Source organism: Enterobacter sp. BIDMC93 (genome assembly GCF_001037805.1).
Classification (GTDB): domain Bacteria; phylum Pseudomonadota; class Gammaproteobacteria; order Enterobacterales; family Enterobacteriaceae; genus Enterobacter; species Enterobacter hormaechei_C.
Map to the genome: position 1 here is coordinate 2,390,278 of NZ_KQ089962.1, position 115,343 is coordinate 2,505,620.

The following is a 115,343-nucleotide window of genomic DNA, read 5'->3' on the forward strand; positions in this document are numbered from 1 at the left end:
GGTTAAACATCAACGCCACCAGTGCGGCCCCGGTGCTTTGCCCTAACAGTCTTGCCGTGCCCAGCATCCCGCTGGCGCCACCGCTGCGATGACGTGGGGCAGAGGTGATAATCGTGTGGTTATTAGGGGACTGGAACAGACCAAAACCGGCCCCGCACAGGATCATGCGCCAGATAATATCCAGATCCCCCGGCGAGGCGGGCAGGAGCGCCAGCGAAAACAGTCCCACCGCCATGACAACCAGCCCAATCGCCCCCAGAAGCCCGGCATGGACGCGCTCAATAAGGTAACCGGCCAGCGGGGCCATCACCATGGTTGCCAGCGGCCAGGGCGTGAGCAGCAAGCCTGTCTCCACTTCCGAACGGCCGATCACGCTCTGCAAAAAGAACGGCAGCGCAACCAGCGCCAGCATCTGGGCGCAGAACGAGCAAATGGAGGTACAAATGGATAGCGAAAACAGCGGAATACGCAGCAAATCCACCGGCAGTAACGGCACGGGCAGCGCCAGCTGACGTCGTACAAAGAAAAAGCCGATGATAAGCATGGCAACGATTTCTGCGGCAATGAGCGACAGAGACTGTCCCTGCGCAAATCCGCTCAGCGCGGTAATCAGCAGGCCAAAAGTCAGCGCGTTCATCACGGCGCTGGGCAGATCGAAACGTGGCATGGTACTTTTCGGACCATTTTCCGGAAGATAGCGCAGGGCGAAGAAGATCGCCACAATGCCCAGCGGCACGTTAATGGCAAACAGCCACTGCCACGAGGCAACGGACAGGATGGCGGCGGCAATCGTTGGGCCGGCGGCGGACGACACGGCCACAATAAAGGAGTTAATGCCCATGCCGCGCCCCAGGTGGCGTTGAGGATAAATAAGCCGTATCAGGGCCGTGTTCACGCTCATTAGCGCCGCGCCGCCAAAGCCCTGCGCGATACGCGCCAGCGTAAGGGTGTGCAGTGAATCTGAAAGGGCACAGAAGAGCGAGGTGAGGGTAAAGACCACCAGCCCGCACTGGTAAACCCGGCGATAACCAAACATATCGCCCAGGAAAGAGAGTGACAGAAGGGAAATCACAATCGCTATCTGGTACGCGTTCACAATCCAGATGGAGCTTGCCGGCGAAGCATTAAGGTCTTTGGCAATGGTAGGAAGAGCCACGTTGGCAATCGCACCGTCAAGGACAGCCATCGAAATACCGATGACAATAGTGGCAATTGCCCCGTACCGCTGCGGTAAGGGCAGGCCATCAGAAACGTTTTTTTGCATGGGGAAAGAATGACTCAGCGTGAAATTATTTTCAGAGTAACAATTTTAGCATCGTTATTTCGGTTTTATGTCGCAGATTTGTAACGAAGTAAACCCAGATAGATTGCAGCACGCATCACACGAATTTATAATAAAAACCGGTTCTGATTTTTATAAAACACTCTCCATGAGGTGATAAATGGCAATCGCAGATTTGGATAAGCAGCCAGATTCTGTTTCTTCCGTGCTGAAGGTGTTTGGCATCTTGCAGGCGCTCGGAGAAGAGCGTGAAATTGGTATTACAGAGTTGTCGCAGCGTGTGATGATGTCGAAAAGCACCGTTTATCGCTTTTTGCAGACGATGAAATCATTGGGTTATGTCGCGCAGGAAGGAGAATCAGAAAAATATTCTCTGACCCTGAAACTGTTTGAACTGGGCGCCCGCGCCTTGCAGAACGTGGATCTGATCCGCAGCGCTGACATTCAGATGCGTGAACTTTCACGACTGACGAAAGAGACAATTCACCTCGGTGCGCTGGATGAAGACAGCATTGTTTACATCCACAAAATTGACTCCATGTACAACCTGCGCATGTATTCACGCATTGGTCGTCGTAACCCGCTGTACAGCACCGCAATTGGTAAAGTACTGCTGGCCTGGCGCGATCGCGAAGAGGTGAAGCAAATCCTTGACGGGGTGGAGTACAAACGCAGCACCGACCGCACGATTACCAGTACGGAAGAACTGCTGAGCGTGCTGGATAAAGTGCGTGAGCAGGGTTACGGGGAAGATAACGAAGAGCAGGAAGAGGGGCTGCGTTGCATCGGTGTGCCGGTGTTTGACCGCTTCGGCGTTGTCATTGCGGGCCTGAGCATTTCGTTCCCAACGCTGCGTTTCTCTGAAGAGCGTCTTCATGAATATGTGGCGATTCTGCATACCGCAGCGCGCAAAATTTCAGAGCAGATGGGCTATAACGATTATCCGTTCTGATCGACGCCACCAATAAAAACGCCGCACTTTTGCGGCGTTTCTGTAAGCGAAGTTCAGCGCTGATTAACCGTTATCAACCACAACAGATGATTTACGCAGCACAGGACAGTTGGTTAACCCGATGATCCCGCTGTCGGAATGGATGTACTGAGCCGTGCTTATCCCCTGGGCGGTAAGATATTTACACTGGATACCCAGACCCGCGGCATTTTCTTTGCTCCCCATTAATACGCCGTACCCACTTAATAACAGGCCGATCCAGACAATGGCCAGTACAATTACTGTACGAATAAGTAAACGCATCGTTGCCTCTTTTTTCTTTGTTGTCATAGAGTAAGCGTAACGGCTTTACGCAGTGAAACAAGTGCACGATTCCGAAAAGCGTCTGTTGAAGGTACAGTTAGCCCCTGTTTAAGATAACCGTGATAACCTGGCTGTATCAGGTCATAAGACGGAGTGTGGAGTGAAAAAAATACGCTGGGTAATTCTGATTATAGTGTTGATAGCATGCGTGGTGCTGTGGACGCAGACTATCAATGTGATGTGCGATCAGGATGTACAGTTCTTTAGCGGCATTTGTTCAATCAATAAGTTTATCCCCTGGTAGAGACCATTTTTACGCTGAGTGATGTCCTTACGCGGCGGCAGTGGTAAAATGGCGGTTTTTACTGAGGTGGTGAAATGGGTGAGTTACTGAATTCGGGGCTGCTGAGCATTGCATCCCTGGTAATGTCTTTGTTGGTGCTGGTCGTTGGGCTGGTGCTGTGGTTTTTCGTTAACCGCGCCAGCTCCCGCACAAACGAGCAGATTGAGCTGCTGGAAGCATTGCTCGATCAGCAGAAACGGCAGACTGCGCTGCTGCGTCGTTTGTGCGAAGCCAACGAGCCGGAGGAGAAAGCGGTACCGAAGGACGCTGTTGCTCAACAACAAGACGAGGAAGACTTCATTCGCCTGGTAGCTGAACGATAGTCTGCCTGGAGCGGGGAGGTGGCCTGACGTACGGCGTAAATCCCCTCCCTTATCAAATGCATCCCACAACTTCCCGGCATTTAATTAAGCAGCAGTTAACTCATGTTTTAGCACACTGAAAACTGGCGAATATTTATCCTTATTTAACAAATTCAGTTTCGTTGAATAAATAGTGTGCTTTATCTTTCCTGAAGTGTTTTATTTTTATCGAAACGTTTTGCTTGCCTTGTTTTGAGGCAGAGTCATAAAAATTTCATTATTTTGGTGCAGAATAACACTTATTAAATGGTGGTTTTTAATACAGTTAGCAAAATGTAATTAACATCGTATATTCCCTGACACATGTTGGTGCGTTGCAATGTTTTCAGCATAACTTTTCACAAAATGTTCTAACTCAGTCATTCCTTTAAAGAAATTCTGGGATTGGGATGGACGCTTTGAAATGATTGAGCTATGTTTAAAAAGTCTTTGATTACAGGGCGCGTCAACGCACCCTGCGGGCAGTGAGGTCAGGTGGCGCTTCATTTGACAATTCGCATAACTGTGCAGATTGTTATGGAGTAACGTCTGAATTTGTGCGGCGGATCGAGACACGTTTAAAAATGGCTTGCCATATTAAACGTTGTGTGTGATAACACGTTTTGGGTCAAACGAGGTACAGTTCTGTTTATGTGTGGCATTTTCAGTAAAGAAGTCCTGAGTAAACACGTTGTCGTTGAATACCGCTTCTCTGCCGAACCTTATATTAGTGCCTCAAGCAGTAATGTCTCAGTTTTATCTATGTCAAAGCCCGCGGGCTAAGAAAACACTCTAAGGAATTTTGCAAATGGCAAAGATTAAAGGTCAAGTTAAGTGGTTCAACGAGTCTAAAGGTTTTGGTTTCATTACTCCTGCTGACGGCAGCAAAGACGTGTTCGTACACTTCTCTGCAATCCAGGGTAACGGCTTCAAAACTCTGGCTGAAGGCCAGAACGTTGAGTTCGAAATTCAGGATGGCCAGAAAGGCCCAGCTGCGGTTAACGTAACTGCTATCTGATCGAATCACTGCTGACTGAAGCGCTCAGCGCTTCGATCTCAGACATAAGCCTCGCCGATGCGGGGCTTTTTTTATACGCTTATTTTTCAAAATATTACGTAATCTTCCTCTGTTATTATCTTGTTGCAAACCCGCGAGATTATTAGCATTGTTTTCCCGCCTTATTATCCGCTTTTCTCGTTAAATCAGGGCGTTGATTAACAGCCCTGGGGTTAAGGTGAAAAAAAAGACAATAACCACCACCGGAAATTTTACTCCGGCACGTTTTGCACTTCTGTGTCTCGCCATCTTTTGTAGCCTTGCGTTTCTGCTGGGCCGCGTAGCGTGGCTACAAATTATCAAACCGGATAATCTGGTGAAGCAGGAGGATATGCGCTCCCTGCGCGAAGTGGCGATAGACGCCCCGCGTGGGATGATTGTTGACCGTGAAGGGCGACCCCTTGCGGTGAGCGTACCCGTCCAGGCCGTCTGGGCCGATCCCAAAACAGTGCTGGAAAAAGGGGGGATCGGTTTTGACTCGCGCTGGCAGGCCCTGGCAAATGCCTTACACCTTTCTCTGAGCACGCTCGCATCGCGAATTAACAGTAACCCGCACGGGCGATTTATTTACCTGGCCCGTCAGGTTGATCCCGCCCAGGCAAAGTGGATCGATAAGCTGCGTCTCCCCGGCATCAACCTTCGCGATGAGTCCCGCCGCTTTTATCCTGCCGGGCACGTGGCGGCGAACCTGATTGGCTTCACCAATATTGATGGTCAGGGCATTGAGGGCGTCGAGAAAAGCTTTAACACGCAGCTTACCGGGAAGGCAGGCGTGCGGCTGGTCAGGAAAGATCGCTACGGACATGTGGTGGAGAACCTTACGGAGGTGGCTCCCGTACCTGCACATAATATTCAGCTTAGTATCGATGAACGCCTGCAAACTATCACCGAAGACGCGCTGGATAATGCCGTGGCGTGGAACAAAGCCGAGTCAGGCGCGTCGGTGCTGATTAATATCCGGACGGGCGAAATTCTGGCGATGGCGAGCTTCCCCGACTTCAATCCCAACAACCGGGAAGGGGCAACGCTGGATGATTTTCGCAATCGCGCGATCAGCGACACCTTTGAACCTGGCTCGACCGTTAAGCCTCTGGTGCTGATGACGGCGCTACAGCAGGGGCTGGTACAGCCTGACAGCGTGATAGACACGCATCCCTACACCATTGATGGTCATCGTATTCGTGATGTGGGCTACTACCCCGAGCTGACGATGACCGGGATTTTGCAAAAATCCAGCGACACAGGCGTATCCCGTCTTTCGCTGGCGATGCCCGTGCAACGGTTACTGGATACCTATAAAAACTTTGGTTTTGGCGAGAGTACCGGGCTTGGTTTAACGGGAGAAAGCGCAGGTTTACTGCCGCAACGAAAATTCTGGAGTCAGTTAGATCGGGCGACCTTTGCCTTTGGGTATGGCCTGATGGTAACCCCCCTCCAGCTGGCGCATGTGTATGCCACCATCGGCAGCTACGGCATTGAACGGCCTCTGTCCATCACCCGTATTGACCCGCCGGTGATTGGCAAGCGGGTGATGCCCGAGGAAATTGTTCACGAGGTGGAACATATGATGGAGAGCGTTGCGTTACCCGGCGGTGGCGGGGTCAAAGCGGCGGTGCGTAACTATCGCGTGGCGATAAAAACCGGGACGGCCAAAAAAATCGATGAACATGGTAAGTATGTGGATAAATACGTCGCCTATACCGCAGGCGTTGCGCCTGCCAGCGATCCCCGTTTCGCGCTGGTGGTGGTGATCAACGATCCGCAAAACGGTGCCTACTATGGCGGGGCCGTTTCTGCGCCCGTGTTCAGCGAAATTATGGGTAACGTCCTGCGCTTGGAAAACGTGAAGCCAGACGGGCTGCCGGCAGATTCTGACCATCTGATCGTGATGCGTCACCCAGCCGTTTATAACCCTGGCGAATAGCGGTACACTTCGCCTTTTGGTTTACGCCTGGAGCTGTCATGTCTTTCAGTTGTCCCCTTTGCCACGCGCCGCTGACGCGCGCGGAGAAAACGTTTATCTGTCCACAGGGACATCAGTTTGACCGGGCGAAAGAGGGCTATGTAAATCTTCTGCCGGTACAACACAAGCGCTCCCGGGACCCGGGTGACAGCGCGGAGATGATGCAGGCGCGCCGGGCGTTTCTCGATGCCGGGCACTATCAACCGCTCAGGGATGCCGTTGTCGCCTTACTCCGTCAATATCTGACAGAAGGCGCATCCGCCATGCTGGATATCGGCTGCGGCGAAGGTTACTACACCGCCACGTTTGCTGACGTGGCGGCTGAGAAGGGTGCCGAAACTTTCGGGCTGGACGTGTCGAAAGTGGCTATCCGTGCGGCAGCCAAACGCTACTCAGCGGTAACGTTCTGCGTGGCCTCCAGCCACCGCCTGCCGTTTGAAGAAGCGAGTATGGACGCCGTGGTGCGTATCTATGCGCCGTGCAAGGCAGAGGAGCTGGCGCGCGTCGTTAAGCCTGGCGGCTGGGTTATCACCGTCACGCCAGGGCCGCGTCATCTGCTGGAGTTAAAAGGGCTGATCTATGATGAAGTTCACCTGCATGCGCCGCACTCTGAACAGCTGGCGGGCTTTGCGTTAAAGCAGGCGCAGTCGGTAGCGTATGAAATGACGTTGCAGGGAAGTGAAGCCGTGGCGTTACTGCAAATGACGCCGTTTGCATGGCGGGCAAAACCAGAGGTGTGGGAAACGCTGGCAGCGCAGACAGAATTTCGCTGCCATACGGATTTCAGCATCCATTGCTGGCAGCGCGAAGGTTAACCCGCGAAGTGTGCCCAAAGGATTTGGGCACCAATCCCGATCAACACGATACCGCCCAGAATTTCGGCGCGTTTGCCTAAGAGTGGGCCAATGAACCGACCCACCATCATCCCCAGCGTTGACATGATCAGCGTGGCGCAGCCAATCGCCAGCGCGGTGGCGATAATATTGACCTGCAAAAACGCCAGACCGACACCCACGGCCATTGCATCCAGGCTGGTTGCGATGGCGGTTGTCACCAGAAGCCAGAAGCCGTGGCGTTGCAGCGGCGCATCATCTTCATCGCCGTTACCACGAAAGCCTTCAATCACCATGCGTCCGCCGAGGAACACCAGCAGCACGAACGCAATCCAGTGATTCCACTCCAGCACGAACTGGCTGGCGAGCATCCCCAGACCCCAGCCGATAAGCGGCGTCAGCGTTTCGATAGCACCAAAGATGAGACCGGTACGCAGGGCGTCGGAAAATTTAGGTTTATGGAGGGTGGCACCTTTACCAATAGAGGCGGCAAATGCGTCCATGGACATGCCAAAAGCCAGAAGGATCGTAGCGGAGATATTCATAAGAGCGTCCAGACCGGGGATATCCATATGACACATCACTGCCCCCAGTAAACAGCAGTTGATGTATCTATGGTCTCGCCTGATCGCTTTTGGCACAGTAAGTATGCTGAAAACGATCCGTACGCGCCACGTTTTTCAACGAGTATGTTGACACGTACATTTCCCGCAGGCAGGAAATCGGCTACTCCCCAACGACGGGCGCAACCTTAACATATTTTGAGAATATAAAACAACAACGAAGATGGCTTTATATAGCCACTATGTTGATAACGATTTTCATTTAGATTTATGCGTGAAAATATCGTTAAAAAATATAAGGCAATTAACAGAGGAGATATAGCACCGGCTATATTGCTGGTTTAAGAATAATGCAATATATAGCCGATGCTATAATATTAACTCATTGAGTTTTAACGAGTAATTTGCAGATCTTTTCCAGGTCATCAATATTTTTGACCCGGATGAGCAGGCGGCGTTGTTCTAATTGCATCACCAGAACCCCGTCTTCGGATAAATTCATCTCTTTAATACGGTTATATTCTATCCAGACATTGGCGAAGAAGAATCCGTGTTTTTTAAAAATGAGTTTTGGCGAGCGGATCCAGAACAGGTAAATCGCCATTAATGCCAGCGCACATAATAACCATGTGGTTAATATTGCGCCGTGGCTGGTCACATTATTGTAAATCAGGATGACTACCAGACCGGCGAAGATAAACGCATCAATGCGTCCACGGCGTAAGAGGGGAAGGGTCAGCAGCGTCTCGCCGTGGCGGCGAGGCATAATGAACTCGTCATAGATCGCGTAAGCCAGAAGGGCAACAATAAATAAAACCAGTACGGTGTCCGTGACAGTCATTCATCCTCCAGATAAAAAGACCGGGGGCAAGCCCCCGGTCGGTAACGCATTTTATTACAGACCCAGCAGGCCGACGGCGTAGCCCGCGATACCGATGACGAAGAAGCCAACGATGATCCACAGCGGGTTCACTTTCTTACGCAGCAGCCACATACAGGCGAAGGTTAACAGCAGCGGTACCAGGCCCGGCATCAGCTGGTCCAGAATCGTCTGCACGGTGGTAACGCGCGTCTGACCATCCTGACCAGTGATCGTCGATACCACCAGCGGGATGTTCACGTGCGTCCACTTGTTAACCAGCGCCCCCATTACAAACAGGCCGAGGATTGACGCCCCCTCAGTCAGTTTTTGCAGGAAGCCGCCGCCCATATCCTTAACGATATCCACCCCTTTACGATAGCCGTACGCCACGCCGTAGTAACGGGTCAGCAGACGCACCGCGTTGAACAGGATGAAGAACAGCAGAGGACCGAGCAGGCTGCCGCTCATGGCGATCCCGGCGCCCAGCGCCGCAAAGACCGGACGCACGGTACCCCAGAAGATCGGGTCGCCCACGCCTGCCAGCGGCCCCATCAGACCAACTTTGATACCGTTGATGGCACCATCGTCGATCTCAGCCCCGTTCGCACGCTGCTCTTCCATTGCCAGCGTCACGCCCAGAACCGGCGCCGCAACATAAGGATGGGTGTTGAAGAATTCCAGGTGACGCTTAATTGCCTGACGGCGTGCTTCGTTGTTTTCCGGATACAGGCGTTTGATGGCCGGCACCATGGAGAAGCAGAAGCCGAGCGCCTGCATACGTTCGAAGTTCCATGAACCCTGAAACAGGTTAGAACGGATGAACACGCCACGAATATCACCCGGAGTGAGTTTTTTCTCAGTGGTAGTTTTTGTCATATCAACCATTTCGCTCACCTGTTAGTCCAGTTCGTTATCGAGATCGTTGTTACCAGCAGCCTGCGCAGGGGCACCCGCGACACGGTTGTATTTCGGGCTGAGCTGGATATAAAGAATCGCCATCACCGCACCAATCACACCCAGCGCAACCAGGTTGAAGTTGGTGAACGCAGCGGTAACGAAGCCGAGGTAGAAGAATGGCATCAGGTAGCCTGCACGCATCATGTTGATGACCATCGCATAACCGACCACCACGATCATACCCCCGGCGATATTCAGACCGCTGGTAACCACTTCAGGGATCGCATTCAGCATGCCCTGAACTTCGCTGGTACCGACAGAAATCGCCACGATAACCGCAGGGATTGCGATACGCATCGCTTGCAGGAACAGGGAAGAAACGTGGATCCAGGAGAGCGCGGTGAGGTTGCCGTTTTCGGCCGCCTTATCCGCCGCGTGCTGGAAGGCAACGGTAATAGTACGGACGATAATGGTCAGCACCTGACCCGCTGCGGCCAGCGGGATGGCCAGCGCGATACCGGCACCAATACTCTGATGACCAGCGATAACCAGAACGGTTGAAATAATGGACGCCAGCGCGGCATCTGGCGCAACTGCCGCACCGATGTTCATCCAGCCGAGGGCGATCATTTCCAAAGTACCACCGATGATGATACCGGTTTTCATGTCACCGAGAACGGCGCCAATCAACGTACAGGCCACCAGAGGGCGGTGGAACTGAAATTCATCAAGTACGGACTCCATACCCGCAATACATGCGACGATGAACACCAGCACAATCTGAAGAGTAGTAATCTCCATTGCACTTCTCCTATTACATAAGCTCTATATGAAAAACCGGCCCGGGCTTATTTCCCCACTTTGCCGATCAAATCCATCATTTTCAGTTTCTGGTCCGTGGAAACCTTACGGGCTTCCAGTTCGATACCGCGTGCATTCAGTTTGTTGAAGGCCTCGATATCTTTCGCATCCACTGAAATCGCGTTGTTGACCTGCGTTTTGCCCTGACGGAATGCCATACCGCCAATGTTAACGGAGGTGATTTTCACGCCGCCTTCAACAATGCGTTCGACGTCTGTCGGGTTGGTGAAGAGAAGCATCACGCGCTCACCCGCATATTTCGGGTTGTTGTAAACGCGGATCATTTTGGCGACATCCACGACGTGCGCGGTGACGCCCGGCGGTGCAACCTGGGTAAGAAGGGTTTTACGGACAGTGTCGGCGGCCACTTCGTCACTGACCACGATGATGCGTTGTACGTTGGTCTCTTTGGTCCAGCGTGTTGCCACCTGGCCGTGGATCAGACGGTCATCAATACGCGCAAGGCCGATAACCATGTAATCGTTCGGACCCATTGGCTTCGCCGGTGCTGCCGCCCTTGGTGCAGCAGGGGCAGGGGCCGGTTTTTCAACCGGCTGCGCTTTCAGCGCCTTCACGCCTTCGCGACCGGTTTCCACCGCCAGTGCCACCAGTTCATCAAAACCTGGGTTGTCGTCACGCGCCATGAAGGTTTCCACCAACATCGGGATATTCACCCCGGCGACGACTTCATAATGCTCTTTATCGACGACAATGCGGCTGGCAGCGTTGAACGGGCTGCCGCCCCATGTATCCACGAGAAACAGCACGCCTTTGCTGGTATCCAGCTTCTCAAGCTGAGCAGTGTATTTTTCAATCAGCGTCTCGGCATTTTCACCGGGAACGAAATCGATCCAGCCGACGTTTTCCTGCTCGCCCAACAGCATTTCTGCCGTTTTGAGTAACTGCTCCGCAGCCCAACCATGTGTGCCTATGACAATAGCAATGGTCACTTGCTACCTCCTTTTATTATCATGTATACGTCTGCCAGGCAGGCGTACTGAGAATCGTATTGGCGAACCGAATCGATTCAGATAAGGGTTAGAGTTCAAAAAACTAAGACTTCCGCGAATTATTTTAGATAGTGAAAAAATAATTTATGTGATGAAGATCCGTAATTTAGCTACGCCTTACAGATTTTTCTTTAAGTTAATCCGCGTGTGTTACAGAAGTTTGCAAAGGAACGTAAATCTTTGCTAAAAACCAATTGTCTCTGATATGTTTAGCGTCCGTTTAATTATTCAGGAGTATAGGGCTACAGCCCACTATATGGACCGTCACCGACGTCAGTCATCTTCCAGGCCATTCCGCGCCTTATTCATCGGCGATCTTCGCCACGCATCGACTCTCATTCCCTTTGAAATGCCCGAAATTAGCGGGGCACCGTTTTGTCATTCCTTTAGCAGGAGCGTGTCATGGAATTCTTAATGGACCCGTCAATCTGGGTAGGCTTGCTTACGCTGGTCGTGCTGGAGATCGTTCTCGGTATTGATAACCTGGTGTTTATCGCCATCCTCGCGGATAAGCTCCCGCCGAAACAGCGTGATAAAGCCCGTCTGATCGGCCTCTCGCTGGCGCTGATCATGCGTCTGGGCTTGCTGTCTGTGATCTCGTGGATGGTTACCCTGACGAAGCCGCTGTTCACCGTCATGGATTTCACCTTCTCCGGCCGCGATTTAATCATGCTGGTGGGGGGCCTGTTCCTGCTGTTCAAAGCCACAACAGAGCTGCATGAACGGCTGGAGAACCGGCAGCACGATGATGGCCACGGTAAGGGTTACGCCAGCTTCTGGGTGGTTGTTCTCCAGATTGTGGTGCTTGATGCGGTCTTCTCTCTGGATGCGGTGATTACGGCAGTCGGCATGGTGAACCATCTGCCGGTGATGATGGCGGCGGTGGTGATTGCGATGGCGGTAATGCTGCTGGCGTCAAAACCGCTAACGCGTTTCGTCAACCAGCATCCGACGGTCGTTGTGCTGTGTCTGAGCTTCCTGCTGATGATTGGTCTGAGCCTGGTGGCAGAAGGGTTTGGCTTCCATATTCCGAAAGGCTACCTGTACGCCGCGATTGGCTTCTCGATTCTGATCGAGCTGTTTAACCAGATTGCGCGCCGTAACTTTATTAAGCAGCAGTCGAATCAGCCGCTGCGAGCCCGTACCGCAGATGCGATTCTGCGACTGATGGGCGGACGTCGTCAGGTCAACGTGCAGGCTGATAACGAGAACCGTAACCCGGTTCCGGTGCCGGAAGGCGCGTTTGTGGAAGAAGAACGCTACATGATCAACGGCGTGCTTTCGCTGGCTTCCCGCTCCCTGCGCGGCATTATGACGCCGCGCGGTGAGATCAGCTGGGTGGACGCCAACCTGAGCGTCGACGAAATTCGTCAGCAGCTGCTCTCTTCGCCACACAGCCTGTTCCCGGTCTGCCGGGGTGAGCTGGATGAGATTATCGGTGTGGTACGCGCGAAAGAGATGCTGGTGGCGCTGGAAGAGGGCGTTAACGTCGAGGCCGTAGCGGCCGCGTCGCCCGCCATCGTGGTACCGGAGACGCTGGATCCGATCAACCTGCTGGGCGTATTGCGTCGTGCCCGCGGGAGCTTTGTTATCGTCACCAATGAATTTGGTGTGGTACAGGGCCTGGTGACGCCGCTGGACGTGCTGGAAGCCATTGCCGGTGAATTCCCTGATGCGGATGAAACCCCGGAAATCGTTGCCGACGGTGACGGCTGGCTGGTGAAAGGCACCACCGACCTGCACGCGCTCTCGCACACGCTGGGCGTCGAAAACGTGGTCAATGATGATGAAGACATTGCCACCGTCGCGGGGCTGGTGATTGCCGTTAACGGGCAGATCCCGCGTATTGGTGATGTGCTGGAGCTGCCGCCGCTGCAAATTACCATCGTCGAAGCCAACGACTATCGCGTTGATATGGTGCGTATTGTTAAAGAGCACTCTGCACACGACGAAGAAGAGTAACGCTATCTAGCGTAACGGCAGTAAGGGCACGATGTGTCCGTTGTGACGGGCTGGCGGAGAGTGACTTTCCGCCAGCCATTTCGGAAACTCGCGCAGCGGCATTGGCCGCGCATACAAGTACCCCTGCAAAATATGTACGCTGTGACGGCGCAGGTAGCGTGACTGCTCCTCGGTTTCCACCCCTTCCGCAACCAGTTCAATATTCAGCCGCTGACCCAGCGCAATAATAATATCCGTTACCGTTGAGTTCACGGCGTCGGTGCCGATCGCGGTGGTGAAGGATTTATCAATTTTCAGCACATCCGGATGCAGTTTTTCTAGCCATGAAAGTGAGCTGTTGCCGGTACCAAAATCATCAATCGCAAGTTTCACCCCTTTGCGGTGCAGCTCCCGCACTATGCGGTAATCCACATCCAGCAACGCATCGCGTTCGGTTAACTCCACGATCAACTGTTGAACAGGGCTGGCGTTAAACCAGATGCGGTTGAGATCCTGGATCAGCGCAGCGCGGCGAAAATGGCTGGCGGCCACGTTAATGCCGATATGGAAATCGCGCGAGGCCGGGAAATAGCCTATCTGCCGCACCGTTTCGCTGATGACGTAGCGGGTAAGCGGAACAATCAGGTTATGTTCTTCGGCCAGAGGGATAAAGACATCGGGCGAAATCCATCCCTGACGCGGGTTGTTCCAGCGCAGGAGGATCTCGACGCCGACGCATTCCCGGGTGCGGGCATTCACCAGCGGCTGGCAGAAGAGCTCAAACTCCCTGGCCGCAATTCCCATATTGATTTCCCAGGTGAAACTGATGCGCCGCGCGGTGGCGAGCCAGGCGATATAGCCCATCAGTAAGCTGAGCATTAACGCCAGCGGCAGCTGGGTGGGCAGATTTTTTAACGCCATTTCGCCAGGCCCGGGGCCGCTCACCGTGACGCTGAAAGGGTAATGCTGTGACGATTGTTCCAGCAGGGAGGCGTTTTCATCGAAGGTCGGCGTAGTCGTCACCTGCTGCCCGTCGCGCAGGAAGTTATCTCCTACTCTCAGGACAACGTCGGTGATCTGCGGCCGCTGCGGCTCGAGAATCATTTTAGTGATGAGATCGATATTCACCACCTCCATCACCCCGTCGTTGCCGTCGCTCGCGAGGGGAGACCACTGAATCAGTACCGGGCTGCCTTTTACCAGCCACCGATCGGTCAGCAGCAACAGCCTGGATTCACTGACCGGCAGTTCCGGCACAAACTCACTGACGGGCACATTACGGCTGCCAAAGACGCTTGAGCAATACAGTATTCCGTCTTGAATGAGGGCGATGGAGCGTACGGTCTGGAGGATCGCCGCCTGTTTTCGCAGGATCAGATTTGCTTCGGAACAGGGTATGCCAACCAGTGAAAGTAGCGTTTCCCGCTGGGCCTCTAACGAAAGAAGCACCTTATCAAGCGCACGCACGGTGTGGTGGGTAAAGTCGTGGATCCGATCCTGATTTATGTTGCGCTGTGAAATAAAGCGAATACCCAGCGTCAGGACGAGCGTAACGAGCGCAACCGTGACACAGACGATAACGCGTTTTCGGCGATAGTCTTTAATGATCGTTTGTGCAGTTTGCATGAACGGTCGCCTGTTAAGCACCGGCCGGAAAAGCCAGACGCAACAGTGACAGTGTAGTGGGGAATACGTGAAGCGACGAGACGAGAGGGGAAAATTCGCCCATCCGTTGCAGATGGGCGAAAGGAAGGCTTAGTCGCACTGCACCTTAATGGCCAGACCGCCGCGCGAGGTCTCACGGTACTTCGCGTTCATGTCCTTGCCGGTTTCGTACATAGTTTCAATAACCTTATCCAGCGACACGCGTGGCTCGCTGGTACGGCGCATCGCCATACGTGAGGCGTTGATCGCTTTGACGGAGGCGATGGCGTTACGCTCAATGCACGGCACCTGCACCTGGCCGGCAACCGGGTCACAGGTCAGACCGAGGTTGTGCTCCATACCGATTTCCGCCGCCACGCACACCTGCTCAGGGCTGGCGCCCAGCAGTTCCGCCAGACCCGCTGCTGCCATAGAGCAGGCCACGCCCACTTCACCCTGACAGCCTACTTCGGCACCAGAGATGGACGCATTCATTTTGTACAGCGCGCCGATAGCACCTGCCGCGAGGAAATAGCGGATATAGATGTCCGGCGTCACGGGCTCAATAAAGTGATCGTAATAGGCCAGCACCGCCGGAACGATACCGCACGCGCCGTTGGTTGGCGCCGTCACGACGCGACCACCCGCTGCGTTCTCTTCGTTAACCGCGAGGGCAAACATGTTCACCCAGTCGACCACGTTCATTGGGTCATTGGAGAACTTGTCGGTAGTGACCAGCATGCGGCGCAGAGCAGAGGCACGACGCGGCACGCGCAGTGGCCCAGGCAGAACACCCTCGGTGTTCATCCCGCGGTCAATACAGGCGCGCATGGTTTGCCACACGTTAGCAAAATAGTCTTCGATCTCTTTCTTGCTGTGCAGCGCCAGTTCGTTCTGCATCACCATGCCTGACAGGGACAGACCGGTCTCTTTGCAGTAGCCCAGCATCTCGGTGGCCGATTTAAACGGATAGGGCACATTGACGTCGCCCGCGCTCTCTTTACCAAAGTGTTCTTCGTCAACGATAAAGCCGCCGCCGATGGAGTAGTAAGTTTTGCTGTAGATCTCTTTTTCGCCACTCCAGGCGTGGATGGTCATGCCGTTTTCATGCAGCGGCAGGTTGTCGCTACGAAAACGCATCCCGTCATCCTGCGGGAAGTCCACTTCGTGCTGGCCGTTAGCCAGCAGCAAACGACCGCGCGTTTCCACGTCGCGGATAAATGCCGGAATGGCATCAATATCAACTGTGTCCGGCATATTGCCCGCCAGACCCATAATAATGGCGATATCGGTGTGGTGGCCTTTACCCGTTAATGACAGTGAACCGTAAACGTCTACGGCGACACGGGTAACGCTTTCCAGTAATCCTTTTTCGACCAGATCATCGACGAACTGTTTACCGGCCTTCATCGGCCCTACAGTGTGGGAAGAAGATGGACCAATCCCCACTTTGAACATGTCGAATATACTAATCACTTTCACACTCCTGACAGGGTTACTGGGGTTCCAGTAACGATGTTATAACTGCGCATAGTGTAAGAGGGAACACCAACCTCGGCTTAACTATTCACATGAATTAAACTAATGGTTAACGATGGTTTTGCTAATAGCGCGACGCCGATCGCAAACCTGCCAGAAAAGGGTGGAATGTAAAGTATAGTCAAGGCTTCAGGCCGATTTGCAGGGCCAGCTCACGAATGATGCCTGCCGTCATGCCCCAGACAAAATAATGCTGATACCACGACAGCCAGACCCGATGATCGTGTCCGCGGCGGTGAATATCCAGCGGGTGATAGCGACCCAGACGAAGGGCCTCTTCCAGCGGCATTTCGAATACCGCTGAAACTTCATCGACGCTGGCGTGATACTGAAGATCGGGCGGAATAATGCCAACGACCGGCGTGACCTGAAAACCGGTTACGCTGTCCACTGGCGGCAGCACGCCGATCACCTCGACCGCCTCCGGGGGGATCGCCACTTCCTCATGCGCTTCGCGCAGTGCGGCGGCAATCAGGGATGCATCGGTGCTGTCCACCGCGCCGCCCGGGAACGCAACCTGACCGGCGTGTTTTCGCATATGCGGTGAGCGCTGGGTAAGCAACAGACCCGGCTGCTCACGACGCACGACCGGGATCAGCACCGCCGCCTGACGTTGATTCAGCGTGGCGCGGTTAACCTGGGGCCGCAGAAGCTGAAAGCGCGACAGAAAATCATCCAGCGTCAGGTTGTCTTTCTTCACCGTGAGTTCTCCAGTTGTTTCAGGATACGATTCACTTTATCAAAGGTTTCCTGATATTCCGCCTCCGCCTGGCTGTCGGCCACAATGCCACCGCCTGCGGAACAGTACAGGTTACCGTCGCAGGCCGTCAGGGTGCGAATAGTGATGCTGGTATCCATGGTGCCGCACAGACTCACATAGCCGATGCTGCCGCACCAGGCGTTGCGGCGATGCGGTTCCAGTTCGTCGATGATCTCCATCGCCCGGACCTTCGGCGCGCCGGTAATGGAGCCGCCCGGAAACGCGGCGCGGAGCAGATCGCAGGCGGTTCGCGAGGCCGGCAGACGTGCGGTGATGGTGCTGACCAGATGATGCACCGCCGGGAATGGCTCCACGACGAACAGCTCCGGCACGCGCACGCTGCCCGGCTCGGCGACGCGGCCAATATCATTGCGCATCAGATCGACAATCATCAGGTTTTCAGCGCGATCTTTCGGCGAGGCCGCCAGCGTCTCCGCCTGCTGACGGTCGGCGTCGGCATCGGCAAGGCGCGGCAGGGTGCCCTTTATCGGGCGGGTCTGAATCATACCGCCAGCCAGGTGAATAAAACGCTCAGGTGAAAGGCTGAGGATGGCGCCGTGTTCAAGGCGTAAAAATGCGCTGAACGGGGCCTTATTGCTGGCATTGAGGCGGGTAAACGCCTGCCATTCGTCTCCCTCGTATGCCGCCTGGAAACGCTGGGCGAGGTTGACCTGATAACAGTCGCCGCTGTGAAGATACGCCTGCACGCGGGAGAATTTTTCCGCGTATTCCTCCGCGCTCATGTTCGAGCGCCAGCCGGAGCTTAGCATAAAGCGTTCCGGGGCGGCGGGCCGTTGCGCCTCAAGCCAGGACAGACGCGCCTGCACGTCCCGGTGGCTTAGCAGAGAAACCGTCTGCTTACGGTGATCCACGATCAGCGCCCAGTCATACAGCCCCACCGCCATATCCGGCAGGGAAATATCCGCCTGCGCATGCTCGGGCAGCGTTTCGAAACGGCGACCCAGATCGTAACCAAACAGGCCCAGCGCGCCCCCCTGGAAAGGCAGATCCGGATCCGGTGTGGCAGATAAGCCCAGAGCATGGATCTCGTTCTGAAGCCGCATCAGCGGATCGTCCGTTGGCGACAGCGCATCGGTCGTCAGCGTTTTAACCGGGTCGGCCACCAGAATGTCAAAGCGGCTGTAGGGGTGATCCGCATGCCCGGAGTGCAGCAGCATGGCAAAAGGAAGGTGGCTCAGACGGGCAAACCAGAACTCGGCGGCGTCTGTACGCCAGGGCAAGGTCATAACAGTGGGGAAGCGCATGTTCATGTATGGCATACTACCGGGCAGCGTGAAATAATTAGCGCGAATAATTTAGCAGGAGTTAACGATGTTTGCAGGTTTACCTTCTCTCAGCCATGACCAACAGCAGAAAGCCGTTGAACGTATTCAGGAGCTGATGTCCCAGGGGATGAGCAGCGGACAGGCAATTTCCCAGGTCGCGGAAGAACTTCGCGCCACCCATACCGGCGAGCGGATCGTGGCGCGCTTTGAGGATGAAGATGAAGAATAACCGGCTTACACTGCCGCGATAATCTTGATCTCAACCTTATATTCCGGTTTCATCAGCGTGGCCTGTACGGTGCAGCGTACAGGCGCGTGACCCGCCACCACCCACCCATCCCAGGCTTTATTCATCGCCGCGAAATCGTCTTTATTCGCCAGAAAAATCGTCGCATCCAGAATGCGGGATTTATCGCTGCCCTGTTTTTCCAGTACGGCGTCGATCTGCGCCAGGGTGTTGGCGGTCTGCTCGAAGGCGTCAGCGTCCAGATTGGCAGGGACGCCGGTGTAGTACAGCGTCTGGTTGTGGATCACCACATCAGACCAGCGGGCTTCGGCATCAATGCGCGTAATTGTCATAAACGTATCCTCGTTATCTTTCGTCGTCAGGCGGCAAGACTGCCATAATGTTCCGCCGTCGTCACTATTTGGGGTGGCACCGGAGAGAAGGGGCTGACATAATCCCTGTGCAAAAATACAGTGAGAGAACACCGTGGCAGACGATTTTTCCCCAGAAGGTCAGTTAGCACAGGCTATTCCCGGCTTTAAACCGCGCGAACCCCAACGTCAGATGGCGCATGCCGTCGCGCACGCCATCGACAAGGCGCAGCCGCTGGTCGTGGAGGCCGGCACCGGTACGGGGAAAACGTATGCTTACCTCGCTCCTGCGCTGCGGGCGAAAAAGAAGGTGATCATCTCTACGGGATCAAAAGCGCTCCAGGATCAGCTCTACAGCCGCGATTTACCCACGGTGGCGAAAGCGCTGAAATACAAAGGGCGTCTGGCCTTGCTGAAAGGGCGTTCTAACTACCTGTGTCTGGAGCGTCTTGAACAGCAGGCGCTGGCGGGCGGCGACCTGCCGGTACAAACCCTGAGCGATGTGATCGTCCTGCGCGCCTGGGCCAACCAGACGGAGGAGGGGGACATCAGCACCTGCGCGAGCGTTCCGGAAGACTCCCCGGCCTGGCCGCTGGTGACCAGCACCAATGACAACTGCCTCGGCAGCGACTGCCCGCTGTATAAGGACTGTTTTGTGGTGAAAGCGCGTAAAACCGCGATGGACGCCGACGTGGTGGTGGTGAACCATCACCTGTTTCTTGCGGATATGGTGGTCAAGGACAGTGGTTTCGGCGAGCTAATCCCGGAGGCGGATGTGATGATCTTCGATGAAGCCCATCAGCTACCGGACATCGCCAGCCAGTATTTTGGTCAGTCGCTCTCCAGTCGTCAGCTTCAGGATCTGGCGAAAGATATTACCATTGCCTATCGCACCGAACTCAAAGATACCCAGCAGTTGCAGAAGTGCGCGGACCGCCTGGCGCAATGCGCACAGGATTTCCGCTTACAGCTTGGCGAGCCGGGCTATCGCGGCAACCTGCGCGAACTGCTCGCAGACAAAAATATCCAGCGCGCGCTGCTGCTGCTCGATGATGCCCTTGAACTCTGTTACGACGTGGCGAAGCTGTCCCTCGGACGTTCAGCGCTGCTGGACGCCGCTTTCGAGCGCGCCACGCTCTACCGTGGGCGGCTGAAGCGGCTGAAAGAGATCAACCAGCCGGGCTATAGCTACTGGTACGAATGTACCTCGCGCCACTTCACCCTGGCGCTCACGCCGCTGACCGTTGCTGATAAATTCAAAGAGGTGATGGCGCAAAAGCCCGGCACCTGGGTCTTTACCTCGGCCACGCTGTCGGTCAATGACGATCTGCACCACTTTACCGAGCGCCTCGGCATTGAGCAGGCGGAATCCCTGCTTCTGCCGAGCCCGTTCGACTATGAGAAACAGGCGCTGCTGTGCGTGCCGCGCAATCTGCCGCTGCCTAACCAGCCGGGCGCGGCGCGCCATCTGGCGGCCATGCTGAAGCCGATGATTGAGGCCAACAACGGGCGCTGCTTTATGCTCTGCACCTCACACGCCATGATGCGCGAACTGGCCGAGCAGTTCCGCGCCACCATGACGCTACCGGTGCTGTTGCAGGGGGAAACCAGCAAAGGCCAGCTGCTCCAGCAGTTTGTCAGCGCCGGTAATGCCCTGCTGGTGGCGACCAGCAGCTTCTGGGAAGGGGTGGACGTGCGCGGCGATACGCTCTCGCTGGTGATTATCGATAAGCTGCCGTTCACATCGCCGGACGATCCGCTCCTGAAAGCGCGCATGGAGGATTGCCGTCTGCGCGGGGGCGATCCGTTCGACGACGTCCAGCTGCCGGACGCGGTCATCACGCTTAAACAGGGGGTAGGGCGACTGATCCGCGACGTCACCGACCGCGGGGTGCTGGTGATCTGCGACAACCGCCTGGTGATGCGTCCCTACGGCGCCACCTTCCTCGCCAGCCTGCCGCCCGCGCCGCGCACGCGGGATATTAAACGCGCGGTCCGCTTCCTGGCGAACCCGACGGCGGAGTAATTCTTCCCGGAGTGTGTTAAGATGCGCGCCATTTTGTGACTGACCATTGCGAGAGCGCGACGACTGATGCGAATTCTGGCTATTGATACCGCGACAGAGGCCTGTTCCGTTGCCCTGTGGAACGACGGTACGACTTTTGCTCATTTCGAAGAGTGCCCACGGGAACACACCCAACGTATTCTGCCCCTGGTAAAAACCATTTTAACCGAGGGCAACACCGCCCTGACTGACCTCGACGCGCTGGCCTACGGCCGTGGTCCGGGCAGCTTTACGGGCGTACGTATCGGGATTGGCATTGCGCAGGGGCTGGCGCTGGGCGCTGACCTGCCGATGATCGGCGTCTCAACGCTTGCGACCATGGCTCAGGGCGCCTGGCGCATGACCGGGGCCACCCGCGTGCTGGCTGCGATTGATGCCCGCATGGGGGAAGTCTACTGGGCGGAGTACACCCGTGACGAAAACGGCGTCTGGCACGGCGAAGAGACGGAAGCGGTGCTTAAACCTGAAGCCGTCACCGGGCGCCTGAAGCAGCTCTCCGGTGAGTGGGCGACGGTCGGAACCGGCTGGCCGGCATGGCCTGAGATGGCGAAGGACACCGGCCTTACGCTGGTGGACGGTAACATGCTCCTGCCCGCCGCAGAAGATATGCTGCCGATTGCCTGTCAGCTGCTTGCCGCAGGAAAAACCGTGGCGGTTGAACATGCTGAACCGGTTTATTTACGAAACACCGTCGCGTGGAAGAAACTTCCTGGCCGCGAGTGAATCTCAGTAACAGGAACTGAGAAAAAGGAGTCGCATCATGGCGGTTCAGACTAAAGTTGTACGCTTTCTTATGGCAGGCGCGGTTGCCATAGCACTGAGCGGGTGCGTCACCGTTCCTGATGCGATCAAGGGCACCAGCCCGACGCCACAGCAGGATCTGGTACGCGTGATGAATGCCCCGGAGTTGTATGTCGGGCAGGAAGCGCGGTTTGGCGGCAAGGTGGTTGAAGTGTTAAACCAGCAGGGGAAAACCCGACTGGAGATTGCCACTGTCCCGCTGGACGACGGCGCGCGGCCTGTTCTGGGTGAAGCCTCGCGCGGGCGGATTTACGCTGACGTCAGCGGCTTCCTCGATCCGGTAGATTTCCGCGGGCAGCTGGTAACCGTCGTCGGGCCGATTACCGGTTCGGTGGCGGGGAAAATCGGCAATACGCCATACAAATTTATGACCATGCAGGTGAACGGCTACAAACGCTGGCGTATCGCCCAGCAGGTGGTGATGCCGCCACAGCCAATCGATCCGTGGATGTGGGGACCGCATCCGTATCGTTACGGCTACGGTGGCTGGGGTTGGTACAATCCAGGCCCTGCACAGGTTCAAACAATCGTAACTGAGTAACTTACTGTTATTGTTAGGAAAGAGACAGCGGCTCAGCCGCTGTCTCTGTTTTTTTACGGATAAAACGAAAAAAAAGAGTGACGCGCTTCGCAACCTGCAATCTGAACAATTAATAAACTGGTACGCTGAGTTAATATAATGTTAACAAACTGTTTATTATCGGGGCTGTGATGACGACGAACACTCATTTCAGAGGTGATGCATTGAAAAAGGTTTGGCTTAACCGTTATCCCGCGGATGTCCCTGCGGAGATCAATCCTGACCGTTATCAATCCCTGATTGAATTATTTGAACACTCGGTACGGCGTTACGCTGACCAGCCTGCATTTGTGAATATGGGCGAAGTGATGACCTTCCGTAAGCTGGAAGAGCGCAGCCGGGCGTTTGCAGCCTATTTACAGGAAGGGTTGGGCTTGCAGAAAGGGGATCGCGTCGCGCTGATGATGCCAAACCTGCTGCAATACCCGGTGGCGCTGTTCGGGATCCTCAGGGCAGGGATGATCGTGGTTAACGTTAACCCGCTCTATACCCCGCGCGAGCTGGAACATCAGTTGAATGACAGCGGCGCGGCAGCGATTGTGATTGTCTCCAACTTTGCCCATACGCTGGAAAAAGTGGTTGAAAAAACCCAGGTTAAGCACGTCATCCTGACGCGCATGGGCGACCAGCTCTCTACCGCGAAAGGTACGCTGGTCAACTTTGTCGTTAAATACGTTAAGCGGCTGGTGCCGAAATACCACCTGCCGGATGCCATCTCCTTCCGCCGCGCCCTGCATGCGGGCTACCGGATGCAGTACGTGAAGCCAGAGATCGTGTCTGAGGATCTGGCCTTCCTGCAATACACGGGCGGCACCACCGGCGTGGCGAAAGGGGCGATGCTGACCCACCGTAACATGCTGGCGAACCTTGAGCAGGTTAATGCCACCTACGGGCCGCTGCTGCATCCAGGCAAGGAGCTGGTGATCACCGCGCTTCCGCTGTATCACATTTTTGCGCTGACCATGAACTGCCTGCTGTTTATCGAGCTTGGCGGGCAAAACGTACTGATCACCAACCCGCGCGACATTCCAGGGCTGGTCAAAGAGCTGGCGAAATACCCGTTCACCGCCATGACCGGCGTGAACACCCTGTTTAACGCGCTGCTTAACAATAAAGAGTTCCAGCAGCTCGATTTCTCCACGCTACACCTCTCTGCGGGAGGCGGGATGCCGGTTCAGCAGGCGGTGGCCGAGCGCTGGGTGAAACTCACCGGACAGTATCTGCTGGAAGGCTATGGTCTGACGGAGTGCGCCCCGCTGGTCAGCGTTAACCCGCATGATATCGACTATCACAGCGGCAGTATCGGTCTGCCGGTCCCGTCGACGGAGGCAAAACTGGTGGATGATGAGGATAACGAAGTGCCTCACGGTGAGCCAGGAGAGCTGTGCGTCAGAGGGCCGCAGGTGATGCTGGGCTACTGGCAACGTCCGGATGCCACGGATGAGATCATCAAAGACGGCTGGCTGCACACGGGCGACATCGCGGTGATGGATGACGAAGGCTTCCTGCGCATCGTCGATCGCAAGAAAGATATGATCCTGGTGTCAGGGTTCAACGTCTATCCGAACGAAATCGAAGACGTGGTGATGCAGCACAGCGGCGTGCTGGAAGTGGCGGCGGTGGGCGTTCCTTCCGGCAGCAGCGGTGAAGCGGTGAAGATATTTGTGGTCAAGAAAGATCCTTCTCTGACCGAGGATGCGCTGATAACGTTTTGTCGCCGTCAGCTGACGGGCTATAAAGTGCCGAAGCTGGTGGAATTCCGGGATGAGCTGCCGAAATCCAACGTCGGGAAGATATTACGACGAGAATTACGTGACGAAGCCCGTGCCAAAGTGGACAATAAGGCCTGAGCTTCACGTTAATCGCCCAGACGCCGGTTAATCCGGCGTTTTTTATGGGCGCAAACAAAAGAGAGTCCGATTTGAATTACCAGATGATCACTACCAACGACGAGCTGGCTTCGCTGTGCGAGGTGACGCGTGAATTTCCCGCTATCGCCCTGGATACGGAATTTGTCCGCACCCGAACGTACTATCCGCAGCTGGGTCTGATTCAGATGTATGACGGCAAACACGTGTCGTTGATTGACCCCCTCGGCATTACCGACTGGGCGCCAATGCGCGAGCTGTTGCTGGATACCGCCGTGACCAAATATCTGCACGCGGGCAGTGAAGATCTGGAAGTCTTTCTCAACACCTTTGGCATCATGCCGCAGCCGCTGATTGATACCCAGATCCTCGCGGCGTTCAGCGGTCGTCCGCTCTCCTGGGGTTTTGCGGCGATGGTGGAAGAGTACACCGGTCTGACGCTGGATAAGAGCGAATCGCGTACCGACTGGCTCGCGCGTCCGCTGACGGCGCGTCAGCTTGAATACGCCGCGGCAGACGTCTTTTATCTTCTTCCAATTGCCGGCCAGCTCATGAAAGAGGCTGAGGCGTCCGGTTGGCTGTCTGCCGCACTGGACGAGTGCCGCATGACGCAGCAGCGTCGCCAGGAAGTGGTTGGTCCGAAAGAAGCCTGGCGTGACATCACCAACGCCTGGCAGCTGCGCACCCGTCAACTGGCCTGTCTGCAATTGCTGGCTGACTGGCGTCTGCGTAAAGCGCGTGAGCGCGATCTGGCGGTTAACTTCGTGGTGCGTGAAGAACACCTGTGGGCGGTGGCGCGCTATATGCCGGGTAGCCTTGGTGAACTGGACAGCATTGGCCTTTCCGGAAGTGAGATCCGTTTCCACGGTAAAACGCTGCTCGCGCTGGTAGAGAAAGCTCAGCAGCTGCCAGAGGACGCACTGCCAGAACCGCTGCTTAACCTGATGGATATGCCGGGCTACCGTAAGGCGTTCAAAGACATCAAAGCGCTGGTGCAGACGGTGGCGGGGGAAAGCAAACTGAGTGCCGAACTGCTGGCTTCACGTCGTCAGATTAACCAGCTGCTGAACTGGCACTGGAAGTTGAAACCGCAAAATGGTTTACCGGAACTGGTCGCCGGATGGCGGGGGGAACTGATGGCCGAACGCCTGAATACCCTGCTGGAAGGGTATCCGCGCTAAAGAATTGTAGCCCCGGTAAGCGCAGCGCCACCGGGGAAATTGCCGGGCGGCGCGATGCTTACCCGGCCTACAAAACCACAAACGGATTAACGCGACTCTTCCGCTTCCGGAAGCGTCACGTTCAGCTCCAGAATCGAAATATCCCCGTCTTTTTGCTCCAGCTGAACGGTGACCATTTCCGGGTCAATCTGCACGTATTTGCAGATCACTTCCAGAATGTCTTTGCGCAACTGCGGCAGGTAGTGCGGTTCGGCGTCGCTACGACGACGTTCCGCCACAATGATTTGCAGACGTTCTTTTGCGATGTTGGCGGTGCTTTTTTTCCGCGAGAGAAAAAAGTCCAGTAATGCCATAACTTATCCTCCGAACAGGCGTTTGAGGAAACCTTTCTTCTCTTCTTCAATGAAGCGGAAAGGACGTTCTTCTCCCAGCAGACGGTCAACGGTATCCGCATACGCTTTACCTGCGTCTGCCTGTGTATCCAGGATCACGGGCTCGCCCTGGTTAGAGGCGCGCAACACGGACTGATCTTCCGGGATCACGCCAACCAGTTTGATGCGCAGGATCTCCAGCACGTCTTCCATGCTCAGCATGTCACCTTTGTTCACCCGGCCAGGGTTGTAGCGGGTCAGCAGCAGGTGCTCTTTGATTGGCTCCTGGCCATTTTCCGCGCGACGGGATTTCGAGGCCAGAATGCCGAGAATACGGTCGGAGTCACGTACTGACGAGACTTCCGGGTTGGTGGTGATGATGGCTTCATCCGCGAAGTAGAGCGCCATCAAAGCCCCGGTTTCGATACCGGCCGGGGAGTCGCAGACCACGAAGTCGAACTCCATCTTTTTCAGATCGTCGAGCACCTTTTCCACGCCTTCGCGGGTCAGGGCGTCTTTATCACGGGTCTGGGACGCCGGAAGAATGTAGAGGTTCTCGGTACGCTTATCTTTAATCAGCGCCTGGTTAAGGGTGGCATCGCCCTGAATGACGTTCACGAAGTCATACACCACGCGACGCTCGCAACCCATGATCAGGTCCAGGTTACGCAGACCGATATCGAAGTCGATTACGACGGTTTTCTTTCCCTTCTGGGCCAAACCAGTAGCGATGGCCGCGCTGGAGGTGGTCTTGCCAACGCCTCCTTTACCCGAAGTCACAACAATAATGCGTGCCATAGAAATTCCTTGTTAAAAGGGATCAATTTAACGGTTGAACGGTCAAAGCGTTATCTGCCAGTTGCAGACGGGCCGCTTTGCCATAAAATTCGGCTGGGATTTTATCGCTCAGCCAATATTCACCTGCGATAGACACCAGTTCTGCCGTCAGGTGAGTACAAAAAATTTGTGCTTCTCGATCGCCGCTGGCGCCCGCAAGCGCACGCCCACGCATCATACCGTAAACGTGAATATTGCCATCTGCAATCAGTTCTGCGCCCGCACTGACGTGGCTTGTAACAATCAGATCACAGTTTGGCGCATAAATGCGCTGACCGGAACGAACCGGCAGATCAATCAATCGCGTTTTTGTGACTGGGGCTACATTTTGCGCCGGAGGCGGGGGAGCGGGAACGGTTGCAGGCGTTGCACGCGGGGCTTTTTCTTTGCCCTCGTTTAACAAGGGCAAACCCGCGCGTTCAATTTCGGCTTTTAACTCTGCGTCTTTGCAGCCGCTAATACCCACGATGCGCAACCCCGTGGAGACGACGGCCTGCTGGAGTCGCTTCCAGTTAACCGGCCCCTCAAGGTCGCTTACATTGACGACGACAGGAGCATGCTTAAGAAAAGCGGGAGCCTGCGCGATTTTGTCTTCTAACGCCTGACGAATAACCTCGGGTTTTGCATCATGCAAATGAACCACTGATAAGGTGAAGCTACTGCCTTTAAGCTCGATGGGCGTATTTGACATCCTGGCCTTACTCAATTTGCTATTAACCGCAACACATCGCCGCGATATTCCGAAGAGTATCAGGCATGTTATAGTCAGGAGTATATTGAGGCAAGCAACCACCCGTTAATTCAGAGTAAAAACATGTTTTGTGTGATCTACAGAAGTACCAGCCGCGACCAGACCTACCTTTATGTCGAAAAGAAAGACGATTTTTCCCGCGTGCCTGAAGAATTAATGAAAAGCTTTGGCCGTCCGCAGCTGGCGATGCTGCTGCCGCTGGACGGCCGTAAGAAGCTGGTGAACGCCGATCTTGAGAAAGTCAAAAAGGCGTTAATCGAGCAGGGCTATTATTTACAGCTTCCGCCGCCACCGGAGAATTTATTAAAACAGCACCTTGAGCTGAGCGGAAAGAAATAAGCCCGGGTCCTTCCGGGAACAACTCATCAACCGATTAGGGGTCGACCATGTATCAACATCATAACTGGCAAGGTGCATTACTGGATTATCCCGTCAGCAAAGTGGTCTGCGTGGGCAGCAACTATGCAAAACATATTCAGGAGATGGGCAGCGCCGTGCCGGAAGAGCCGGTTCTGTTTATTAAGCCAGAAACCGCACTGTGCGATATTCGCCAGCCGCTGGTTCTGCCGCAGGGACTGGGCTCGGTGCATCATGAAGTGGAACTGGCGGTGCTGATCGGCGCGACGCTGCGCCAGGCAACTGAAGAGCATGTAGAGAAGGCGATTGCGGGTTACGGTGTCGCGCTCGACCTGACGCTGCGTGACGTCCAGGGCAAAATGAAGAAAGCGGGGCAGCCGTGGGAAAAAGCCAAGGGTTTTGATAATTCATGCCCGATTTCCGGTTTCGTTCCGGTGAGTGAATTTACCGACGATCCGCAGAACACGCCGCTCAGCCTGAAGGTCAACGGCGAGATCCGCCAGCAGGGAACAACCGCTGACATGATCCATAAGATCGTTCCGCTGATTGCCTACATGAGCCGCTTCTTCACCCTGAAACCTGGCGACGTGATCCTCACCGGCACTCCGGAAGGTGTGGGGCCGCTGCTTAGCGGCGACGAACTGGACGTCAGTTTTAACGGCCTGTCGCTGAAAACCCGCGTGCTGTAAAAGCACCTTGCCGCCTGAAAAGGGCGGCAAAACTTGCATCAACGTGCCAGACTCGTTATAAGGTGCGCTCTATTTTGACGTGTGGACATCCCGATGAACGACATTCCTTTCTGGCAAAGCAAAACTCTCGACGACATGACCGACGCGGAGTGGGAATCGTTGTGTGACGGCTGCGGGCAGTGCTGCCTGCATAAGCTAATGGATGAAGATTCGGACGAGATCTATTTCACCAACGTAGCCTGCAAGCAGTTAAACATCAAAACCTGCCAGTGCCGCAACTATGAGCGCCGTTTCGAATATGAGCCGGACTGCATCAAGTTAACCCGTGAAAATCTGCCGACCTTTGAGTGGCTGCCGCATACCTGCGCGTATCGCCTGCTGGCGGAAGGAAAGGATCTGCCCACATGGCATCCGCTGTTGACGGGGTCGAAAGCGGCGATGCACGGTGAACGTATTTCCGTGCGCCACATTGCGGTGAAAGAGTCCGAGGTGCGCGACTGGGAAGACCACATTATGAATCACCCTAATCGGTGATAATAAAAAACCCGCCGAGGCGGGTTTTTTATTGTGCGCAATTTTGTCGGGTGGCGCTGCGCTTACCCGACCAACAAAACTGACGTTGCCGTTTTGCTTTTACCTTCCAAAAAGATCGCGTTTCTTTGGTTTGAACGGCTGGGCAATCAGCACCAGCAGCGCCACCACAAAGTAGGCGACAAAAATGCCCACCAGCCACTGCGGCATCTCCAGCGTCAGGAACTCCCACTGGCGTACAGAGCAGTCACCGGAGGCCACAAACACCTGCGGCAGCCATTTATCCAGCGGCAGCCAGCTCGGGAAGCGGGCGGCAAAATCGCAGGTCATAAACGGCGACGGGTGAAGCTGCATCTGGGTGTGCTCCCAGGCAAGCGCAATCCCTTTCCCGGCGCTGTATAGCCAGATGGCAATTGCCGCATAGCGTAACGGTGATTTGGGTGCAATCGCACCTACCAGACCCGCGCCCATAATGCCGAACAGCGCACAACGCTCATAAATACACAGTACGCAAGGTTTCAGCCCCATCACATGCTGAAACCACAGCGCGACCATTTCCAGCGCAAAGGCGGTCAGGGCCATCAACAACCACGCTCCGCGACCGCGTGAGCACTGGTTCAAAAATCGCAACATAATCATTTCCCTGGAACATGCTTAGACAGCGCAGTGTAAACGAATTTTAATGCGCCGCAAGTATACCTGCTTGCAATAACCATTGCGTACAGGGAACGAGAGTAATTTTGATGCACAGCAAACCAACCAGGGTAAGCACCAGCGTATACGGCAGCGCCATCCAGACCATTCTTCCATAAGAAAGTCGTATGAGTGGTGCCAGCGCCGAGGTCAGCAGGAAGAGGAATGCCGCCTGACCGTTCGGGGTTGCCACGGAGGGGAGGTTGGTTCCGGTGTTGATCGCCACCGCCAGCAGCTCGAACTGTTCACTGCTGACAATCCCTTGCTCCATCGCGGCTTTGGCCTCATTGATGTATACCGTCCCGACAAAGACGTTATCGGATATAGAGGACAACAGACCGTTAAACAAATAGAACAGCGTTAGCTGCGAATCTGGCGTAGCCTGAAGCACAAACGCGATGATCGGCGCGAACAGATGTTGGTCAATAATCACCGCCACGACCGCGAAAAACACCGCCAGCAGGGCGGTAAACGGCAGCGCTTCGGTAAAGGCTTTTCCGATAGCATGTTCGTCCGTAACGCCGCCCAGGCTGGTTGCAAGGATAATTACCGACAGGCCAATCAGCCCCACCTCGGCAAGGTGGAAGGCCAGCGCCGCGATAAGCCACACGCCGATGAAACCCTGTGCAATCAGGCGCAGCGTCTCCTGGCGCGTGCGTTGTTTGCGGCTCTGCTCGTCAAACTTATGCAGCTCCTGGCGGACCTGATCGGGCAACTTCGCGCCATACCCAAAGAGGTTGAATTTTTCGACCAGCACACAGGTGGCTAACCCGCAGACCAGCACGGGCACGCTGACGGGCGCCATGCGCAGGAAAAATTCGCCAAAATGCCACTCAGCCGCTTTGGCGATAATCAGGTTTTGCGGCTCCCCGACCATGGTCATCACGCCGCCCAGCGCCGTCCCCACGCCCGCATGCATCATCAGGCTGCGCAGAAACGCGCGGAACTGTTCCAGCACATCGCGGTTGTGCGCCTCAACGTGACTGTCGTCCTGCAAGTTATCGCCAGGACGAGACGAGGCCACCCGGTGGTAAATCCCGTAAAAGCCGACGGCGACGCTGATCACCACCGCAACGACCGTCAGCGCATCCAGGAAGGCAGAGAGGAAGGCCGCGGCGAGGCAAAACGCCAGCGAGAGCAGCGTTTTCGACGGAATGCTCAGCAGCAAACGGGTGAAGATAAACAGCAGAAGCTGCTTCATAAAGTAGATCCCCGCCACCATGAAGATCAGCAGCAGCAGGACTTCAAGATTCGACGCTATCTCGTTTTTAACATGCTCCGCGCTGGTCATTCCAATGACCACGGCTTCCAGCGCCAGCAGCCCGCCGGGCAACAGCGGATAGCACTTCAGCGCCATCGCCAGGGTAAAGATAAACTCGGCGACCAACATCCACCCGGCAACGAAGGGATCCAGCAAAAAGATAACGGGATTAACGACCAGGAATACCAGTAAAGTAAGTTTGTACCAGTCAGGTGACTGACCTAAAAAGTTGCGCCACAGCGCGCGCCCAAATGAAATTTCCACGACAGACGTCCTTTACCCGTCAAATAAGACAAGACATCAGTATACGCAAAAATGGCGGCAGAGCGGGGGATTAAGCCATTTGTAAATTTCATAAAAATGAAACGGCGATCCCTCTTTTCTGTCTCTGCTGCGCTATCTGCCTCTGCGCGCCTCTGGTATGATGAGTGCAATTTGCTAAAGCTGTGTAATGGAAATCTCACTATGGTCATTAAGGCGCAGAGCCCGGCGGGTTTCGCGGAAGAGTACATCATTGAAAGCATCTGGAATAATCGTTTCCCTGCGGGATCAATTCTACCTGCTGAACGCGAACTCTCTGAACTGATTGGCGTCACCCGTACCACGCTGCGAGAAGTGCTCCAGCGTCTGGCGCGCGATGGCTGGTTGACGATACAGCATGGCAAACCCACTAAGGTGAACAACTTCTGGGAAACGTCCGGGCTGAACATTCTGGAAACGCTGGCGCGTCTCGACCACGAAAGCGTACCGCAGCTGATTGATAATCTGCTTTCCGTGCGCACCAACATCGCCACCATTTTCATCCGCACCGCGTTTCGTCAGCATCCTGAAGATGCGCTGAAAGTGCTTGCCACCGCTAATGAGGTGGAAGACCACGCGGATGCCTTTGCGACCCTGGATTACAACGTGTTCCGCGGTCTGGCGTTTGCTTCCGGCAATCCGGTTTACGGTCTGATCCTGAATGGAATGAAAGGGTTATATACGCGCATTGGTCGTCACTACTTTGCTAACCCTGAAGCCCGCAGCCTGGCGCTCGGCTTCTACCATAAACTGAGCAAACTCTGCACCGAAGGGCTGCACGATCAGGTCTATGAAACGGTGCGTCGTTACGGCCACGACTCCGGTGAAATCTGGCATCGGATGCAGAAAACGCTGCCGGGCGATTTAGCGATTCAGAGTCGCTGAAAGAAAAAACCTCTCGATTGGGAGGTTTTTTTTCGCCGGGTGGCGGCTTCGCCTGACCCGGCCTACAGGTCCCGTAGGCCCGGTAAGCGTAGCGCCACCGGGCAAAAAATCCCACTACAGCGTATTCAACCGCGCCGGACACCGGTCCAGCAGCTCCACGCTGCCATCTTCGTTCTGCTGCTCCAGCAACACGTCAAATCCCCACAGGCGATGCACATGCTTCAGCACTTCCTTACGCCCCTTATCCAGCGGCGCGCGGTTGTGCGGAATATAGCGCAACGTCAGGGAGCGGTCGCCGCGCAGATCCACGTTCCAGACCTGAATGTTCGGTTCAAGATTACTCAGGTTGTACTGGGATGACAGGCGCGAGCGGATCTCGCGATAACCCTCTTCGTTGTGGATCGCGGAGATCTCCAGGTAGTTGTTGCGGTCATCATCCAGTACGGTGAAGAAGCGGAAATCACGCATGATCTTCGGCGACATGAACTGGCTGATAAAGCTCTCATCCTTAAAATCACGCATCGCGAAGTGCAGCGTTTCCAGCCAGTCGGAACCGGCAATATCCGGGAACCAGTATTTGTCCTCTTCGGTGGGCGACTGACAAATACGCTTGATATCCTGGAACATGGCAAAGCCAAGCGCGTACGGGTTAATGCCGCTGTACCACGGGCTGTTATATGCCGGCTGGAATACCACGTTGGTGTGGCTGTGCAGAAACTCCATCATAAACCGCTCGGTGACTTTTCCTTCGTCGTACAGGTGGTTAAGAATGGTGTAGTGCCAGAAGGTCGCCCAGCCTTCGTTCATCACCTGGGTCTGCTTCTGCGGATAGAAATACTGGCTCACCTTGCGCACGATGCGCAGGATCTCACGCTGCCACGGCTCCAGCAGTGGGGCGTTTTTCTCCATAAAGTAGAGCAGGTTTTCCTGCGGCTCGGAAGGGTAGCGACGCGCCTCGGCGACGGTTTTCTCCTCTTCACGTTTCGGCAGGGTGCGCCACAGCATATTCACCTGGCTTTGCAGATACTCCTCGCGGCTCTTCTGCCGGGCTTTCTCTTCCTGCAATGAGATCTTCTGCGGACGCTTATAACGATCAACGCCGTAGTTCATCAGCGCGTGGCAGGAGTCCAGCAGCTTCTCCACCTCGTCCACGCCGTAGCGCTCTTCGCAGTCGGTAATGTATTTGCGGGCGAAGATCAGGTAATCGACGATGGAGCTGGCGTCCGTCCAGCTGCGGAACAGATAGTTATTTTTGAAGAACGAGTTATGTCCATAGCAGGCGTGCGCCATCACCAGCGCCTGCATGGTAATGGTGTTCTCTTCCATCAGATAGGCAATACACGGGTTAGAGTTAATGACGATTTCATACGCCAGTCCCTGCTGCCCGTGCTTATACAGCCGCTCTGTCTCAATGAATTTTTTGCCAAACGACCAGTGCGGATAGTTAATTGGCATCCCGACGCTGGAGTAAGCGTCCATCATCTGTTCCGAGGTGATGACTTCAATCTGATGGGGATAGGTATCCAGACGATAGAGTTTGGCCACCCGGTCGATCTCCGCCAGGTAGACATCCAGCAACTCGAAGGTCCAGTCGGGTCCATCGCTCAGACGGGTGCTGTCCCTGGACATGGAATCTAGTGTAGCCATTAGCGCGCCCTCGTTGTTGGTCGCTCTCTCTGACTGGAGAGCCTCCTTTCAAGCATAGATCACCCCATTCAAATACGCGGGGAGCAGAAATTTTTTCTTTGCGATTTCGCGTTTTCGATACGGCAAATAAAGCGGTGCTCACAGAATTTTCTACTGGTTAAAAAAAACGCGCAGCAGGAGATCCCAAATAAGCGCCATCCCCTGATACAGCGGGATATGTGAGTTGAGTCACCATAAAAAAGTCATATGTTGAATAATATTTTCAACTAGGTTATCAATCTGTAATTAGATGATTGTTCTTTTGCTCATAATGGAGTGGCTATGCGTGTTGTCATACTGGGAAGTGGTGTCGTTGGCGTAACCAGCGCCTGGTATTTAAGTCAGGCGGGACATGAGGTTACCGTTATCGATCGCGAATCCGGTCCGGCGCTGGAAACCAGTGCGGCGAATGCGGGGCAAATCTCTCCGGGCTACGCTGCGCCGTGGGCGGCCCCGGGCGTTCCGCTGAAGGCGATCAAATGGATGTTTCAGCGACATGCGCCGTTGGCGATAAGTCTTGACGGCACGCAGTTCCAGCTTAAATGGATGTGGCAGATGCTGCGCAACTGCGACACCCGCCACTATATGGAAAACAAGGGGCGTATGGTGCGGCTGGCGGAATACAGCCGCGACTGCCTGAAGGCGCTGCGTGCCTCAACGGGCATCGAATATGAAGGGCGTCAGGGCGGCACGCTTCAGCTGTTCCGTACCGCGCAACAGTACGAAAACGCGACCCGCGATATCGCCGTGCTTGAAGATGCGGGCGTACCGTATCAGCTGCTGGAAGCCAGCCAGCTGGCGCAGGTGGAGCCAGCGCTTGCCGAGGTCGCGCACAAGCTGACGGGCGGTCTGCGTTTACCGAACGATGAAACCGGCGACTGCCAGCTATTCACCCAGCGTCTGGCGCGCATGTGTGAGCAGGCCGGGGTGAAATTCCGCTTCAATACTTCTGTCGACAAACTGCTGTCGGAAGGTGAGAAGATTTACGGCGTGAAGTGTGGGGAAGAGGTAATTAAAGCCGATGCCTACGTGATGGCGTTTGGCTCCTACTCAACCGCGATGCTGAAAGGGATTCTGGATATCCCGGTCTATCCGCTGAAAGGCTACTCCCTGACCATCCCGGTGAAAGAGGACAGCGGCGCGCCGGTCTCGACCATTCTTGATGAAACCTACAAAATCGCCATCACCCGCTTCGATAACCGGATCCGCGTCGGGGGCATGGCGGAAATCGTGGGCTTCAATACCGAGCTGCTCAAACCGCGTCGTGAAACGCTGGAGATGGTCGTGGGCGATCTCTTCCCGCGCGGCGGCTTCATTGAGCAGGCGACGTTCTGGACCGGCCTGCGCCCAATGACCCCGGACGGCACGCCTATTGTGGGCCGTACACCATACAAAAATCTGTGGACTAACACCGGCCACGGCACGCTTGGCTGGACCATGGCCTGCGGTTCGGGCCAGCTGCTGAGCGACCTGATCTCCGGACGGACGCCGGCAATTCCGTTTGACGATTTGAGCGCCGCACGCTATCAATCAGGGTTTACCCCATCGCGTCCACAACACCTGCACGGCGCGCATAATTAAGGAGTCGTCATGTCCCGTCCCATTCTGGCCCAGCTGGATTTGCAGGCGCTGAAGGATAACCTGCAAATTGTTCGCCGTGCTGCGCCGGGTTCTCGTGTCTGGTCGGTGGTGAAAGCCAACGCCTACGGTCATGGTATCGACCGTATCTGGAGTGCGCTCGGCGGCACCGATGGTTTTGCCTTGCTGAATCTGGAAGAGGCCATCCTGCTGCGCGAGCGCGGCTGGAAAGGACCGATCCTGCTGCTGGAAGGATTCTTTCATGCGCAGGATCTGCCTCTGCTGGATAAGTACCGCCTGACGACCAGCGTTCACAGTAACTGGCAGATCAAGGCCATCCAGGACGCGAAGCTGCATGCCCCGCTGGATATCTATCTCAAAGTGAACAGCGGGATGAACCGTCTGGGCTTCCAGCCTGAACGGGTGCATACGGTCTGGCAGCAGCTTCGTGCGCTGAAAAACGTCGGTGAGATGACGCTGATGGCGCACTTCGCCGATGCGGAAAAGCCGGACGGCATTGCCGATGCCATGGTCCGCATTGAGCAGGCGGCAGAAGGTCTGGACTGTCCGCGCTCGCTGTCGAACTCAGCGGCAACGCTCTGGCATCCCGAGGCGCACTACAATTGGGTACGTCCGGGGATCGTTCTGTACGGCGCGTCACCCTCAGGTCAGTGGCAGGATATTGCCAACAGCGGCCTGAAGCCGGTGATGACGTTACGAAGCGAGATTATCGGCGTGCAAACCCTGAAAGCGGGCGATACGGTGGGCTATGGCAGCCGCTATCGGGCAGCAGGTGAACAGCGCATCGGTATCGTGGCGGGGGGCTATGCAGATGGTTATCCGCGCATCGCCCCAAGTGGCACGCCGGTGTGGGTCGATGGCGTGCGCACCGGCACGGTAGGTACCGTCTCCATGGACATGCTGGCCATCGATTTGACGCCGTGTCCCCAGGCGGGGATCGGGTCACCGGTTGAGCTGTGGGGCAACGAGGTTAAAATTGATGATGTGGCCGCTGCGGCGGGCACCGTCGGGTATGAGCTGATGTGCGCGCTGGCGCCAAGAGTGCCTGTTGTGACGGTGTAACATGTGTGTGTGCCGGGTGGCGCTAACGCTTACCCGGCCTACAAAAGCCCGAACGTAGGCCGGGTAAGCGTTAGCGCCACCCGGCAAAAAAGCAGCTACTCCGCCTCCTCCTCCATCGGCCTTACGCCGACTTTGCGCACCGCGTTATCTTCTTTCTCCGCTACCGTCCAGATCATCCCGGCAAACTCCACCTGGTCACCGACGACCGGCGCAGCTCCTAATAATTGCTGAATAATCTCACCCAGGGTTTGCTGGTTATCTCGATTCTCCAGTCCACCTTCCAGGCCATAAATCAGCGCCACATCCGCAAAGCGGGCGCTGGCTTCGAGGATAAAATCGCCGAAGAAACGCTGATCCAGCGCCACCGGGGGCGACTGGCTGAACAGCTTGCCGAGGGCCGGCAGGTCGCGCTCGCGGCCAATCACGCAGAGGATATCGTTCTCACGCAGCCGCGTGCTGCCGGTCGGGTGAAGCAGGGCGTTATCCCGGAACAGGGCGGCAATGCGCGTTTCAGCGGGCATATGCAGATCGCGCAGGGACGCGCCCACGCACCACTTATCGGCGCTTAGCTGGTAGACAAACTGTTCCCAGGGATTCTCAGGGTGAATATCCAGCCCCACGCGGGAGACCGGCCAGCCAATGGGCGGTACCACCACTTTGGCTTTTTTCGCCGCCCAGCCCAGCGACGTCCCCTGGAACAGCAGCGACACCAGCACCACGAAGAAGGCGACGTTGAAGAACAGACGGGCGTTGTCCAGCCCGGCCATCATAGGGAACACTGCCAGAATAATCGGCACCGCGCCGCGCAGCCCCACCCAACTGATAAATATCCGCTCACGCAGGTTAAACCCGCGGAACGGCAGCAGCCCGGCAAACACCGACAGCGGACGGGCGAAGAAGATCATCCAGGCCGACAAAAGCAGCGCCGGTACGGCGATAGGCAGCAGGTCCGACGGCGTCACCAGCAGGCCCAGCACCAGGAACATGGCGATCTGCGCCAGCCAGGCCAGACCGTCGAAGTTCTGCAAGATGGCGTGACGGTTGCGAATCGGTCGGTTGCCCAACAGGAAACCGCAAAGGTAAACCGCCAGAATACCGCTGCCGTCCAGCGCGGTGGTGACGGCAAAGATCAGGATCCCGCCGCTCAGGGCCAGCAGCGGATAAAGGCCGGAAGGCAGCGTAATACGGTTAATCGTATGCTGTAACAGGTAACCGCCGCCGAGACCAATGATAATCCCGAGGCCAAACTGCTGGAGGATGTGCCAGGCGAACATCCAGCTCAGGCCGGTTTCGTGCTGCTGGATCATCTCAATCAGGGTAATGGTCAGGAACACCGCCATCGGATCGTTACTGCCGGATTCAATCTCAAGCGTGGAGCCAACGCGTTCGTTCAGCCCCTTGCCGCCGAGCAGTGAGAAAACCGCCGCCGCATCGGTAGAGCCGACAATCGCGCCAATCAGCAGGCCTTCCATTATATCGAGGTTAAACAGCCAGGCCGCCATCATGCCGGTCAGGCCGGAGGTGATCAGCACGCCGACGGTCGCCAGAGACAGCGCCGGGCCTAAGGCAACGCGAAACGAACTTGCCTGGGTGCGCATTCCGCCGTCCAGCAGAATCACCGCCAGCGCGAGGTTACTCACCATATAGGCGAAAGGGTAATTATCGAAGGGGATACCGCCGATACCGTCGATCCCGGCAAGCATGCCGATAGCCAGGAAAATGACAAGAATAGGTATGCCAAGACGCGATGAAAATGAACTTAATAAAATGCTAAAGGTTACCAGGATGGAACCCAGAATGAAGAGACTGATTATCGCTGTGGCACCCAATGTCGTCTTACTCCCACCTCAATGTGAACGCTGTTATTAAAACCCTAACATAATAACAACGTTAACTGCGTTTTATTGAGGGGGAATAACGGCTTTTTTATGCCTTTAAGACCGGATGACCGCTGATTGTTAACCGACTGCCTGAATTATCGTGTACAAGGTGCGCCTGGGCACCCAGCGGCAGGGTAACGGTTTGCTGCTCATGGCCGAAATCCAGACCGGCGATCACCGGGATATCCAGCCGGGAACGAATGAAATCAATCATCGTCTCCAGGGAATAGCCCGCATCGTAATCGTTGGGGGCTGAACCACTAAAACTGCCCAGCACAATGGCCGACTGCCGATCCAGGATCCCGGCGTGATACAGCTGCAACAGCATACGTTCGACGCGGAACGGGTGTTCGTTGATATCTTCCAGCACCAGTATGCCGTCCGTGATCTGCGGCAGCCACGGCGTTCCAATCAGCGACACCAGCATCGCGAGGTTGCCGCCCCACAGCTGTCCTTCACATTCCCAGTGCGGTCCATTGCCTTGCCACTCGATGGTGAACGTCGGGTTTTGCAGGGCGCGCCAGAAATGGTCCTGCGTAAACGCATCCAGCTCCGGCGCACCAAAGTTGCCGGCCAGCATCGGGCCGCTAAAGGTAATGACGTTATGCAACGCAAGCAGGCCGAGCTGGATCGCCGTGAAATCGCTGTGTCCGCAGATTAACAGCGGATCCTGCTGCTGGCGCGCGGCCAGCCCGGCCCAGTCGACGCTCTCCAGCAGCCGGCTTGCGCCATAGCCGCCGCGCACGGCCAGCACAATAGTGTTTTCACCTTCCAGCGTCGCCAGGTTGTTGATATCACTCAGTCTCTGCGCCTCGGTACCGGCAAAACGCTGCATGCGGCGGGGGATAATTGTCTGATTTTTTACCTGATGGCCCATTTCCAGCAGGCGCTGAACGCCCCGCTGTGCCGCCTCCTGGTTGATGCAGTAGCCTGACGGTGCGATGAGATGAAACTGAGGCATGGCAATTCCTTGCTGAATGAGAATCTAATTGTCTATATCATGCCGCTTATACGCCGCCTGCTTCAAGGGGCGACGTACCGCGATGACCGGCTATAAGGATAGATGACGTGAAATTGAGATGGTTTGCTTTTTTGATTGTGCTGCTCGCTGGCTGTAGTTCAAAACATGATTATCAAAATCCCCCCTGGAACCCTGAAGTGCCGGTAAAGCGGGCCATGCAGTGGATGCCGATCAGCGAACAAGCCGGGAAGGCCTGGGGCGTGAGCCCGCGTCTGATCACGGCGATCATTGCCGTGGAGTCCGGCGGCAACCCGACGCTGGTGAGTAAATCGAATGCGGTGGGGCTGATGCAGTTAAAAGCCTCGACGGCGGGAAGAGAGGTCTATCGCTACATGGGCTGGAAGGGACAGCCATCCACCAGCGAGCTGAAAAACCCGGAACGTAATATCTCTATGGGAACCGCTTACCTGAGCATTCTCGAGCATGGCATTCTGAAGGGGATTGACGATCCGGAAGTGATGCAATATGCGCTGGTGGTGTCGTACGTTAACGGAGCCGGCGCGCTGCTCCGAACCTTCTCATCCGATCGCAAAGAGGCGATAGAAGAGATTAACGATATGGATAAAGATGAATTCTTCGAGCACGTGGTGAAGAATCATCCGTCAGCACAGGCTCCACGTTATATCTGGAAAGTACAGAAAGCGATGGACGCCATGTAACGCCTTTGTCGGGCGGCAGTATGCTGCCCGACGCCTTTCAGCGCACTTTGTTCGCGCGTTCCCGCGCTTCACGCTCCAGTGAGAAGATGATGCGCTGTAGTTCGCGTTCGGCGCCTGGCCCGACATTCAGAAAGCGAAAGCTCAGTCGCGGCGTGGTAATGGTTTCGTTTTTGCTGTCCACCACCTTACGCTCGCTGATGGCAATCAGCTGGGCGTCAAACCAGAAGCGTCCCCATCCGCCCATATCCAGCTCAATCTGACTAAAACGCATGCCTTCCACCAGTCCTTCCGGCTTCGGCGTATCCATTAACGCGCCCATCCCGCCCAGTGACAGGTCGAAGAGACGAAAGCGGATCTCTTTTTTGTCCGGCATTTTTGCCTTACAGAAATAGGCCGGGTGAAGCGGGGCGCTGATGCGAAAAAACTCGCGGCGTTGCACGAACCAGAGGTTAGCGGGCAGGGGAGCGATAAACGCAGGCAAACCCTGGTACGCGATCGTGGTCAGGCGGGGCAGTATAAACTCGACTTTAGCCCCCTGCGTTTCGGCCATCACCGAGAGGTTTTCTGCCTGGAGCGCGGCACGGTTTTCTTCGCTCTGGCTACCCAGATCCACGATCAGGTGTTCTGCCGTCACGTCCAGGATCTTGCTGATAAACTGGCTGGTTGACCAGTTGATGCGCAGCGGCACCTCGCCCTTTTTCAGGTCGCGTAACACCCCTAATACAGCCAGCGGATTTTGTTTCAGGAACTGCTCACTGTAGCTACTCACGCCAGATGGCTCCTCGATAGATGACAGACTGTCTCTGGGTTATCGGCACGCTGGCATGAAACTTAATACAAACGATCTGTTTTTCTCCGCCGATATTGATTTGCTAATGGAAATGATAATAATTGGCGTTCCCAATAGCATCTAATAACAAGACGACACTATGAGCACCTCACGTTTTGCGTTATGCGCGTTGGCAGGCGCCGTCACGCTGGCATTGCAAACACAGGCTTTTGCAGAAGAACCCACCATCGTGGTGACCGGTACAGAGCAGGGCAGCGCGCTCCCTGCCTGGACCAACAGCGCCACGAAATCAGCCGTCGCGGAAAGTAAAACGCCCCAGGTGATCAACACCATCGCCGCTAAAGAGATTGAGCAGCGGCACGCCAGTTCGGTAAACGAGATCCTGCGCTATGCGCCGGGCGTTTCCACGGAGGTGCGCGGGAGCACCTCTTACATGAGCGAGTACAAAATCCGCGGGTTCAACGTCGAGCAGGAGTTCTACAACGGCCTGCAACTTCCCTATAACGTCACCGGGAACACTAAAGCGCGAATCGATCCGCTGCTGATTGAGAGCGTCGATATCCTGAAGGGGCCGTCATCCGTGCTGTATGGCGGTGGCTCCCCGGGCGGGCTGGTCAATATTCAGAGTAAAAAGCCGCAGAAAGAGGCGAAAACAGAACTGGGCTTTAACACCGGAAACCGCAATCTTAAAGAGGGGTACCTGGATTCCACGGGGCAGATTGCGACCAGCGACTGGAACTATCGCCTGCTGGGTAAAGCGACAGAGAGTGACGAACAGGCGCACACCACGCGCTATGAAAACTATCTGGTGGCCCCCTCCGTGACCTGGCAGCCGGATGACAAAACGCGCCTGACCATTGACGCGCTGGCGCAAAATACGCCGAGCCTGACGCCGTCTGATCCGATGCCGCTAAGCTATCTACGGTCTAAATACGCCGATCGTCGTGACTATGCCGGGGATGAGTGGAGCGGCTTTAAGCAGCGTCAGTGGATGCTGGGCTACAGCTTTGAACATGAGTTTGACAGTGGCTGGGGCTTTAGCCAGAAAGCGCGCTACTTTGACGTGGACACCCACCAGCGCAGCGCCTATTCAACCGGGACGGGCAGCGAGGTCTACCAGCTTAACCGCTTCGCCTATACCACGGATGAAGATTTACAGAGCTTCAACATTGATAACCAGGTCACCCGAACCGTCGCGCTGGGGGACTGGAAACATCATCTGCTGGCGGGCTTTGACTACCAGAAGCTGAACTCTCACTTCCATTATCGTTACGCCTCGTCCACACCGGGTATCGATATGCGTAATCCGGATCACTCGCAGATCGATAACGATGCGCTGGGGCTTGAAACCGCGCAGAAAAACCGTCTCAGCTATCAGCAGAATGGCTATTACCTCCAGGATCAGATTGCGTTTGGCGGGCTGAACGTGCTGGCCAGCCTGCGCTATGACGACTACCGTTCTGTCACCACCAACTATCTGCAAAACGGTGACAAAGCCTGGGTATCGCAGGATCGCCTCACTAAGCGACTGGGCGCGCTTTATGCCTTTGACAATGGTCTCTCGCCGTTTATCAGCTATTCGGAAGGGTTCGCCCCGGTATCGCCGCAGGGCACGCTGACCGCGAAAGACGTTAAGCCCACCACCAGCAAGCAGGTGGAGGGTGGGGTGAAATACCTGCTGGCGGATTACGCAACCACCTTCACCGCCTCGGTGTTTAACATTCGTCAGAAAAATGTGGTGACCAGCGATCCGGGCTTCCTCAACTATCGCCAGACCGGGGAAGTGGAATCGAAAGGCGCGGAGCTTTCCGCTATGAGTCGTCCAACGGATAACCTGACGCTGATTGCCAACTATGCCTACACCCACGCCATCAATACCGAAGATGACAAGTACCAGGGCAAACGACCGACGCAGGTCCCTGAGAACGCCTTTAATCTGTGGGGAGATTACACCTTTGACAGCACACCGCTGAGAGGGTTAACGCTGGGGGCAGGGGCACGCTACACCGGGCCGATGGAGATCTCGCCAGCCAACGACGCAGGCAAGCTGGGCGGTACGACGCAATACGATCTGGCGGCATCTTACCGCATGGGCGAGCTGGCGCCATCGCTGGAGGGGCTGACGCTGAAAGCGAGCGCGCAGAACGTCACCAACAAAGAGACGCTCACCTGCTATGACGCGACCAACTGCTGGATAGGCCGCGACCGCACGTTCCAGGTCGGGGCGAGTTACAGCTTCTGAAAAAAGCCCGGTGGCGCTTCGCTACCGGGCCAATCTATTGCACGGAACCGTCCCCTCGCCCCACCGGGGAGAGGGTCAGGGTGAGGGGCGCTACTGCGCCGCCTGTTTCGCAGGTGCAACATCATCGTTTGCCGCAGGCTGATTCTCCGGTACGCTGTCGCACGGCTTCTCTTTCGGGCAGACCATGTCCAGCATCCTGAGCGTCACGCCGTTACTCCAGCCGAAACCGTCCTGCAACGGATACTCACCGCCGCCACCGCCGGTACCGGTCGAAGAGACATCGTACTTCTCAACCAGTTTCTTCTCGCGATCGTAGGTATGCTGAACGTTTTTCAGGAAACGCCAGGTTACGTCCATCGCCACTTTCTGCTGACCATAGTTCTGCAACCCTTCCACCGCTACCCACTGCAACGGCGCCCAGCCGTTCGGCGCATCCCACTGCTGCCCGCTGTTGATGGTGGTGGTAGAAATACCGCCCGGTTTCAGCAGGCGTGACGACGCGGCTGCGGCCACTTTATCGGCGCGATCCTGTGATGCGGCCTTCACATACAGCGGGAAGAGGGCTGCGGCCGTCAGCTGATTACGCACCTTCCCGGTTTTCAGATCGTAATCCGCATACCAGCCCTCTTTATCGTTCCACAGGTGGCTTTCCATGGCTTTCTGACGTGCGGAGGCCAGCGCGTCATATTTACTTGCACTGGCGTTATCGCCGTCTTCCTGACTGGCGCGGGCCAGCAGTTTTTCCATCTTAAACATCAGCGCATTCAGATCCACCGGCACGATGCTGGTGGTGCGGATGGTACCCAGCTTCTGTGGATCGTCCATCCAGCGGGAGCTGAAATCCCAGCCCGAGGCCGCGGCAGAGCGCAGATCGCGGTAAATCTCGGTGGCCGGACGGTTAGGGTTATTTTTGGCGGTGGTCACGTCATCCAGCCACGACTCAGGGCGCGGCGTGTCCCGATCGTCCCAGTAGCGGTTGAGGATCGAGCCGTCAGCCAGTTTCACCACGCGTTTGTTCGCCTGACCAGCCTGGAGCCCATCAGCCCCCTTCATCCAGTAAGCGTACTCTTTCTCCATCTGCGGACGGTATTTCTTCAACGCGTCGCTGTCATGCGTGGCCAGCAATTCCACCATCAGCGAGAAGAACGGCGGCTGAGAGCGGCTCAGGTAGTAGCTGCGGTTACCGTTAGGGATATGGCCCCAGGTATCAAGCTCGTAAGCGAAGTTGTCCACCATGTCGCCGATCTTATCCCAGTGGCCGCTCTCGGCCAGCCCCAGCATGGTGAAATAGCTGTCCCAGTAATAAACTTCGCGGAAGCGTCCTCCCGGCACGACATAGGGCTTTGGCAGGGGCAGGAGGGAGTCCCATTTGTTCGCTTTGTCAGTGGTGCGGGTCAGTACAGGCCACAGATCGTCTATGTGTTCGCGCAGGCTCTGCCCTTCAGGGGGAACGTATTTCTCACCTTCCTTCGGCAGGATAAAGTTCATCTCTACGAAGTGGCGCAGGTCAAAACCGGACTGGGTATGCTGCATCCGGTAATCCGCCAGGATGGTTAGCGGGTCGCTTTTGGGAACGGCATCCGCGAAGGTTTTCTGATCCGGGAACAGTTTGTCGCTCTGTACTTCATTAAAGAGGGGGCCAAGGAGAATATCAGGTGAGCTTTGCTGGCTCGTTGGCTGGTCTTCAGCATAACCAAATGCGGTAACACCGAGTAGGGCGCCTGCCAACGTAAGGTGTAACAAGCCAGGGCGTAGCATTCGAGTTTTTATCATCGGTTCATCTCCATTCGTCGCTGGGCAGCGTCACCGCTGTCGTCAATCACCTGAAAACCTTAGACGAATATTGCCCGCTTCGCGTGTTAGATATCCCATTTTGCGCATTACCAGACAATTTACCGCCGCGCCCGGACGTGAGAAGCTCGCCGAAAACTATTTACTCGGGGAATGTTTTCTGGGGAATGATTTTAATTAAATATCCTGTCAGGGCACACTATGAATATTGGCCAGACTTATGGGTTGCAACCTTTTTTAATTCTGTGAACGGGGTTGTGTTTCTTTATTACATTCCGCGAATAACTTTCCGTGAAGGTCACACAAAGTAAAAAACATAACCGACATAACAAAAAACATAATAGCCTGCCGAAAAGCATTTAGACGAAATAGAGTGGCCCATCACTTCGGGTATTCACTTTTATTTCAGGATGGATTCTATGCAATTAAAAAAAATGGTTGTCCTCGTGGGGGCACTCTGTTCTGGCTCTCTTTTTGCGGCACAAAGCGCGACGAGCGTAGATGAAAAACTGGCGCAACTGGAGGCGCAAATCGAGGCGTTGAAACAACAGCAGGCGGCCAGTCAGCAGGCTGCTCCCGTGGTCGTCCAGTCAGAAGAGCCCGTCAATAAAGACGCACCACCGAAGCTGACGCTTTCGGGCTTTGGAGATATAAAATTTTATGGCGATGTGGAATTTAATATGGATGCTGCCAGCAAAACCGGCAGTCTGACTTCTGTTAAGCAAAGTGCTAATAGCGACTGGGCACCGGGAGATAAAGAACGGTGGGATATTAATGGTCGTATTTTGCTGGGGTTTGATGGTTATCGAAAAATGGATAACGGCCATTTTTCCGGATTTTCTGTACAACCACTGGGAGATTTGGCAGGGCAAATGTACCTTGATGATGCGGTATTTTTCTTTGGCGCAGAAAACGACTGGGAAATTAAAGTTGGACGTTTTGAAGCCTACGATATGTTCCCGCTCAACCAGGATACCTTTGTTGAATACTCAGGCAATACAGCGGACGATCTTTATAGCGACGGCTATGGTTACATTTATATGCTGAAAGAGGGGCGTGGCCGTACCGACAGCGGCGGTAACTTCCTGATGAGTAAAACGCTGGATAACTGGTATTTCGAGCTGAATACGCTGTTCAAAGACGGCAGCGATCTGTACGTCGACCAGCGCTACCATGGCGCGGAACTGGAAAATGATAAGAACGTCGCCTATGTCCGGCCAGTTATTTCGTGGCAGGACGGCCCGTTCTCAACGGCCGTCGCCATGGAAACCAATCTGGTCAACAATGCTTATGGCTATCGGGATGACGCGGGTCGTTGGGTCGATCAGTCTGACCGCACCGGTTACGGATTCACGATGACCTGGGATGGTCTGAAAGCCGATCCAGAGGATGGCATAGTCGTGAATCTCAACACAGCGTATCTTGACGCCGCAGACGAAACGGACTTCACCTCCGGCGTCAATGCCCTGTGGCGTAACGCTGAGCTGGGCTATATTTATGCACATAACGAAATCGACGAATTTAACACTTCAACCTTTGACGCAGAGTGTGAGAATGATTGCTGGATCACCGATCCGGGTGAGTATGATATTCACACTGTCCATGCGTCATACCTTATTCCCAACGTAATGAAGATGAAGAACTTTAACATTTACCTGGGCGCCTACGCTTCGTGGGTGAACGCGTCGCCGAAAAAGGGAAGCGATAAGAACGACGATCGTTATGGCGGTCGTGTGCGGTTTAAATATTATTTCTGAAGAGTGTCATGATGCCCCCCTGTTAGCAGGCAGAGGGGCCATTTTGCAGGCCGGGTATGCGCAAGCGTCACCCGGCAATACGATCGGCTACAACCCTTTCTTATCCATCAGCACCGCCAGATCCACCAGACGGTTCGAGAAGCCCCACTCGTTGTCATACCACGACAGGATCTTCACCATATTCCCGCCAATCACCAGCGTTGAAAGCCCGTCGATGATGGATGAGCGTGGGTCGCCCTGATAATCACGGGAGACCAGCGGTTCATCGCTGTAGCCCAGGATGCCTTTCAGCGGCCCGCTGGCGGCAGCCTGACGGAACGCCTCATTCACCTCTTCGGCGGTCACGTTGCGGCTCAGCGTCACCGTCAGATCGACAATCGACACCACCGGAACCGGCACGCGCAGGGAATACCCGGTGAGTTTACCGTCAAGCTCGGGGATCACTTTCCCGAGCGCTTTTGCCGCGCCGCTGGAGTAAGGCACAATGGATAATGCTGCCGCGCGCGCGCCGCGCAGATCTTTTTCCGGCTGGTCATGCAGCGCCTGGCTGTTGGTGTAGGCATGCGTGGTGTTCATCAGCCCGTGCTCAATGCCAAACTGCTGGTGCAGCACCTGCGCCGCTGGCGCCAGACCATTAGTGGTGCAACTCCCGTTGCTGACCACAAAATGCTGGGTCGGATCGTACAGCGTGTGGTTCACACCCATCACCACCGTCAGATCATCATTTTTAGCCGGGGCGGAAATAATGACGCGTTTTGCGCCGCCGCTCGTGATATGCACCGCCGCTTTTTCACGTTCGGTGAAGAAGCCGGTTGCTTCAATTACCACCTCAACGCCTGCGTCTTTCCACGCAATGTTTGCCGGGTCGCGTTCACTGAATACGGTGATGCGTTGCCCGTCAACCTGTAGCGCGCCGTCCGCCGCTTCCACAGGCACCGGCAGCGTGCCGAGCAGAGAGTCATATTTCAGCAGATGGGCGAGGGTTTTACTGTCCGTCAGATCGTTAATGGCCACAATCTGGAGATCCGGGTTGCCCAGCGCCGCGCGCAGGACATTACGTCCGATACGGCCGAAACCGTTAATACCGACCTTAACCATGATGCACTCCTTATCTGTGTTGTCTGGAGTTACTGTAGGCGTCAGGTCGTATGGCGTAAATGACAAAAAAGGATCATATTACGCCATTCTGCGGCAGTGGAAGCGCTGGCGGTATTCGCCCGGCGTGAGATGAAGCTGCTTTTCAAAAACGCGGCGCAGGTTGATGCTGGTACCAAACCCGCTTTTTTCGGCAATGATCTCAAGCGGATCCTGGGTCTGCTCCAGAAGCTGTCGGGCGGCGGCCAGGCGCGCTTCGGTGACATAACGGGCCGGAGGCACGCCCACGTCACGCGTAAACACGCGGGTGAAATTGCGCGGGCTCATGGCGACCCGTTCGGCCAGCCTTTCGACGCACAAATCTGCGGTGAGGTTTTGCAGGATCCAGCTTTGCAGTTCGCTGACTGGTCCGGTCGCGCCGGACTGCTCCAGATTATAGCGGCTGAACTGTAGCTGGCCGCCAGGCCGACGCAGGTACATCACCATATCCTGCGCCACATTGCGGGCGAGGGTGAAGCCGTAATCATCCTCCACCAGCGCCAGCGTCAGGTCAAACCCGGAGCTGACGCCGCCGGACGTCCAGACGGGGCCATCCTGAACATAGAGCGGGCCGCCCTCAACGTTGACCGCAGGATAGCGGGTTTTCAGGGTTTCCAGAAGCCGCCAGTGGGTCGTTGCCCGGCGCCCATCGAGCAGTCCGGCCTGTGCCAGCAGCAGGGCCCCGCCGCAGACAGAGGCGACGCGGCGCGCATGCGGCGCGGCCAGGTGCAGCCAGTCCACCACGGCGGTGCTCTCCTGCTCATTCATGCCGCGACCGGTAATGATGATCGTGTCCAGCGGCTCGCGCGGATCCAGCTCCGGCAGGCGATAGTCCGCCAGCAGGTTTAAGCCGGACTGGCCGTGGATCACCAGGTGAGGCTGGGTGGTGGCGATAATGATGCGGTAGCGGGGCTGCTCAAGGCCGTCCGGGTGCAGCCGATTGGCCTGCATCAGAATGTCGGCGATACCGGCGGCCTCAAACAACATGCCACCGTCAGGTACGATAATCAGGATCTTCTTCATGTCCTGAAAAGTACCTTTATCACAAAATAAGTCAAGCGGCAGACGAACACCGTCGCAGAGATAAATGAGGCGTGCCGGGTGAAAGTGTGGAACGGAAGATGTTGGGAAGAAGTAAAAGAAATATGTAGTAACGGTAAAACTTCTTGCGTGTGGTTCACTGTCAACGCCGCTGAAATCCCCAGTTTATGGGCTGCAAGGGAGCGCGCTGAACAATAAAAGAACAAAAAGATGTAGCCAGACTTAATTATTAAGCTGCAAAAAATAAACCCTGAGGATAATTTTGGGTAGGTTATTTCGGGTCGCGAAATTAAATCCCTGCCATTTTCTTCGCCGCCATTTGTTAATGCGGGGCGCTCGTGCACAATAAAAGTTATCTTCTGAATGCAACAATGAAAATATCCCAGATATATCCCACAGCGCACAGAAAAAAGGGAATTCTACTAATTATGGTAGTGGCGATAATAAGGGGTTACGTTAATGATAGTGGTTCTCTTTTGCCTGTTTAGCCATTAATTTTCATACAGTTACGAACTAAATCTGTCTAAGAAAAAGACGATTTTAGCTAAGTACGCATTTTTTATGAGATTAATCCTATAATGCATTGGGCGTATCATTAAACGCCATTAAGCAGGCGGGAAATATTGAATTGATGACAAGCTCATGTAAACTTGTCTACCGTTTGTCAAAATATGTCAGGAGCATGCTGGGCCCATTTCTGTCGGGCTCGTGCGGTAGCTATGCCTTAAAATAGTTACCTGCTGAAAATATCCCGACTATTTTAACAATAGCACCTAAGTCAAATTTTATCCCCTCTCTTCATCCTCTAAATATCGCTACGGAAAAGCATATGAAACTGCGCGTATTGTTATCACTTCTGTTTGTTATGGCGGTGGCGGGCTGTAAGGCGCCGCAGAAACCAGCGATCACCGATGATACGATTGTGACCAGCCAGGTGAATGGCGTCACGCTGACGCACCGTCACGCTGTTACCCCTCCGGCGGAGTTCACTCAGGTGAATGAACCGTACCGTGCCATGTACCCGGCATCCCTGATGAGCCGTCCTGACTACGGCGGAAAAGTGATCCGTACGCTTGAGACCGGTAAAACTTACGTCGTGCTGGGGCAGGTTGAACATTTCTGGATGGCGCTGGCCGATGAAGGGAGTGAACAGCTGATTGGTTATGTGCCGATGCGTGCCGTAATCAAGGCTGACCAGTACGAAGCGACCGTACGTAAACAGGCACTGCGCCCGAAAGCGCGCAAGAAAACCACCTGTGTTGATGTCGATGGCAACAGCAAAGCCTGCAAAGACAGCGCGAACGGTACCTGGATCCTGAACTAAACGGGTTTCACGAGCATATTTTTATGAATAATAAAAATTTTCATCGGATGTGGTTCCCTTTTTTTGCGTTGATTTTCGCGCTGATCGGTGGTTGTACGTCGTCTTCACACAGCGACCCCTCCCGCTACAATCTTCAGTTTCAGGCTCATCCTCAAATCAATGATTCTGCGCCGCTTAAGGTCAGAGTGTTGCTGCTGAAATCCGATGCGGATTTCATGTCCAGTGACTTCTACTCCTTACAGAACAACGCGTCAGCCACGCTTGGCGCGAATCTGCTGAACAGCGATGTGTTCTTCCTGATGCCGGGCCAGCTTTCGAAAACCCTGAGCGGACAAAGCTCACCGGAAGCGCGCTATATCGGCGTGATGGCGGAATACCAGGCGCTGGACGGCAAAAAATGGCGCGTCTCACTTCCTTTGCCTGTTCCCGGCGAAAACGCGATTTACCAGTTCTGGAAATGGTCCGCAGATGAACTCCAGGCCAGCGTCTTTCTTGACGTAAATGGTATCCGGGTCATCAGCCAGTAACGCCCTTCATAACAGGAAAGAGATCATCATGACGAAAGCAGAAAAGGTCGTCTGGACCGAGGGCATGTTCCTGCGTCCCCACCATTTCCAGCGGACAGAAAGTTACCTCCTCAACCACGTTCGTGAGTGGGGGGCCTTGCAGCGATCGTATCTCTGGGGCTTTCTCGACCTTGAGCTGGATGAAGCGATGCTACGCCAGGGGTGTATTGCCCTCAGCTACTGTAGCGGTTTGCTGCCTGACGGCACCTTTTTCCAGGTTCGCAGCGACCGCAATGGTCCGGCCCCGCTAAAAATCCCCGATAATCTCACCAACGAAAAGGTGGTGCTTGCGCTGCCGGTTCGTCGCGGCGGCCGTGAAGAGGTGATTTTCAGCGAGGAGCCGTCTTCTCTGGCGCGTTTTATTACCTTTGAACAAGAGGTGGAAGACGACAACGCCATGTCGGTCGGGGAGGCGACGGTCCAGTTTGGCCGCCTGCGTCTGACCCTGATGCTGGAGAAAGATCTGACGGCAGAATGGACCGCCATCGGCGTGGCGTACGTCACCGAAAAGCGCAACGACAACCACGTGCGGCTGGATAACAGCTACATTCCCCCAATGCTGAACGCCAATAACAGCCCGCAGCTCTACGGCATGATCAACGACCTGCACGGCTTGCTGGTGCAGCGTAGCCAGCAGATCGGCGGTCGACTGCGCCAGCCGGGGCGTTTCAATACGTCTGAGATGGTTGAGTTCACGCTTCTCTCGCTGATCAACCGCCACCTTGGCGACGTCTCACATTTAAAAACGCTGCCGCTGCTTCACCCGGAAGCGCTCTGGCGCAGCTGGCTGCCGTTTGCCACGGAGCTCGCCACCTGGACGCCGCAGCGTACCGCAGAGAGCATACTGCCGGTCTACGACCATGACGATCTCGCCGTTTGCTTCAGCAAACTGATGCTGATGCTGCGCCAGGGGCTGTCGCTGGTCATGGAAGATCATGCCATCCAGCTGCCGCTGCACGAACGCTCCCACGGGCTGAACATCGCCACCGTGCCGGAGACCAGCATGGTCCGCGAATTTGGCTTCGTGCTGGCGGTAAAAGCCAATGTCCCCGGCGAACACCTGCAAACCCATTTCCCTGCCCAGATGAAGGTTGCGCCAGTGTCGAAAATTCGCGATCTGGTTCAGCTCCAGCTGCCGGGCATCATGCTTCGGGCAATGCCCGTCGCGCCGCCGCAGATCCCGTGGCATGCAGGCTACAGCTATTTCGAACTCGAGAGGGGCAGCGAACTGTGGCACGAGATGGACAAGTCCGGGGCATTTGCGCTGCATCTCGCAGGGGAATTCCCGGGTCTCGATATGGAGTTCTGGGCCATCCGTAGCCCGACAGAATAATAAAGCGAGCGCTTAATATGCAGGAACGACAGGATACCGGCAGTGATGCCGTGTTTACCGGAGCCAGTGGGAACAATCAGCTGGTGGCGGCCGCCAATCCGCTGCTCAATGCGATTCCGCAAATCCGTCATTCGGTTTCCCACGACGATCAGGTCGGGCTGCGCCAGCGCCTGATTGACGAAATTCGCCGTTTCGAAGTGCGATGCCAGCAGGCGGGCTTACCGTATGAAGTGATTGTCGGCGCGCGCTACTGCCTCTGCACGGCGCTGGACGAAGCCGCCGCGCTGACCCCGTGGGGAAGCAGCGGCGTCTGGTCAAGCAATGGTCTGCTGGTGACGTTTCATAACGAAACCTGGGGCGGTGAGAAGTTTTTCCAGCTGCTGGCGCGTCTGTCGCAGAATCCGCGCGAACACATTCTGCTGCTGGAGATGATCAACTACTGTCTGCTGCTCGGCTTTGAAGGTCGCTACCGCGTGCTGGACAATGGCCGGACCCAGCTTGAAACCATCAAACAGCGCCTGTGGCAGATGATCCGTGGCGTGCGCGGCAGCTACCCGCCGCCGCTCTCGCCGCACCCGGAAGATCGCCCCGTACTGCGCAAGCTCTGGCGGCCGATGATCCCACTCTGGGCGTGCGTGGCGCTGGTCGGCTTTATCGCCTGCCTGTTCTATATCGTGCTGAACTGGCGTCTGGGTGATAACACCAGCCCGGTGCTGGCGAAAATTTACCAGTCCCAACTGCCGGAAACCACCATCCAGCAGCCTGCGCGTCAGCTGCCGGCGGTGCTGAACCTGCGCGGCTTCCTGAAACCAGAAATTGATGCCGGTCTGGTGGCCGTTAAGGATGAGGCGGATCGCAGCGTGGTGATCCTGAAAGGGGACGGACTCTTTGCCTCGGCCTCAACGGTGGTGCGCGATCGCTATGAGCCGGTCATCGACCGCATCGCCCAGGCGATGAATAACGTCAGCGGCAAAATTCTGGTGGTGGGGTACAGCGACAACGTGCCGATCCGCAGCGCACGCTTCGCCTCTAACTATGAACTCTCGCTTGAGCGCGCCCGTTCGGTGCAAAAACAGCTCCAGGGCAGCCTCTCGCAACCTGAGCGCGTCAAAGCCGAAGGGCGGGGCGAGATCAACCCGGTAGCGCCAAACACCACGCCTGAAAATCGCGCCCGTAACCGCCGCGTGGAAATTACGCTGCTGGTATCGCCTGACAATACCCAGGCCGAGCTGAACGGATTGCCGCAAGGAAACTAAGGATGCTGACTACTCTACTTTCTATACTGACCAATCGCATTCTGTGGAGCTTCCTGGGCGTAACGGCGCTCGCGGCGGTCATCTGGATGATTGGCCCGCTGTTGTCCATCGTGGATACCCGGCCCCTTGAATCAGAGCAGAACCGCGTCATCAGCATTGCGGTGGTCTACCTGATTTGGGCCCAGAGCCACATTCTGCCGCGGCTGTATAACGCCTGGCTGAACCGTAAGCTGATGGACAAGCTCAACGAAAATACCTCCAGCCCGGAAGCGGCCGATCCGCAGAAACGGCTGAACAGCGAGGAGCAGATCCTTGCCGGGCGTTTCGATGAAGCCGCCCAGATGCTGAAAAAAGCCCACTTCAGCAAAGCGGGGCACGGCGCGCAGTGGACGCAGCGCTTCAGCACGCAGTACCTCTATCAGCTGCCGTGGTACGTCATTATTGGCGCGCCGGGTTCCGGTAAAACTACCGCGCTGGCCAACTCCGGGCTGCAATTCCCGCTGGCGGACCGCTTCGGTAAAACCGCGCTGCGCGGCATTGGCGGCACGCGCAACTGTGACTGGTGGTTTACCAACGAGGCGGTTCTGCTGGATACCGCGGGGCGCTACACCACTCAGGAGAGCGAGCAGGTTCAGGACGCCGGGGAGTGGCTGGAATTTATCAACCTGCTGCGTAAATACCGCCGTCGCCAGCCCATTAACGGCGTGATTATCACCATCAGCATTTCCGACCTGCTTTCGCAGTCCGCTGAGGCCTCGCGCCAGCAGGCGGTCAACCTGCGCCAGCGTCTCTCCGAGCTGCATGAACAGCTGGGTATTCGCTTCCCGGTGTATGTGATGGTGACCAAAGCGGACCTGCTTAAAGGCTTCCGCGCCTGGTTTGCGGATTACGACAAAGCCCAGCGCGACCAGATCTGGGGCTTTACGCTGCCGTGGGAGCAGACCAAACACGCCGATTACGACCTGATGGGCAACTTCCAGCAGGAATTTTCCCTGCTGCAACAGCGTCTGGATGCCGGCCTGCCGGAAACCATGCTCAAAGAGCATGACGCCAAAACCCGTGCGGAAGCCTATCTCTTCCCGCAGGAATTCGCCGCGCTGCGTCCGCTGCTGGCTGACTACCTGAGCACGGTCTTTGCCCGCTCAAACTTCGAAACAGAATTTTCGCCGCGCGGCATCTACTTTGCCAGCGGCACTCAGGAAGGGATGCCGTTTGACCGCGTGATGGGCGAGCTGAACCGCGCGCTCTCCTTGCCCGAAGGGGAAGAAAGCACGCGCTGGGATTCGGTGAGCAAAGAGGCACCGATCCCGGGCGCGAAGGGCCAAAGCTTCTTCATTAAAAACCTGCTGCAAAACGTCATTTTCCAGGAAGCGGGCATCGCCGGGGAAAACCGCTGGTGGGAGCTGCGCAACCGCGCCGTGATGTGGTCCGGCTACGCGGCGCTGCTGGCCCTGCTGGTGATCCTGGGTGGCCTGTGGCTGACCAGCTACGCCAAAAATAAAGCCTATCTGGAAGAAGTGGATGCAAAAGTGCCGATGCTGGAGCAGCAGAGCAAGGCGCTGCAAAACCAGCCCCAGCGCGATCTGTTTGCGCTTCTGCCGCTGCTTAACAGCCTGGTGGATCTACCGAAAAGCGATGCCTTCGACGTTAACGACCCGCCGGTTTCCCGCCGCATGGGGCTTTATCGCGGGGATGACGTCAGCGATGCCTCGCAGTCTCTGTATCAGAAGGCGCTGGATCAGATGCTGCTGCCCGCCGTGGCAATGCACATTACCACCTGGCTGCGCAACGACAACGGCAGCGACGTGGAGTACAGCTATGAGGCGCTGAAGGCCTATCAGATGCTCTACCAGCCGAAGCACTATGACGGCAAATTCCTGCACTCGTGGGTGATGCTTAACCTGCAACGCAACCTGCCGCAGAACGTGACGCAGGCGCAGCTTCAGGAGCTGGAATGGCACCTGACCCAGCTGCTGGAGCCAAAAATCCAGGCTTCACCGTATGCGCAGGATGAGGATCTGGTGGCACGTGAAAGGGCGCTTATCAAACAGCAGCCGCTCTCAACACGCGTATATGGCCGCCTGAAACGTCTGCTGGAGCATGATGAGAACCTGAAGCCGGTTTCGCTTTCAGATCTCGGCGGCCCGCAGAGCGAGCTTGTGTTTTCCCGTAAAAGCGGCAAGCCGGTGAGTGAGGGCGTACCGGGTCTGTATACGCCGGACGGCTACTGGAAGAGCTTCAACGACCAGATCGACAGCGTGACCATCGCCCTGCACGAGGACGATGCCTGGGTACTGGGAGCAACCACCGCCCAGGAAGATAAACAGCAGATCGATAACGCGGTGCGCCAGCTCTACATGCGCGACTTTATCGTCAACTGGGATCGCTTTCTCGCTGACATTCAGCTCAACAACAGCGCCGATCTTTCCCAGCGCATTAACACCGCGCGCCTGCTTTCAGGCACCAACTCGCCGCTGCGCCGTCTGGTGCTTAACCTGAGCAAGGTGCTGACCCTGTCGCGCACTGCGCCAGCGCCGGAAGATGCGCAGAAAGCGGAAGACCAAAGCAACCGCGCCACCCGCACGCTGGAAGCGCTGTTCAGCAACGGTGACAACGCCCCGACGCAGGGCGCGGTTGTGACGCAGGCGCCTGAGCAACTGGTGACTGACCACTATGCGCCGATGATTGAGCTGGCGCAGCCGCTGGAGAAGGGTGGCAAGACCATCGTCTTTGACGATTTTCTTAAGCAGGTTGACGAGCTTTATCGTTACCTGACCGCCGTTCAGGATGCGGCAAACAGCGGTATGCCTGCGCCGGGCGGGGATGCAATCAGCCGCCTGCAAGCCAGCGCGGGCCGTCTGCCGGGCGGGCTGCAAACCATGTTCAGCAATATGGCCGTCGGCGCCAGCAGCGACACCCAGCGTCGCGATCTGGAGAACGTGCGTAAGCGCATCAACGTGGAAGTGGGTGGGTTCTGCCGTCAGGCGATTGCCGGGCGTTATCCACTGGTGCGCAGCGCCAGCACCGAGGTGACGCCGGACGATCTCGCCCGCATGTTCGCGCCGGGCACCGGACTGATGGACACCTTTTTCCGCGACAACCTGACCAACAAGGTGGACACCACCCAGGCGAACTGGCGCTTTATGCCGGGCATCGACGGTAAAACGCTGCCGGGCAGCGAAGGGCTGTTGCGTCCGTTCCAGCAGGCGCAGTCTGTCCGCGATGCCTTCTTTGCCAACGGCGCGACCACGCCATCCTTTAAGGTCACGGTGCGCACCGTGCGGATGGACAACACCATTCTGAACCTGACGCTGGACGTGGACGGCCAGCTGCTGCGCTACAGCCACGGTCCGCAGGCGGTGCAGATCATGAACTGGCCGGGGCCGGGCGGGACGAACCAGGTGCGTATGCAGCTCGGTCTGACCAATGGCAGCACCGCAACGCTGGTAACTAACGGTTCCTGGGCGCTCAACCGCTTTTTCGACAAGGCGCGCACCAGCCCTGGCGCGGGTAGCCTGAGCCGTCAGGCGACCTTCAACGTCGACGGACATCAGGTCACGCTGGAGTTTGCCCCGAACAGCATCCGCAACCCGTTCCAGCTTCCCCGTTTCACATGCCCATAACCGCAAGGACAGCCGTATGACGAATACCCCTGCGATGAACCGTTATAGCTGGTATGGCAAATTACCCAGCGCCGGAGATTTTTTGCAGCGTCGCTTTCCGGATACCCTGCAACGCCAGTGGTCGCACTGGTTCCAGGTCGGCCTGCTGGCCTGGCAACAGGAAGAGCAGCGCAGCGGCGAGCGCCCGTTTTCAAAAGCCCCGGTGTGGAACTTTGTCGTCCCGCCGATGCTCGGTAGCCAGATGATTCAGATGGGCTGCCTGCTGCCGGGCCGTGACAGCGTAGGCCGCCACTATCCGGTATGCCTGCAACTGAGCTTCACCCCCGCCGAGTGGTCATCCCGCCTGCTCGGGCAGGCTGAAAGCTGGTACCAGCAGCTTGGCCGTCTGGGGCTGCACGCGGTGCGTAACAGCTATTCTGCCTCCCAGCTGGATGAAATGCTGATGACCATCCCGGCGCCCCAGCCGGTTGAGCCGCAAAAGCGTTCCGACATTCTCGACGTGATTGGCTATGACGACGATGGTCAGAGCACGCTGGGCTGGCCGCAGGCGGCGGAGTGTTTTGATCCGCTGCGCCAGACCAGCTACTGGTGGACAAACCGCTGCGACGGCTATCCGCTGTACACCCACGTCCACAGCGGAAACTTCACCGGGCAGCTCTTTACGCTGCTGTTCGATCCGGCAGGCGGCGCCCGTCCGGGCCGCCACGGTCTTTACCCGCCTATGTTTGAATAAGCAGGGATCTTATGAATATCGATGAATTTCTCGCGCCGATAAGCCCCGATAACCCCTGCGGTGAAAATCTGGAGTACGACGCCGATTTCCAGGCCATGGGTCAGGCCAGTCAGGGCAAAGCCGAGCAGCAGTTTGGCGACACCATCATTCCGGCAGAGCCTGCCGACTGGAACACGGTGGAAAAACTCGCCACCAGCCTGCTGGGTCGCACCAAAGATCTTCGCGTCATGCTGGCGTTAACCCATGCCTGGACACGTCGTCGCGGGCTGGCAGGTTACGCCGACGGGCTAGTGCTGGTGCAGGAAGCCCTGTCCCGATACTGGGAGCAACTTTACCCTCTGCTGGAAGAGTATGGCGAAACCGATCCGTTCTACCGCATCAACGCCCTCGCCGGGCTGAGTGATAAATCTGACCTGACGGTCGCGGTGCGTAACGCCTCACTGCTCCGCTCAAACGGCGATGAGATTTCGCTCCGTGACGCCCAGGCGCTGCTTGACGGCAGTAAAACCGAGTGTCCGGATTATCCGGGCGGTCGTCCACGACTGATCGATGAGCTGGCCCGGGGCGATCAGCCCGGCACCGAAGCGGTAATCGTGATCAACGAACGCCTGTTGGCCATCCGCGAACTGCTTACCGGCTATCTCGGGGAAAGTGGCGTACCGGAGATGGAACAGCTGTTGAAAACCGTCGGACTGGTTTCCAGCGCCTGTCAGGTGACCGATATCAGCAAGCTGCTGCCGAACCGTGACGCGCAGGCTGAACAGCACGCCGAGCCGCAGCCGGTGGCCGCGTCGCCCGTTCAGCAGGTGACGGACTGGCGCAGCGTGCAGGTGACCAGCCGCGCCGACGCCCAGCTGATGCTGGAAAAAGCGAAACAGTATTTTGCGCAGTACGAACCCAGCCATCCCGCACCGCTGATGATTGAACGGGTGCAGCGGCTGTCTGAACTCAACTTTATGGACATTATTCGCGACCTGGCGCCAGACGGCGTTAACCAACTGGAAAACATCTTTGGACGCCGCGAATGACGCGTCCTGGCATTATGACGACAGGCATGGAGTCTGCCGTTTCACCTTCACCGCGCATCTTTGATGGAGAACATCATGGCAATGAGTAACAGTGGACAGAAATTCATCGCACGCAACCGTGCTCCCCGCGTGCAGATCGAGTACGACGTAGAGATCTACGGCGCAGAACGCAAAATTCAGCTGCCGTTTGTGATGGGCGTTATGGCCGATCTGGTTGGCAAGCCGGTGGAAAATCTGCCAGCCGTCGACGAGCGTAAGTTCCTGGAAATCGACATCGACAACTTCGACGAACGCATGAAGGCGCTGAAGCCGCGCGTGGCGTTCCAGGTGGATAACACCCTGACCGGCGAAGGTAAGCTCAACGTCGATCTGACCTTCGACAGCATGGACGACTTCCTGCCGGACGCGGTGGCCCGCAAAGTAGAGCCGCTGAACAAGCTGCTGGAAGCCCGTACCCAGCTCTCCAACCTGCTGACCTACATGGACGGTAAAAACGGTGCGGAAGAGCTGATCGCGAAAATTCTCCAGGATCCGACGCTGCTCAAATCCCTGAGCCAGTTGCCAAAAAATGACGAAAGTGCGAAAGGTAGCGAGGAATAATCGATGAGCAACCAGACTCAACAACACGATCAGCAGGCGGGCCAGGCGTTCAGCCAGGACGAGTTCAGCGCGCTGCTGAATAAAGAGTTCCGCCCGAAAACCGATCAGGCGCGCTCTGCCGTAGAAAGCGCGGTTAAAACCCTGGCGCAGCAGGCGCTGGAAAACACCGTAACCTTCTCAAACGATACCTACCGCACCATTCAGAACCTGATTGCAGGTATTGACGAGCAGCTTTCACAGCAGGTGAACCAGATTATTCACCACGAGGAGTTCCAGAAGCTGGAGAGCGCCTGGCGCGGGCTGAGCTACCTGGTGAACAATACCGAAACCGACGAGATGCTGAAGATCCGTTTTATGAGCATCTCCAAGCAGGAGCTGGGCCGCACCCTCAAGCGCTACAAGGGCGTGGGCTGGGACCAGAGCCCGATCTTCAAAAAAATCTACGAGCAGGAGTACGGCCAGTTCGGTGGCGAGCCGTTTGGCTGCATCGTGGGCGACTACTACTTCGACCACAGCCCGCAGGACGTTGAGCTGCTGGGCGAGATGGCGCGCATCGGCTCTGCGGCCCACTGTCCGTTCATCACCGGCACCGCGCCGGGCGTGATGCAGATGGAGTCCTGGCAGGAGCTGGCTAACCCGCGCGACCTGACCAAAATCTTCCAGAACACCGAATACGCTGCCTGGCGTTCACTGCGTGAATCAGAAGATGCCCGCTATCTGGGCCTGGTGATGCCGCGCTTCCTGTCGCGTCTGCCGTACGGCATTCGCACCAACCCGGTCGACAGCTTTGATTTTGAAGAGCAGACCGACGGCGCGAACCACAACAGCTACTCGTGGGCAAACGCTGCCTATGCGATGGCGGCCAACATCAACCGCTCCTTTAAAGAGTACGGCTGGTGCACCTCGATTCGCGGCGTGGAATCCGGCGGGGCGGTGGAAAACCTGCCGTGCCACACCTTCCCGAGCGATGACGGCGGCGTGGACATGAAGTGCCCGACCGAGATCGCCATCAGCGACCGTCGTGAAGCGGAACTGGCGAAAAACGGCTTTATGCCGCTGGTTCACCGCAAAAACTCCGACTTCGCCGCCTTCATCGGCGCGCAGTCCCTGCAAAAACCGGCCGAGTACCACGACCCGGATGCCACCGCTAACGCGCGCCTGGCCTCCCGTCTGCCGTACCTGTTCGCCTGCTGCCGTTTTGCTCACTACCTGAAGTGCATCGTGCGCGACAAAATCGGCTCCTTCCGCGAGCGCGAAGAGATGGAACGCTGGCTGAACGACTGGGTGATGAACTACGTGGACGGCGACCCGGCTAACTCCTCCCAGGAAACTAAGTCCCGCAAACCACTGGCGGCGGCGGAAGTGCAGGTGCAGGAAATCGAAGACAACCCGGGCTACTACGCCGCGAAGTTCTTCCTGCGTCCGCACTACCAGCTGGAAGGTCTGACCGTTTCCCTGCGTCTGGTATCTAAACTGCCGTCGCTGAAGACGAAGGACGCGTAATGACGATTGCCGGCCCGAAGGGGCCGGCCATCTGAGCGGAAGAGCTTAGCTTATTTCTGTCAGTGAATAAGGATAGACGGTGAAACATATACTTTTGATCGCGACCAGTTTGCTGGCAGTTTCTACTCTCGCAAGCGCGGACGCTGGAAATTACAAATACCCTCAAGCGGAAGCATTGCCTCAGGATGACACATCAAACTTCCAACGCGATCCGACGCTGTTAACAGGGTACGATTTAGATCTGAGTGCAGAGCGTTTTGCTAAAGCCTGGCTGTCGAAAACGAATGAACGTGAACGCATTAAGGCAAATATGTATCTTCTCGGCGTAGTCGACGCGTCTGAGGGCACTGCATGGTGCAAGGGCAGGCCTTTTTTGCCAAATACAATACATGAGTTTCTCTATTCTCGTTTTGCGAACTTATCGAAACAGCAAGGCGAGGAGCGCGCTTCAAAAATCATCATTGACGGCATGAAAGAATTACGCCCGTGCAAAAAAGGAGAGTGACAAATGAGACCATTATACGAACAACTTAAACGTCAGCATTACTCTTCAAATCACACACGCGCGGGTTTTGCCTCGGGTGAACAGGTTTTTTCAGAAATTGGCTACGATTATTCGACGATTATCAAGCAACAACCGGCATACGAAAATACCTGTGCGGTAAGAATGAGCCTGGCATTGTTAAAATGCAATGTTGAATTTACAGGGCGTTTACCCATAAAGACCGGTCCCTATAAGGGAAAAACAATCGAGCCTGGCGCAAAATTACTTGCCGATCAGCTTTATAAATCCCATGTGTTTGGCAAGGCAGAAATCTTTAAAGACCGCGAGGCTGGTGCACGCTCAATGTTGGGCCGAAAAGGTGTTGTTTTCTTCAATAAAATTGATGGGTATGGCGGTGGTCATATCGACCTTATCGAGCCTCTGAGTAATAATTCGTTTATATGTAACTCCGATTGCTTTCCGTACTGTCAGGAAATCTGGTTTTGGGAATTAAAATAATTATATTCAGGTGTCTAAAGTCCGTATTTCTTTTGCTCACTTGCTTATCTTTTTCTGCTCGCGGTGACAACCCTTACGTTGATTTTTATCAGCAGCAAACATACCGGCAGGTGGTAAAAGATTTTGTCCTGGCGCGCTGCCTTGCGCAGGTGGCAGATAAAGGCAGTCAATTTTCTGCTGATGCGGCCCGCAGTGCGAGTGCATTTATTGAATGGATACCGTTTGATGCTGAAAACGGTACTGACAAAGTTAACGCCATTATTGGGAAGTATAAAAACCAAATTAATGGTTTCCACTCGGAGCGCAAACCTGATGTAAAAGGCGTAACCTTAAATTGTCTACGTCTTTATCATAGCGACGAACTGAATAAACTGGTTCCGCAGCTCATCATTGGCGATCCTGATCGTACCTGGATTCAGGATAATCCGCAGTAGTAAAAGACTTCACATTCTTTCCTTTCATTCAGGGGGAATGTAAGACTGTCAAATGACACGGGTCGTTTGATATGAGGCAGAGGTAAAATATGGACGGTTTTATTCAGCCCCATGCTTTCCTGTTTGCCATATAAGGGCTTTTTCGAAAGCAATATTGTTCATCCACGAAGAGTAGATATTATGGCTATTGATATGTTTCTGAAGGTCGAGGGTGTTACGGGCGAATCTAAAGATTCTAACCACACCGGCTGGACTGATATTACCTCTTTCTCCTGGGGCGCGTCCCAGCCAGGTAATATGAGCGTTGGCGGTGGCGGCGGTGCCGGTAAAGTGAACTTTAACGATCTGCACGTTAACGCTCTGATCGACAAATCCACTACAGCAATCCTGAAACACTGCGCAAGCGGTAAACACCTGACCAAAGTTGAACTGTCCGTCTGCAAAGCGGGTGGTCAGCAGGTTGAATACACCCGCATCACCCTGGAAGACGTTCTCGTGACTTCCGTTCAGTACACGGGTGCAGACAACGGCGATACCGTTGGCGTGACCTATGCATTCCAGGCTGCGAAAGTGAAACAGCAGTACTGGGAGCAGACCACTGCCGGTGGTAAAGGTGCTGAAAGCAGCGCTGGCTGGAACATCAAAGAAAACAAAGAAGCGTAATTGCGCGCGTGACCGGGGAGTTTTCCCCGGTCATTATTTATAGAGACTTAATTTCGTTTGCAAAGGGATGTCAATATGAGCGTAAAATCAACGGTTGCTCCTGGTTATTGTGTTGTTCAGCAGGCTGGTACGTTAGATTTCCAGGCAAGACTACTGTTCAATAAACCAGACAGTGAAGCGGCACGTTATTTTATGCAAGTGAACAGGGACACACGGTGGTTAAAACCCGGGCAAATATTGATCCTTAATGCTCCGGGTGCTGAAAATGCGGTTCAGCTAAAACAATTACAAAATGCAAAGCAAAAGGTTAATGGAGCATTGGCAGAACTGAATACAGATGAAGCTAATTTCTTTAACAAGCATTTTAGTACCATCGCAGCATTAACTAATTTTATGGATAAATCTCTCGGGGTGGTTGCTGATGCAGGTGAAAGGTACTTTAGCGAAATAGAAAAGAAATTAAAAGCTATCGAACTGGCTTATCAAAATCAATACAGAACGCAAGGCACATTGATCGGGCAGCAGTTTTTTGTTGAAAGGCAAAAACTTTTTTCTGAGCTGGATGTTTTATTAAATAAGCTGTCCAGACTAACGCTGAAACTGAAACCTTATGAAGAAATCAAGCACGCTTTAGGTTTATCAAGCAGGTCAATTGTCCACGAATGGAGTACTGCGGGTGTTGCCTCGATACGAGGGTATTCAACATATGTAGACAATGCTTCAAAAGCTGCCCGTTTTCTGAAAATGGGAGGATGGCTTGCTATCGGCTTCGCTGGTGCAAACACAACCAATGAAGTTTACGATGCCTGTACAGTAGGTAGAGAGCAGAGTTGTTCAAAAGTCGCCGTTAAGAAGTACAGTCAATTTGGCGCCAGTCTTGCGGGCGGGATTTATGGCGGAAAATATGGCGCCATGGCTGGGGCTGGCGTATGTGTTGCATTGGGCGTGGCAACAGGTGGTGTAGGGTTGCTCGCGTGTTCTGTGGTAGGAGCCGCTGCGGGTGGATACATTGGTGGCGAAGTTGCCGGTGGAGCAACTGAATATGTCATGGATAAGCTATGGTGAATTTAGAAAATATTCTTTTATTTCTGATTATTGTTTTATTTTTACTTGTCGTAATTATGGACTTCATCAGTTCCCGTTATTTTAAAAAACACGAGGCCGAATATAATCAGCTTCTTTCAGAATATAGGCAAAAAGGCTACGATCTCGATCTGGTGACAAATTACGCATCATTTTTTGGTTCGCTGGCGAACTATCAAAAAATAATCTGGTTTGTTCGTCTTCGCAAAGGCGTGAAGATGAAATTTACCAAAGACAGAAATGTTCAGGACGATGCCTATAAATTCGTTCAGGCTTTACCGGAAGAGAGAATCGGCTGGATATTAAAACTGCATCGACGCTATAAAGCTCAGGCCTTACTTTTTACGCTATGGCTGCTTATCGGCATTATTTTCCTGAATGTAGTCAAATAGCTTTAATCAGCCCTTAACCCCCAAACCCCGCCGTTCTCACCCCCGAGAGCGGCAGCGTTTGAGCGCTAATCATACCAGCAGGAATACGCCATGCGATTCACGATTATTTCTACGAAACCCGGTCATCAGCCGCCGCAAAGCAGCTGTGATTTTTATGCCCCGGGCGGCACCATTGGGCGCGGTACGGATAACAATCTGGTGCTGCCGGACAATGACCGCACCATCTCGCGTTTGCAGGCCATCGTTCACGTCGACGCCAGTGGCGAATGCCGCGTCACGAACCGCGGCAGCGTTACCCGCGTGGTACTGAATGATATCCCGCTGGAGCGTGGGCGTCAGGTTGAGCTTCAGGATGGGGATATTCTCGGTATTGATGATTATCGCATTGAAGTCAGCGAACTCATTCATGACACCCAGCCCGTAAGCCGCATGGCGGCCAGCATGCAGCAGGCGCGCCCAGTGGCGACACCTGCACCAGCGCCGCAACCGAAACCGGCCAGCGCCGCGCCTCGCGGAAAAGCTGAACCTACGGCCGTGCCGTCGGAAATCTGGGACAGCCTGATGCAGGAGTTTTCCATCTCCGACAGCATCTCCAGCAACCGGGCAAAACCACAGCCCGCGGCCTCCCACGACCCGTTCTCTCAGCCTGCGGCCCCGGAGCGGAATGCCGAAGATCCGCTGGCAATGTTTAACGACGCCGAACCGTCGCTTGAACGTAAAAACGTTGACCCGGACACGCTGTTTAGCGATGAAGCGTTGTTTAAAAAAGAGAGCATCTTTGACGATGTCACCCCTTCAACGCTGGTACAGCCGGACGAAAGCAAACCTGCCCAGCCAAAGGAAGAGGCGTCGGACGAACTCGATCCGTTAGCCCTGTTTGGCGGGTCGGCGAGCGCACCTGCCGCGCGTCATGATGACCCTCTCGGCCTGATGGGCGGCGCGCCGTTAACCCATCCGGATGAAATCGTGGCCGATAAGCCGGAGCCAAAGCCTGAACCGCAAGCCGCACAGGAAGAGGATGCGCTGGCCAGCTCACCGCTGTTCGATCCGGAACCGACTGAACCACAGGACGCGCCGCGCGCGGAAGAGGAGCCCGCGCGCCCCGATTACGCTGGCTTCACCATGCCAACGCCGCAGGCCGTGGCGCGCAGCAACGCGCAGGCGCCTAAAGGCCGCCTGCGTATCGACCCGGTTAAAAACGCTGCATCGCCTGCTGCCTCCGCGCAGACCGGCGAGCGGGGCGAGGTGCTTCAGGGCGAACTGCTGGAGGCGCTGCTGGAGGGCATGGGCCTGAGCGAAATGCAGCCGGTACCGCAATTCGACCGGGAAAATATGCGTCAGCTGGGGCAGATCCTGGGCATGTTCTCGCAGGGGACCGTGGCGCTGCTCTCCTCGCGCTCCATCCTCAAGCGTGGGGTGAAAGCCGATATGACCATGGTGCTCGACGATGCGAACAACCCGTTCAAACTGTTGCCGACCGGGAAAACGGTGCTGATCCAGATGTTCGGCACGCCGATGCCGGGCTTTATGCCGCCGACCAAATCGGTGCGTGATGCGCTGATCGATCTCCAGGCACACCAGCTAGGGATGATCTCTGGTATCCGCGCCATTATCGCCGCCATGCTGCAATCCTTTAACCCGGAACAACTGGAAGAGCAGGCGAAGCAGAACGGGATGACGTCACGCCTGGCGCTGCCGGGCAGCCGTAAAGCCGCGCTGTGGGATTATTTCGTTCGCAGCTATGGCGAGACGGCGGGCGAGATCGAGGACGACTTCCATACCCTGTTTGGCGAAGCCTTCCTCCATGCCTATGACATGGAGGTCAATCAGTACAAAGACTCACAAAGCGGATCGGAAGAAAAATGAATATCGCAACGGCTTCTCTCTCCCGCCAGGGGACGCGCGCCAGCAACCAGGATCAGACGGGAGAAACCATCGGGGAACGTTCAGCCTGCTTTGTCGTCTGTGACGGCATCGCGGGCCTGCCGGGCGGCGAGGTGGCCGCTGAGCTGGCCCGCAACAGCATTATTTCCCGCTTTGACGGCGACAAGCACCTGAATGCGCAGCATATTCGTGACTACGTCCAAACGGCGAACCGCACCATCCTCAGCGAACAACAGGCCGTGCAGGACTATCGCCGGATGGGCACCACGCTGGTCAGCCTGTTTATCGACAGGGATTACCGTCTGGCTTACTGGGCGCACGCCGGAGACAGCCGCCTGTACCTGTTTCGCCGCGGCTGGCTGTGGCATGTCACCACCGATCACAGCCTCGTCCAGCAGATGAAAGATGCCGGGCATCAGACCGACGATCTCAACAGCAACCTGCTGTATCTGGCGCTGGGTATTGAGAATGGCGGACCGGAAGCGAGCTACAGCGATGTCGTGCAGGTTGAGGACGGTGATGCCTTCCTGCTCTGCACCGACGGTTTCTGGCACGGCGTCAGCGAAGAGCAGATGAAGCAGTCGCTGCACATGGTCAATACGCCACAGGAGTGGCTGACCTTAATGAACCAAATCATTCAAAAGAATGCCGAACAGGAGGGCAATGCTCAGGATAACTATACCGCCGTGGCGGTGTGGATGGGCAACCCTCAGGACACCACTTTGCTGCATACGCTCTCTGACGCAGCACAATTTCTTCCCTGCGGAACTGATTAGACACACAAGGATTGATATGAAACTTTGGCTATCGGGTTTGGCTCTTCTGACGGTGGCGACCACCGCACAGGCTGAAAACTTCCGCATCGTGCAGTCTCCTGCGCAGAAGCTGGATATCTGGATCGACAACATTAAAGACAATACGCCGCAAAGCTGGTGTAAGGCGGACGTGGCGCTGCGTATCGTGGCGAACGGCAAGAAAGAGGTTTCGGTGCTGGAAAACTTCGTGCCGCGCCTTGGCTCGCTGCTGGAGCACCAGTGCAGCAAGCTGAATACCCTGAACTGGACGCTTAACGATCCGGAAGGCACGACGCTTGCCCGGGGCACAGCGGCTAAAGCGCAGGACTGGGCGCTGGTGGTGAAGCAGCAGGAAACGGCGGCGGCAACGACCACCACCTCAGGCGCGCTGCTGCCACCTGACCAGAATCCGGAGACGCACACCGTGGCGGCAGATCGTACGCCATGGCAGGAGTTCACCCTTCAGGACGGTTGCCATCTGCGCACCTTCTGGGAGGGCGGCTCCTCCGCGCCAGCGCTGTTTATTCCGGATTCCGACACCACCCGCTGCGGCAACGGCAGCTGGCTCAGCGGCCACACCGTGGTGACGCAGAACCGTAACGGGACGCAGAAAGCGATTCCGGTCACCTACATTCACGGCTTCCCGGTGATGGGGCTGAACAACGCGGTCGATCCTGAAAAGGCGCTGATCACCTCCGTCAACAAAGAACGCATGGTCTTCAGCACCCCGAACAGCGACCAGAGCTGGATGATCCTGCCGTACGACAGCACCCTGAACGGCTGGAAGAGCAACGGCACGGTGGCGGTGGAAATCACCCGTGAGATCGCCAGCGACGACGCCAGACTCCAGGCGCGTATCGCAGAGGTGAAGAAGATCTGGAGCGCATGGGTTGCACCGGGCGCGGAGCTGAACGTTGTTCTGATTGACACGCTGCGCCCGCAGTTGCGCGATCCGGCAGTGGGCGCCTGGCGCGCGGCGAATTAAGGAGGGGCTATGAATACGCTTTATCAACGTCTGGCGGGCGAGTCGATTAGCGACGCGCTGCTTCGCCTGGAAGCCGATATCAAAGCCCGTCCGGCGGATGCCGATCTGCGCGCCGCGTTTGTGCAGTTTCTGATCCTCAGCGGCAACTGGGCGCGCGCCCTGACCCAGCTGAAAAGCTGGCTGGCGCTGAAGCCGCAGGCAAAACCGACCGTAACGCTGCTGGAGCAGGCCATTCAGGGTGAACAGCAGCGGGCGCGCGTGTTCGCGGGAGAGGTACGACCGACAATGCCCGAGGCGCAGTGGCCGTGGCTGACGACGTTAGCCCAGGCGCTGACCGAAAGCGCAGGGCAAGCGCAAACGCTGCGCCTGGCGGCACTCGAACAGGCCCCGGCAAGCCGCGGGCAGGTCACGCTGGAGAATGAAGAGAGCCACACCTTTGAATGGCTGATGGACGGCGATGCCCGTCTGGGGCCGGTGTGTGAAACCCTGGTCAATGGCCGTTATTTCTGGGTGCCGTTCTGCGCCATCGACGCGATCCGTTTTCAGGCTCCGGCCAGCGTGACCGATCTGGTGTGGCGTCATGCGCTGGTCCGCCTCACGGACGGCACCGAGCAGGTGTGTCAGATCCCGGCGCGTTATCCGTTTGCTGACGGGGTGCCAGACAGCGTTAAGCTGGGGCGCACCACCGAATGGCTCCCGCTGGACGATGACGGCGCCCTGTATGAAGGCATGGGACAGAAAGCCTGGCTGAGCGAGCAAAGCGAAAGCCCGCTGCTTACCCTGAGCCTGGTGACATTTACCTCGGATGGTGCGGATGAGTAATCCCGCTGGCGAAGGCGATCTGCTGCGCAGCGGCTGGCAGGCCCGCAGCAGGCAGGAGAAAGTGGGGGCGCGCGACAAAATGCAGCCCTCACTGCTGGATCGCCTGACGGATAACGATCCGGAAAAAAAACGCGAGTCCGCCAACAGCAATCTGATTACCCACGCCGCGCTGCGTCGTAACGTCCTGCGGGATTTACAGTGGTTGTTTAACACCATTAACCACGATGCCTCCAGCGATCTGAGCGGGCTGATGCAGGTGAGCCGTTCCGTCGTGAATTTTGGCGTGGCGCCGCTGGCGGGGAAAAGAATGTCCGATATTGAATGGCACGACATTCAGCGCAAGCTCACCGAAGCGATTATTAACTTTGAACCGCGGATCCTGCCGCAGGGGCTTCAGGTTCGCTGCGTGTCCGATACCTCCTCGTTAGATCTGCACAACGTTCTGTCTATCGAAATCAAAGGTCGCCTGTGGTGCGTGCCGTATCCGCTGGAGTTTCTCTTTCGCACCGACGTCGATCTTGAGAACGGCCATTTTGAACTGAAGGATGCGGGGTAATTATGGAAAGCAAACTGCTCGAATATTACAACCGTGAACTGGCCTATCTGCGCGAGATGGGCGCAGAGTTCGCCGAGCGCTACCCGAAAGTGGCGGGGCGGCTCGGCATGCGCGGCATCGAAGTGGCGGACCCGTACATTGAGCGCCTGATGGAAGGTTTCGCCTTCCTGACCTCCCGCGTGCAGATGAAAATGGACGCCGAATTTCCGCGCTTTTCACAGCGTATGCTGGAGATGATTGCGCCAAATTATCTGGCGCCTACGCCGTCGATGGCGATCGCTGAAATTCAGCCCGACAGCAGCCGCGGCGACCTGAGCAAAGGCTTTATTGTGCCGCGCGGCACCATGATGGACAGCCTGGCGCTGAAAAAGACCGGCGTTACGTGCAGCTATACCACGGCGCACGAGGTGAACCTGCTGCCGTTAAAAATTGAGCGGATCGAGCTGGGCGGCGTTCCCGCCGATCTGCCGCTGGCTCAGCTCGGCCTGAGCCAGCGGGGGATCAGCAGCGCCTTACGGATCCGCATTGCCTGCGATGGCCCGCAGCATCTCGGGCACCTGGACTTTGACCGCCTGGAGTTCTTCTTAAGCGGCCCGGACATCGAGGCGCTGAAGCTGCTGGAGCTGGTGATGGAGCACCACGCGGGTATTGTCTGCCAGACGGTCAGCAAGCAGCCCCAGCGCCAGCTGCTGTCGTCTGACGCCCTGCGTCAGGAAGGCTTTAATGCGGACCAGGCGCTGCTCCCGGACGATCTGCGCAACTTCGACGGCTATCGCCTGTTGCAGGAGTACTTTGCGTTCCCGGCGCGTTTTCGTTTCATCAGCCTGAGCGGGCTGGGCAAGCTGATCCAGCGCTGCGAAGACGAAAAAGCGTTTGATATCTTCATTCTGCTCGACAAGAGCGACGATCAGCTGGAGCGCGTGGTGGATGCCAGCCACCTGGCGCTGCACTGCACGCCGGTGATCAACCTGTTCCCGAAAGTGGCGGCCCGGCAGAAGCTGAGCGAAAGCCAGCATGAATACCACCTGGTGGTGGATAACATCCGCCCGCTGGATTATGAAATTTATGCCGTGAAAAAAATTTATGCCAGCGCGGATGGTCAGCGGGACGACCAGACGTTTCGTCCTTTCTGGAGTACCTGGAGCGGAGACGCGGGCAACTACGGCGCCTATTTTTCCCTGCGCCGTGAGCAGCGCGTTCTCTCCGAACACGCGCTGCGCTATGGCACCCGCACGGGCTATATCGGCTCGGAGGTCTTCGTCTCGCTGGTGGATGCGCAGCACGCGCCGTGGCAGGAGAATTTGCGCTACATTTCCGCCGAGGTGCTGTGCACCAGCCGTGACCTGCCGCTGATGCTCCAGCAGGAGCTTGGGCAGTTTATTATGGCCGACTCCATGCCGGTGAAGGCGTTAACCCTGCGTAAAGGCCCGACGCCGCCGCGTCCGGCGCTGGCCGAAGGGTTCAGCACCTGGCGGCTCATTAGCCAGCTGCAAATGAACTACCTCAGCCTGATGGACAGCGAAAACGAAGAGGGCGCAGCCGCGCTGCGTCAGCTGTTAGGGCTATACGCCAACCTGGCCGAGACGCCGGTTGCTCGTCAGGTGGATGGCGTTCGTCACTGCGTGCTGGAGCCGGTGCACCGCCGCGTGCCTGAACCCGGCCCGGTGGTGTTCGCCCGCGGGATCGGCATCACCCTAACGGTGGACGAACGCGCCTTTTCCGGCGCCAGCCCGTGGCTTTTCGGCAGCGTGCTGGAACGCCTTTTTGCCCGCCTGGTCTCCATCAACAGTTTTACGGAGTTCACGCTCAAGAGCCAGCAGCGTGGTGAAATCGGCTACTGGGCGCCGCGCATGGGTAAAAGGGCGCTGGTATGAGTGAAGTTGCCCCTGCAACGCTGCGCGTGCATCGCCTGACGCCGCTGCCCGATGCGTTCTGGCGCGGAGTGCGCGAGACGCCGTGGCGCTACGATCTGTTCCAGCTGTTAAGACGCATTGATGCCCAGGGCGGTGAGCGTTACCCGCTGGGGCGCGCGCCGCTGCCTAAATTTGAGCCGCTGCGTATTGGTCAGCAGCCTTCAATGGGCTTTGCGCCGTCAACGGTTGCTGAGGTCCGGCAGCGGGAAGAGAACGGACTGCATGACGTTTCCATACTGAGCTTCGGCCTGTTTGGTCCTAACGGCCCGCTGCCGGTGCACATGACTGAGTATGCCCGCGAGCGTATTCATCATCATCAGGATCACAGCCTCAGCGCGTTTGCCGACCTCTTTCACCACCGCCTGACGCTACTGTTCTACCGCGCCTGGGCGGACGCGCAGCCTGCCGTTTCACTGGATCGCAACGACAACAGGCGCTTCGAAGGGTATCTGGCATCGCTGATTGGCATGGGGCAGCCTGCCCAGATGTCGAAAGGCAGTCTGAGCGCGCACGCCCGCTTTACCCACGCCGGGCACCTTACCCGCCACGGACGGGACCCGGAAGGGCTGGAGAAAATCCTGCGCAACTATTTCAACGTGCCGGTCAGGCTGGTGGCCAACGTCCCGCAGTGGATGCCGCTCTCAACGCGGGAGCAGGCACAGCTGGGCGAGGGGCGGCGTATGCCGCGCATGGGAGAGTCCGCTTTTCTCGGCATTGCGGTACGCGACGTGCAGCATAAATTTCGGCTTGAGATTGGCCCGTTGAGCGCAGACGACTACAACCGTTTTCTGCCGGGCGAAGGGTGGGTGACCGAGCTGCGCGACTGGGTGCGACAGTACGCCGGGGTGGAATTTGAATGGGAAACACGGGTGATCCTGCGCGCCGATGCGGTGCAGGGCGCCACGCTCGGTAGCGCCGGGCGATTAGGGTACAACACCTGGCTCGGCCTTCAGCCTCAGCCTGTTCCGCGTGGCGATCTGGTGTATCGCGCAGAGCGATAATCCTTCCGTATACCGAATCATTGTTAATGGAAACTAACATGTCAGAAATTAGCCGTGCCGTGCTTTTCGGCAAACTGGATACGCTGTTATTTACCTCTCTGGAAAGCGCGACTGCCTTCTGTAAGCTGCGCGGCAACCCGTACGTTGAGCTGGTGCACTGGCTGCATCAGCTGATGCAGCAGCAGGATGGCGATCTGCAACAGGTCATTCGTCACTTCGCCCTTGATGAACAGCAGCTGACACGCGATATCGTGGCGGCGCTGGATGCCCTGCCGCGTGGCGCGAGTTCCGTGTCTGATCTTTCCGAGCATATCGACAGCGCCGTCGAGCGCGCCTGGGTCTACGGCTCGCTGAAGTTTGGCGTCAGCCGCATCCGCGGCGGCCATTTGCTGATCGGCATACTGAAAACGTGGAATCTGGCTAACGTGCTGAAAAGCATTTCGGCGCAGTTCACCCGTCTTAACGTCGAGGTGCTGATCGAGCAGTTCGACGCCATTTGCGCCAGCAGCAAAGAGAGCCAGCAGGCCGCCGCCGCTGCGGACGCGCCTGCCGGGGCAGTACCGGCTGCGCAGGGCACGCTGGCGCAGTATGGTCAGGATCTGACGGCGCGCGCCCGGGAAGGGAAAATCGACCCGGTGGTGGGGCGCGATGAAGAGATCCGCCAGATGGTCGATATTCTGATGCGTCGTCGCCAGAACAACCCCCTGCTGACCGGGGAAGCCGGCGTCGGGAAAACGGCGGTGGTGGAAGGGCTTGCGCTGCGTATCGCTGACGGCGACGTGCCGGAGCCGCTGCAAAACGTTCAGCTGTGGCTGCTGGATATCGGCATGCTTCAGGCCGGCGCGGGCATGAAAGGGGAATTTGAGGCGCGCCTCCAGGCGCTGATTAACGAGGTGCAGTCCAGCGCCACGCCAATTATTCTGTTTATCGATGAGATCCACACCCTGATTGGCGCAGGCGGTCAGCAGGGCACCGGCGATGCCGCTAACCTGCTCAAACCTGCCCTGGCGCGCGGGCAACTGCGCACCATCGGCGCGACCACCTGGGCGGAATACAAAAAATACATTGAGAAAGATCCGGCGCTGACCCGCCGTTTCCAGACCGTACAGGTTCACGAGCCGGACGAAGCCAAAGCCGTGCTGATGTTGCGCAGCACCGTGTCGCCGCTGGAAACTCATCATCAGGTTTTACTTCTCGACGAAGCGGTCAGCGCGGCAGTGAAACTGTCGCATCGCTATATTCCTGCGCGTCAGCTGCCGGATAAAGCGGTGGCGCTGCTGGACACCGCCTGCGCGCGCGTGGCCGTCAGCCAGAGCGCGCCGCCTGCCCAGCTGGAAGACTGTCTGCGTCACCTGGCGGCCCTGGACGTGGAGCTGGAGATTGCTGAACGCGAAGCGCGCGTGGGGGCGGGCGATCCGGCGCGTGTGGCGGCCTTAACCGCCGAACGTGACGCGTTCGAAACCCAGCGCGAAGCCCTGGCTCGTCGCTGGGAAGAAGAGCGCACGCGGGTACAGGAGATTATCCGTCTGCGTGCCGCGCTGTTTGCGGCGGGTGATGAGGATACGGCTGAACTGCGCGGCCAGCTGGCAGAACAGCAGCAGGCGCTGAAGACCTTACAGGGTGACGAACCGCTGCTGTTTGCCGCGGTGGATGAGAACGTGGTGGCTGCGGTGGTCTCAGACTGGACCGGGATCCCGCTGGGCCGGATGGTGAAAAATGAGATCGACGCGGTGCTGAATCTGGCCGACACGCTGAACCAGCGGGTTATTGGTCAGCGTCACGGTCTGGATCTGATTGCCCGTCGGGTAAAAACCTCGCGGGCGAAGCTTGACGATCCGAACAAACCGGTCGGCGTATTCATGCTCTGCGGGCCATCCGGCGTGGGTAAAACCGAAACCGCGCTGGCGCTGGCGGAGTCGCTTTACGGCGGCGAGCAGAACGTTATTACCATCAACATGAGTGAATTCCAGGAAGCGCACACCGTTTCGACGTTAAAAGGTGCGCCTCCGGGCTATGTGGGCTATGGTGAAGGCGGCGTCTTAACCGAGGCCGTGCGCCGCCGTCCCTACAGCGTGGTGCTGCTGGATGAAATTGAAAAAGCGCACCCGGACGTGCACGAGATCTTCTTCCAGGTCTTCGACAAGGGCTGGATGGAGGACGGCGAAGGGCGTCACATTGATTTCCGTAACACCATTATTATTCTGACCTCTAACGTCGGCACCGACCTGATCGCAGCCATGTGCGCCGACCCGGAACTGATGCCGGAGCCTGACGCGTTAAGCGGCGCCCTGCGCCAGCCGCTGCTGGAGGTGTTCCCGCCTGCGCTGCTGGGCCGCCTGCTGGTGGTGCCGTATTACCCGCTGAGCGACGAGATGCTGGGGCAGATTGTGCGTCTTCAGCTCAGGCGCATTCAGCGTCGTCTGGAAGAGAATCACAACATTATTTCTGAATTTGACGACAGCGTGGTCGAACAGATTGTTCAGCGCTGTACCGAGGTTGAGTCGGGCGGGCGTATGGTGGATGCGATTCTGACCAATACGTTGCTGCCTCAGATGAGCCAGATTTTACTTACCGCCAGCCGCAGCGACGAGCAGTACCGACGTCTGCATGTCACCTGCGAGCAGGGCGAGTTCCACTGTCAGTTTGCCGCGTAATAATCATCAAGAGAACTGTAAAAGATGACGGATAATGATAACAATCGGACTGTCCCAAACGCGCTCCCGGTCGGGTACCGTTTCAATGAGTTTGAGATAAAAGAGGTGATTGGCGGCGGCGGATTCGGCATCGTCTATCGCGCCTGGGATCACCAGCTCGAACGCACTATCGCTATCAAAGAATTTATGCCTTCCTCCCTCGCCGTGCGCGGCGAGGATATGACGCTGGTGCTGCGCAGCGAGCGCTTCGGCAAAGCGTTTTCTGCCGGTTTGAACAGCTTCATCCAGGAAGCCCGCCTGCTGGCGCGCTTTAACCACCCGAACCTGCTGCACGTACTGCGTTTCTGGGTGCAAAACGACACGGCCTATATGGGGACGCTGTTTTACAGCGGTACCACGCTGTCGCGTCTGCGCGAAGAGAAACCGGAGCTGATTAACGAGGCGTGGATCCGCCGCATGCTGCCAATGCTCTTCGGCGCCATCAAAACGATCCACGACGAGGGTTATCTACACCGCGACATCTCGCTGGATAACATTCAGATTCAGGATAACGGCCTGCCGGTGCTGCTCGATTTCGGATCGGCGCGCCGCACCATCGGTAATCTCTCGGATGAGACGGAAACCATGCTGCGTCCGGGCTTCGCGCCTATCGAGCAGTATACCGACGACAATGAAAGCGAGCAGGGGCCGTGGACGGATATCTACGCGCTCGGCGCCGTATTGCGCACCCTCATCGTGGGCTCTCCGCCACCGGTCAGCGTGGTGCGCTCGATTCAGGACACCTGCAAACCGCTGGTGGAGCTGATGCCGCAGGGGTATTCCATCCCGTTGCTACAGGCCATCGACAAGGCGCTGGCGCTGCATATGGAAGACCGTCCGCAATCCATTGAGGAGTTCGCGGCGCTGATCGAGATGCCCGTCGCCGGTATCGACGAGGTGCTGACCGCGAAGAAGACCGGCACGATGCTGGTGCCGGTGGAAGAGGAGACATCTGCTTCCGCGCTGGACTGGCGACGTTACAAGCTTCCGGGGCTGGTGGCTGCGGGCGTGCTGGTTGGGGTGGTTGCCGGTGCGATGCTGTTCGGCGGCGACAGTCAGGAAACGCCAGCGCAGACGGCGCAAACGCCTGCCGTGAGCCCTCCGGCTGAGACCTCCGCCCAGGCGGAAACCAGACCGGCAACGGCAGACGTGAGCGAGCCGGTTGCGCCACCTGCTTCGGCGCAGCAGAGTGCGCCGCCTGTCGACGCCAGCCCGGTCGCGTTGGTCTACATTCGCATGCTTGATGGCGAGACGCTGAAGGTGAACGGCGAGTCTAAAGCGCTGCGTCCGGGGAATAACGGTTACGCATCGCTGAAATTGCCTGCGGGCGAGACCCGCATTGAACTGGAAGGCAATGGAAGAACGCGTACCCAGACGCTGGATATTGCGAAGCCAGGCACCTGGCTGGTGAATCCGTAAGCCTGCGGGTAACAGGACGGAGCGAATGTATAACATCAAGTTTGTCTATCTGTTCCACGAGAACGTCTCGCCAGCGCTGTTTGCGAAAATAATCCGCCCGTCCGTTGCCGGACAGTGGATTATGTCGGTTCCCGACCATTCGCTGCGCTCGCTCTTCACGCGCTACGATCTGCTGCGCACGATCACCGGTGCGAATCCTTATCAGTCCGGGCGCGATACCCGCACGCTGATCGCGCAGGACTTAGAGATGGGCAGAGTGGTTGCCATTGACGAAAGTTTTCGTGACTGGTCATCAGTAACGGAAATTTTTTATATCAATGCCAAAGGGCAACTCCAGGCTGCCTCGCTGGTCGGCCTGGGCTGGTATCCGGTGAGTACGATTGTCGACCGCTACGAAACCATGGTGAGAACGTACGGATCTCGCCCTGCGCCAACGGTACTGCCAAAACAGGTGGTGAAATCTAAAACGGCACAGGTGCCGGGTGAACCTACTCCGGGCAAGGACGGTAAAACCTATGCCGGACAGCTTCAGAAGATGACCAAAGCAGAGCGCTGGCAGGCGCGTAAAGATCTGATTGCGAAGGGGAGTAATAGCCTTTATCCGGATGCCCAGATTGCCGCGAAGCGTCTGGCGGCGAATAATATCGCGGTGGAAAAAGCGAAGCTTGCGGAAAATATTTATAAGACCGTGAACCCGCTGGAAACCACACCGGGCGTGCCGGAGGGGTGGACTGATATCAGTAATGACGATGCGCTGTTAGGAAAGTTCGGGCTGAACAAATCAATGCTCTTTGACGATGATACGTCCCCCAATTTTCTGGCGCGCGTCTATCAACCGAAGCCGGAAGTGTTTGGTACAGATATGAACCCCACACTGGTATTCAGGGGATCGCGCGAGCCTGGTTTCGCCTCTCTGTCTGATAATGTCTCCTCTTTACTGACCAAAGGGGAGCTGGCGCCGGTGGTAAACGGGGCTGACTGGTCGAATAACTTCTCACAGGGCATGGGTATGGCTTCAGATTATTATAAAAAGGCCGTGAGTATCGGTAAGGAGCTGGCAAGGTCAGGCCAGGATATTGATATTGCCGGTCATTCCCTTGGCGGTGGCCTCGCCTCTGCAACCTCTATGGGCAGCGGGAAAGCGGGGTGGACGTTCAACGCCGCCGGCCTGAATGCCGGAACCGTAGAAAAATACGGCGGCAAGATATTAGGCAGTACGGATAATATCCAGGCTTATCGGGTTGAAGGTGAGCTGCTGACGAAGATTCAGGAAGTTAACCCCTGGGAGGATCTGAAAACGATGAAAGGGCATGTCCCTTCGTGGATCCTCAAAGAGGAAATCTCTGCGCTGAGCCCTAATGCTGCCGGAATACCCCACGATCTTCCCGGTGGAACCGGAAGCGCGCTGGACCGCCACGGGATTAATCAGGCGATTGATTGCATAGAGCAACAGAAGGACGAGGATATTTCGATAATCGGGAGTCGATTGTGAAAAAACGGTTGATGGCTTTTGTCGCGTTATGTTTTTTATTCATGATTCAGGGGTGTAAGCAGGATATGGACCTTAATCCACAGGACTACTTCAGCGGTCAGCAGCTTGAACTGGCGAAAGCGATTGAAGAAGGTGATGTCGACGCGGTGAAGACGCTTGCACCAGACAGCGATCTTAATAAACCGGGAAAGCAGGATATGACCCTGCTTTTTTGGGCCATCGGCAACGCGATTAATGATAAAAAAACATCGCCCCATTTAAAGGTGATTACGTTGCTTGTTAAGGCCGGCGCAGATCCGCTCCAGCCTCGACCGCAGGGAAAAAGCAGCCCTGCCGAATTTGCCCTGAAGGGGGACAGCGCAGACTGGATCAACGCTATGCTGGACGGTGGCCTTTCGCCCAATGTGAAAGATAAGGTCTTCCACGAACCCATCATCTTCCAGTCGCTAAAAGCGAAAAATACAGAGACGCTGGAAGCCATGCTCGATAGCGGAGCAGACGTCAATGCAACCAATTCACTGGGTAAAACGTTGGTGTTTGATGCGCTGGATAACCAGGCTTACGATCATGTCTTGTTACTGCTCGATCGTGGAGCGGACCCGTCAGTTAAGGCTAAAAATGGCTGGTCAATGAGCAATGCGCTTGCGGACGCGCTGAGTGGACTTGATCGAGGCAGTGAGCAATACGAGAAGTTAAACGAAATAAAAGAGAAACTTATTCAGAAAGGGGGCGTGTGGCCACCTGCGCCGGTTAAGTGATTGCTCAACTTTCATGAAAGCCAGAGATAAGGTTTTTTCCGGAGTTTCCATAAGCCTGCACTCTTTGGATTTATAAAAACGAAAGTTCGTACCTCCAGACAAATCAACCCAGCATTGCATCAATCCAAAACCACCTCGTCGAAATTAGCTTTACGTTCATTAACGTTCCCAGCATAAACCATTACGGAATAAAGATTATGCTCAACCGAATTACCGTCCAGCTCCCGGTTGAGGGGCTGCTTTTCTGGAAACTCTCCGGCCGCGAGGCGATGTCCGAGTCGTTCGCGCTCACGCTGACCCTGCTCGGTACGGACGCGCGCATTGACCGCAGCAAGCTGCTGGGCCAGCCGGTCACGGTGACCATCCCCACGCAGAACCTGCTCACCCCCCGCTATATCAACGGCAAGGTGACGCGCGTGGCGGTGAGCGCCGTGGAGCTGACGGGCACCCGCTACGCGGTGTACCAGCTGACGGTGGAGCCGGACCTGTGGCCGATGAAGCGCGACCGTAACCTGCGTATCTTCCAGGGCCAGACGGTACCGCAGATTGTCAAAACCCTGCTGGGTGAGCATCAGGTTAACCTCGAAGACAAACTTACCGGCAGCTACCGGGTGTGGGACTACTGCGTGCAGTATCAGGAATCGAGCCTGGACTTTATCAGCCGCCTGATGGAGCTGGAGGGGATTGCGTACTACTTCAGCCACGAGGCGGACAAGCATACCCTGGTACTGACCGACGCCGCGACCCAGCACCAGCCGTTCAGCGGCTATGAGGTCATTCCTTACCATCAGACGCCGTCCGGCGGCAGTACGGATGAAGAGGGCATCAGCCAGTGGGCGCTGGAGGACAGCGTCACGCCGGGAATTTACAGCCTCGACGACTATGACTTCCGCAAGCCGAACGCGTGGCTGTTCCAGGCGCAGCAGAACCCGGCGTCCCCGAAACCGGGCAGCATCGACGTGTACGACTGGCCGGGCCGCTTTGTGGAGACAGGGCATGCGGAGTTCTACGCCCGAATCCGTCAGGAGCGCTGGCAGGTGGAGCATCAGCAGATTCAGGCGACGGCCACGGCGGCGGGCATTGCGCCGGGCCACATCTTTACCCTGACCAACGCGCCGTTCTTCAGTGACAACGGCGAGTATCTGGTGACGGCGGCGGGTTACCACTTCGAGGAGAACCGCTACGCGAGCGGTGAGGGGGAAACCATTCACCGCACCGATTTCACCGTTATCCCGGCGTCGGTGTCCTACCGTCCGGCGCAGAGCACGGCGTGGCCGCGCACCTACGGCCCGCAGACGGCGAAAGTCGTGGGACCGCAGGGGGAGAGTATCTGGACGGACAAATATGGCCGCGTGAAGGTGAAGTTCCACTGGGACCGTCTGGCGAAGGGCGATGACACCAGCTCCTGCTGGGTGCGCGTGTCGAGCGCCTGGGCGGGCCAGGGCTACGGCGGGGTGCAAATCCCGCGCGTCGGCGATGAGGTGGTGGTGGACTTTATCAACGGCGACCCGGACCGTCCGATTATCACTGGTCGCGTGTATAACGAAGCAAGCATGCCGCCGTGGGCGCTGCCGGCTGCCGCGACGCAGATGGGCTTTATGAGCCGCACGAAAGACGGTTCAGTCGACAATGCCAACGCCCTGCGCTTTGAGGACAAGGCGGGTGCAGAGCAGGTGTGGATCCAGGCCGAGCGTAACATGGACACCAGCGTTAAAAATGATGAAACGCACAGCGTCGGCGGCGCGCGCAGCCATTACGTGAAGAAAAATGAGCTGCATCGCGTGGAGGCTAATCAGATCCAGGCCGTGAAAGGCGGAACCGAGATCCTGACGGGTAAAGGCAAGCTGGATGCGGCGGTAGAGCAGTATGTTATTGCTTCCGGGACGAAGCTGCGGCTGGTCTCGGGCGAGAGTGCTATTGAGCTTAACGCTAACGGCAAAATTAACCTGATCGGCAAAGAGTTCAACTTCTTCGTTGAAGGGGACGGCTATATCACCACGGGCGGCAAGCTGCACCTGAATACGTCGGGCACCCAACCGGGCACAACGGCGCCGGGGTCAGGGCATAAAGGGGATATTGATGCGGCGGTGCAGGAGAAATTTACGCCCCCGGAAGAGTAACCGCTTTCTGTCTGCCGCCGGGTTGTCCGTGGCGGCACGTAAAACCCTTTAGCAATTTTAGACGCGAGTTCACCGATGAAATACACCCTCCAGGAAGGTTCCTTTACCCTTTTTCCTGCCGCCTGGCAGGACAACAGCATGAACATCATTCGCGATGACGAAAGCGGGCTGTCCGTGGTGGTCAGCCGCGGCGTTATCCCGGATGGCAGCGACTACGAACAAGAGTTTCACCGCCAGTGGGACGTGCTGCGTCCTCAGATGGGTGAGATCGCCCAGAGCGAATTTCAGCACGTAAAAGCCGGGTCTGCCGGCAACATTGATGGGGTAGAAGTTGAGACCACCTTTGACCGTAACGGCCAGCGCCTGTGGCAAAAACAGCTGGCCGTGCAGACGCCAGGCAAACCGGTACTGATGATTTTTACCCTCTCGGCCTTAAAAGCCTTTACGGAAGAGGACGAGGCGCGCTGGAGCGCACTGAAGCAGAGTCTGACGCTAAACGACAACCGGAATGTGTAAGGCATGAGCGATAACAACGCGGCCCGTAAGGGCGACGAGATTATTCACTCCAGCATTTTTGCTGATATTACCAGCATTGTGGCGGAAGGCGCTGCCTATGCGGTGATTGGCGCGGCGGTGGGCGCGGCAGCGACCGTGGCGGCCCCACTGCTGGGAGCCGGGGCAGCAGCAGCAGGCGTGGCGGCAATTGGCTCCAGCTGTCTGTTGAGCGGCATTATTGGTGGGGTTCTGGCGAACGTCGCCGGGATCACCGACGATATCAGCAACGCCGCTGAAGGGCTGGGTAACGCGCTTTTCCCGCCGTCGCCCGCGGGCAAAATCACCACCGGTTCGAGCAATGTTCTGACAAATAAACTTCCCGCTGCGCGCGCCGCCGGGACGTTAACGCCTGCCGATACCCCGTCCCCTGAGCCGCAGTCGCCGGGCAGCTTTGCCGACTACGCGGGCATGCTGCTCTCCGCTGCCGGACAGTTCGGCAGCGAGATGTGGCAGCCGAGCGTCGCCTCTGCCGCCGCAGGGACCTCGCCGCTGGAAGAAGACAAGGTGGCGTGTGATAAACACTCCGGGCCGCAGTATCTGGCGGAAGGCTCGAAAAGCGTCTTCATCAACGGACAGCCTGCGGTGCGCGCAAAAGATCGCACCACCTGCGAGGGCACCGTTTCCGACGACGTCTCCCCGAACGTGATCATAGGCGGCGACACGCTCACGGTCCGCGATATCAAAAGCGGTAAAACGCCGGGTCTGGCGCTGGGGATGATTGCGCTCTCCCTGCTGCGCGGGCGGCCAGGCAAGATCCTGAAAAACATGCCCTGCGCGCTGGCTGCTGCCGGTGGCGGGATGCTGGCGGATATGGCCGTCAACGCCGTGTTCGGCTCCTCGCACCCGGTTCACGCCGCTACCGGCGTGAAGGTGCTGAATGACGACGACGAACTCGATTTCTCGCTGCCAGGGCGCTTTCCGCTGCGCTGGCAGCGCAGCTACAACAGCCTGACCACCCGCGAAGGGCTTTTCGGTCTGGGCTGGGCTACCACCTTTGACAGCTATCTGGCGCTGGAAGAAAACAACGCCACCTGGTTCGATGAAACCGGGCGCGAGCTGAGCTTTGAACTGCCGCCGGTCGACCGCGCGTTTTACAGCATCAGCGAAGGCATCATTATCCGCCGCAATGAGAGCGGCGACGTGGCGATAGCTGACGATGACGGCGCGGTGTGGCGTCTGTATAAACCGACCCGCGCTAACCCCTCCATCCTGCGCCTGGCCTCCCTCAGCGACGAGTACGGCAACGCGTTGCTGACGGAATGGGATGAGCACGGGCGGCTGGTCGGTCTGCACGATGAGCCGCGAGCGATCGATGTCACCCTGCGCTATGACGATGAACGTTTCCCGCAGCGCGTTACCGCTGCCAGCCATTTTGACGGCAACCAGACATGGCCGCTGATGCAGTGGGGGTACGACGCGCGCGGCCAGCTGGCCAGCGCAACGGATGCCTCCGGCGTGGTAACCCGTGAATACCGTTATAACGATGATGGCCTGATGGTCTGGCACCGTCTGCCGGGCGGGCTGGAGAGCGAATACCGCTGGCAAAAATTCGACCACTGGCGCGTGGTGGAAAATCGCACCAGCACCGGCGACGGCTGTCGCTTTACCTACGATTTAGCCGCCGGGCTGACGACCGTCGATCACTACGACGGTCAGACGCGAAAGCATTACTGGAACGCGCAAAACCTGATTGTTCGCTACGTTGACGAGCGCGGTGAGAACTGGCGCTACGAGTGGGATGACAACGAACTCCTCACGCGTCGCATCGATCCGCTGGGTAATGCCGTTACCTTCGTCTATGACGAGATGGGCAACCGGGTGCAGGAGATCGACGCCGACGGCAATACCCGCACCACCACCTGGCTGGAGCACCGTGCGCTTCCGGCGTCCATCATCGAAGCCGACGGTAGCGCCACCCGGTTCCTGTATGACGAACATCACGGGCTGAAACGCGTGGTGGATCCGATGGGGCAGACCACGCTGCTGCGTCGGGACGAGTTTGGTCAGGTTGTGGAAGAAGTTGATGCCGCCGGGAACAGCCGCTACCAGGAGTACAACGAAGCCGGGCAGATGGTGCGTGCGACGGACTGTTCTGGCCGCGTGACACAATACCGTTATCATCCGCTGGGCTGGCTGGTGGCTGAGATAAGCGCCGACGGCGAAGAGACGCGTTACCGCTACGACGCCGCGGGGCGTCCGGTGCAGCTCGACCGATCAGAAGGCTGGACCGAGTCGCTCAAATGGAACGAACGTGGTCTGCCGGTGAAGCATGCGGGCGCCGACGGGAAAGAGAGCGAGTTCAGATACGACGAGGCAGGGCGCTTAACCGCCACCCGCAATACGCAGGGTGAAGAGGTGCGCCGCCGCTGGGACAGCCGCGGACGGCTGGTCGCCATGGAAAACGAAAACGGCGAAGCGTATCAGTTCCGCTGGGGCGCAGACTCGCTGCTGCTGGAAGAGGTGGGACTCGATGGCGTGGCCTCGCAGTATCGCTACGATGCCTGCGGACGTACGATAGCGCACACCTTTGCCGCCGGACATCCGGAGGCCATCACCCACGCTTTCGCCTGGAGCGCGAGCGGCCAGCTGGTCGCCCGCACCACGCCGGAGGGGCAGACCCGCTACCACTACACCCCGTCCGGCCTTCTGAGCCGGATTGGGCTGCATCCCGCGCTTTCAGAAGATGCCTGGAGCTCCGAGGCCGAGCAGGAGCTTGTGTTTGAGTATGACTCGCTCGGGCGCGTCACGCGCGAAACGGGCGAACACGGGGAGCTGGCGTGGGAGTATGACGCGCTGGGTAACCGCACCTCCGTCACGCTGCCCGATGGTCGGGAGCTGAAACAGTTCTACTACGGTAGCGGGCATCTGCTCAGCATTGCCCTTGATAAGCTGTCGGTCACCGACTTTACCCGCGACGAACTCCACCGTGAAACCAGCCGTACGCAGGGGCTGCTGACCACCCGCAGCGAATACGACCGCCTTGGCCGACTGCATCGCCGGGACGTCTTTACCGGCAATGCCCAGCGCCCGTCGCCGCGCCGCTGGTCCCGCCGCTGGGATTACGACTATCGCAATAACCTGGTGCGGGAAGAGCGGGACGATAACCCGTTCAGCTGGTACCGCTGGCAGTACGACAGCGCCGGACGTCTGCTGGTTCAGGACGGCACGCTGCCCGGCCAGGAGCAGTGGCGCTGGGATGCTGCCGGTAACCCGCTCGAAGGCTCTGCTGAGAAGGTCACGCACAACCGTCTGACGCACCTCAACGGCATTCGCTGGCGCTATGACATCCACGGCCGCACCGTGGAGAAGGATAACGGCCAGACCCGCTGGAACTACCGCTACGACGGCGAGCACCGCCTGACGGAGGTCATCAGCCAGCCGCGGGACCGCAACAGGCCGCAGACGCAGGTCAGCTTCCGCTATGACCCGCTCGGGCGACGCATCAGCAAAACGCGCCGCCAGATGCTGGGCGGCCAGCCAACCGGCAAGCCGGTCACCACCCGGTTTGTCTGGGAAGGGTTCCGGCTGTTGCAGGAGGTGCACGGGGATGTGCCGCTGACCTACGTCTACAGCGATCAGGACAGCTACGATCCGCTGGCACGTATTGACGGCGTTGATGCCCCGGAAATCTTCTGGTTCCACTGCCAGCCCAACGGCACGCCGGAGCGGATGACGGATATCGAAGGGCAGGTGCGCTGGGAAGGCGTGAACAGCGCCTGGGGCAAACTGCTGCGGGAAAGCGAGACGAAGGTATCAGGATATTCTCAGAACCTGCGCATGCAGGGGCAATACCTGGACCGTGAGACAGGGCTGCACTACAATCTGTTCCGGTATTACGACCCGGACTGCGGACGATTTACGCAGCAGGACCCGATAGGGCTGGCGGGGGGGATAAACTTATATAAATATACTGTTAACCCTCTTACCTGGATAGATCCACTGGGATTAGCTGGTTGCACTTTAACAAAATCGAAGTCAAAAAATTACGAATACGTTTTGAAATTGAAACGCTCTGAATATCCAGCAACGTTTGGTCACATATCAGATGCGATCGATTTAGGACATGCAAAGGTTGTAACAATCCAACGAGGCACTGCAAAAGCTAACAGGAAAACGAGTCTTAAAAATATCAAAACTAAGCCAGGATACGATCGTGATGAATGGCCTATGGCGATGTTTAAAGAAGGCGGTGATGGTGCTAGTGTAAGATATATAGATCCTAGCGATAACCGTGGTGCGGGTTCAAGCATTGGTAATGTTTTATCAGAACTGCCAGATGGTACAAGAATAAAAGTCGAGGTAATATAATGAGTGATAAAAACACACAAAAAGTTGACCTACTGATTTCACATAGTCAAATATTGCTACGATCACGAGACTATGATGAAAAACTGAGTCAGTGGGGTAAAGGTAATGTATCTCAAGGCGCTGTGATTCATAAAGATTATGTTATTTTTGATCCTTTACCAGAGGACGCATTTGGAGCAAACGTAAATATCAAAATAGAGAATGCTTTTAATTTAGATGAAAATGCTCAACGCTGCATTGTAGTACCATTTTTTATTACAGATAAAAATAAGCTTCAGGTGGCTTCTGCGACAGAGAAATTTGACATAAACATAAATGTAACCAACAAAACGTATTCGCTCTATTATGAGATTTGTGAAGGGGATGAAATTTATTACAATTTCACTCTTGTGCCGGAAAAAGACACTGTCACAGCTAAGTTTTTATTAGACGACCCTTGGGGCGGAAAAAAAGATAATCCACTCAAAGAAGGTGTTTTTTAACGTTAATAATAACTAAATAAGAACGAAAAAAAATCCACGCCAAAGCGTGGATTTTTTTCATTCAAAACAAATCAAACGTTAAACAAGAAGTTCATCACGTCGCCATCTTTAACGATGTAATCTTTCCCTTCCGCACGCATCTTGCCTGCTTCTTTCGCGCCTTGCTCACCCTTGTAAGTGATGAAGTCTTCAAACGCGATAGTCTGCGCACGAATAAAGCCTTTCTCGAAGTCGGTGTGGATTTTACCGGCCGCCTGAGGCGCAGTCGCACCTACAGGGATGGTCCACGCACGCACTTCTTTCACCCCAGCGGTGAAGTAGGTTTGCAGGTTCAGCAGCTCATAGCCCGCGCGGATCACGCGGTTCAGGCCCGGCTCTTCCAGACCCAGCTCGGCCATGAACTCTTCACGGTCGGCGTCGTCCAGCTCAGCGATGTCGGATTCAACGGCAGCGCAAACCGCCACAACTACAGAACCTTCAGCCGCAGCGATTTCACGCACTTTGTCGAGGTACGGGTTGTTCTCGAAACCGTCTTCGTTGACGTTGGCGATGTACATGGTTGGCTTCAGGGTCAGGAAGCTCAGGTATTTGATCGCCGCTTTGTCTTCGTCAGTCAGGTTTTTCAGCGCGCGCAGCATGCCCGCGTTTTCCAGCTGTGGCAGACATTTTTCCAGCGCAGCCAGTTCCGTTTTCGCGTCCTTGTCGCCGCCTTTGGCTTTCTTCTGCACGCGGTGAATGGCGCGCTCGCAGGTGTCAAGGTCAGAGAGGGCCAGCTCGGTGTTGATGACGTCGATGTCGTCAGCCGGATCCACTTTGTTGTTAACGTGGATAATGTTGTCGTTCTCGAAGCAGCGCACAACGTGGCCGATCGCTTCGGTTTCACGGATGTTGGTCAGGAACTGGTTGCCCAGGCCTTCACCTTTGGATGCGCCTTTTACCAGGCCCGCGATGTCCACGAACTCCATGGTGGTTGGCAGAATGCGCTGTGGCTTCACGATTTCCGCGAGCTGGTCCAGACGCGGATCGGGCATAGGAACAACACCGGTGTTCGGCTCGATGGTACAGAACGGGAAGTTCGCCGCTTCAATACCTGCTTTGGTGAGCGCGTTGAACAGGGTGGATTTGCCAACGTTTGGCAGACCGACGATACCGCATTTGAATCCCATTTCTAAATCACCTTAATATCTTGATAATCAATCCGTTAACGATAACCGATTGAAGAAAAGTAAATAACTACGCCTATTATACACGTAACCCGCGCGACGCGCGGTAAAAAAGCCCCAGGGCGCCGTTTATTGCGCTTTGAAAGCGTGCAGTCGATTGGTGGCTTTCGTCAGGCCGTCCTGAAGCCAAATCTCGGTGCAGCGGGCCGCTTCGTCCACCGCTTCGTCAATCAACTTCTGCTCAGAAACCGGGGGTTTACCCAATACGAAACCAACAACTTTGTTTTTATCGCCCGGATGGCCGATTCCCACGCGCAAACGGTGGAAATTAGGGTTATTACCCAGTTTGCTGATGATGTCTTTCAGACCATTATGGCCGCCATGACCGCCGCCCAGTTTGAACTTCGCCACGCCTGGCGGCAGGTCCAGTTCGTCGTGGGCCACCAGGATCTCATCCGGATTGATGCGATAAAACGTTGCCATGGCCGCCACGGCTTTGCCGCTCAGGTTCATAAAGGTGGTTGGCACCAGCAACCGCACGTCAGCACCCGCAAGATTGATGCGTGAGGTATACCCGCAAAACTTGGGTTCTTCACGCAGGGGAGCGCGCAAACGCTCCGCCAGCAGATCAACATACCAGGCACCGGCGTTATGGCGGGTAGCGGCATACTCTGCGCCCGGATTGGCGAGGCCGACAATCAGTTTAATCGTCACGATTTACTTCCTAATGGGTTCCAGATCTGGCGCGTAGTTTACTGTCTGGCGCGCCGCTTGACAAAGTTCTGCCTGCTGTACACCGAAATGCGAATAATTTCCTCTTTGAACAATTAGAATTTCAAGCTGTTCAATGTCTTATTTGTAAATTTTTGTCCGGGAGTTATCAGTAAATGTGATCATTCACGCAACTCATATAAGAGGCGTTGTCTATACTTTACACACAAGGAGAAGGGGCTTTTCCCCTGACAACCCAAAGTTCCGGAGGTGACATATGAAACGCAAAAACGCTTCAATGCTCGGTAACGTGCTAATGGGGTTGGGACTGTTCGTGATGGTCGCCGGTGTCGGTTATTCAATCTTAAACCAATTACCGCAGCTTGACCTCCCACAATACTTTGCGCATGGCGCGGTGCTGAGTATCTTCCTTGGTGCGGTATTGTGGCTCGCCGGGGCGCGCGTGAGCGGACATGAGGAAGTCTGCGATAAATACTGGTGGGTGCGCCATTACGATAAACGATGCCGCCGCGACCAGCGCAAGCATAGCTAGTCTGTAGAAATAATGAACATAAAAAAACGACTCTCAAATGAGTCGTTTTTTTTATGTGTTGGCTTTTCGGAACGATTATAGATCTGCTAACGCAGCTTCACGGTTAGGGTAGAAGGACAATCGGCCAGGGATCCGCTGCACGCCCGCGCGCGCCATGGTGCGCAGGGGCTGGAATTCGAGGTTACTCACCCGCAGTTCACAGCCTTCCGGCAGGCGGGCGACAAAGCGCTGGAAGGCATCCAGACCGCCGGCATCCAGCACCGGGACGGCATCCCATTTCAGCACCACAATCCGTTTGCCCGCAATGCGGGATTCCAAATCGCTGAACAAACCTTCCGCTGCGGCGAAGAACAGCGGACCAATCACGCGCAGCACCAGCACATCGTCAGGCACCTCAACGTTAACCGGGGAGAGACGCGTCATCTGCGCGATGCGGCGCATAAACAGCAGCGAGGCCAGCACAATGCCGACGCTGATGGCGATAACCATATCGAACAGTACGGTCAACGACATGCAGATCAGCATCACGATAATGTCGTCTTTCGGCGCACGGCGCAGCAGGTTAACCACCTTATGCGCCTCACTCATGTTCCAGGCCACCATCAGCAGCAACGCAGCCATGGCAGAGAGTGGAAGCCATGAAAGCAGCGGGGCAAGGATCAGCAGCGCCATGATCACCAGCAGGGAGTGAATGACCGCCGAAACCGGTGATGTCGCGCCCGCACGTACGTTCGCGGCGGAACGGGCAATCGCAGCCGTAGCGGTAATACCGCCGAAGAACGGTGCAACGATGTTCCCTAAGCCCTGGCCGACCAGCTCGCTGTTGGCTTTGTGCTTAGTGCCGGTCATGCCGTCGAGCACGACGGCGCAGAGCAGGGATTCAATCGCTCCCAACATTGCCATGGAGAACGCGGCAGGCAGCAGAGCGCGAAGGGAATCCCAGCTTAGGGTGAAGCTTGAGCCCGGCATGTCCCACGGCAGAACCAGCTGCGGCAGCAGCTGCGGAATGCCGCTGCCCTGTGAGCCGTCCGCCAGAACATAGTGGAACTGGGAGCCAATGGTGGCGACCTGTCCACCGAGCAGGTTGACAACGCCCATCACCGCGCAGCCCAGCAGCAGAGCGGGCAGATGCCCCGGGAGACGAATGCCTAAGCGAGGCCAGACGATAAGTGTGCCGAGGGTAACGATGCCAATGGCTGCATCGCCCAGGTTGGCCGTCGGCAACGCCATAAACAGCGCGCCCACTTTCTGTAAATAGTGCTCCGGAACATGGGCCATTTGCAGGCCGAGGAAATCCTTAATCTGCATGGTCCCGATGGTAATCCCAATCCCCGAGGTGAACCCCAGCGTTACGGAAAGGGGAATATATTCAATCAGGCGACCAAAGCGGGCCAGACCAAACAGAATTAAAAAGATGCCGGACATTAGGGTGGCAACCAGCAGGCCTGCCAGACCAAACTGTTGGGAAACCGGGTAGAGGATCACCACAAAGGCGGCAGTCGGGCCGGAGACGCTGAAGCGGGACCCGCCCGTCAGCGCAATCACAATCCCCGCAACGGCCGAGGTGTACAGCCCGTACTGCGGCGCGACGCCGCTACCAATCGCCAGCGCCATCGCCAGCGGGATGGCAATAATCCCGACGGTGATCCCGGCTATCAGGTCACGAACAAAGCGTGACGATGTGTATTTCTCTTTCCAGCAGGCGTCGATGAGGGCGCGAAAGGGCAGAACATGTGAGGAGGTTACGTTTTTCACAATTATCTATCATCCGTGTGCGCATCATCTGTCATGTGAATGGCAGGTGAAGGAGGCATAAGTCATACAAATAAATACTATAAACAAAAAAACCCGCCGTAGCGGGTTTTTTGGCCGTGTTCGATCAGTGTTCGAACATTGCAGAGATCGATTCTTCGTTGCTGATACGACGAATCGCTTCGGCCAGCATCCCGGACAGAGTCAACGTACGCACGTTTGGCAGCGCTTTGATCTCGTCGCTCAGTGGAATGGTATCGCACACCACAACTTCGTCAATGACGGAGTTACGGAGGTTGTTTACCGCATTGCCGGAGAAGATCGGGTGAGTGGCGTAAGCGAATACGCGTTTCGCACCACGCTCTTTCAGCGCTTCAGCGGCTTTACACAGCGTACCGCCGGTATCGATCATGTCGTCCACCAACACGCAGTCGCGGCCAGCCACGTCACCGATGATGTGCATCACCTGAGAAACGTTAGCGCGCGGACGGCGTTTGTCGATGATCGCCATGTCGGTATCGTTCAGCAGCTTCGCGATAGCACGAGCACGTACCACGCCGCCGATGTCCGGAGAAACCACAATCGGGTTGTCCAGATTCAGTTGCAGCATGTCTTCCAGCAGGATTGGGCTGCCGAATACGTTATCAACCGGCACGTCGAAGAAGCCCTGGATCTGCTCTGCGTGCAGGTCAACCGTCAGTACGCGGTCAACGCCGACGCTGGACAGGAAGTCAGCGACAACTTTAGCGGTGATTGGCACACGCGCGGAACGGACGCGACGGTCCTGACGTGCATAGCCAAAGTAAGGAATAACAGCAGTGATACGGCCAGCAGAAGCACGACGCAGCGCGTCGACCATAACAACCAATTCCATCAGGTTGTCATTCGTTGGAGCACAGGTGGACTGGATGATGAAAATATCACCACCGCGTACATTTTCGTTAATTTGTACGCTGACTTCGCCGTCGCTAAAGCGACCTACAGCGGCGTCGCCGAGGGAAGTGTACAGGCGGTTGGCAATACGTTGTGCTAGTTCCGGGGTGGCGTTACCAGCAAAAAGCTTCATATCAGGCACGAGAAGAACCTCAGGCATGCGTCCAGTGGTGGATAGCGTTCGCCGCAAACTGCGGGGCCTAAGCAAACGCTATCCAGGCGGTGTATTAAAGAGCGCGATGCAACGTCTGGAACAGGGTGACGTTGTCACCGAAACTCAGTCTGCGCCAGAATGGCCTGCTGTAGGGGGGAGGTGTTCATCCCGCGTGCTACAAAACCATGCAGCCAAACCGGCGCTTGCTCAAGCACCTGACGGGCGGCGGTTTCGGTGTCAAATTCAGCAAAGACACAGGCCCCTGTACCGGTCAGGCGCGACGGCGCGTATTCTAACAGCCAGGAAAGCACCGCATCAACCTCGCGAAAACGTTTTCTTGCGATATCCTCGCAATCGTTGCTGAATTCACAATTTAATAACGTTTTTATTGACCGTGCCGGGGTATTTCTTTTCAGGTCAGGATCTTTAAAGATGACCGGGGTAGGAATGCTCACGCCGGGGTGAACGATCAGATACCATTTTTCCGGCGGATCGACCGGCGTGAGGATTTCACCGACACCTTCAGCGAACGCCGCGTGGCCGCGCACAAACACCGGTACATCGGCGCCCAGCGTCAACCCTAACGCTGCCAGTTCGTCCGTCGTCAGACCGCAGCCCCAGAGGTGGTTAAGCGCCACCAGTACAGTTGCGGCGTTTGATGAGCCGCCGCCAAGACCGCCGCCCATCGGCAGGCGTTTGTCGATACGGATATCCGCACCGCTTCCCGCCGGCAGACGACCCGACGTCGACGCTGTGTTCATCAGCAGGCGGGCAGCGCGCACGATCAGGTTATCGTCATGCGCCACGCCGTCGACCGGCGTCAGCAGGCAAATCTGCCCGTCCTGACGCGGTTCGATGGAGATGGTGTCGCCGTAATCGACAAACTGAAACAGCGTTTGCAGGGTGTGATAGCCGTCAGCGCGCTGCCCGGTAATGTAGAGAAACAGGTTCAGTTTTGCGGGAGAGGGCCAGTGGGTCATCATTTAACGATCCAGTTGTCCATTTTCAGCTTGATACGCTGGCTACCCTGCGTCAGCTCCATATTGGACGGCAGCGACGGTTGCGTCTTGCTGTCATACGCGCTGTACACCACTTTCCAGGTTTTACCGCCCTGGGTGTAGTTCACCTGGCTCAGACGGTATTGATCGTCGAGCGTATAGTCGGTTGCGTCACCCGGCAGGCCGAGGATCCACTGGCGCAGACTATTGAGCGGAATCGGCATCCCGGTCAGCTTGCCAATCATCTCTTCGGCGTCGGTTGCCGTGTAGTGCTGGCCTTTGTTATCGGTGATCTGCGCTTCGCCAGGCTTCGCGTTAAGCTCCAGCTCGGTGCTGCCCAGCGGGTTCAGCAGCAGCAGGCGATAGTTGTCCTGACCCGTTTGCTGCCAGAAGAAGCGAGCATAAACTTTTTGTTCGTCAGAGAGATAAGCAAATGCACCGCGGGTCTGGTACTGGCTTAATTTCAGCACGTCCTGCTGGTGCTGACGCCACTGCGGTGAGTCAGGGCTTTTGCCCGGGCCTTTCGGCTGATGAACGGAACAGGCGGTCAGAACCAGGGCCGCCAGAGGCAGCAGGCGAATCATTCGGGTCATAATGATGACAAATCCTTGAGATACGTTGCAGTTATAACTGTTAATGCTAGCGTTGAAGGGTGCCACCGTCTACGTTCAAATTATCTCAAAGCGTGGCGTAAGCTATTACTCCGAAAGGGGGCAGTCTCTTTTATTGATCTCGCGCATCCTGTATGATGCGTCCTGCTAACCTTATTAACGCTGGTACTACTCCCGCTCAACATGACCCTATTAGCACTCGGTATTAACCACAAAACGGCCCCGGTTTCACTGCGAGAACGCGTTACGTTTTCGCCGGATACGCTCGACCTGGCGCTGGACAGCCTGCTTGCACAGCCGATGGTGCAGGGTGGCGTGGTGCTGTCGACGTGCAACCGTACCGAGCTGTATTTGAGCGTAGAAGAGCAGGACAACCTGCACGAGGCGCTGATCCGCTGGCTGTGTGACTACCACAACCTCAACGAAGAAGAGCTGCGCAACAGCCTGTACTGGCATCAGGATAACGATGCGGTCAGCCATCTGATGCGCGTGGCCAGCGGTCTGGATTCGCTGGTGCTGGGCGAGCCGCAGATCCTCGGCCAGGTGAAAAAAGCTTTCGCGGATTCCCAGAAAGGACATCTGAAAGCCAGCGAACTGGAGCGAATGTTCCAGAAGTCATTCTCCGTGGCGAAGCGTGTGCGAACCGAAACCGACATTGGCGCCAGTGCGGTTTCGGTTGCTTTCGCGGCCTGTACCCTTGCCCGTCAAATTTTTGAATCCCTGTCGACCGTCACCGTACTGCTGGTGGGAGCGGGCGAAACCATCGAGCTGGTGGCGCGCCATCTTCGCGAACACAAGGTGAAGAAGATGATCATTGCCAACCGCACCCGCGAACGTGCGCAGGTGCTGGCGGACGAAGTGGGCGCTGAGGTGATTGCGCTGAGCGACATCGATGAACGTCTGAAAGAGGCGGACATTATTATCAGTTCTACCGCCAGCCCGCTGCCGATTATCGGGAAAGGGATGGTCGAGCGTGCGCTGAAATCCCGCCGCAATCAGCCGATGCTGCTGGTGGATATCGCCGTTCCGCGTGATGTCGAACCGGAAGTGGGCAAACTGGCGAACGCCTACCTGTACAGCGTGGATGACCTGCAAAGCATCATTTCGCACAACCTTGCCCAGCGTAAGGCGGCGGCTGTGCAGGCGGAAACCATCGTTGAACAGGAAACCAGCGAATTTATGGCCTGGCTGCGCGCGCAAAGCGTCAGCGAGACCATCCGCGAATACCGCGGTCAGGCGGAGCAGGTGCGTGATGACCTGACGGCCAAAGCGTTAGCGGCCCTTGAACAGGGCGGCGACGCGCAGGCGATTATGCAGGATCTGGCCTGGAAACTGACCAACCGCCTGATCCATGCCCCAACCAAATCTCTTCAGCAGGCTGCCCGTGACGGGGACGATGAACGCCTGACTATTCTGCGCAACAGCCTCGGGCTGGAATAGCGCCCTATACCCATTTTCTAAGACAAGGTGCATTTACGCCTATGAAGCCTTCTATCGTCGCTAAACTGGAAGCTCTGCACGAGCGCCATGAAGAAGTCCAGGCGCTGCTCGGTGATGCCGGGACCATTGCCGACCAGGAACGTTTTCGCGCGCTGTCGCGTGAATACGCGCAGTTAAGTGATGTTTCAAAATGCTTTACCGACTGGCGACAGGTCCAGGAAGATATCGAAACCGCGCAGATGATGCTCGACGATCCTGAGATGCGCGAGATGGCGCAGGAAGAGTTACAGGATGCGAAAGCGCGTTCAGAAGAGATGGAGCAGCAGCTTCAGGTGCTTCTGCTGCCGAAAGATCCGGATGATGAGCGTAACGCCTTTGTGGAAGTCCGCGCCGGTACCGGTGGCGACGAAGCGGCGCTGTTCGCCGGGGATCTGTTCCGTATGTACAGCCGGTATGCCGAATCCCGTCGCTGGCGCGTGGAGATCATGAGCGCCAACGAAGGCGAGCATGGCGGCTACAAAGAGGTTATCGCCAAGATCAGCGGCGACGGCGTGTACGGTCGACTGAAATTTGAATCCGGCGGTCACCGCGTGCAGCGCGTGCCTGCGACAGAATCTCAGGGACGCATTCATACGTCAGCCTGTACGGTGGCGGTGATGCCGGAGCTGCCGGAAGCGGAACTGCCGGATATCAACCCGGCAGATCTGCGCATCGACACCTTCCGCTCTTCAGGGGCAGGTGGTCAGCACGTTAACACCACCGACTCCGCTATCCGTATTACTCACCTGCCCACCGGGATTGTGGTTGAGTGTCAGGATGAACGTTCCCAGCACAAGAACAAAGCTAAAGCGTTATCCGTGCTGGGCGCCCGTATCCACGCGGCGGAAATGGCGAAACGCCAGCAGGCGGAAGCCTCTACCCGCCGTAACCTGCTGGGCAGCGGCGATCGTAGCGACCGTAACCGTACCTATAACTTCCCGCAGGGTCGCGTAACCGACCATCGCATCAACCTGACGCTCTACCGTCTGGATGAGGCGATGGAAGGCAAGCTCGATATGCTGATTGAGCCTATCGTGCAGGAATACCAGGCCGACCAGCTGGCGGCACTATCCGAGCAGGATTAATGGATTTTCAGCGCTGGTTACGCCATGCCGCCAGTGAGCTTTCTGCAAGTGAAAGCCCGAAGCGCGACGCCGAAATTCTGCTTGAGCATGTGACGGGTAAAGCCCGCACGTATCTTCTGGCTTTCGGCGAAACCGCTCTGACCGCTGAACAGCAATCGCAGCTGGAGGCGCTGCTTGCCCGCCGTAAAACCGGCGAGCCGGTGGCGCATCTGGTTGGCGAACGCGAGTTCTGGTCACTTCCGCTGTACGTTTCAGCGGCCACGCTGATCCCGCGCCCGGACACCGAGTGTCTGGTGGAGCAGGCGCTGGCGCGGTTACCGGCGCAGCCGTGTCAGATCCTCGATCTCGGTACTGGCACCGGCGCGATTGCGCTGGCGCTTGCCAGCGAGCGACCGGACTGCACCGTGACGGCGGTAGACGTGATGCCTGATGCGGTCGCCCTCGCGCGGCGCAACGTTGAACGGCTGGGGCTGAACAATGTTTCCGTTCTGCAAAGCAGCTGGTTTGCCGCGCTTGAAAGCCGCATGTTTGAAATGATTGTCAGCAATCCGCCCTACATCGACGAAGACGATCCGCATCTCGCGCAGGGCGACGTGCGTTTTGAACCTTTGACCGCGCTGGTCGCTGCGAATCAGGGACTTGCGGATCTCGATCACATTGTGACAACGTCACGACAACATTTGCTTCCCGGTGGCTGGCTGCTGGTGGAACATGGCTGGACGCAGGGAGAGGCGGTGCGAGCGCTGTTTACGCGTGCCGGATACGCTGCCGTGGAAACCTGCCGGGATTACGGCGGCAATGAACGTCTGACGCTGGGGCAGTGGTCATGAGCCTGTTTACGCTGCTGATCTCCGTTCACCTGATTTCCGTTGCCCTGACCATTGGCTTTTTCATTGCCCGCTACTGGTGGCGCTACAGCAACAATCCGCTGATTAACGCCCGCTGGGTACGCATCGCCCCGCACTGTATCGACACGGTGCTGTTCCTTTCCGGAGCCGGGTTAATGTGGAAAACCGGCTATCTGCCATTTACTGATAAAGGCGCATGGCTGACTGAAAAGCTGTTTGGCGTTATCATCTACATCGTTTTGGGTTTTATCGCGCTTGGGCGTCATCGTCCGCGCAGCCAGCAGACAGGGTTTATCGCCTTTTTGCTGGGTCTGGTGGTGCTGTACATCATCATTAAACTCGCCACCACAAGAATACCGTTACTGGGGTAAGTCATGAGGTCCTTAGCCGATTTCGAATTTAACAAAGTGCCGCTCTGCGATGGTATGATCCTGATTTCAGAGATGATCCGCGACGATTTTACGTCACAGTACGTTTACGCTGAACTGGAGAATCTGGTCAGCCTGGCGCGCGAAGAGATCAATCAGGCACGTCCGCAGGACTGGCAATTAGAGAAGCTGATTGAGCTTTTCTACGGCGAATGGGGTTTCTGCGACACGCGAGGCGTGTACCGCCTGTCTGACGCACTGTGGCTGGACCAGGTGTTGAAAAATCGTCAGGGCAGTGCCGTCGCGTTGGGCGCCATTTTACTGTGGGTTGCGCACGAGCTGGATATTCCACTGGTGCCGGTCATTTTCCCGACGCAGATGATTTTGCGGGCGGAGTGGCTGGACGGTGAGATGTGGTTAATCAATCCGTTTAACGGCGACACGCTGGATGAGCATACGCTGGACGTCTGGCTGAAAGGCAACATCAGCCCGATAGCTGAGCTGTTCAATGAAGATCTCGATGAAGCCGATAACGCCGAAGTGATCCGTAAGCTCCTGGATACGCTGAAGTCTGCGCTGATGGAAGAGCGTCAGATGGAGCTGGCTCTGCGCGCAAGCGAAGTGCTGTTGCAGTTCAATCCGGAAGATCCGTACGAAATCCGCGACCGCGGCCTGATTTATGCGCAGCTCGACTGCGAGCACGTGGCGCTGAATGATTTGAATTATTTCGTCGAGCAATGTCCGGAAGACCCGATCAGCGAGATGATCCGCGCGCAGATTAACGCGATCGCGCATAAACACATTACACTGCATTAATCTTAATTCCGATTCACACCTGAATAAGGCGATCCTATGAAACAAAAAGTGGTTAGCATTGGTGATATCAACGTGGCAAACGACCTGCCGTTCGTGCTGTTTGGCGGTATGAACGTTCTGGAATCCCGCGATCTCGCTATGCGCATCTGCGAACACTACGTGACCGTGACCCAAAAGCTGGGCATCCCGTACGTGTTTAAAGCCTCTTTTGACAAAGCCAACCGCTCCTCCATTCACTCCTACCGTGGCCCGGGCCTGGAAGAGGGGATGAAGATTTTCCAGGAGCTGAAACAGACGTTTGGCGTGAAAGTGATCACCGACGTGCACGAAGCGTCTCAGGCACAGCCCGTGGCTGATGTGGTAGACGTGATTCAGCTTCCGGCGTTCCTCGCTCGCCAGACTGACCTGGTAGAAGCGATGGCGAAAACCGGTGCCGTGATTAACGTGAAAAAACCGCAGTTCGTGAGCCCTGGCCAGATGGGTAACATCGTCGACAAGTTTATCGAAGGCGGTAACGACCAGGTGATCCTCTGCGACCGTGGTTCAAACTTCGGTTATGACAACCTGGTTGTAGATATGCTGGGCTTCAGCGTGATGAAGAACGTCTCTAACCAGTCCCCGGTGATTTTCGACGTGACCCACTCCCTGCAATGCCGCGACCCGTTTGGCGCCGCGTCTGGCGGGCGTCGTGCGCAGGTGACCGAACTGGCGCGCGCCGGTATGGCAACCGGCCTGGCGGGTCTGTTCATTGAAGCGCACCCGGATCCGGCTAACGCGAAATGCGACGGTCCATCCGCGCTGCCGCTGGATAAGCTGGAGCCGTTCCTGAAACAGATCAAAGCGATTGACGATCTGGTGAAGAGCTTCGACGAGCTTGATACCAGCAACTAATAAAAAAACCCGCTTCGGCGGGTTTTTCTTTGCCCGGCGGCGCTACGCTTGCGCGGGCCTACGGGTTTCGTAGGCCGGGTAAGCGCAGCGCCACCCGGCAAAAAAATTACGCAAATATTGTCATCAGATACGCAATAAACAGCGCCATATGCGCCGCGCCGTTCAGCACATTGGTGCGGCCGGTGGAGAAGGATATCTGGCACAGCAGCAAGGATGCCACCATCACAATCATCTCTGGCGCACCCAGCGCAAACTGCAATTCATTTCCCGTCATAAAGGCAATCAACGTCACCACCGGAACGGTAAGGGAGATGGTCGCCAGAACCGAGCCGAAGAACAGATTCATCGCCCGCTGCACCTGATTATTGAGCACCGCTTTCAGCGCTCCCAGGCCTTCTGGCGACAGGATCAACAGGGCCACCAGGAAACCGGTAAAGGCGACCGGCGCGTTCAGTTCAGTTAATAGCGCCTCCAGCGGGTTCGCATTCATCTTGGTGACCGCAATAACGGCAATCAGATGCACGATCAGCCAAACCGTATGCCACGCGCTGCTGTGCGCCGACGGCTTACCGTGATGCGGGTCATCGTCGTCGCCGTCGTCTTCATGCTCGTAAACAAACAGGCTCTGGTGCGTTTTGGTCTGGATCAGCAGGAACACGCCGTACATTGCCGCGGAAATCAGCGCCACCAGCAGCGCCTGACCGGTGGTGAAATTTGCACCCGGCAGCGCCATCGGGAACACCAGCACAATAATCGCCAGCGGGAACAGGGCGATCAGGTACTGTTTAATGCCAAAGAGGTTCATGTACTGGGTGGCAAATTTGCGACCACCTAATAAAAGTGAAAAACCGACCAGGCCGCCGGTAACAATCATAATGATGGAGTAGAGCGTATCGCGCATTAGCGTTGGCGCGGCGTCGCCGGTGGCCATTAATGCGGAAATTAAACTGACTTCAAGAATCACAACCGAAAGGCTTAAAATTAATGACCCATACGGCTCTCCAAGACGGTGGGCTAACACATCCGCATGGCGTACCACGCTAAATGCACTGGTTAAAATACCCACCAGAGCCAGAATATTGATCCCCACAACCACTGGCAATGACTGACTGCTTCCACAGAAGAGCAGCACAGCCAGTGCCAGAACCGGGAAAATGAGAGAGGTCTCCTTGTGGCGGGTTTTTACCGCCTCGTGTGTTGCTGTCATGTGTTTCTCCAACAATGCAGGTGCTTGTAATTATAGATAGATTTTAAAGGTATTAAATTAACAGAAATCTGTTAAATACCCTGTATTTTTTACTTAATTTTACCCTTTATTATAATTTTTATGTCTGAGGCTTATAATGCCTTATCTCTGTTAAATATTAGTTTAATAACAATGAATTGCATTTTTATATTGTTCATTTCTTTCTGTCGGGTGGCACCCTCGCGTATCGTCGTCCACACTTATCTTTTAGCCAAAAGAGAGGTTAACAATGCCATACAAATCGAAAAGCGAATTACCGGATAACGTGCAAAACGTATTGCCTGCCCACGCCCAGGATATCTACAAAGAAGCCTTTAACAGCGCCTGGGATCAGTACAAAGATAAAGAAGATCGCCGGGACGATGCCAGCCGTGAAGAGACCGCGCATAAGGTGGCCTGGGCCGCCGTGAAAAATGACTATGAGAAAGGGGACGATGATAAATGGCACAAAAAGAAATAGCCGCCAAATAACACGCTGCCTCCATTTTGACATTTCAGGCGGTTGACCTGCCGCTGTATTGCATCTGGCCCGCGAATTGCTTATCGTTGCTCAACTGCTGTTAAAATGAACAGCACAGAATGCCGGGAAGGCGAATTACAGATGTCGCAAGGAAGCATGCAGTGGCGGAGGTGGAATGTGTTAACGCGTGATTTCTTGATGAAGGCAGATTGTAAGACGGCATTTGGTGCTATTGAGGAATCGCTTCTGTGGTCGGCTGAACAACGTGCGGCGTCGCTTGCGGCAACGCTGGCCTGCCGCCCGGATGATGGCCCGGTCTGGATCTTTGGTTACGGCTCGCTGATGTGGAACCCGGCGCTCGAATTTGTTGAATCGGCAACCGGAACGCTGCCTGGCTGGCACCGCGCCTTCTGTTTGCGCCTGACCGCCGGACGCGGCAGCGCGTGTCAGCCTGGCCGCATGCTTGCACTAAAAGAAGGCGGGCGCACCACGGGCGTGGCATACCGGCTGCCGGATACCACGCTGGAAGATGAGCTGACGCTGCTGTGGAAGCGCGAGATGATCACGGGCTGCTATATGCCCAGCTGGTGCAAGCTGGAACTGGATGACGGGCGCACCGTCAACGCGCTGGTGTTCATTATGGATCCGCGCCACCCGCTGTATGAAGCCGATACCCGAACCCAGGTGATTGCCCCGCTGATTGCCGCCGCCAGCGGACCGCTGGGCACTAACGCCCAGTACCTTTTCTCGCTAGATCAGGAGCTGACGCGTCTCGGCATGCAGGACGACTGTCTGAGTGAGCTGGTGGTGAAGGTGAAAGCGCTGCTGGAAGGGAACCCGCTTAGCAATACGCTGCGGCCGGGTTTTGCCTGATAATACGCCCGGCTGACCGGGCGTTTACGGTTATGCCGCCACGTAACTTACGGAATGTTCGAGCGACTGGCTGTGGCTGTCGATCAGCACATCCCAGGTGCCGGTGTAAGGCACCGTCAGCCAGGCCTTATCGTCCTGAACGGTAAGGATATCTGCCTGCGATTGCTTCTGTCCTTTTGTACTCATCAGATGGATGCGGCAACGCTCTGAGCAACGCACCACTACCGTATCCCCGCCAAACAGTTTCAGACTCGTTTTAACTCGTGCCATTTTATACCCCGTCGTTTTTGCCCATCCCGAGCGTGATGTTGTTCACAATTTACTCATTGCATAACACCAAAGGGGCAGGGGTGGGATGCTGATTTCGATCAAAAAATGGCGCAACGATTAAACAAAAATGACAAAATCCCTGAAACCTTTCAGCGGACGCGCGTTTACCCTGCTTAACGCGCGCCCGGGAAAAATTATATGCGGAAATGGCCAGCGGTCTCAGCAAGGTCGCCCGCCTGGCTTTGCAGCGCGCTGGCCGCCGCAGCAGACTGTACAACAAGTTCGGCGTTCTGCTGCACCATGCGATCCAGGTGAGTCACCGCGTGGTTAATCTCATGGATCCCTTTCATCTGCTCGCGGGTGGCAATGGATATTTCACGCATAATGCCTGACACGCTCCCGACGCTGGCGCGGATCTCATCCATGCTGTCGCCCGCAAGGTGCACAAACCGGGAGCCGGTTGCAACGCTTTCGGTGGTGGAATCAATAAGGGATTTGATCTCCTTCGCCGCCTGAGCGCTGCGGCTGGCCAGGTTACGTACTTCCCCCGCAACGACCGCGAACCCACGGCCTTGCTCCCCGGCACGCGCCGCTTCCACCGAGGCGTTAAGCGCCAGGATATTGGTCTGGAAGGCGATGCCGTCAATGACGCTGGTGATATCGCCGATTTTCGCGGAAGCCAGTTCGATGGACTGCATGGTGCTGATGGCCTGAGCGACGACGTCGCCGCCGCGGGATGCGGCGGCAGAGGCCTTGCTCGCCTGTTCGTTCGCTTCTGCTGCCGACTCGTTTGACTGCGTAACGGAGGCCGTGATCTCTTCCACGGCGCTGGCGGTTTCGCGAAGGCTTGATGCCGCCTGCTCGGTACGCCCGGAAAGATCCTGATTACCTGCCGCAATCTCATGCGCGGCGTTTTTCACTGAGGCGCTGGCATCACGCAGCTGGACCATCACCACAGAAAGCTTATCGCTGAAGGCGTTAAACGCCTGCGCAATTTGCGCCACTTCATCGCCCCCCTTATCCGGCAGACGCTGCGACAGATCGTTAGTACCGTTGGCAATGCTGTTCATCGCGTCACGGATACCGGACAGCCGCTTAAGCAGGCGGGCAATCAGGAGGTGCATGAGGGCTCCGCTCAGCAGGGCGAGGATCGCCAGAGACAGTGCAGATGCTTTTAGCAATGACCGCATCCCGGCGGTGGCATCGCCGTTATCGAGCGCCACAACCAGCAGCCAGTGCGTCCCCGGTACGGCGGTGGCCAGGAACGTTTTTTCGCGTCCGTTAAACGTTCCGTCAACCAGGTTGCCGCTTTTCAGGGTGGCAAAATCGGTCCCTTTGATCGTCTCCGTAAAAGGCTTAAGCGTCAACGCAGGATCGCTGCCGGCAATAACGGTGCCGTTGCTGTCCAGAAGCAGTCCGCTGCTGGCCGGGGTCGGGTGAATACCGCGCACGTTAGCCACCACGCTGTCCATCGCCACATCGCCCGCCACCACCGCTTTCAGGGCGCCTTGATCTTTAACGGGTACCGCGAACGTCACCACCAGTTTCCCGGTGCCCGCGTCCACATAGGGTGCAGTCACTACCGGGCCATCAGCGCTGACGGCCTGCTGATACCACGGGCGAAGGGTGGGATCGTAATCAGCGGGTACCCCGGTTGGGTCAGAAAATTTAGCCGTTTTGCTGGCATAACCCACGTAGACGTTGGTGAATCCACCCGCCAGCGCAAGCTGTTTAAACACCGGAACCGGATCGTCGCTGAGCGCGACTGGCTGCGCCGAGGTGATGATGGTCATTTTGTTGTTCACCCAGTCGGCAATTGCCATGTTGTGGCTGGCGCTGGTGCTGGTCAGAATATCGCGCTGCGACTGCTGATTATCCTGGCGCGTGACCTGAAAGTTAATAATGGTATTAAGAAGAAGGGCGACGACCAGACAGCCTGTCGTCGCGGCAATGATGCGGGCGCGTATGGATCTGAACATAAGTGTAATACCTGCTGTGTTGTTTCCATGCCTATCGGCAACGGTGCAGGTAAACTTGATGCTGAAACCGCGTCCATAAGAAAATAATATTTTTAGCGGGTTATTATTAAAAAGTTAATACTTTATCGGCGGAAAGCGTCCATTCAGCCAGCTCGACCAGCGTGCCAATTTCCACGCCATCAATCAGCGGCAGCCCGGTAATGCCGCGCCCGTCGGTGCAGGTTTTGCACAGTTTGACCGCAACGTTTTGCGCGGTCAGGATCTCCAGCATTTGTTGAATGTTGTAGCCCTCTGCGGGTTTCTGCCCCTTCAGCCCGGCCGTGACGGCATCGGACATCAAAAAGAGGCGCAGCTCCAGCTCACTCTCCTTATCGCGCAGCGCGATTGCCAGGCGCAGGCTGTTAAAAAGGGATTCACTGCCGTAGGCCGCACCGTTGGCGACGATCACAATCTTCTGCATGTTGACTCCTGTTCTTTGAAAAGGCACGAATATTGCTTCTCGTACCGAAGAATACGTATCGGGGAGAGAAACGATGACGATAGTGGCTGGCAGTTCCCCTGGCGCAACCGAATGGTTCCAGCGTGCGAGAATGTTGCGCGAGGAACAGCTCGGCAGACTGGCGCAGCTGGGCGCACTGGTGAACGGCATCAGTCGACTGGTGCATATGCTACAGTGCGAGCGCGGTGCGTCAAATGTCTGGCTCTGCTCGCAGGGCAAATTGTACGCGCCTGAATGCAAGGCCAGCAGGGCCCTGGTGGATGAAAACCTCGCCGCATTGCACCTTCAGTTTAACGAACCGCTGCCGGGCAGCGCCCTGTGCGAACGTATTGCCAGCGCACTGCACGGCCTTGAGACGCTAACGGCGCTGCGTGATGGCGTTACAGGTCAATGCGTCACCGCGCCGCAGGCGATGGAACATTACAGCCGCATACTGCGTCATTTGCTCAGTATCGTACCCCAACTCAGCGACAGTATTGACGATCCGCACATCGCGGGCCGATTTGTGGCCCTTTACAGCCTGATGCAGGGCAAAGAACTTGTGGGACAAGAGCGGGCGCTGGGGGCTATTGGTTTCACCCAGGGATTCTTTGACGATGAAACCCGCCAGCGGCTGGTGGATCGCATTGATGGCCAGCAGGCCTGCTTTGAGGTTTTTATCTCCCATTGCACTCCAGACGTGCAGGAGTCATTTACCCTCAACTGCCTGCCGGGTCTGGAGACTGAAAAACTCAGGCGTGAAGCGTGCACCCGCCAGCCTCCGGCAGATAACGGCGATACCGCCCTCAAATGGTTTGCCCTGCAAACCGCGCGCCTTGAGCACCTGCGCACGCTGGAGGAGGTGGCAATTGCCGATCTAATGACGGCAGTTGAGGAGCGCCGCTATAGCGAAAACCTGCACGCAGACGATGAACACGACGATATCCTGGCGCGATTTCCGGATAAACCGCTGCTGCCGCTGGTGCGCCAGCAGGCGCGTGAAATTGAGCAACTCTCCCGTCAGCTTGCTTCCCTGCGCGACACGCTGGAGGAGCGTAAGACCATCGACAAAGCCAAAAGCGTGCTGATGACGCACCAGAACATGAGCGAGGAGCAGGCGTGGACCGCCCTGCGCAAAATGGCGATGGATAAAAACCAACGCATGGTAGATATCGCCCGTGCGCTGCTTACGGTGAAAAATCTGTGGAAGATACCCCCTGGGGAGTAGTTGCACAGTCAGTGGGCAATTTATGCCTGATTGAGGTGCGTAATACAGCGCTCTTCTTGCAGAAACCCCGTAACGCCGGGGATGAAAAGCTGGCATTACCTTTGCATTAACAGATTAACCATTTTCGACGATGCGCCAACGGCGGTGCATGCGTCTTCAGGATAAAGGCGTCCAGCGGTGCTTCAGCACCGTCGGGCGCTTTTTTTTGCCTTTTTTCAGGAGCAATTATGGCGGATTTGTCGAGACGGCGGTTATTGCAGGCCAGCATGCTGGCGAGTGGTGCGATGCTGTTGCCGGGTGTCATGCAGGCCGCATGGGCGGCGGGGTCAGATAAGCCGGAGCAGGATACCGTGCGTATCGGGTTTATCCCCCTGACCGACTGCGCGCCCGTGGTTATCGCGGCCCTGAAGGGGTTCGATAAAAAACACGGCATTACTATTGTGCCGACCAAAGAGGCGAGCTGGGCGGCGGTGCGCGACAAGCTGGTGGCGGGCGAACTGGACGCCGCGCACATTCTTTACGGCCTGCTGTACGGTCTGGAGCTGGGTATCGCGGGCAAGCCGCAGCAGATGGCGAACCTGATGACCCTCAACCAGAACGGTCAGGCCATTACGCTCTCCAGCGATCTGGCGAAGAAGGGCGTTCGTGACCTCGACGGGCTGAAAAAGCTGATTGCGCAGCAGGCGCCGGGAACCTACACCTTCGCGCATACCTTCCCGACGGGAACGCACGCCATGTGGCTCTACTACTGGCTGGCCAGCGCGGGGATTAACCCGTTTGACGACGTGCGCACCGTGGTGGTGCCGCCGCCGCAGATGGTGATGAACATGCGCATTGGCAACATGGTCGGGTTTTGCGTCGGCGAGCCGTGGAACGCGCGGGCGATTAACGACCGCATCGGATTTACCGCCGCCACGTCGCAGTCCATCTGGGCCGATCACCCGGAAAAAATCCTCGGCACCCGACGCGACTGGGTGGCGAAAAATCCGCACACCGCACGGGCGCTGGTGAGCGCCGTGATGGAAGCCGCGCGCTGGATCGAGGCGTCAGCGGAAAACAAACGCGAAACCGCGCAGATCCTCTCGCGCCGCGCCTGGCTCAACTGCAAGGAACAGTATCTCACCGGACGTATGCTTGGCGAGTACGACAACGGGGTCGGTCAGCGCTGGCAGGATGCGCACCCGATCCGTTTCTTCAACGAGGGTGCCGTGAGCTACCCGTATCTCTCAGACGGGATGTGGTTCTTAACCCAGTTCCGCCGCTGGGGCTTGCTCAACGCCGCGCCGGATTACGCGGGCATTGCACAGCGCATTAACCAGACCGCGGTCTGGCAGGATGCCGCGACCGCCGTGGGCGGCATGTCCACACCGTCATCACCATATCGCAGCAGCACCCTGATGGACGGCACCGTCTGGAACGGCACCGATCCGGAAGGGTACGCCAACCGCTTCGCCATTCACCGTAAAGGGGCCTGAGTATGCAGCATCTGCAAAATACAAAACCACAAGAGACGTCAGAGAGCGGGGAAGTGATTGTCCTGCCTCCGCTACAGGTTCGCCGTCGTGCGCCAGCGTTTACGCGTCGGATGAATGATTTTTTACAGCGCGTCATCCCGGCGCTGCTCGGTCTCGGCCTGCTGGTGGTGCTCTGGCAGCTGGCAGCGATAAACAGTAAAGGCTTTCCGACGCCGCTCAGCACGCTCGATTCGGCCATGACCCTGTTTGCCGATCCGTTTTATCGCGACGGGCCAAACGATATGGGCATTGGCTGGAACGTGCTGGCGTCGTTGCAGCGCGTCGCCATCGGCTTCGGTCTGGCAGCGATGGCGGGCATTCCGCTGGGCTTTTTGATTGGCCGCTTCACCTTTTTCTCGCGCATGTTCAACCCGCTGATCGCGCTCCTGCGTCCGGTCAGCCCGCTGGCCTGGCTGCCTATCGGCCTGCTGCTGTTCCAGAAAGCGGAGCCTGCATCGAGCTGGACCATTTTTATCTGCTCTATCTGGCCGATGGTGATCAACACCGCTGAAGGGGTACGCCGTATTCCGCAGGACTACCTCAACGTGGCCCGGGTGTTGCAACTCTCAGAGTGGACCATCATGCGCCGCATTCTTTTCCCCGCCGTGCTGCCTGCGGTGCTGACCGGGGTACGTCTTTCCATTGGCATTGCCTGGCTGGTGATTGTCGCCGCCGAGATGCTCACCGGAGGTTTAGGCATTGGCTTCTGGATCTGGAATGAGTGGAACAACCTCAACGTCGAAAACATTCTCATCGCCATCGTCATCATTGGCGTGGTCGGGTTGCTGCTGGAGCAGGGGCTGATGCTGATCGCCCGTCGCTTTAGCTGGCAGGAAAAATAAGGAGTGAACATGAAACCGTTAATTCAGGTCCAGGCCGTGAGCCAGCGTTTTTCCACCGCCAGCGGCGAGTTTCTGGCGCTGCAAAACGTCTCTTTTGATATCCACGAGGGCGAAACCGTCAGCCTGATTGGTCACTCCGGCTGCGGCAAATCGACGCTGCTGAATCTCATCGCCGGGATCACGCTGCCGACAGAAGGCGGGCTGATTTGTGACAACCGCGAAATCGCCGGGCCGGGGCCAGAGCGTGCGGTGGTGTTCCAGAACCATTCGCTGCTGCCGTGGCTGACCTGCTTCGACAACGTGGCGCTGGCGGTGGATCAGGTTTTCCGTCACACCATGAGTAAGGCCGAGCGCAAAGCGTGGATTGAGCACAACCTCGACCGGGTGCAGATGGGCCACGCGCTGCATAAGCGCCCCGGGGAGATCTCCGGCGGTATGAAGCAGCGCGTCGGGATTGCCCGGGCGCTGGCAATGAAGCCGAAAGTGCTGCTGATGGATGAGCCGTTTGGCGCGCTCGATGCGCTGACGCGCGCCCATCTTCAGGATTCGGTGATGCAGATCCAGCAGGCGCTGAACACCACCATCGTGCTCATCACCCACGATGTGGACGAGGCGGTACTGCTCTCTGACCGCGTACTGATGATGACCAACGGCCCGGCGGCCACCGTGGGTGAGATCCTGCGCGTCGATCTGCCGCGCCCGCGCAACAGGGTGCAGCTGGCGGATGACAGCCGCTATCACCACATGCGCCAGCAGATCCTCCATTTCCTCTACGAAAAACAGCCGAAAGCGGCGTAATGAGGGGGCACGATGCGACTGGTCATTATCGGTAATGGTATGGCGGCAACCCGGCTGATTGCGTCGCTCACCGGGCGTGTTCCCGGTCGTTTCGCTATCACCGTCATCGGTGACGAGCCTGAGCAGGCGTACAACCGCATCCAGCTTTCACCGGTGCTGGGTGGCGAAAAGCAGGCGGAGCACATCTGTCTGCACGATGAAGACTGGTACACGGCACGAGGCGTGACGGTGCTGCGAGGAGAAAAGGCGCTCGCAGTAGACGTCAACGCGCGTGAAGTGCATACCTCTGCTCGCACGCTGGGCTGGGATGCGCTGGTGTTTGCCACCGGGTCTACCCCTGTAGTGCCGCCGATCCCCGGCGGCGATGCACCGCATGTGTTCACCTTTCGCACCCTGGCAGAGACCCGCGCCATCCAGAATATCTCCGGGCCGGCGGTAGTGCTGGGCGGCGGCGTACTCGGCGTGGAGGCAGCGGCAGCGCTGGCGCGAAACGGTGACAACGTCACGCTTATCCATCGCGGCACGTGGCTGATGGAACAGCAGCTGGATCAGCAGGCGGGACTGCTGCTTGACGAGGCGCTGGCGAAGCGGGGCGTACGCTGTGAACTCGCCTCCGGCATCACGGCCATCACTGACGATGCCGTGACGTTGCTCGGCGGACGCCGCATCGCCGCCACGCGCGTGGTGCTGGCCACGGGCGTGCAGCCCAACGTCGCGCTGGCAAAAGCCAGCGGCATTCGCTGCGCGCGCGGCATCGTGGTGGATCAGCAGATGCAAACCTCCGTGCCGGATATCTACGCCATCGGCGAGTGCTGCGAAATTGACGGCCAGACGTTTGGCCTGGTGGCCCCCTGTCTGGCGCAGGCGGATATTCTTGCCGCGCGGCTGGCCGGGGAGGTCACCGCGCCGTTTACCCTGACCGACAACGGCGTGTGCCTTAAGGTAACCGGCGTGGAGCTGTTCAGCCTCGGACGCGCGACGGCGCAGGCGGACGATGTGGTCTGGAGTTCATGGGACCCGCTGACCCGTCACTATCGACGTTTACTGATCCATCAGGGGGCGCTGGCTGGCGTGCTGCTGCTGGGTGACTGCCGCAGCGCGGCAACCTTTACCGATTTACTGGCAACGGCTGCGCCCGCCCACGCGGACTGGCTGTTCGATCGTTTCACAACGCAACCGCAGGTTGCAGGACAGAACGCTATGACAAAACCTACTCTGGTGGTGGTTGGGCACGGTATGGTCGGCCATCATTTCCTCGAAGACTGCGTTAACCGCAATTTGCATCAGCAATATCAGATTATTGTTTTTGGCGAAGAGCGCTATGCGGCCTATGACCGCGTGCATCTGTCGGAATATTTTGGCGGACGCAGCGCGGACTCGCTCTCGCTGGTGGCGGGGGAGTTCTTTGCCGATAACGGCATTGAGCTGCGCCTCTCGCAGCAGATCGTCGCTATCGATCGTGATGCACACGTAGTGCGTACCGCCAGTGGCCATGAGACTCACTGGGACAAGCTGGTGCTGGCGACCGGCTCGTACCCGTTCGTACCACCCGTTCCGGGCAACGATCTGCCGGGTTGTTTTGTCTACCGCACCCTCGACGATCTGGACAACATTGCGGCCCATGCGGCAGGCTCTCGCCGCGGCGTGGTAATTGGCGGCGGCCTGCTGGGGCTGGAGGCTGCGAATGCGCTTAAGCAGCTCGGGCTGGAAACCCACGTGGTGGAGTTTGCGCCTAACCTGATGGCGGTGCAGCTCGACAGCGACGGCGCGGCAATGCTGCGTAAGAAAATTGAGGCGCTGAGCGTAGGGGTACACACCAGTAAATCGACGACGGAGATTGCCACCGCAGACGACGGGCTGGTGCTGCGCTTTGCCGATGGTGAACAGCTGGAAACGGACATGGTGGTCTTCTCTGCCGGTATTCGGCCGCAGGACGCGCTGGCGCGCAGCAGCGGGCTGGCTGTCGGCGAGCGCGGCGGGATCTGCATTGACGACGGCTGCCGGACCTCGGATCCGGATGTGCTTGCCATCGGTGAATGCGCGCTGTGGGAGGGGAAAATCTTTGGCCTGGTGGCACCGGGCTACCAGATGGCGCGCGTGGCCGCCGCTGTGCTGGCGGGTGAGGAGAAGCGCTTCACCGGCGCGGATATGAGTACCAAACTCAAGTTGCTGGGCGTGGATGTGGCGTCGTTTGGCGATGCCCACGGGCGCACGCCGGGCGCGCTGAGCTACCAGTGGACGCACGGGCCGCAGCAAATCTACAAAAAGATTGTGGTCAGCCACGACAGCAAAACCCTGCTGGGTGGCGTGCTGGTGGGCGATGCCAGCGAATACGCCACGCTGGTGCAGATGATGCTCAACGGCATCAGCCTGCCAAAAGAACCGGAAACGCTGATCTTACCCGTATCGTCAGGCAGCGCGCCGAAAGCGCTGGGCGTGGCGGCGCTGCCGGAAAGCGCGCAGATCTGTTCGTGTCATAACGTCAGCAAAGGGGATATCTGCCAGGCGGTAAGCGCGGGTGCGACGGATATCGGCGCCGTTAAGCAGTGCACCAAAGCGGCGACCGGCTGCGGAGGCTGTAGCGCGCTGGTGAAGCAGGTGATGGAGTTCCAGCTTGCAGAGCAGGGCGTGGAGGTGAAAAAGGATATCTGCGAACACTTCCCGTACTCGCGTCAGGAGATTTATCACCTGGTGCGCGTCAACCATATCCGCACCTTCGACCAGCTTATCAGCCGCTACGGTCAGGGACACGGGTGCGAGATCTGTAAGCCGCTGGTGGGATCGGTATTGGCTTCCTGCTGGAACGAGTATCTGCTGAAACCGGCGCATCTGCCGTTGCAGGACACCAACGACCGCTATTTCGCCAACATCCAGAAGGACGGGACCTATTCCATCGTGCCGCGCATGCCCGCCGGGGAAGTGACGGCTGATGGGCTGATCGCCATCGGCCAGATCGCGAAACGCTATAGCCTTTACAGCAAAATTACCGGCGGGCAGCGTATTGACCTGTTTGGCGCCACGCTAGAACAGTTGCCGGAAATCTGGCAGGCGCTGGTGGAGGCCGGGTTTGAGACCGGACATGCTTACGGGAAATCCCTGCGCACGGTGAAATCCTGCGTCGGGTCGACCTGGTGCCGCTACGGCGTGCAGGATTCCACCGGCCTCGCGGTCAGGCTGGAGCACCGCTACAAGGGGCTGCGCGCGCCGCACAAAATCAAAATGGCGGTCTCCGGCTGTACCCGTGAGTGCGCAGAGGCGCAGAGCAAAGACGTAGGGGTGATTGCCACGGACAAAGGCTGGAACCTCTATCTGTGCGGCAACGGCGGGATGAAGCCGCGCCACGCGGATCTCTTCGCCAGCGATCTGGACGACGAAACGCTGATCCGCACCGTTGACCGTTTCCTGATGTTCTACATTCGCACGGCAGATCGTCTGCAACGCACCAGTACCTGGATGGATAACCTGGAAGGCGGCCTCGACTATCTGCGCGAGGTGATCCTCAACGACAGCCTGGGGATCGCCCTTGAGCTGGAGCAGGAGATGGCCCGGGTGGTGGAGACCTACCAGTGCGAATGGCAAACCACCCTTAACGATCCTGACCGCCTGGCGCTGTTCCGCACCGCGGTGAACGTCCCCGCCGCGGAGGAGAACAAGCGCTGGCAGGAAATTTGTAATATCGACGAGATCCCGGAGCAGGCGGGCATTGGCGCGCATCTTGGGCGCAAACCGATTGCGTTGTTCCGCTTTGGCAAAACCGTTTATGCCCTCGACGATCGGGAGCCGGGCAGCCGCGCGAACGTGCTTTCACGCGGCATCCTCGGCGATGCGGCGGGGGAACCGGTGGTGATCTCGCCGCTCTACAAGCAACGTATTCGTCTGCGCGACGGGTGTCAGGCTGAGAGCGGGGCGCCTGCGGTGCGTGCCTGGCCGGTAAAAATCGAAAACGGCAAGGTGTGGGTTGGAAATGAAGAGCTGGTGATGCGCGCGGAGGCCTCATGACGGAAACCCGGACAACGTGCCCTTACTGCGGGGTGGGCTGCGGCGTGGTCGCCAGCGCAGACGGTGAAAAGGTGAGCATTCGGGGGGATGAAACTCATCCGGCGAATTTCGGTCGTCTGTGCGTAAAAGGATCTGCCCTTGGGGAAACCACGGGGCTACAGGGACGACTGCTGCGCCCGGTTGTCGATGGCCGGGAGGTGGCATGGCCGCAGGCGCTGGGCGAAGCGGGCGAGCGGCTGCGGAACATCATCAACGAATGGGGGCCGCAGGCGGTGGCGTTTTATGCCTCCGGCCAGCTGTTGACCGAGGATTACTATGCCGCCAACAAGCTGATGAAAGGCTTTATCGGGGCGGCGAACATTGATACCAACTCGCGGCTGTGCATGTCATCGGCGGTGGTGGGCTACAAACGCGCCTTCGGTGAAGACGTGGTGCCGTGCAGCTACGAGGACGTGGAAAACAGCGATCTGGTGGTACTCGTTGGCTCGAACGCGGCCTGGACGCATCCGGTGCTGTATCAGCGGCTGGTGCAGGCAAAACACAACAATCCGCAGATGAAAGTGGTCGTGATCGATCCGCGTAAAACCGCCACCTGCGATATCGCCGATCTCCACCTCGCGCTCAGACCCGGCAGTGACGCCGGGCTGTTTGTGGGGTTGCTCAATCTGATTCAGGGGCGCGGCGAGTGGCCGATCCCTCGCGTGGCGGCGTTTTGCGATCTGCCTTCAGACGAGATTGGCACCTTCTACGACTGGTTTGTCACCGCGCCACGCGCGATCACGCTCTACACCATGGGGATCAACCAGTCCTCCAGCGGCAGCGACAAGTGCAACGCCATCATTAACGTGCATCTTGCCAGCGGAAAGTTCAACCGCCCTGGCTGCGGCCCGTTTTCGCTGACCGGACAGCCAAATGCCATGGGCGGGCGGGAAGTGGGGGGACTGGCGAACCAGCTGGCGGCGCACATGAACTTCGAGCCGGACGATCTCTCGCGCGTGGCGCGTTTCTGGGGAACGGAACGGCTGGCGCAGACCCCGGGCCTGATGGCGGTGGAACTGTTTGACGCCATTGCCCGCGGCGAGGTGAAGGCGGTGTGGATCATGGGCACCAACCCTGCCGTGTCACTTCCCGACAGCCACGCGGTGTGCCAGGCGCTGGCGGCCTGCCCGCTGGTCATGGTATCTGAGGTGATGCAGGAGACGGACACCAGCCGGTTTGCCCATATCCGTTTTCCCGCCCTGGGCTGGGGCGAGAAAAACGGCACGGTGACCAATTCAGAACGCCGTATCTCCCGCCAGCGCGCCTTTCTGCCTGCGCCGGGCGAGGCCAGACCGGACTGGTGGATCATCGCCCGGATCGCAGACCAGCTCGGTTATGGCGATGCCTTCGCCTGGGAACACCCTCAGGAGATATTTTGTGAACATGCGGCGCTAACGGCGTTTGAAAATAACGGCGAACGGGCGCTAAACCTGCGCGAACTGGCGTCGCTGTCGCGAGAGGCGTGGGACGAGCTGGCGCCGTATCAGTGGCATGCCGGTGATTTCCCGCAAAGAACGCTTGTTCCGGTTGACCCCTCCCCGCATGGGGCAGGCGTCGACGAATTGTACCCCTTGATACTGAATACCGGGCGGATCCGCGATCAGTGGCACACCATGACGCGCACGGGGTATGTTCCGCGTCTGATGCAGCATATCGATGAGCCTTTTGTTGAGATGAACGCAACCGATGCGGCGCGCGCCGGGCTGACTGACGGCCAGCTGGCGCGGGTAAGCTCCCCGCGCGGAGTGATGGTTGCCAGAGTACGTATCTCCACCGCGCAGCGTGCAGGCGAGCTGTTTGCGCCGATGCACTGGAACGCGCAATTTGCCAGGCAGGGTAAGGTCAATGCGCTGGTGGAAGGGCGGGTTGATGCCGGGTCCGGCCAGCCGGAGAGTAAACAAACCGCGGTGAGGATCATGCCCTGGCTACCCGCCTGGCAGGGTGAACTGTATGCCCGCGAGCTGCCAGCGCTACCGCCGTCGGTCTGCTGGTGGCGTAAAGCCTCACGTCTGACGGTGGCGGGGGAGCAGCCGTTGCTGTCGTGGATCATGGCGTACGCCAGCGGTCGGGGCTGGCAGTTACAGGTGGCACAGACGGGAGAACGCAGCAGCGTGCTCGCCTGGCATCACGGTGAGCTGATGCTGGGCTACTGGGAGGGCCATACGCTGCCGGCGCTGGCGCATGCGTTTATTGAAGAAGCCTTTGCTGCTGCGCCCGTCCAACTTGCTGAACGCCATGCGCTGCTGCACGGGCAACGGCCGGACGAAGATGCCGATCCCGGGCGAATTATCTGTAGCTGCTTCAGCGTGGGTGAAAATACGATACGTAAGGCAATAGCCGGAGGCTGTGATTCTGCCCCAGCGCTGGGCGTGAAGCTGCGCTGCGGCACGAACTGTGGTTCCTGCGTGCCGGAGCTGAAAGCGCTGTTGGGATAATAGTGAAAGGGCGTCGGGTGGCGGCTTCGCACCGGTACGAATTTGTAGGTCGGGTAAGGCGAAGCCGCCACCCGACAAATCTTTTCAGGATATTCCTGAAATTTCTCTTAAGACTGGTTTTCAGGGCTTATGGCGTTAACATAATAAGTGTTTGTTCATAAACACAGGTTCTGATTGACGACGTTGAAGGCTGTATCGTCCCGCATCCGTTTTTTGCTGTTACTCCCCCTTTTTACGGCTGGAGCCGTTCATGGTGCGCCGAAATCCTTCGTGCAGCAGGCGCAAAATCCGTTTGATAACAACGGCGATAGTCTGCCGGATCTCGGCATGGCGCAACCGACCAGCGAAGGCGAAAAGCATCTGGCTGAAATGGCTAAGGCCTTCGGTGAAGCCAGTATGACCGATAACGGCCTGACGGCCGGGCAGCAGGCGCGACAGTTCGCGTTTGGCAAGGTGCGGGATGCCGTGAGCGGGGAAGTCAACGAGCAGATTGAATCCTGGCTTTCACCCTGGGGAAACGCCAACGTCAATGTGCTGGTGGATGACGACGGCAACTTTAACGGCAGCAGCGGAAGCTGGTTTATCCCCTGGAACGACAATACCCGCTATCTGAGCTGGAGCCAGCTTGGGT

At 56.8% G+C, this 115,343-nt stretch carries 102 protein-coding genes and 1 pseudogene (2 of these 103 only partly in view); 69 read left to right on the forward strand and 34 right to left on the reverse strand.

All coding sequences use genetic code 11. From position 1 onward, the window contains the following. Positions 1-1,264: the 5' portion of an MFS transporter gene (locus SK58_RS11255; protein WP_032648592.1), read on the reverse strand. 110 nt of this gene lie to the left of the window's left edge; only the first 1,264 of its 1,374 coding nucleotides appear in the window; it begins with the start codon at positions 1,262-1,264; its stop codon lies beyond the left edge, outside the window. Positions 1,265-1,442: 178 nt separating this feature from the next. Between SK58_RS11255 and kdgR the strand changes: the two genes are divergently transcribed. Then, a complete protein-coding gene (gene kdgR, locus SK58_RS11260) occupies positions 1,443-2,234 on the forward strand; it encodes a DNA-binding transcriptional regulator KdgR (RefSeq protein ID WP_015570299.1) in 792 nt (263 codons plus the stop codon). Between the two features lie 63 nt (positions 2,235-2,297). Here the strand turns inward: kdgR and SK58_RS11265 are convergent, their stop codons facing one another. Then, entirely contained in the window at positions 2,298-2,537 is a 240-nt protein-coding gene (locus tag SK58_RS11265) for a YobH family protein (protein WP_017384332.1), read from the reverse strand. Between the two features lie 160 nt (positions 2,538-2,697). Here SK58_RS11265 and mgrB point away from each other — a divergent pair, with 160 nt between their 5' ends. The 6 genes and pseudogenes from mgrB (at position 2,698) to rlmA (ending at position 7,056) form a co-directional block, all read left to right on the forward strand. After that, a complete protein-coding gene (gene mgrB / locus SK58_RS11270) occupies positions 2,698-2,841 on the forward strand; it encodes a PhoP/PhoQ regulatory lipoprotein MgrB (RefSeq protein ID WP_003859906.1) in 144 nt (47 codons plus the stop codon). Positions 2,842-2,915: 74 nt separating this feature from the next. Further along, complete coding sequence (locus tag SK58_RS11275) at positions 2,916-3,203, forward strand: YebO family protein (protein ID WP_032648590.1); 288 nt, start codon at positions 2,916-2,918, stop codon at positions 3,201-3,203. Positions 3,204-3,872: 669 nt separating this feature from the next. Beyond that, positions 3,873-4,017 (forward strand): annotated as a pseudogene (locus SK58_RS11280) (DUF2627 domain-containing protein). A gap of 12 nt (positions 4,018-4,029) precedes the next feature. Continuing rightward, entirely contained in the window at positions 4,030-4,239 is a 210-nt protein-coding gene (cspE, locus tag SK58_RS11285) for a transcription antiterminator/RNA stability regulator CspE (RefSeq protein WP_001062678.1), read from the forward strand. Positions 4,240-4,456: 217 nt separating this feature from the next. Then, positions 4,457-6,202 (forward strand): peptidoglycan glycosyltransferase FtsI, encoded by a 1,746-nt coding sequence (gene ftsI / locus SK58_RS11290; protein ID WP_032648589.1) that lies wholly within the window; start codon positions 4,457-4,459, stop codon positions 6,200-6,202. 38 nt (positions 6,203-6,240) lie between these two features. Next, positions 6,241-7,056: a 23S rRNA (guanine(745)-N(1))-methyltransferase gene (gene rlmA / locus SK58_RS11295; RefSeq protein ID WP_033486812.1), complete on the forward strand. Its 816-nt coding sequence runs from the start codon at positions 6,241-6,243 to the stop codon at positions 7,054-7,056. Here rlmA and mntP read toward each other — a convergent pair. From mntP to manX, 5 genes are all read right to left on the reverse strand, one after another. Continuing rightward, the gene (gene mntP, locus SK58_RS11300; protein ID WP_023296797.1) at positions 7,053-7,619 is read right to left on the reverse strand and encodes a manganese efflux pump MntP; all 567 of its coding nucleotides are present in this window, start codon (positions 7,617-7,619) and stop codon (positions 7,053-7,055) included. The genes rlmA and mntP overlap by 4 nt on opposite strands. 400 nt (positions 7,620-8,019) lie before the next feature. After that, the gene (locus SK58_RS11305; protein WP_048219888.1) at positions 8,020-8,478 is read right to left on the reverse strand and encodes a DUF986 family protein; all 459 of its coding nucleotides are present in this window, start codon (positions 8,476-8,478) and stop codon (positions 8,020-8,022) included. Positions 8,479-8,532: 54 nt separating this feature from the next. Beyond that, positions 8,533-9,384, reverse strand: coding sequence for a PTS mannose transporter subunit IID (locus tag SK58_RS11310; RefSeq protein ID WP_006810994.1), 852 nt, complete (start codon positions 9,382-9,384; stop codon positions 8,533-8,535). Positions 9,385-9,396: 12 nt separating this feature from the next. Continuing rightward, complete coding sequence (manY, locus tag SK58_RS11315; RefSeq protein WP_003859914.1) at positions 9,397-10,197, reverse strand: PTS mannose transporter subunit IIC; 801 nt, start codon at positions 10,195-10,197, stop codon at positions 9,397-9,399. Between the two features lie 47 nt (positions 10,198-10,244). After that, positions 10,245-11,207 carry a PTS mannose transporter subunit IIAB gene (manX, locus tag SK58_RS11320; RefSeq protein WP_017384327.1) on the reverse strand — a complete coding sequence of 321 codons (963 nt, stop codon included), beginning with the start codon at positions 11,205-11,207 and terminating at the stop codon, positions 10,245-10,247. Between the two features lie 462 nt (positions 11,208-11,669). Here manX and yoaE point away from each other — a divergent pair, with 462 nt between their 5' ends. Continuing rightward, complete coding sequence (yoaE, locus tag SK58_RS11325; protein ID WP_006810992.1) at positions 11,670-13,229, forward strand: CNNM family cation transport protein YoaE; 1,560 nt, start codon at positions 11,670-11,672, stop codon at positions 13,227-13,229. Positions 13,230-13,235: 6 nt separating this feature from the next. Here yoaE and SK58_RS11330 read toward each other — a convergent pair whose 3' ends face one another. The 4 genes from SK58_RS11330 to pabB form a co-directional block, all read right to left on the reverse strand. Continuing rightward, entirely contained in the window at positions 13,236-14,834 is a 1,599-nt protein-coding gene (locus SK58_RS11330; protein ID WP_015570305.1) for an EAL domain-containing protein, read from the reverse strand. Between the two features lie 129 nt (positions 14,835-14,963). Further along, positions 14,964-16,328: an L-serine ammonia-lyase gene (gene sdaA / locus SK58_RS11335; protein WP_003859920.1), complete on the reverse strand. Its 1,365-nt coding sequence runs from the start codon at positions 16,326-16,328 to the stop codon at positions 14,964-14,966. A 184-nt stretch (positions 16,329-16,512) separates the two neighbouring features. Continuing rightward, a complete protein-coding gene (locus SK58_RS11340) occupies positions 16,513-17,091 on the reverse strand; it encodes a CoA pyrophosphatase (protein WP_017384324.1) in 579 nt (192 codons plus the stop codon). Next, positions 17,088-18,422, reverse strand: a complete 1,335-nt coding sequence (gene pabB / locus SK58_RS11345) for an aminodeoxychorismate synthase component 1 (protein ID WP_047733779.1) — start codon at positions 18,420-18,422, stop codon at positions 17,088-17,090. The genes SK58_RS11340 and pabB overlap by 4 nt, the downstream gene beginning before the upstream one ends. 61 nt (positions 18,423-18,483) lie before the next feature. Between pabB and SK58_RS11350 the strand changes: the two genes are divergently transcribed. Continuing rightward, positions 18,484-18,666 carry a YoaH family protein gene (locus SK58_RS11350; RefSeq protein ID WP_003859925.1) on the forward strand — a complete coding sequence of 61 codons (183 nt, stop codon included), beginning with the start codon at positions 18,484-18,486 and terminating at the stop codon, positions 18,664-18,666. Positions 18,667-18,671: 5 nt separating this feature from the next. Here the strand turns inward: SK58_RS11350 and SK58_RS11355 are convergent, their stop codons facing one another. After that, a complete protein-coding gene (locus SK58_RS11355; protein ID WP_045335099.1) occupies positions 18,672-19,016 on the reverse strand; it encodes a RidA family protein in 345 nt (114 codons plus the stop codon). A 133-nt stretch (positions 19,017-19,149) separates the two neighbouring features. Here SK58_RS11355 and SK58_RS11360 point away from each other — a divergent pair, with 133 nt between their 5' ends. From SK58_RS11360 to rnd, 5 genes are all read left to right on the forward strand, one after another. Next, positions 19,150-21,060 (forward strand): ATP-dependent DNA helicase, encoded by a 1,911-nt coding sequence (locus SK58_RS11360; RefSeq protein WP_045335096.1) that lies wholly within the window; start codon positions 19,150-19,152, stop codon positions 21,058-21,060. A 66-nt stretch (positions 21,061-21,126) separates the two neighbouring features. After that, positions 21,127-21,822, forward strand: a complete 696-nt coding sequence (tsaB, locus tag SK58_RS11365) for a tRNA (adenosine(37)-N6)-threonylcarbamoyltransferase complex dimerization subunit type 1 TsaB (protein ID WP_015570308.1) — start codon at positions 21,127-21,129, stop codon at positions 21,820-21,822. 37 nt (positions 21,823-21,859) lie between these two features. Continuing rightward, a complete protein-coding gene (locus SK58_RS11370) occupies positions 21,860-22,441 on the forward strand; it encodes a Slp family lipoprotein (RefSeq protein ID WP_015570309.1) in 582 nt (193 codons plus the stop codon). Between the two features lie 203 nt (positions 22,442-22,644). Beyond that, positions 22,645-24,330 (forward strand): long-chain-fatty-acid--CoA ligase FadD, encoded by a 1,686-nt coding sequence (gene fadD / locus SK58_RS11375; protein ID WP_003859933.1) that lies wholly within the window; start codon positions 22,645-22,647, stop codon positions 24,328-24,330. An 83-nt stretch (positions 24,331-24,413) separates the two neighbouring features. Further along, a complete protein-coding gene (gene rnd, locus SK58_RS11380) occupies positions 24,414-25,529 on the forward strand; it encodes a ribonuclease D (protein ID WP_126542867.1) in 1,116 nt (371 codons plus the stop codon). A gap of 86 nt (positions 25,530-25,615) precedes the next feature. Here the strand turns inward: rnd and minE are convergent, their stop codons facing one another. From minE to minC, 3 genes are read right to left on the reverse strand one after another with little or no spacing between them, the layout of a single operon-like run. Further along, positions 25,616-25,882: a cell division topological specificity factor MinE gene (gene minE / locus SK58_RS11385; RefSeq protein WP_003859937.1), complete on the reverse strand. Its 267-nt coding sequence runs from the start codon at positions 25,880-25,882 to the stop codon at positions 25,616-25,618. A gap of 3 nt (positions 25,883-25,885) precedes the next feature. Continuing rightward, positions 25,886-26,698, reverse strand: a complete 813-nt coding sequence (minD, locus tag SK58_RS11390) for a septum site-determining protein MinD (protein WP_003859938.1) — start codon at positions 26,696-26,698, stop codon at positions 25,886-25,888. A gap of 22 nt (positions 26,699-26,720) precedes the next feature. Beyond that, positions 26,721-27,428, reverse strand: coding sequence for a septum site-determining protein MinC (gene minC / locus SK58_RS11395; RefSeq protein ID WP_015570311.1), 708 nt, complete (start codon positions 27,426-27,428; stop codon positions 26,721-26,723). Between the two features lie 123 nt (positions 27,429-27,551). Here minC and SK58_RS11400 point away from each other — a divergent pair, with 123 nt between their 5' ends. The 3 genes from SK58_RS11400 (at position 27,552) to SK58_RS11410 (ending at position 29,068) form a co-directional block, all read left to right on the forward strand. Further along, positions 27,552-27,827 carry a YcgL domain-containing protein gene (locus SK58_RS11400; protein WP_015570312.1) on the forward strand — a complete coding sequence of 92 codons (276 nt, stop codon included), beginning with the start codon at positions 27,552-27,554 and terminating at the stop codon, positions 27,825-27,827. Between the two features lie 47 nt (positions 27,828-27,874). Further along, the gene (locus SK58_RS11405; RefSeq protein ID WP_032619529.1) at positions 27,875-28,534 is read left to right on the forward strand and encodes a fumarylacetoacetate hydrolase family protein; all 660 of its coding nucleotides are present in this window, start codon (positions 27,875-27,877) and stop codon (positions 28,532-28,534) included. A 93-nt stretch (positions 28,535-28,627) separates the two neighbouring features. Further along, entirely contained in the window at positions 28,628-29,068 is a 441-nt protein-coding gene (locus SK58_RS11410; protein ID WP_015570314.1) for a YcgN family cysteine cluster protein, read from the forward strand. A 99-nt stretch (positions 29,069-29,167) separates the two neighbouring features. Here SK58_RS11410 and dsbB read toward each other — a convergent pair whose 3' ends face one another. Further along, positions 29,168-29,698 (reverse strand): disulfide bond formation protein DsbB, encoded by a 531-nt coding sequence (dsbB, locus tag SK58_RS11415; RefSeq protein ID WP_017693268.1) that lies wholly within the window; start codon positions 29,696-29,698, stop codon positions 29,168-29,170. 46 nt (positions 29,699-29,744) lie between these two features. Then, positions 29,745-31,283: a Na(+)/H(+) antiporter NhaB gene (gene nhaB, locus SK58_RS11420; RefSeq protein ID WP_017693269.1), complete on the reverse strand. Its 1,539-nt coding sequence runs from the start codon at positions 31,281-31,283 to the stop codon at positions 29,745-29,747. A gap of 201 nt (positions 31,284-31,484) precedes the next feature. Between nhaB and fadR the strand changes: the two genes are divergently transcribed. Next, complete coding sequence (gene fadR, locus SK58_RS11425) at positions 31,485-32,204, forward strand: fatty acid metabolism transcriptional regulator FadR (RefSeq protein WP_015570315.1); 720 nt, start codon at positions 31,485-31,487, stop codon at positions 32,202-32,204. Between the two features lie 114 nt (positions 32,205-32,318). Here the strand turns inward: fadR and SK58_RS11430 are convergent, their stop codons facing one another. Beyond that, complete coding sequence (locus SK58_RS11430) at positions 32,319-33,851, reverse strand: SpoVR family protein (RefSeq protein WP_017384314.1); 1,533 nt, start codon at positions 33,849-33,851, stop codon at positions 32,319-32,321. A 321-nt stretch (positions 33,852-34,172) separates the two neighbouring features. On the opposite strand from SK58_RS11430, the gene SK58_RS11440 reads away from it, so the two are divergent. Both SK58_RS11440 and dadX read left to right on the forward strand, forming a co-directional pair. Further along, positions 34,173-35,471 (forward strand): D-amino acid dehydrogenase, encoded by a 1,299-nt coding sequence (locus SK58_RS11440; protein ID WP_015570317.1) that lies wholly within the window; start codon positions 34,173-34,175, stop codon positions 35,469-35,471. Between the two features lie 9 nt (positions 35,472-35,480). Then, positions 35,481-36,551, forward strand: a complete 1,071-nt coding sequence (gene dadX, locus SK58_RS11445; protein ID WP_032653929.1) for a catabolic alanine racemase DadX — start codon at positions 35,481-35,483, stop codon at positions 36,549-36,551. A 95-nt stretch (positions 36,552-36,646) separates the two neighbouring features. Here the strand turns inward: dadX and SK58_RS11450 are convergent, their stop codons facing one another. Together SK58_RS11450 and ldcA are read right to left on the reverse strand one after the other, a co-directional pair. Further along, positions 36,647-38,380, reverse strand: a complete 1,734-nt coding sequence (locus SK58_RS11450; RefSeq protein ID WP_017384312.1) for a potassium/proton antiporter — start codon at positions 38,378-38,380, stop codon at positions 36,647-36,649. Positions 38,381-38,477: 97 nt separating this feature from the next. Next, entirely contained in the window at positions 38,478-39,392 is a 915-nt protein-coding gene (gene ldcA / locus SK58_RS11455) for a muramoyltetrapeptide carboxypeptidase (protein WP_015570320.1), read from the reverse strand. Between the two features lie 107 nt (positions 39,393-39,499). Here ldcA and emtA point away from each other — a divergent pair, with 107 nt between their 5' ends. Further along, positions 39,500-40,111, forward strand: coding sequence for a membrane-bound lytic murein transglycosylase EmtA (emtA, locus tag SK58_RS11460; RefSeq protein WP_017384310.1), 612 nt, complete (start codon positions 39,500-39,502; stop codon positions 40,109-40,111). 37 nt (positions 40,112-40,148) lie between these two features. Here the strand turns inward: emtA and SK58_RS11465 are convergent, their stop codons facing one another. Continuing rightward, positions 40,149-40,880: a flagellar brake protein YcgR gene (locus tag SK58_RS11465; protein WP_017384309.1), complete on the reverse strand. Its 732-nt coding sequence runs from the start codon at positions 40,878-40,880 to the stop codon at positions 40,149-40,151. A gap of 160 nt (positions 40,881-41,040) precedes the next feature. Here SK58_RS11465 and SK58_RS11470 point away from each other — a divergent pair, with 160 nt between their 5' ends. Beyond that, positions 41,041-43,143 (forward strand): TonB-dependent siderophore receptor, encoded by a 2,103-nt coding sequence (locus SK58_RS11470; RefSeq protein ID WP_045142101.1) that lies wholly within the window; start codon positions 41,041-41,043, stop codon positions 43,141-43,143. Between the two features lie 90 nt (positions 43,144-43,233). On the opposite strand, the gene SK58_RS11475 is transcribed toward SK58_RS11470, so the two are convergent. After that, a complete protein-coding gene (locus SK58_RS11475; protein WP_048219893.1) occupies positions 43,234-44,916 on the reverse strand; it encodes an alpha,alpha-trehalase in 1,683 nt (560 codons plus the stop codon). 437 nt (positions 44,917-45,353) lie between these two features. Here SK58_RS11475 and SK58_RS11480 point away from each other — a divergent pair, with 437 nt between their 5' ends. Next, complete coding sequence (locus SK58_RS11480; RefSeq protein WP_017384306.1) at positions 45,354-46,691, forward strand: carbohydrate porin; 1,338 nt, start codon at positions 45,354-45,356, stop codon at positions 46,689-46,691. Between the two features lie 87 nt (positions 46,692-46,778). Here the strand turns inward: SK58_RS11480 and gap are convergent, their stop codons facing one another. Beyond that, positions 46,779-47,789, reverse strand: coding sequence for a type I glyceraldehyde-3-phosphate dehydrogenase (gene gap, locus SK58_RS11485; RefSeq protein WP_048219895.1), 1,011 nt, complete (start codon positions 47,787-47,789; stop codon positions 46,779-46,781). Between the two features lie 78 nt (positions 47,790-47,867). Continuing rightward, entirely contained in the window at positions 47,868-48,848 is a 981-nt protein-coding gene (locus tag SK58_RS11490; protein ID WP_048219897.1) for a GlxA family transcriptional regulator, read from the reverse strand. An 847-nt stretch (positions 48,849-49,695) separates the two neighbouring features. Between SK58_RS11490 and SK58_RS11495 the strand changes: the two genes are divergently transcribed. The 30 genes from SK58_RS11495 to comJ all read left to right on the forward strand — a co-directional run bounded on the left by SK58_RS11495 (position 49,696) and on the right by comJ (position 86,189). Then, complete coding sequence (locus tag SK58_RS11495; protein WP_047719471.1) at positions 49,696-50,190, forward strand: hypothetical protein; 495 nt, start codon at positions 49,696-49,698, stop codon at positions 50,188-50,190. Between the two features lie 23 nt (positions 50,191-50,213). Then, positions 50,214-50,717 carry a type VI secretion system lipoprotein TssJ gene (gene tssJ / locus SK58_RS11500; RefSeq protein WP_015570327.1) on the forward strand — a complete coding sequence of 168 codons (504 nt, stop codon included), beginning with the start codon at positions 50,214-50,216 and terminating at the stop codon, positions 50,715-50,717. 28 nt (positions 50,718-50,745) lie between these two features. Beyond that, on the forward strand, positions 50,746-52,089 hold the full coding sequence (tssK, locus tag SK58_RS11505) for a type VI secretion system baseplate subunit TssK (protein WP_048219899.1): 1,344 nt from the start codon (positions 50,746-50,748) through the stop codon (positions 52,087-52,089). 17 nt (positions 52,090-52,106) lie between these two features. Further along, complete coding sequence (locus tag SK58_RS11510) at positions 52,107-53,345, forward strand: DotU family type VI secretion system protein (RefSeq protein ID WP_003859963.1); 1,239 nt, start codon at positions 52,107-52,109, stop codon at positions 53,343-53,345. A gap of 2 nt (positions 53,346-53,347) precedes the next feature. Further along, entirely contained in the window at positions 53,348-56,968 is a 3,621-nt protein-coding gene (gene tssM, locus SK58_RS11515) for a type VI secretion system membrane subunit TssM (protein ID WP_048219901.1), read from the forward strand. Between the two features lie 16 nt (positions 56,969-56,984). Continuing rightward, a complete protein-coding gene (gene tagF / locus SK58_RS11520) occupies positions 56,985-57,701 on the forward strand; it encodes a type VI secretion system-associated protein TagF (protein WP_015570330.1) in 717 nt (238 codons plus the stop codon). Positions 57,702-57,712: 11 nt separating this feature from the next. Then, positions 57,713-58,729 (forward strand): type VI secretion system protein TssA, encoded by a 1,017-nt coding sequence (tssA, locus tag SK58_RS11525; RefSeq protein WP_017693278.1) that lies wholly within the window; start codon positions 57,713-57,715, stop codon positions 58,727-58,729. Positions 58,730-58,804: 75 nt separating this feature from the next. Further along, on the forward strand, positions 58,805-59,329 hold the full coding sequence (gene tssB / locus SK58_RS11530; RefSeq protein ID WP_008502644.1) for a type VI secretion system contractile sheath small subunit: 525 nt from the start codon (positions 58,805-58,807) through the stop codon (positions 59,327-59,329). Positions 59,330-59,332: 3 nt separating this feature from the next. Further along, entirely contained in the window at positions 59,333-60,832 is a 1,500-nt protein-coding gene (gene tssC / locus SK58_RS11535; protein WP_006810956.1) for a type VI secretion system contractile sheath large subunit, read from the forward strand. Positions 60,833-60,911: 79 nt separating this feature from the next. Further along, entirely contained in the window at positions 60,912-61,337 is a 426-nt protein-coding gene (locus SK58_RS22305) for a Rap1a/Tai family immunity protein (protein WP_032670776.1), read from the forward strand. Positions 61,338-61,340: 3 nt separating this feature from the next. Next, positions 61,341-61,835, forward strand: a complete 495-nt coding sequence (locus tag SK58_RS11545) for a T6SS effector amidase Tae4 family protein (RefSeq protein WP_022648411.1) — start codon at positions 61,341-61,343, stop codon at positions 61,833-61,835. Further along, the gene (locus tag SK58_RS11550; RefSeq protein WP_223230143.1) at positions 61,820-62,269 is read left to right on the forward strand and encodes a T6SS amidase immunity protein Tai4 family protein; all 450 of its coding nucleotides are present in this window, start codon (positions 61,820-61,822) and stop codon (positions 62,267-62,269) included. The genes SK58_RS11545 and SK58_RS11550 overlap by 16 nt, the downstream gene beginning before the upstream one ends. Positions 62,270-62,449: 180 nt before the next feature. After that, positions 62,450-62,932 carry an Hcp family type VI secretion system effector gene (locus SK58_RS11555; RefSeq protein WP_014884229.1) on the forward strand — a complete coding sequence of 161 codons (483 nt, stop codon included), beginning with the start codon at positions 62,450-62,452 and terminating at the stop codon, positions 62,930-62,932. 75 nt (positions 62,933-63,007) lie between these two features. After that, entirely contained in the window at positions 63,008-63,997 is a 990-nt protein-coding gene (locus tag SK58_RS11560) for a hypothetical protein (protein ID WP_015570333.1), read from the forward strand. After that, positions 63,991-64,407, forward strand: coding sequence for a hypothetical protein (locus SK58_RS11565; protein ID WP_048219904.1), 417 nt, complete (start codon positions 63,991-63,993; stop codon positions 64,405-64,407). Before SK58_RS11560 ends, SK58_RS11565 begins: the two co-directional genes overlap by 7 nt. A 90-nt stretch (positions 64,408-64,497) precedes the next feature. After that, entirely contained in the window at positions 64,498-66,273 is a 1,776-nt protein-coding gene (gene tagH, locus SK58_RS11570; RefSeq protein WP_015570335.1) for a type VI secretion system-associated FHA domain protein TagH, read from the forward strand. After that, the gene (locus tag SK58_RS11575; protein WP_003859969.1) at positions 66,270-67,067 is read left to right on the forward strand and encodes a PP2C family protein-serine/threonine phosphatase; all 798 of its coding nucleotides are present in this window, start codon (positions 66,270-66,272) and stop codon (positions 67,065-67,067) included. The genes tagH and SK58_RS11575 overlap by 4 nt, the downstream gene beginning before the upstream one ends. Positions 67,068-67,083: 16 nt before the next feature. Beyond that, positions 67,084-68,070 carry a hypothetical protein gene (locus SK58_RS11580; protein WP_022651409.1) on the forward strand — a complete coding sequence of 329 codons (987 nt, stop codon included), beginning with the start codon at positions 67,084-67,086 and terminating at the stop codon, positions 68,068-68,070. 9 nt (positions 68,071-68,079) lie between these two features. Next, positions 68,080-68,892, forward strand: coding sequence for a type VI secretion system accessory protein TagJ (locus SK58_RS11585; RefSeq protein ID WP_048219906.1), 813 nt, complete (start codon positions 68,080-68,082; stop codon positions 68,890-68,892). Further along, the gene (gene tssE / locus SK58_RS11590; protein ID WP_048219908.1) at positions 68,885-69,448 is read left to right on the forward strand and encodes a type VI secretion system baseplate subunit TssE; all 564 of its coding nucleotides are present in this window, start codon (positions 68,885-68,887) and stop codon (positions 69,446-69,448) included. The genes SK58_RS11585 and tssE overlap by 8 nt, the downstream gene beginning before the upstream one ends. Positions 69,449-69,450: 2 nt before the next feature. After that, on the forward strand, positions 69,451-71,322 hold the full coding sequence (tssF, locus tag SK58_RS11595) for a type VI secretion system baseplate subunit TssF (RefSeq protein ID WP_023296775.1): 1,872 nt from the start codon (positions 69,451-69,453) through the stop codon (positions 71,320-71,322). Further along, a complete protein-coding gene (gene tssG / locus SK58_RS11600) occupies positions 71,319-72,362 on the forward strand; it encodes a type VI secretion system baseplate subunit TssG (RefSeq protein ID WP_032653904.1) in 1,044 nt (347 codons plus the stop codon). The genes tssF and tssG overlap by 4 nt, the downstream gene beginning before the upstream one ends. Before the next feature lie 38 nt (positions 72,363-72,400). Then, a complete protein-coding gene (gene tssH / locus SK58_RS11605; protein WP_032648551.1) occupies positions 72,401-75,016 on the forward strand; it encodes a type VI secretion system ATPase TssH in 2,616 nt (871 codons plus the stop codon). A 24-nt stretch (positions 75,017-75,040) separates the two neighbouring features. Next, on the forward strand, positions 75,041-76,474 hold the full coding sequence (locus SK58_RS11610) for a serine/threonine protein kinase (protein WP_015570340.1): 1,434 nt from the start codon (positions 75,041-75,043) through the stop codon (positions 76,472-76,474). 25 nt (positions 76,475-76,499) lie between these two features. Further along, on the forward strand, positions 76,500-77,966 hold the full coding sequence (locus SK58_RS11615) for a hypothetical protein (protein WP_048219910.1): 1,467 nt from the start codon (positions 76,500-76,502) through the stop codon (positions 77,964-77,966). Further along, a complete protein-coding gene (locus SK58_RS11620) occupies positions 77,963-78,724 on the forward strand; it encodes an ankyrin repeat domain-containing protein (protein WP_017384288.1) in 762 nt (253 codons plus the stop codon). Before SK58_RS11615 ends, SK58_RS11620 begins: the two co-directional genes overlap by 4 nt. Positions 78,725-78,921: 197 nt before the next feature. Then, complete coding sequence (locus SK58_RS11625) at positions 78,922-80,844, forward strand: type VI secretion system Vgr family protein (RefSeq protein WP_017693289.1); 1,923 nt, start codon at positions 78,922-78,924, stop codon at positions 80,842-80,844. Positions 80,845-80,919: 75 nt separating this feature from the next. Then, positions 80,920-81,360: a DcrB-related protein gene (locus SK58_RS11630; RefSeq protein ID WP_017384279.1), complete on the forward strand. Its 441-nt coding sequence runs from the start codon at positions 80,920-80,922 to the stop codon at positions 81,358-81,360. A gap of 3 nt (positions 81,361-81,363) precedes the next feature. Continuing rightward, a complete protein-coding gene (locus SK58_RS11635) occupies positions 81,364-85,707 on the forward strand; it encodes an RHS repeat-associated core domain-containing protein (protein ID WP_075262145.1) in 4,344 nt (1,447 codons plus the stop codon). Further along, positions 85,707-86,189, forward strand: a complete 483-nt coding sequence (gene comJ / locus SK58_RS11640) for a competence protein ComJ (RefSeq protein WP_048219912.1) — start codon at positions 85,707-85,709, stop codon at positions 86,187-86,189. Before SK58_RS11635 ends, comJ begins: the two co-directional genes overlap by 1 nt. Before the next feature lie 71 nt (positions 86,190-86,260). On the opposite strand, the gene ychF is transcribed toward comJ, so the two are convergent. Both ychF and pth read right to left on the reverse strand, forming a co-directional pair. Then, positions 86,261-87,355, reverse strand: a complete 1,095-nt coding sequence (ychF, locus tag SK58_RS11645) for a redox-regulated ATPase YchF (protein ID WP_048219914.1) — start codon at positions 87,353-87,355, stop codon at positions 86,261-86,263. Positions 87,356-87,481: 126 nt separating this feature from the next. Further along, the gene (gene pth, locus SK58_RS11650) at positions 87,482-88,066 is read right to left on the reverse strand and encodes an aminoacyl-tRNA hydrolase (RefSeq protein ID WP_048219915.1); all 585 of its coding nucleotides are present in this window, start codon (positions 88,064-88,066) and stop codon (positions 87,482-87,484) included. 274 nt (positions 88,067-88,340) lie between these two features. Here pth and ychH point away from each other — a divergent pair, with 274 nt between their 5' ends. After that, on the forward strand, positions 88,341-88,616 hold the full coding sequence (gene ychH, locus SK58_RS11655) for a stress-induced protein YchH (RefSeq protein WP_003856655.1): 276 nt from the start codon (positions 88,341-88,343) through the stop codon (positions 88,614-88,616). A 75-nt stretch (positions 88,617-88,691) separates the two neighbouring features. On the opposite strand, the gene dauA is transcribed toward ychH, so the two are convergent. The 4 genes from dauA to lolB form a co-directional block, all read right to left on the reverse strand. Continuing rightward, positions 88,692-90,371, reverse strand: a complete 1,680-nt coding sequence (gene dauA, locus SK58_RS11660) for a C4-dicarboxylic acid transporter DauA (RefSeq protein ID WP_048219916.1) — start codon at positions 90,369-90,371, stop codon at positions 88,692-88,694. A gap of 124 nt (positions 90,372-90,495) precedes the next feature. Beyond that, positions 90,496-91,443 (reverse strand): ribose-phosphate diphosphokinase, encoded by a 948-nt coding sequence (gene prs, locus SK58_RS11665; protein WP_003856663.1) that lies wholly within the window; start codon positions 91,441-91,443, stop codon positions 90,496-90,498. Positions 91,444-91,568: 125 nt separating this feature from the next. Beyond that, entirely contained in the window at positions 91,569-92,438 is an 870-nt protein-coding gene (ispE, locus tag SK58_RS11670) for a 4-(cytidine 5'-diphospho)-2-C-methyl-D-erythritol kinase (RefSeq protein WP_048219918.1), read from the reverse strand. Further along, positions 92,435-93,046, reverse strand: a complete 612-nt coding sequence (gene lolB, locus SK58_RS11675) for a lipoprotein insertase outer membrane protein LolB (RefSeq protein WP_003856665.1) — start codon at positions 93,044-93,046, stop codon at positions 92,435-92,437. The genes ispE and lolB overlap by 4 nt, the downstream gene beginning before the upstream one ends. A gap of 201 nt (positions 93,047-93,247) precedes the next feature. Here lolB and hemA point away from each other — a divergent pair, with 201 nt between their 5' ends. Genes hemA through kdsA form a run of 6 tightly spaced genes read left to right on the forward strand, consistent with a single transcriptional unit; the run spans position 93,248 to position 98,551 of the window. Further along, positions 93,248-94,504, forward strand: coding sequence for a glutamyl-tRNA reductase (hemA, locus tag SK58_RS11680; RefSeq protein ID WP_003856666.1), 1,257 nt, complete (start codon positions 93,248-93,250; stop codon positions 94,502-94,504). Positions 94,505-94,545: 41 nt separating this feature from the next. Beyond that, positions 94,546-95,628, forward strand: coding sequence for a peptide chain release factor 1 (gene prfA, locus SK58_RS11685; protein ID WP_003856667.1), 1,083 nt, complete (start codon positions 94,546-94,548; stop codon positions 95,626-95,628). Next, positions 95,628-96,458 carry a peptide chain release factor N(5)-glutamine methyltransferase gene (prmC, locus tag SK58_RS11690; protein WP_023303859.1) on the forward strand — a complete coding sequence of 277 codons (831 nt, stop codon included), beginning with the start codon at positions 95,628-95,630 and terminating at the stop codon, positions 96,456-96,458. Before prfA ends, prmC begins: the two co-directional genes overlap by 1 nt. Next, positions 96,455-96,847, forward strand: a complete 393-nt coding sequence (gene sirB2 / locus SK58_RS11695) for an invasion regulator SirB2 (protein WP_023296762.1) — start codon at positions 96,455-96,457, stop codon at positions 96,845-96,847. Before prmC ends, sirB2 begins: the two co-directional genes overlap by 4 nt. Positions 96,848-96,850: 3 nt before the next feature. Next, a complete protein-coding gene (sirB1, locus tag SK58_RS11700; protein WP_006810913.1) occupies positions 96,851-97,660 on the forward strand; it encodes an invasion regulator SirB1 in 810 nt (269 codons plus the stop codon). 36 nt (positions 97,661-97,696) lie between these two features. After that, positions 97,697-98,551 (forward strand): 3-deoxy-8-phosphooctulonate synthase, encoded by an 855-nt coding sequence (gene kdsA / locus SK58_RS11705; RefSeq protein WP_003856671.1) that lies wholly within the window; start codon positions 97,697-97,699, stop codon positions 98,549-98,551. 106 nt (positions 98,552-98,657) lie between these two features. On the opposite strand, the gene chaA is transcribed toward kdsA, so the two are convergent. Continuing rightward, positions 98,658-99,758 carry a sodium-potassium/proton antiporter ChaA gene (chaA, locus tag SK58_RS11710; RefSeq protein ID WP_045338141.1) on the reverse strand — a complete coding sequence of 367 codons (1,101 nt, stop codon included), beginning with the start codon at positions 99,756-99,758 and terminating at the stop codon, positions 98,658-98,660. Positions 99,759-100,026: 268 nt separating this feature from the next. On the opposite strand from chaA, the gene chaB reads away from it, so the two are divergent. Further along, positions 100,027-100,257 carry a putative cation transport regulator ChaB gene (gene chaB, locus SK58_RS11715; protein ID WP_003856674.1) on the forward strand — a complete coding sequence of 77 codons (231 nt, stop codon included), beginning with the start codon at positions 100,027-100,029 and terminating at the stop codon, positions 100,255-100,257. 177 nt (positions 100,258-100,434) lie between these two features. Then, positions 100,435-101,130, forward strand: a complete 696-nt coding sequence (locus SK58_RS11720) for a gamma-glutamylcyclotransferase (RefSeq protein ID WP_017384255.1) — start codon at positions 100,435-100,437, stop codon at positions 101,128-101,130. A 30-nt stretch (positions 101,131-101,160) separates the two neighbouring features. On the opposite strand, the gene SK58_RS11725 is transcribed toward SK58_RS11720, so the two are convergent. The 3 genes from SK58_RS11725 to SK58_RS11735 all read right to left on the reverse strand — a co-directional run bounded on the left by SK58_RS11725 (position 101,161) and on the right by SK58_RS11735 (position 103,839). Then, positions 101,161-101,400 (reverse strand): hypothetical protein, encoded by a 240-nt coding sequence (locus tag SK58_RS11725; RefSeq protein ID WP_015570352.1) that lies wholly within the window; start codon positions 101,398-101,400, stop codon positions 101,161-101,163. A gap of 194 nt (positions 101,401-101,594) precedes the next feature. After that, the gene (locus tag SK58_RS11730; RefSeq protein ID WP_048219920.1) at positions 101,595-103,379 is read right to left on the reverse strand and encodes a methyl-accepting chemotaxis protein; all 1,785 of its coding nucleotides are present in this window, start codon (positions 103,377-103,379) and stop codon (positions 101,595-101,597) included. 106 nt (positions 103,380-103,485) lie between these two features. Next, positions 103,486-103,839 (reverse strand): DsrE/DsrF/TusD sulfur relay family protein, encoded by a 354-nt coding sequence (locus SK58_RS11735; RefSeq protein WP_017384253.1) that lies wholly within the window; start codon positions 103,837-103,839, stop codon positions 103,486-103,488. Between the two features lie 73 nt (positions 103,840-103,912). Here SK58_RS11735 and nasR point away from each other — a divergent pair, with 73 nt between their 5' ends. The 7 genes from nasR to SK58_RS11770 all read left to right on the forward strand — a co-directional run. After that, positions 103,913-105,085 carry a nitrate regulatory protein NasR gene (gene nasR, locus SK58_RS11740; RefSeq protein WP_003856683.1) on the forward strand — a complete coding sequence of 391 codons (1,173 nt, stop codon included), beginning with the start codon at positions 103,913-103,915 and terminating at the stop codon, positions 105,083-105,085. Between the two features lie 227 nt (positions 105,086-105,312). Further along, on the forward strand, positions 105,313-106,560 hold the full coding sequence (locus SK58_RS11745) for a CmpA/NrtA family ABC transporter substrate-binding protein (RefSeq protein WP_048219922.1): 1,248 nt from the start codon (positions 105,313-105,315) through the stop codon (positions 106,558-106,560). A gap of 2 nt (positions 106,561-106,562) precedes the next feature. After that, complete coding sequence (gene ntrB, locus SK58_RS11750) at positions 106,563-107,441, forward strand: nitrate ABC transporter permease (RefSeq protein WP_017384249.1); 879 nt, start codon at positions 106,563-106,565, stop codon at positions 107,439-107,441. Between the two features lie 9 nt (positions 107,442-107,450). Then, positions 107,451-108,239, forward strand: coding sequence for an ABC transporter ATP-binding protein (locus SK58_RS11755; protein ID WP_015570359.1), 789 nt, complete (start codon positions 107,451-107,453; stop codon positions 108,237-108,239). A 12-nt stretch (positions 108,240-108,251) separates the two neighbouring features. Next, on the forward strand, positions 108,252-112,238 hold the full coding sequence (gene nirB / locus SK58_RS11760; RefSeq protein ID WP_075262146.1) for a nitrite reductase large subunit NirB: 3,987 nt from the start codon (positions 108,252-108,254) through the stop codon (positions 112,236-112,238). Further along, positions 112,235-114,712, forward strand: a complete 2,478-nt coding sequence (locus tag SK58_RS11765; RefSeq protein WP_048219925.1) for a nitrate reductase — start codon at positions 112,235-112,237, stop codon at positions 114,710-114,712. Before nirB ends, SK58_RS11765 begins: the two co-directional genes overlap by 4 nt. Before the next feature lie 174 nt (positions 114,713-114,886). Continuing rightward, positions 114,887-115,343: the 5' portion of a YchO/YchP family invasin gene (locus SK58_RS11770; RefSeq protein ID WP_048219926.1), read on the forward strand. 962 nt of this gene lie beyond the right edge of the window; the window shows 457 of its 1,419 coding nt (coding positions 1-457); its start codon is at positions 114,887-114,889; the stop codon falls past the right edge of the window.

Coding starts and splice junctions, on each gene's coding strand:
- SK58_RS11765 (WP_048219925.1), top strand. CDS start 112,235: ATGACGGAAACCCGGACAACGTGCCCTTACTGCGGGGTGGGCTGCGGC.
- SK58_RS11635 (WP_075262145.1), top strand. CDS start 81,364: ATGAGCGATAACAACGCGGCCCGTAAGGGCGACGAGATTATTCACTCC.
- SK58_RS11755 (WP_015570359.1), top strand. CDS start 107,451: ATGAAACCGTTAATTCAGGTCCAGGCCGTGAGCCAGCGTTTTTCCACC.
- sirB2 (WP_023296762.1), top strand. CDS start 96,455: ATGAGCCTGTTTACGCTGCTGATCTCCGTTCACCTGATTTCCGTTGCC.
- SK58_RS11555 (WP_014884229.1), top strand. CDS start 62,450: ATGGCTATTGATATGTTTCTGAAGGTCGAGGGTGTTACGGGCGAATCT.
- rnd (WP_126542867.1), top strand. CDS start 24,414: ATGATCACTACCAACGACGAGCTGGCTTCGCTGTGCGAGGTGACGCGT.
- nasR (WP_003856683.1), top strand. CDS start 103,913: ATGACGATAGTGGCTGGCAGTTCCCCTGGCGCAACCGAATGGTTCCAG.
- SK58_RS11560 (WP_015570333.1), top strand. CDS start 63,008: ATGAGCGTAAAATCAACGGTTGCTCCTGGTTATTGTGTTGTTCAGCAG.
- rlmA (WP_033486812.1), top strand. CDS start 6,241: ATGTCTTTCAGTTGTCCCCTTTGCCACGCGCCGCTGACGCGCGCGGAG.
- SK58_RS11630 (WP_017384279.1), top strand. CDS start 80,920: ATGAAATACACCCTCCAGGAAGGTTCCTTTACCCTTTTTCCTGCCGCC.
- nirB (WP_075262146.1), top strand. CDS start 108,252: ATGCGACTGGTCATTATCGGTAATGGTATGGCGGCAACCCGGCTGATT.
- SK58_RS11430 (WP_017384314.1), bottom strand. CDS start 33,851: ATGGCTACACTAGATTCCATGTCCAGGGACAGCACCCGTCTGAGCGAT.
- SK58_RS11305 (WP_048219888.1), bottom strand. CDS start 8,478: ATGACTGTCACGGACACCGTACTGGTTTTATTTATTGTTGCCCTTCTG.
- SK58_RS11565 (WP_048219904.1), top strand. CDS start 63,991: ATGGTGAATTTAGAAAATATTCTTTTATTTCTGATTATTGTTTTATTT.
- pabB (WP_047733779.1), bottom strand. CDS start 18,422: ATGAACATGCGCTTCCCCACTGTTATGACCTTGCCCTGGCGTACAGAC.
- sirB1 (WP_006810913.1), top strand. CDS start 96,851: ATGAGGTCCTTAGCCGATTTCGAATTTAACAAAGTGCCGCTCTGCGAT.
- prfA (WP_003856667.1), top strand. CDS start 94,546: ATGAAGCCTTCTATCGTCGCTAAACTGGAAGCTCTGCACGAGCGCCAT.
- chaA (WP_045338141.1), bottom strand. CDS start 99,758: ATGACAGCAACACACGAGGCGGTAAAAACCCGCCACAAGGAGACCTCT.
- tsaB (WP_015570308.1), top strand. CDS start 21,127: ATGCGAATTCTGGCTATTGATACCGCGACAGAGGCCTGTTCCGTTGCC.
- SK58_RS11615 (WP_048219910.1), top strand. CDS start 76,500: ATGTATAACATCAAGTTTGTCTATCTGTTCCACGAGAACGTCTCGCCA.
- SK58_RS11735 (WP_017384253.1), bottom strand. CDS start 103,839: ATGCAGAAGATTGTGATCGTCGCCAACGGTGCGGCCTACGGCAGTGAA.
- comJ (WP_048219912.1), top strand. CDS start 85,707: ATGAGTGATAAAAACACACAAAAAGTTGACCTACTGATTTCACATAGT.
- tssK (WP_048219899.1), top strand. CDS start 50,746: ATGACGAAAGCAGAAAAGGTCGTCTGGACCGAGGGCATGTTCCTGCGT.
- SK58_RS11725 (WP_015570352.1), bottom strand. CDS start 101,400: ATGGCACGAGTTAAAACGAGTCTGAAACTGTTTGGCGGGGATACGGTA.
- SK58_RS11470 (WP_045142101.1), top strand. CDS start 41,041: ATGAGCACCTCACGTTTTGCGTTATGCGCGTTGGCAGGCGCCGTCACG.
- minD (WP_003859938.1), bottom strand. CDS start 26,698: ATGGCACGCATTATTGTTGTGACTTCGGGTAAAGGAGGCGTTGGCAAG.
- ispE (WP_048219918.1), bottom strand. CDS start 92,438: ATGATGACCCACTGGCCCTCTCCCGCAAAACTGAACCTGTTTCTCTAC.
- dsbB (WP_017693268.1), bottom strand. CDS start 29,698: ATGTTGCGATTTTTGAACCAGTGCTCACGCGGTCGCGGAGCGTGGTTG.
- kdgR (WP_015570299.1), top strand. CDS start 1,443: ATGGCAATCGCAGATTTGGATAAGCAGCCAGATTCTGTTTCTTCCGTG.
- SK58_RS11580 (WP_022651409.1), top strand. CDS start 67,084: ATGAAACTTTGGCTATCGGGTTTGGCTCTTCTGACGGTGGCGACCACC.
- SK58_RS11400 (WP_015570312.1), top strand. CDS start 27,552: ATGTTTTGTGTGATCTACAGAAGTACCAGCCGCGACCAGACCTACCTT.
- SK58_RS11410 (WP_015570314.1), top strand. CDS start 28,628: ATGAACGACATTCCTTTCTGGCAAAGCAAAACTCTCGACGACATGACC.
- SK58_RS11745 (WP_048219922.1), top strand. CDS start 105,313: ATGGCGGATTTGTCGAGACGGCGGTTATTGCAGGCCAGCATGCTGGCG.
- prmC (WP_023303859.1), top strand. CDS start 95,628: ATGGATTTTCAGCGCTGGTTACGCCATGCCGCCAGTGAGCTTTCTGCA.
- yoaE (WP_006810992.1), top strand. CDS start 11,670: ATGGAATTCTTAATGGACCCGTCAATCTGGGTAGGCTTGCTTACGCTG.
- SK58_RS11545 (WP_022648411.1), top strand. CDS start 61,341: ATGAGACCATTATACGAACAACTTAAACGTCAGCATTACTCTTCAAAT.
- SK58_RS11265 (WP_017384332.1), bottom strand. CDS start 2,537: ATGCGTTTACTTATTCGTACAGTAATTGTACTGGCCATTGTCTGGATC.
- minC (WP_015570311.1), bottom strand. CDS start 27,428: ATGTCAAATACGCCCATCGAGCTTAAAGGCAGTAGCTTCACCTTATCA.
- mntP (WP_023296797.1), bottom strand. CDS start 7,619: ATGAATATCTCCGCTACGATCCTTCTGGCTTTTGGCATGTCCATGGAC.
- hemA (WP_003856666.1), top strand. CDS start 93,248: ATGACCCTATTAGCACTCGGTATTAACCACAAAACGGCCCCGGTTTCA.
- minE (WP_003859937.1), bottom strand. CDS start 25,882: ATGGCATTACTGGACTTTTTTCTCTCGCGGAAAAAAAGCACCGCCAAC.
- SK58_RS11585 (WP_048219906.1), top strand. CDS start 68,080: ATGAATACGCTTTATCAACGTCTGGCGGGCGAGTCGATTAGCGACGCG.
- ntrB (WP_017384249.1), top strand. CDS start 106,563: ATGCAGCATCTGCAAAATACAAAACCACAAGAGACGTCAGAGAGCGGG.
- SK58_RS11480 (WP_017384306.1), top strand. CDS start 45,354: ATGCAATTAAAAAAAATGGTTGTCCTCGTGGGGGCACTCTGTTCTGGC.
- SK58_RS11610 (WP_015570340.1), top strand. CDS start 75,041: ATGACGGATAATGATAACAATCGGACTGTCCCAAACGCGCTCCCGGTC.
- tssM (WP_048219901.1), top strand. CDS start 53,348: ATGCTGACTACTCTACTTTCTATACTGACCAATCGCATTCTGTGGAGC.
- tssF (WP_023296775.1), top strand. CDS start 69,451: ATGGAAAGCAAACTGCTCGAATATTACAACCGTGAACTGGCCTATCTG.
- tagF (WP_015570330.1), top strand. CDS start 56,985: ATGACGAATACCCCTGCGATGAACCGTTATAGCTGGTATGGCAAATTA.
- SK58_RS11575 (WP_003859969.1), top strand. CDS start 66,270: ATGAATATCGCAACGGCTTCTCTCTCCCGCCAGGGGACGCGCGCCAGC.
- SK58_RS11510 (WP_003859963.1), top strand. CDS start 52,107: ATGCAGGAACGACAGGATACCGGCAGTGATGCCGTGTTTACCGGAGCC.
- SK58_RS11405 (WP_032619529.1), top strand. CDS start 27,875: ATGTATCAACATCATAACTGGCAAGGTGCATTACTGGATTATCCCGTC.
- dadX (WP_032653929.1), top strand. CDS start 35,481: ATGTCCCGTCCCATTCTGGCCCAGCTGGATTTGCAGGCGCTGAAGGAT.
- ychF (WP_048219914.1), bottom strand. CDS start 87,355: ATGGGATTCAAATGCGGTATCGTCGGTCTGCCAAACGTTGGCAAATCC.
- tssA (WP_017693278.1), top strand. CDS start 57,713: ATGAATATCGATGAATTTCTCGCGCCGATAAGCCCCGATAACCCCTGC.
- SK58_RS11310 (WP_006810994.1), bottom strand. CDS start 9,384: ATGGTTGATATGACAAAAACTACCACTGAGAAAAAACTCACTCCGGGT.
- tssE (WP_048219908.1), top strand. CDS start 68,885: ATGAGTAATCCCGCTGGCGAAGGCGATCTGCTGCGCAGCGGCTGGCAG.
- SK58_RS11370 (WP_015570309.1), top strand. CDS start 21,860: ATGGCGGTTCAGACTAAAGTTGTACGCTTTCTTATGGCAGGCGCGGTT.
- SK58_RS11350 (WP_003859925.1), top strand. CDS start 18,484: ATGTTTGCAGGTTTACCTTCTCTCAGCCATGACCAACAGCAGAAAGCC.
- tssH (WP_032648551.1), top strand. CDS start 72,401: ATGTCAGAAATTAGCCGTGCCGTGCTTTTCGGCAAACTGGATACGCTG.
- cspE (WP_001062678.1), top strand. CDS start 4,030: ATGGCAAAGATTAAAGGTCAAGTTAAGTGGTTCAACGAGTCTAAAGGT.
- gap (WP_048219895.1), bottom strand. CDS start 47,789: ATGGTTAAGGTCGGTATTAACGGTTTCGGCCGTATCGGACGTAATGTC.
- tagH (WP_015570335.1), top strand. CDS start 64,498: ATGCGATTCACGATTATTTCTACGAAACCCGGTCATCAGCCGCCGCAA.
- lolB (WP_003856665.1), bottom strand. CDS start 93,046: ATGACCCGAATGATTCGCCTGCTGCCTCTGGCGGCCCTGGTTCTGACC.
- SK58_RS11275 (WP_032648590.1), top strand. CDS start 2,916: ATGGGTGAGTTACTGAATTCGGGGCTGCTGAGCATTGCATCCCTGGTA.
- SK58_RS11625 (WP_017693289.1), top strand. CDS start 78,922: ATGCTCAACCGAATTACCGTCCAGCTCCCGGTTGAGGGGCTGCTTTTC.
- tssC (WP_006810956.1), top strand. CDS start 59,333: ATGAGCAACCAGACTCAACAACACGATCAGCAGGCGGGCCAGGCGTTC.
- ychH (WP_003856655.1), top strand. CDS start 88,341: ATGAAACGCAAAAACGCTTCAATGCTCGGTAACGTGCTAATGGGGTTG.
- SK58_RS11330 (WP_015570305.1), bottom strand. CDS start 14,834: ATGCAAACTGCACAAACGATCATTAAAGACTATCGCCGAAAACGCGTT.
- SK58_RS11490 (WP_048219897.1), bottom strand. CDS start 48,848: ATGAAGAAGATCCTGATTATCGTACCTGACGGTGGCATGTTGTTTGAG.
- SK58_RS11355 (WP_045335099.1), bottom strand. CDS start 19,016: ATGACAATTACGCGCATTGATGCCGAAGCCCGCTGGTCTGATGTGGTG.
- SK58_RS11730 (WP_048219920.1), bottom strand. CDS start 103,379: ATGTTCAGATCCATACGCGCCCGCATCATTGCCGCGACGACAGGCTGT.
- kdsA (WP_003856671.1), top strand. CDS start 97,697: ATGAAACAAAAAGTGGTTAGCATTGGTGATATCAACGTGGCAAACGAC.
- tssG (WP_032653904.1), top strand. CDS start 71,319: ATGAGTGAAGTTGCCCCTGCAACGCTGCGCGTGCATCGCCTGACGCCG.
- fadR (WP_015570315.1), top strand. CDS start 31,485: ATGGTCATTAAGGCGCAGAGCCCGGCGGGTTTCGCGGAAGAGTACATC.
- ldcA (WP_015570320.1), bottom strand. CDS start 39,392: ATGCCTCAGTTTCATCTCATCGCACCGTCAGGCTACTGCATCAACCAG.
- tssJ (WP_015570327.1), top strand. CDS start 50,214: ATGAATAATAAAAATTTTCATCGGATGTGGTTCCCTTTTTTTGCGTTG.
- SK58_RS11475 (WP_048219893.1), bottom strand. CDS start 44,916: ATGATAAAAACTCGAATGCTACGCCCTGGCTTGTTACACCTTACGTTG.
- chaB (WP_003856674.1), top strand. CDS start 100,027: ATGCCATACAAATCGAAAAGCGAATTACCGGATAACGTGCAAAACGTA.
- SK58_RS11440 (WP_015570317.1), top strand. CDS start 34,173: ATGCGTGTTGTCATACTGGGAAGTGGTGTCGTTGGCGTAACCAGCGCC.
- SK58_RS11495 (WP_047719471.1), top strand. CDS start 49,696: ATGAAACTGCGCGTATTGTTATCACTTCTGTTTGTTATGGCGGTGGCG.
- manY (WP_003859914.1), bottom strand. CDS start 10,197: ATGGAGATTACTACTCTTCAGATTGTGCTGGTGTTCATCGTCGCATGT.
- tssB (WP_008502644.1), top strand. CDS start 58,805: ATGGCAATGAGTAACAGTGGACAGAAATTCATCGCACGCAACCGTGCT.